General features: G+C 48.7%; 100 protein-coding genes, 3 tRNA genes and 1 riboswitch (2 of these 104 cut by a window edge). Of the genes, 51 read left to right on the plus strand and 52 right to left on the minus strand.

The window, feature by feature from the left end:
• A protein-coding gene (locus T495_RS0112730; protein WP_028904442.1) for a YkvA family protein crosses the window boundary here: on the plus strand, window positions 1–374 show its 3' portion. Its footprint begins 19 nt before the window's first position; 374 of the gene's 393 nt are visible here — the last part of the coding sequence; its start codon lies off the left edge, out of view; the stop codon is at window positions 372–374.
• A gap of 47 nt (window positions 375–421) precedes the next feature.
• Here T495_RS0112730 and T495_RS0112735 read toward each other — a convergent pair.
• From T495_RS0112735 to T495_RS0112745, 3 genes are all read right to left on the minus strand, one after another.
• Window positions 422–493, minus strand: a tRNA-Cys gene (locus tag T495_RS0112735).
• Window positions 494–519: 26 nt separating this feature from the next.
• A complete protein-coding gene (locus T495_RS0112740; protein WP_155993664.1) occupies window positions 520–720 on the minus strand; it encodes a hypothetical protein in 201 nt (66 codons plus the stop codon).
• Between the two features lie 56 nt (window positions 721–776).
• Window positions 777–1814, minus strand: a complete 1038-nt coding sequence (locus T495_RS0112745; RefSeq protein WP_033148963.1) for a diacylglycerol kinase family protein — start codon at window positions 1812–1814, stop codon at window positions 777–779.
• Window positions 1815–1976: 162 nt separating this feature from the next.
• Between T495_RS0112745 and T495_RS0112750 the strand changes: the two genes are divergently transcribed.
• The 7 genes from T495_RS0112750 to T495_RS0112780 all read left to right on the plus strand — a co-directional run bounded on the left by T495_RS0112750 (window position 1977) and on the right by T495_RS0112780 (window position 12475).
• Window positions 1977–3164 (plus strand): aminotransferase class I/II-fold pyridoxal phosphate-dependent enzyme, encoded by a 1188-nt coding sequence (locus T495_RS0112750; protein ID WP_033148964.1) that lies wholly within the window; start codon window positions 1977–1979, stop codon window positions 3162–3164.
• A gap of 200 nt (window positions 3165–3364) precedes the next feature.
• A tRNA-Pro gene (locus T495_RS0112755) sits at window positions 3365–3440 on the plus strand.
• A gap of 387 nt (window positions 3441–3827) precedes the next feature.
• The gene (locus tag T495_RS0112760; RefSeq protein ID WP_231495109.1) at window positions 3828–6539 is read left to right on the plus strand and encodes a TonB-dependent receptor plug domain-containing protein; all 2712 of its coding nucleotides are present in this window, start codon (window positions 3828–3830) and stop codon (window positions 6537–6539) included.
• The gene (locus tag T495_RS0112765) at window positions 6536–6916 is read left to right on the plus strand and encodes a hypothetical protein (protein WP_051652053.1); all 381 of its coding nucleotides are present in this window, start codon (window positions 6536–6538) and stop codon (window positions 6914–6916) included. The genes T495_RS0112760 and T495_RS0112765 overlap by 4 nt, the downstream gene beginning before the upstream one ends.
• Before the next feature lie 2 nt (window positions 6917–6918).
• Complete coding sequence (locus tag T495_RS0112770) at window positions 6919–8418, plus strand: DUF6850 family outer membrane beta-barrel protein (protein WP_033148965.1); 1500 nt, start codon at window positions 6919–6921, stop codon at window positions 8416–8418.
• A 22-nt stretch (window positions 8419–8440) separates the two neighbouring features.
• On the plus strand, window positions 8441–9661 hold the full coding sequence (locus T495_RS0112775; protein ID WP_033148966.1) for a DUF4876 domain-containing protein: 1221 nt from the start codon (window positions 8441–8443) through the stop codon (window positions 9659–9661).
• A 6-nt stretch (window positions 9662–9667) separates the two neighbouring features.
• Entirely contained in the window at window positions 9668–12475 is a 2808-nt protein-coding gene (locus tag T495_RS0112780) for a pitrilysin family protein (RefSeq protein WP_033148967.1), read from the plus strand.
• Window positions 12476–12577: 102 nt separating this feature from the next.
• Here the strand turns inward: T495_RS0112780 and T495_RS15955 are convergent, their stop codons facing one another.
• From T495_RS15955 to T495_RS0112825, 10 genes are all read right to left on the minus strand, one after another.
• Window positions 12578–12694, minus strand: coding sequence for a smalltalk protein (locus tag T495_RS15955; RefSeq protein ID WP_155950154.1), 117 nt, complete (start codon window positions 12692–12694; stop codon window positions 12578–12580).
• A gap of 79 nt (window positions 12695–12773) precedes the next feature.
• Window positions 12774–13382, minus strand: coding sequence for an HU family DNA-binding protein (locus tag T495_RS0112785; RefSeq protein ID WP_231495110.1), 609 nt, complete (start codon window positions 13380–13382; stop codon window positions 12774–12776).
• Window positions 13383–13591: 209 nt separating this feature from the next.
• Window positions 13592–13783 (minus strand): hypothetical protein, encoded by a 192-nt coding sequence (locus T495_RS15960; RefSeq protein WP_155993667.1) that lies wholly within the window; start codon window positions 13781–13783, stop codon window positions 13592–13594.
• A 5-nt stretch (window positions 13784–13788) separates the two neighbouring features.
• Window positions 13789–14706, minus strand: a complete 918-nt coding sequence (locus T495_RS0112790) for a CHC2 zinc finger domain-containing protein (protein WP_081832125.1) — start codon at window positions 14704–14706, stop codon at window positions 13789–13791.
• Window positions 14703–16013: a hypothetical protein gene (locus tag T495_RS0112795; RefSeq protein WP_155993670.1), complete on the minus strand. Its 1311-nt coding sequence runs from the start codon at window positions 16011–16013 to the stop codon at window positions 14703–14705. The genes T495_RS0112790 and T495_RS0112795 overlap by 4 nt, the downstream gene beginning before the upstream one ends.
• Before the next feature lie 224 nt (window positions 16014–16237).
• On the minus strand, window positions 16238–16609 hold the full coding sequence (locus T495_RS0112800) for a hypothetical protein (RefSeq protein ID WP_155993673.1): 372 nt from the start codon (window positions 16607–16609) through the stop codon (window positions 16238–16240).
• A gap of 437 nt (window positions 16610–17046) precedes the next feature.
• A complete protein-coding gene (locus tag T495_RS0112805) occupies window positions 17047–18246 on the minus strand; it encodes a hypothetical protein (protein WP_033148971.1) in 1200 nt (399 codons plus the stop codon).
• Between the two features lie 27 nt (window positions 18247–18273).
• A complete protein-coding gene (locus T495_RS0112810; protein WP_081832126.1) occupies window positions 18274–19101 on the minus strand; it encodes an RloB family protein in 828 nt (275 codons plus the stop codon).
• A 6-nt stretch (window positions 19102–19107) separates the two neighbouring features.
• Window positions 19108–20403: an ATP/GTP-binding protein gene (locus T495_RS0112815; protein ID WP_033148972.1), complete on the minus strand. Its 1296-nt coding sequence runs from the start codon at window positions 20401–20403 to the stop codon at window positions 19108–19110.
• 236 nt (window positions 20404–20639) lie between these two features.
• Window positions 20640–20825, plus strand: a riboswitch (cobalamin riboswitch).
• 341 nt (window positions 20826–21166) lie between these two features.
• Complete coding sequence (locus T495_RS0112825; RefSeq protein WP_081832127.1) at window positions 21167–21883, minus strand: porin family protein; 717 nt, start codon at window positions 21881–21883, stop codon at window positions 21167–21169.
• Window positions 21884–22178: 295 nt separating this feature from the next.
• Here T495_RS0112825 and dinB point away from each other — a divergent pair, with 295 nt between their 5' ends.
• The 4 genes from dinB (at window position 22179) to T495_RS0112845 (ending at window position 27671) form a co-directional block, all read left to right on the plus strand.
• Window positions 22179–23285 (plus strand): DNA polymerase IV, encoded by a 1107-nt coding sequence (gene dinB / locus T495_RS0112830; protein ID WP_033148975.1) that lies wholly within the window; start codon window positions 22179–22181, stop codon window positions 23283–23285.
• 313 nt (window positions 23286–23598) lie between these two features.
• Window positions 23599–24981, plus strand: coding sequence for a TolC family protein (locus T495_RS0112835; protein WP_033148976.1), 1383 nt, complete (start codon window positions 23599–23601; stop codon window positions 24979–24981).
• A gap of 3 nt (window positions 24982–24984) precedes the next feature.
• On the plus strand, window positions 24985–26013 hold the full coding sequence (locus T495_RS0112840) for an HlyD family secretion protein (protein ID WP_033148977.1): 1029 nt from the start codon (window positions 24985–24987) through the stop codon (window positions 26011–26013).
• A complete protein-coding gene (locus T495_RS0112845) occupies window positions 26013–27671 on the plus strand; it encodes a hypothetical protein (protein ID WP_051652054.1) in 1659 nt (552 codons plus the stop codon). Before T495_RS0112840 ends, T495_RS0112845 begins: the two co-directional genes overlap by 1 nt.
• 233 nt (window positions 27672–27904) lie before the next feature.
• On the opposite strand, the gene T495_RS0112850 is transcribed toward T495_RS0112845, so the two are convergent.
• The gene (locus tag T495_RS0112850) at window positions 27905–30409 is read right to left on the minus strand and encodes an alpha-L-arabinofuranosidase C-terminal domain-containing protein (RefSeq protein ID WP_369699760.1); all 2505 of its coding nucleotides are present in this window, start codon (window positions 30407–30409) and stop codon (window positions 27905–27907) included.
• A gap of 172 nt (window positions 30410–30581) precedes the next feature.
• On the opposite strand from T495_RS0112850, the gene T495_RS16240 reads away from it, so the two are divergent.
• Both T495_RS16240 and T495_RS14955 read left to right on the plus strand, forming a co-directional pair.
• Window positions 30582–30791 carry a hypothetical protein gene (locus T495_RS16240; protein ID WP_231495111.1) on the plus strand — a complete coding sequence of 70 codons (210 nt, stop codon included), beginning with the start codon at window positions 30582–30584 and terminating at the stop codon, window positions 30789–30791.
• Window positions 30776–31672, plus strand: a complete 897-nt coding sequence (locus T495_RS14955) for an alpha-L-arabinofuranosidase C-terminal domain-containing protein (protein ID WP_051652056.1) — start codon at window positions 30776–30778, stop codon at window positions 31670–31672. The genes T495_RS16240 and T495_RS14955 overlap by 16 nt, the downstream gene beginning before the upstream one ends.
• On the opposite strand, the gene T495_RS0112860 is transcribed toward T495_RS14955, so the two are convergent.
• Window positions 31609–32538 (minus strand): phage integrase SAM-like domain-containing protein, encoded by a 930-nt coding sequence (locus tag T495_RS0112860; protein WP_051652057.1) that lies wholly within the window; start codon window positions 32536–32538, stop codon window positions 31609–31611. The genes T495_RS14955 and T495_RS0112860 overlap by 64 nt on opposite strands.
• Window positions 32539–32681: 143 nt before the next feature.
• Window positions 32682–32755: transfer RNA gene (locus T495_RS0112865), tRNA-His, on the minus strand.
• 154 nt (window positions 32756–32909) lie between these two features.
• On the opposite strand from T495_RS0112865, the gene T495_RS0112870 reads away from it, so the two are divergent.
• Complete coding sequence (locus tag T495_RS0112870) at window positions 32910–33695, plus strand: Nif3-like dinuclear metal center hexameric protein (protein WP_033148978.1); 786 nt, start codon at window positions 32910–32912, stop codon at window positions 33693–33695.
• Window positions 33696–33716: 21 nt separating this feature from the next.
• Window positions 33717–34574 carry a zinc ribbon domain-containing protein gene (locus T495_RS0112875; RefSeq protein ID WP_028904337.1) on the plus strand — a complete coding sequence of 286 codons (858 nt, stop codon included), beginning with the start codon at window positions 33717–33719 and terminating at the stop codon, window positions 34572–34574.
• A gap of 9 nt (window positions 34575–34583) precedes the next feature.
• Here T495_RS0112875 and T495_RS0112880 read toward each other — a convergent pair whose 3' ends face one another.
• A complete protein-coding gene (locus T495_RS0112880) occupies window positions 34584–35033 on the minus strand; it encodes a type I restriction enzyme HsdR N-terminal domain-containing protein (RefSeq protein WP_028904338.1) in 450 nt (149 codons plus the stop codon).
• Window positions 35034–35081: 48 nt separating this feature from the next.
• On the opposite strand from T495_RS0112880, the gene holA reads away from it, so the two are divergent.
• The 4 genes from holA (at window position 35082) to T495_RS0112900 (ending at window position 39098) form a co-directional block, all read left to right on the plus strand.
• Window positions 35082–36110: a DNA polymerase III subunit delta gene (holA, locus tag T495_RS0112885; protein WP_033148979.1), complete on the plus strand. Its 1029-nt coding sequence runs from the start codon at window positions 35082–35084 to the stop codon at window positions 36108–36110.
• A gap of 775 nt (window positions 36111–36885) precedes the next feature.
• Entirely contained in the window at window positions 36886–37374 is a 489-nt protein-coding gene (locus T495_RS0112890; protein ID WP_028904340.1) for a helix-turn-helix domain-containing protein, read from the plus strand.
• Window positions 37375–37431: 57 nt separating this feature from the next.
• On the plus strand, window positions 37432–38205 hold the full coding sequence (locus tag T495_RS0112895) for a dihydroorotate dehydrogenase electron transfer subunit (protein ID WP_033148980.1): 774 nt from the start codon (window positions 37432–37434) through the stop codon (window positions 38203–38205).
• Window positions 38193–39098 carry a dihydroorotate dehydrogenase gene (locus T495_RS0112900; RefSeq protein ID WP_033148981.1) on the plus strand — a complete coding sequence of 302 codons (906 nt, stop codon included), beginning with the start codon at window positions 38193–38195 and terminating at the stop codon, window positions 39096–39098. Before T495_RS0112895 ends, T495_RS0112900 begins: the two co-directional genes overlap by 13 nt.
• A gap of 210 nt (window positions 39099–39308) precedes the next feature.
• Here T495_RS0112900 and aroC read toward each other — a convergent pair whose 3' ends face one another.
• Entirely contained in the window at window positions 39309–40385 is a 1077-nt protein-coding gene (gene aroC, locus T495_RS0112905; RefSeq protein WP_028904343.1) for a chorismate synthase, read from the minus strand.
• A 24-nt stretch (window positions 40386–40409) separates the two neighbouring features.
• Window positions 40410–41033, minus strand: coding sequence for a peptidylprolyl isomerase (locus T495_RS0112910; protein ID WP_033148982.1), 624 nt, complete (start codon window positions 41031–41033; stop codon window positions 40410–40412).
• A gap of 285 nt (window positions 41034–41318) precedes the next feature.
• Here T495_RS0112910 and T495_RS0112915 point away from each other — a divergent pair, with 285 nt between their 5' ends.
• From T495_RS0112915 to T495_RS0112945, 7 genes are all read left to right on the plus strand, one after another.
• Window positions 41319–41681, plus strand: a complete 363-nt coding sequence (locus T495_RS0112915; protein WP_028904345.1) for a hypothetical protein — start codon at window positions 41319–41321, stop codon at window positions 41679–41681.
• 152 nt (window positions 41682–41833) lie between these two features.
• A complete protein-coding gene (locus tag T495_RS0112920; RefSeq protein WP_028904346.1) occupies window positions 41834–42715 on the plus strand; it encodes a M48 family metallopeptidase in 882 nt (293 codons plus the stop codon).
• Window positions 42716–44119, plus strand: a complete 1404-nt coding sequence (locus tag T495_RS0112925; RefSeq protein ID WP_033148983.1) for an aminopeptidase C — start codon at window positions 42716–42718, stop codon at window positions 44117–44119.
• The gene (locus T495_RS0112930; protein ID WP_033148984.1) at window positions 44112–44819 is read left to right on the plus strand and encodes an SDR family oxidoreductase; all 708 of its coding nucleotides are present in this window, start codon (window positions 44112–44114) and stop codon (window positions 44817–44819) included. Before T495_RS0112925 ends, T495_RS0112930 begins: the two co-directional genes overlap by 8 nt.
• 146 nt (window positions 44820–44965) lie before the next feature.
• The gene (locus T495_RS0112935) at window positions 44966–45547 is read left to right on the plus strand and encodes a helix-turn-helix domain-containing protein (RefSeq protein WP_028904349.1); all 582 of its coding nucleotides are present in this window, start codon (window positions 44966–44968) and stop codon (window positions 45545–45547) included.
• A gap of 25 nt (window positions 45548–45572) precedes the next feature.
• Complete coding sequence (locus T495_RS0112940) at window positions 45573–47279, plus strand: AMP-binding protein (RefSeq protein WP_051523170.1); 1707 nt, start codon at window positions 45573–45575, stop codon at window positions 47277–47279.
• A gap of 28 nt (window positions 47280–47307) precedes the next feature.
• Entirely contained in the window at window positions 47308–49764 is a 2457-nt protein-coding gene (locus tag T495_RS0112945) for a helix-turn-helix domain-containing protein (protein ID WP_033148985.1), read from the plus strand.
• Here the strand turns inward: T495_RS0112945 and T495_RS0112950 are convergent.
• Genes T495_RS0112950 through purU form a run of 12 tightly spaced genes read right to left on the minus strand, consistent with a single transcriptional unit; the run spans window position 49733 to window position 61578 of the window.
• Window positions 49733–50950, minus strand: a complete 1218-nt coding sequence (locus T495_RS0112950) for a DUF5103 domain-containing protein (RefSeq protein WP_033148986.1) — start codon at window positions 50948–50950, stop codon at window positions 49733–49735. The two genes, T495_RS0112945 and T495_RS0112950, sit on opposite strands and share 32 nt — an antisense overlap.
• 4 nt (window positions 50951–50954) lie before the next feature.
• Window positions 50955–52928: a fructose-bisphosphatase class III gene (locus tag T495_RS0112955; RefSeq protein ID WP_033148987.1), complete on the minus strand. Its 1974-nt coding sequence runs from the start codon at window positions 52926–52928 to the stop codon at window positions 50955–50957.
• The gene (locus T495_RS0112960) at window positions 52925–53998 is read right to left on the minus strand and encodes a glycosyltransferase (protein WP_028904354.1); all 1074 of its coding nucleotides are present in this window, start codon (window positions 53996–53998) and stop codon (window positions 52925–52927) included. Before T495_RS0112960 ends, T495_RS0112955 begins: the two co-directional genes overlap by 4 nt.
• The gene (locus tag T495_RS0112965; RefSeq protein WP_081832128.1) at window positions 53967–54635 is read right to left on the minus strand and encodes a glycosyltransferase family 2 protein; all 669 of its coding nucleotides are present in this window, start codon (window positions 54633–54635) and stop codon (window positions 53967–53969) included. Before T495_RS0112965 ends, T495_RS0112960 begins: the two co-directional genes overlap by 32 nt.
• 21 nt (window positions 54636–54656) lie before the next feature.
• Entirely contained in the window at window positions 54657–55817 is a 1161-nt protein-coding gene (gene lysA / locus T495_RS0112970; RefSeq protein WP_028904356.1) for a diaminopimelate decarboxylase, read from the minus strand.
• Window positions 55818–55866: 49 nt separating this feature from the next.
• Window positions 55867–57186 (minus strand): aspartate kinase, encoded by a 1320-nt coding sequence (locus tag T495_RS0112975; protein WP_028904357.1) that lies wholly within the window; start codon window positions 57184–57186, stop codon window positions 55867–55869.
• Window positions 57187–57198: 12 nt separating this feature from the next.
• Window positions 57199–57888, minus strand: a complete 690-nt coding sequence (locus T495_RS0112980) for a cell division ATP-binding protein FtsE (protein WP_028904358.1) — start codon at window positions 57886–57888, stop codon at window positions 57199–57201.
• 36 nt (window positions 57889–57924) lie between these two features.
• Complete coding sequence (gene hisIE / locus T495_RS0112985) at window positions 57925–58569, minus strand: bifunctional phosphoribosyl-AMP cyclohydrolase/phosphoribosyl-ATP diphosphatase HisIE (protein WP_028904359.1); 645 nt, start codon at window positions 58567–58569, stop codon at window positions 57925–57927.
• 53 nt (window positions 58570–58622) lie between these two features.
• Window positions 58623–59381 (minus strand): imidazole glycerol phosphate synthase subunit HisF, encoded by a 759-nt coding sequence (hisF, locus tag T495_RS0112990; protein WP_028904360.1) that lies wholly within the window; start codon window positions 59379–59381, stop codon window positions 58623–58625.
• 2 nt (window positions 59382–59383) lie between these two features.
• Window positions 59384–60103, minus strand: a complete 720-nt coding sequence (gene hisA, locus T495_RS0112995; protein ID WP_028904361.1) for a 1-(5-phosphoribosyl)-5-[(5-phosphoribosylamino)methylideneamino]imidazole-4-carboxamide isomerase — start codon at window positions 60101–60103, stop codon at window positions 59384–59386.
• Window positions 60100–60690 carry an imidazole glycerol phosphate synthase subunit HisH gene (gene hisH, locus T495_RS0113000; protein WP_028904362.1) on the minus strand — a complete coding sequence of 197 codons (591 nt, stop codon included), beginning with the start codon at window positions 60688–60690 and terminating at the stop codon, window positions 60100–60102. Before hisH ends, hisA begins: the two co-directional genes overlap by 4 nt.
• A gap of 24 nt (window positions 60691–60714) precedes the next feature.
• Entirely contained in the window at window positions 60715–61578 is an 864-nt protein-coding gene (gene purU / locus T495_RS0113005; RefSeq protein ID WP_028904363.1) for a formyltetrahydrofolate deformylase, read from the minus strand.
• A gap of 182 nt (window positions 61579–61760) precedes the next feature.
• Here purU and greA point away from each other — a divergent pair, with 182 nt between their 5' ends.
• Window positions 61761–62228: a transcription elongation factor GreA gene (gene greA, locus T495_RS0113010; protein ID WP_028904364.1), complete on the plus strand. Its 468-nt coding sequence runs from the start codon at window positions 61761–61763 to the stop codon at window positions 62226–62228.
• A 13-nt stretch (window positions 62229–62241) separates the two neighbouring features.
• Window positions 62242–62997, plus strand: coding sequence for an SDR family oxidoreductase (locus tag T495_RS0113015; RefSeq protein ID WP_197020401.1), 756 nt, complete (start codon window positions 62242–62244; stop codon window positions 62995–62997).
• A gap of 15 nt (window positions 62998–63012) precedes the next feature.
• On the opposite strand, the gene T495_RS0113020 is transcribed toward T495_RS0113015, so the two are convergent.
• The 4 genes from T495_RS0113020 to T495_RS0113035 all read right to left on the minus strand — a co-directional run bounded on the left by T495_RS0113020 (window position 63013) and on the right by T495_RS0113035 (window position 66943).
• Window positions 63013–63495, minus strand: coding sequence for a hypothetical protein (locus T495_RS0113020; RefSeq protein ID WP_155993676.1), 483 nt, complete (start codon window positions 63493–63495; stop codon window positions 63013–63015).
• Window positions 63476–65557, minus strand: a complete 2082-nt coding sequence (locus T495_RS0113025) for a TonB-dependent receptor (RefSeq protein WP_081832129.1) — start codon at window positions 65555–65557, stop codon at window positions 63476–63478. Before T495_RS0113025 ends, T495_RS0113020 begins: the two co-directional genes overlap by 20 nt.
• Window positions 65558–65642: 85 nt before the next feature.
• A complete protein-coding gene (locus T495_RS0113030; protein WP_033148992.1) occupies window positions 65643–66470 on the minus strand; it encodes a LytTR family transcriptional regulator DNA-binding domain-containing protein in 828 nt (275 codons plus the stop codon).
• A gap of 5 nt (window positions 66471–66475) precedes the next feature.
• Complete coding sequence (locus tag T495_RS0113035) at window positions 66476–66943, minus strand: GNAT family N-acetyltransferase (RefSeq protein WP_028904369.1); 468 nt, start codon at window positions 66941–66943, stop codon at window positions 66476–66478.
• Between the two features lie 119 nt (window positions 66944–67062).
• Here T495_RS0113035 and T495_RS0113040 point away from each other — a divergent pair, with 119 nt between their 5' ends.
• Together T495_RS0113040 and T495_RS0113045 are read left to right on the plus strand one after the other, a co-directional pair.
• Window positions 67063–67410, plus strand: a complete 348-nt coding sequence (locus T495_RS0113040; protein ID WP_033148993.1) for a hypothetical protein — start codon at window positions 67063–67065, stop codon at window positions 67408–67410.
• A 3-nt stretch (window positions 67411–67413) separates the two neighbouring features.
• Window positions 67414–68400, plus strand: coding sequence for a glycoside hydrolase family 43 protein (locus T495_RS0113045; RefSeq protein WP_033148994.1), 987 nt, complete (start codon window positions 67414–67416; stop codon window positions 68398–68400).
• Between the two features lie 7 nt (window positions 68401–68407).
• Here the strand turns inward: T495_RS0113045 and T495_RS0113050 are convergent, their stop codons facing one another.
• Window positions 68408–69616, minus strand: coding sequence for a glycoside hydrolase family 88 protein (locus T495_RS0113050; protein ID WP_033148995.1), 1209 nt, complete (start codon window positions 69614–69616; stop codon window positions 68408–68410).
• A 96-nt stretch (window positions 69617–69712) separates the two neighbouring features.
• Between T495_RS0113050 and T495_RS15380 the strand changes: the two genes are divergently transcribed.
• From T495_RS15380 to T495_RS0113085, 7 genes are all read left to right on the plus strand, one after another.
• Window positions 69713–72064 carry an alginate lyase family protein gene (locus tag T495_RS15380; RefSeq protein ID WP_231495112.1) on the plus strand — a complete coding sequence of 784 codons (2352 nt, stop codon included), beginning with the start codon at window positions 69713–69715 and terminating at the stop codon, window positions 72062–72064.
• Between the two features lies 1 nt (window position 72065).
• Entirely contained in the window at window positions 72066–73937 is a 1872-nt protein-coding gene (locus T495_RS0113060) for a glycoside hydrolase family 97 protein (protein ID WP_033148996.1), read from the plus strand.
• Entirely contained in the window at window positions 73934–75163 is a 1230-nt protein-coding gene (locus tag T495_RS0113065) for a DUF4861 family protein (RefSeq protein ID WP_033148997.1), read from the plus strand. Before T495_RS0113060 ends, T495_RS0113065 begins: the two co-directional genes overlap by 4 nt.
• 177 nt (window positions 75164–75340) lie before the next feature.
• Window positions 75341–78115 (plus strand): helix-turn-helix domain-containing protein, encoded by a 2775-nt coding sequence (locus T495_RS0113070; RefSeq protein ID WP_081832130.1) that lies wholly within the window; start codon window positions 75341–75343, stop codon window positions 78113–78115.
• A 180-nt stretch (window positions 78116–78295) separates the two neighbouring features.
• On the plus strand, window positions 78296–78811 hold the full coding sequence (locus T495_RS0113075; RefSeq protein ID WP_033148999.1) for an RNA polymerase sigma factor: 516 nt from the start codon (window positions 78296–78298) through the stop codon (window positions 78809–78811).
• A gap of 57 nt (window positions 78812–78868) precedes the next feature.
• Complete coding sequence (locus T495_RS0113080) at window positions 78869–82180, plus strand: TonB-dependent receptor (protein WP_033149000.1); 3312 nt, start codon at window positions 78869–78871, stop codon at window positions 82178–82180.
• Between the two features lie 30 nt (window positions 82181–82210).
• Entirely contained in the window at window positions 82211–84217 is a 2007-nt protein-coding gene (locus T495_RS0113085; protein ID WP_033149001.1) for a RagB/SusD family nutrient uptake outer membrane protein, read from the plus strand.
• Between the two features lie 54 nt (window positions 84218–84271).
• On the opposite strand, the gene T495_RS16395 is transcribed toward T495_RS0113085, so the two are convergent.
• On the minus strand, window positions 84272–84373 hold the full coding sequence (locus T495_RS16395; protein WP_155950172.1) for a smalltalk protein: 102 nt from the start codon (window positions 84371–84373) through the stop codon (window positions 84272–84274).
• Window positions 84374–84739: 366 nt separating this feature from the next.
• On the opposite strand from T495_RS16395, the gene T495_RS0113090 reads away from it, so the two are divergent.
• From T495_RS0113090 to T495_RS0113105, 4 genes are all read left to right on the plus strand, one after another.
• The gene (locus T495_RS0113090; protein WP_028904415.1) at window positions 84740–85186 is read left to right on the plus strand and encodes a GAF domain-containing protein; all 447 of its coding nucleotides are present in this window, start codon (window positions 84740–84742) and stop codon (window positions 85184–85186) included.
• Window positions 85187–85404: 218 nt separating this feature from the next.
• Entirely contained in the window at window positions 85405–86454 is a 1050-nt protein-coding gene (gene ilvC / locus T495_RS0113095; protein WP_028904416.1) for a ketol-acid reductoisomerase, read from the plus strand.
• Between the two features lie 54 nt (window positions 86455–86508).
• Window positions 86509–86973: a MaoC family dehydratase gene (locus T495_RS0113100; protein WP_028904417.1), complete on the plus strand. Its 465-nt coding sequence runs from the start codon at window positions 86509–86511 to the stop codon at window positions 86971–86973.
• A gap of 5 nt (window positions 86974–86978) precedes the next feature.
• Window positions 86979–88430 (plus strand): amidophosphoribosyltransferase, encoded by a 1452-nt coding sequence (locus T495_RS0113105; protein WP_033149002.1) that lies wholly within the window; start codon window positions 86979–86981, stop codon window positions 88428–88430.
• A 9-nt stretch (window positions 88431–88439) separates the two neighbouring features.
• Here the strand turns inward: T495_RS0113105 and T495_RS0113110 are convergent, their stop codons facing one another.
• From T495_RS0113110 to T495_RS0113125, 4 genes are all read right to left on the minus strand, one after another.
• Window positions 88440–90368, minus strand: a complete 1929-nt coding sequence (locus T495_RS0113110; RefSeq protein WP_033149036.1) for an ATP-dependent DNA helicase RecQ — start codon at window positions 90366–90368, stop codon at window positions 88440–88442.
• Between the two features lie 12 nt (window positions 90369–90380).
• A complete protein-coding gene (recJ, locus tag T495_RS0113115; protein ID WP_033149003.1) occupies window positions 90381–92105 on the minus strand; it encodes a single-stranded-DNA-specific exonuclease RecJ in 1725 nt (574 codons plus the stop codon).
• Window positions 92105–93310: an aminopeptidase C gene (locus tag T495_RS0113120; RefSeq protein WP_028904420.1), complete on the minus strand. Its 1206-nt coding sequence runs from the start codon at window positions 93308–93310 to the stop codon at window positions 92105–92107. The genes recJ and T495_RS0113120 overlap by 1 nt, the downstream gene beginning before the upstream one ends.
• A 61-nt stretch (window positions 93311–93371) precedes the next feature.
• The gene (locus T495_RS0113125) at window positions 93372–94757 is read right to left on the minus strand and encodes an aminopeptidase P family protein (protein WP_028904421.1); all 1386 of its coding nucleotides are present in this window, start codon (window positions 94755–94757) and stop codon (window positions 93372–93374) included.
• Between the two features lie 161 nt (window positions 94758–94918).
• Here T495_RS0113125 and trpS point away from each other — a divergent pair, with 161 nt between their 5' ends.
• Complete coding sequence (trpS, locus tag T495_RS0113130; RefSeq protein WP_028904422.1) at window positions 94919–96007, plus strand: tryptophan--tRNA ligase; 1089 nt, start codon at window positions 94919–94921, stop codon at window positions 96005–96007.
• A 37-nt stretch (window positions 96008–96044) separates the two neighbouring features.
• Here trpS and trmD read toward each other — a convergent pair whose 3' ends face one another.
• The gene (trmD, locus tag T495_RS0113135; RefSeq protein ID WP_028903976.1) at window positions 96045–96725 is read right to left on the minus strand and encodes a tRNA (guanosine(37)-N1)-methyltransferase TrmD; all 681 of its coding nucleotides are present in this window, start codon (window positions 96723–96725) and stop codon (window positions 96045–96047) included.
• Window positions 96722–97567, minus strand: a complete 846-nt coding sequence (locus T495_RS0113140; RefSeq protein WP_028903975.1) for a patatin family protein — start codon at window positions 97565–97567, stop codon at window positions 96722–96724. Before T495_RS0113140 ends, trmD begins: the two co-directional genes overlap by 4 nt.
• 91 nt (window positions 97568–97658) lie before the next feature.
• Between T495_RS0113140 and T495_RS0113145 the strand changes: the two genes are divergently transcribed.
• On the plus strand, window positions 97659–98654 hold the full coding sequence (locus T495_RS0113145; RefSeq protein ID WP_033149004.1) for a hypothetical protein: 996 nt from the start codon (window positions 97659–97661) through the stop codon (window positions 98652–98654).
• A gap of 7 nt (window positions 98655–98661) precedes the next feature.
• Here T495_RS0113145 and ligA read toward each other — a convergent pair whose 3' ends face one another.
• Window positions 98662–100686 carry an NAD-dependent DNA ligase LigA gene (gene ligA / locus T495_RS0113150; RefSeq protein WP_033149037.1) on the minus strand — a complete coding sequence of 675 codons (2025 nt, stop codon included), beginning with the start codon at window positions 100684–100686 and terminating at the stop codon, window positions 98662–98664.
• A gap of 107 nt (window positions 100687–100793) precedes the next feature.
• Here ligA and T495_RS15385 point away from each other — a divergent pair, with 107 nt between their 5' ends.
• Entirely contained in the window at window positions 100794–101267 is a 474-nt protein-coding gene (locus T495_RS15385) for a hypothetical protein (protein WP_051652060.1), read from the plus strand.
• Window positions 101268–101593: 326 nt separating this feature from the next.
• Here the strand turns inward: T495_RS15385 and T495_RS0113160 are convergent, their stop codons facing one another.
• Genes T495_RS0113160 through T495_RS0113170 form a run of 3 tightly spaced genes read right to left on the minus strand, consistent with a single transcriptional unit; the run spans window position 101594 to window position 102777 of the window.
• Entirely contained in the window at window positions 101594–101803 is a 210-nt protein-coding gene (locus T495_RS0113160; RefSeq protein ID WP_013065331.1) for a helix-turn-helix transcriptional regulator, read from the minus strand.
• A gap of 4 nt (window positions 101804–101807) precedes the next feature.
• Window positions 101808–102272, minus strand: coding sequence for a DUF2975 domain-containing protein (locus tag T495_RS15390; RefSeq protein WP_081832132.1), 465 nt, complete (start codon window positions 102270–102272; stop codon window positions 101808–101810).
• Window positions 102273–102294: 22 nt separating this feature from the next.
• Window positions 102295–102777, minus strand: a complete 483-nt coding sequence (locus tag T495_RS0113170; protein WP_028903971.1) for a hypothetical protein — start codon at window positions 102775–102777, stop codon at window positions 102295–102297.
• 257 nt (window positions 102778–103034) lie between these two features.
• Between T495_RS0113170 and T495_RS0113175 the strand changes: the two genes are divergently transcribed.
• Window positions 103035–103760, plus strand: a complete 726-nt coding sequence (locus T495_RS0113175; RefSeq protein ID WP_051652062.1) for a phosphatase PAP2 family protein — start codon at window positions 103035–103037, stop codon at window positions 103758–103760.
• Between the two features lie 64 nt (window positions 103761–103824).
• On the opposite strand, the gene T495_RS0113180 is transcribed toward T495_RS0113175, so the two are convergent.
• From T495_RS0113180 to T495_RS0113200, 5 genes are all read right to left on the minus strand, one after another.
• A complete protein-coding gene (locus tag T495_RS0113180) occupies window positions 103825–104403 on the minus strand; it encodes a xanthine phosphoribosyltransferase (RefSeq protein ID WP_033149005.1) in 579 nt (192 codons plus the stop codon).
• A 24-nt stretch (window positions 104404–104427) separates the two neighbouring features.
• Window positions 104428–105291 (minus strand): AmmeMemoRadiSam system radical SAM enzyme, encoded by an 864-nt coding sequence (gene amrS, locus T495_RS0113185; RefSeq protein WP_051652063.1) that lies wholly within the window; start codon window positions 105289–105291, stop codon window positions 104428–104430.
• Window positions 105291–106691, minus strand: coding sequence for an AmmeMemoRadiSam system protein B (amrB, locus tag T495_RS0113190; RefSeq protein WP_033149006.1), 1401 nt, complete (start codon window positions 106689–106691; stop codon window positions 105291–105293). Before amrB ends, amrS begins: the two co-directional genes overlap by 1 nt.
• A gap of 195 nt (window positions 106692–106886) precedes the next feature.
• The gene (locus T495_RS0113195) at window positions 106887–107318 is read right to left on the minus strand and encodes a DUF6078 family protein (RefSeq protein WP_033149007.1); all 432 of its coding nucleotides are present in this window, start codon (window positions 107316–107318) and stop codon (window positions 106887–106889) included.
• Window positions 107319–107452: 134 nt separating this feature from the next.
• Window positions 107453–108655, minus strand: a complete 1203-nt coding sequence (locus T495_RS0113200; RefSeq protein WP_231495113.1) for a VapE domain-containing protein — start codon at window positions 108653–108655, stop codon at window positions 107453–107455.
• Window positions 108656–109065: 410 nt separating this feature from the next.
• On the opposite strand from T495_RS0113200, the gene T495_RS0113205 reads away from it, so the two are divergent.
• From T495_RS0113205 to T495_RS0113225, 5 genes are all read left to right on the plus strand, one after another.
• Window positions 109066–109371: a hypothetical protein gene (locus tag T495_RS0113205; protein WP_033149009.1), complete on the plus strand. Its 306-nt coding sequence runs from the start codon at window positions 109066–109068 to the stop codon at window positions 109369–109371.
• 32 nt (window positions 109372–109403) lie between these two features.
• Complete coding sequence (locus T495_RS0113210; protein ID WP_369793257.1) at window positions 109404–109952, plus strand: nucleotidyl transferase AbiEii/AbiGii toxin family protein; 549 nt, start codon at window positions 109404–109406, stop codon at window positions 109950–109952.
• A 779-nt stretch (window positions 109953–110731) separates the two neighbouring features.
• The gene (locus T495_RS0113215) at window positions 110732–111472 is read left to right on the plus strand and encodes a hypothetical protein (protein WP_155993679.1); all 741 of its coding nucleotides are present in this window, start codon (window positions 110732–110734) and stop codon (window positions 111470–111472) included.
• Window positions 111473–111562: 90 nt separating this feature from the next.
• Window positions 111563–113848 carry a DNA/RNA helicase domain-containing protein gene (locus T495_RS0113220; protein WP_033149012.1) on the plus strand — a complete coding sequence of 762 codons (2286 nt, stop codon included), beginning with the start codon at window positions 111563–111565 and terminating at the stop codon, window positions 113846–113848.
• 11 nt (window positions 113849–113859) lie between these two features.
• Window positions 113860–115343: the 5' portion of an ATP-binding protein gene (locus T495_RS0113225; RefSeq protein ID WP_155993681.1), read on the plus strand. 1033 nt of this gene lie beyond the right edge of the window; only the first 1484 of its 2517 coding nucleotides appear in the window; it begins with the start codon at window positions 113860–113862; the stop codon falls past the right edge of the window.

Consider the following 115343-nt stretch of genomic DNA (forward strand, 5'->3'; position numbering starts at 1 on the left):
TGAGTTATGCGAACAAGTTTTCGCAGTCGGAATTTGCAGAGAAGATTGCACGTATCGCAAAGCGTGCAGGTGCTAAACTGGTTTATGCTGCTCTGATCCTCTATTACACGTTGCAGAGCGACAAGGTGAGCAAGGCCGATAAGGCTATCATCATTGGTGCATTGGGCTATATGATCAGTCCGCTTGATGTGATTCCCGATGCCATTCCCATCGCAGGCTTGACCGACGATCTGGCAGTACTGCTTTATGTGCTGAAGAAAGTGTGGACTGGTATCGATCCCGAGATTGTGGAGCAGGCCAAGAGCAAGCTGTCGCGTTGGTTCGACGAGGAAGAGATTGCTGAGATAGGCGATATTTTCGGTCCCGAAGAATAAGATCTGTAGAAAATGAAAAAACCTCCCGAATTGGGAGGTTTTTCGTGAGGTGCCTGGCGGATTCGAACCGCCGTAGACGGTTTTGCAGACCGTTGACTAAGCCACTCATCCAAGGCACCATGATTGGTATGGCCAGCGCGCTTTCTTAAACGCGGGTGCAAAGGTAGTGAGTTTTTTTGAGACCACCAAATTTTTTAGCTACTTTTTCGCGCAGCACGTGCTTTTTTTCTGTTTTTTGCACTCCTTGGCGTGTTCTTTCAGCTCTTTCAGTTGGCATCCGTCGCATCCTTCGCATGGATTCTTGGTTTTCTGAAAGTGTTGGTACCCCCACCAGCCAGCGTAGCATATTGCTCCAATCAGAATTATAGTTACTGCAATAGTCTGCATAGGTAGCCTTCGGGATTAAAGTTTTGTGAGCTTGCGTAACAGTACCTTATTGATGACCTGGAAGCGGTGACCTTGACGCTCGATGTCCTCGCGTACATTGTTTATATTATTAAAAAAGTCGCTGAAAGCATTCAGTAGTGGGTTGGGTTGGCCGGCGTCCTCGGTGGCGTCGGGGTTGATGAGAATCTTAATGCCTTGATGCTCAATGTGTACATCGATGTCCTTGCCGGTCATAATGGGGTCGCCATCGTAGTGTATTGCACCTGGCGCTTTACGGGTGATATGCAGCGTTTTGGTGCGGAACGTCTTGATTTTTGAATTGTTGTGCATGGTCTTCATAAACAGGTCGGCAGCTATCTGTGGTGCATCGAGTGCTGTAAACGGTTCCATCACAATCACGTCCATCTCGCCATCCTTCATGGTGGCGCCTGGCGCAATATAGGCGTTATTGCCGTATTGCGAGGCGTTGGCGCAGGCAATCAGGAATGCCTTATATTTCTTGGCGCCGGTATCGTCGCTCACTTCATAGGTTTCAGGCTTGTATTTCAGTCCTTCCTTCAGTACATTCTCCACGTAGGTGATAGGTCCGCGTTTGCCTGCTTCGGCAAACTTCAGCGAGATAAAGGCATCGAATCCCATGCCGCAGGTGCAGAAGAAAGGCATACCGTTGATGACGCCATAGTCGAATTTATCAACCTTACAGCTATTGATGACGCCAATAGCCTTTTTTAAGTCCATGGGCAGGCACAGGTGCCTTGCCAGTCCGTTTCCGCTGCCGCAGGGGATGATGGCGAGTGCTGTATCTGTGTGTACCAGCGAGCGTGCCACCTCGTTGACGGTGCCGTCGCCACCCACAGCCACAACGATATCAACACCCTCTTCGGCTTTATGTTTAGCTATTTCTGCAGCATGGCCGCGATATTCAGTAAAGCAAATTTCTATGTCGAACAGCTCCTTGTCAAGTATCTGTTCTATCATGGCGGGAATCTCTTCTTTGGAGTGGGTTCCCGATTTTGGGTTCAGGATAAATGTAATTTTCTTCTTTTTCGTCATAAGCGTGTGCAAATTTACGAATTTTGAGTGAAAAAAGAGGGCAAAATGGAGCAAAAAGTAGTAAAATCAATTATTTATTGATAAAAATTTGCACGAATTGCCGAAAAATGTGTATCTTTGCACCCTGAAATTTAAAATTAGTAGAACATTACCTATATCGGAATGGGACAGTTACAAGAAAGATTCAAGCATTATCGTGAGCCACAGAAGTTTATGGAGGCTGACGTATATCCTTATTTCCGCGAGATTGAAGGAAAGCAGGGAACGGAAGTTGAGATGGGTGGCCACAAGGTGCTGATGTTTGGCTCTAATGCCTATACAGGTCTTACTGGCGACCAGCGTATTATTGATGCAGCTAAGGCTGCTCTTGACAAGTACGGTTCAGGTTGTGCCGGTAGCCGATTCCTGAATGGAACGCTCGACCTGCACGTTAAACTCGAAAAGGAAATCTCAAAGTTTATTGGTAAGGACGATTGTCTTTGCCTCTCTACTGGTTTCTCTGTAAACCAGGGTGTTATACCTGCATTGCTGAGCAAGGACGACTACGTGATCTGCGATGATCGCGACCACGCCTCTATCGTTGATGGCCGTCGTCTGGCTTTCGCCCGTCAGTTGCACTACAAACACAACGATATGGCCGATCTGGAGCGTGTGCTGCAGAAGCTGCCACAGGAGGCTGTTAAGCTCATCGTTGTTGATGGTGTATTCTCTATGGAGGGCGATCTGGCTAATCTGCCAGCCATCGTCGAGCTCAAGCACAAGTATAACTGCTCTATCATGGTAGACGAGGCTCACGGCATCGGCGTGTTTGGTAAGCAGGGACGTGGCGTTTGCGACCACTTCGGACTCACCGATGAGGTCGACCTCATCATGGGTACCTTCTCTAAGTCGCTGGCCTCTATTGGTGGTTTCATCGCTTCCGACTGGGATACCATCAACTATCTGCGCCACACTTGTCGCACTTACATCTTCTCAGCATCTAACACTCCAGCTGCTACAGCTGCAGCTCTCGAGGCTCTGCACATCATTCAGCAGGAGCCAGAGCGCATCCAGGCTCTGTGGGATGTTACCAACTACGCTCTGAAGCGTTTCCGCGAGGAGGGCTTCGAGATTGGTGAGACTGAGAGTCCTATTATACCTCTTTACGTGCGCGATGTAGATAAGACATTCCTGGTAACCGCATTGGCATTCAAGGCTGGTGTGTTTATCAATCCTGTTATTCCTCCAGCTTGTGCCCCTCAGGACACACTGGTTCGCTACGCGCTCATGGCTACTCACACCAAGGAGCAGGTTGACCGCTCAGTAGTAGCTCTGAAGAAGATTTTCGTAGAGCAGGGTATAATCAAGTAATTGATACTCGGGAAATCTTGGCGATGCCAAGCGGCAAAGCCGAGCTGACAAATAATAATTAGCCTCCCAAATCGGGAGGCTTTTTTTGTGCGGTGGAGGTCTTGAGATGTTTATTTGTTAAAATATGCAAACAAATACCACTTTTAGGCATTAATCTTCTTTTGTTTCGAAAAATCTTCGTACCTTTGCACCCGCAAAAACGAGGTGTAGCGCAGTTGGTAGCGTTCCTGGTTTGGGACCAGGCTGTCGCAGGTTCGAGTCCTGTCACCTCGACCAAGCAAGAAAGGCCCGCTGATTCAAGATGATTCAGCGGGATTCTTTATCAAATTTAAGACTGAAAATGTTTGATTATAGATATTTTTTGTGTAAAATACGCTAATTCACGCATTTTGAACAGTTTTTAACAGAAAATAGACATAAGTTTCAGCTACTTTTTATATATTTGCAGCAGAAACAGATTTTTATGGTTAAGGTTTATGGTTGATTAATTTAGTTTTTTAAGTAATTTTTGAGAAAGAGGTTCGTTGTGAAACGCGCCTCTTTTGATTTTATATATATCTATGCTTTGAAAAATACCCGTTTTTTGGTATTGCACACTTTTTTTTATTGGCGTAACTTTGCATACGGAATAAAAAATGTATTTGGATGCAAAGATTTTTGTTGATGATAATAGCAGTAGTGATACTGCAAGTTGCTAAGGCTCAGGGATTTCTGAAAGGAATAGTAATAGATAAGGATACCCATGAGGCGATAGTTGGAGCTACGATTTCGGATGAGACCAAACATAAACCCTTGACAGTTACTGATGCTGAGGGGCGTTTTGTGATACCTAAAAGGGGGGATGCGCAACACTCTACGCAACATCTCAAGATTACCTATATTGGATATAAACCGCTGGTGGTAACAGCTGTTGCCAACGGCCGATACCTGTTGGAAGCCGAGGTGAGCAAACTGGGCGAGGTGGTAGTAACGGCACAGGAGAGTCGCGGTCTGACCAGTTCCTCGCGTATAGAAAAGCATGCTATGGAACACTTGCAGCCATCGAGTTTTGCCGATTTGCTGGAGCTGTTGCCTGGAGGTAGCAGCAAGGACCCCGTGCTGAGCGCTAACAATCATATCCGCCTGCGTGAGGCCAGTCCGCAGGGGTCTAACTATGCCACCTCGTCGCTGGGTACCAGTTTTCTGGTGGATGGCGCACGTATATCAACCAATGCCAACATGCAGCAGGTGAGTGGTGCCTGGGAGAGTGCTGCCACCAATCGGGAGAACACCAATGCGGGCGTGGATATGCGTACCCTGTCGACCGACGACATCGAGAGTGTAGAGATAGTACGAGGCATACCCTCGGTAGAATATGGCGATCTGACCAGCGGTCTGGTGAAGATTGAGCGCCGGCGTGGTGGGCACGACCTTCAGGCACGATTGAAATCGGATATGGGGTCGAAACTGTTCTATCTGGCTAAAGCCTTTGAGTGGACCAATCGTACCACGTTGAACCTGAGTGCCGATTATCTGGACTCGAAAGCCGACCCTCGTAATGCGTTGAATAACTACAGTCGCGTGACTCTCTCGGCACGTATGGGCCATACCTGGCAACGCCCCCGTCACGACCTGTTGCTGACCACCAATCTGGACTACACAGGTTCGTTCGACGGCGAGAAACAAGACCCCGACCTGAACAAAGGGGCTGTTGATATCTATAAGTCGGACTACAATCGTGTAGCCACTTCGGCCAAACTCGAACTCAAGATGCATCGCCCCGTGTGGCTGAAAAGTGCCGAGCTGATGGCAGCCGCCTCGTACGAGCACAACACGATAGAACGTACCAAAACGGTAAGTCTGCAGAGTATGACTGGAGCCGTTCTGAATTCCGACGAGGGCGAGTACGATGCTCTGATACTGCCATATACCTATGTGGCCTCACAGGAGGTAGATGGACAGCCACTCAACTTGTTTGTGAAGTTGAATGCCCGTCTGCAGATTCCCAGTCGTAAGTTGGCAAACACCCTTCTGATAGGTGCCGATTGGAATATGGATAAGAACTACGGACGCGGGCAGGTGTTCGACCCTGAGCGCCCCGTTTATCCTACAGCACAGATACGTATGCGCAGTCTGAGCGAGAAACCAGCCAACCACACCTTGTCGGTATATGCCGAGGAGAAGGCTACGCTGCCCTTGGGCAGTTGTCAGCTGGAGCTGATGGCAGGTGTGCGTGCGCTACAGATGCTGAACCTGCCTGCCGACTATGCGATGCATGGACATTGGTATCTGGACCCACGTGCCAATATCGGGTTCACGTTTCCGCGTTTCGTCCTGTTTGGTCAGCCCTCGTTTGTGCGCCTCTCTGGCGGTATCGGACAGCATACCAAGATGCCAACCATCGACCAGCTGTTTCCCGATCCTGCCTATATCGACCTGCTGCAGCTGAAGTACTACAACGTTGACCCTTTGAAAAGTCGCATCAACCAGGTGACGTATATCATTCCTGGTACCAACGCTGAGCTGGCGGCTGCACGTAACCTGAAGTGGGAGCTGACTGGCAATCTGAATATAGGTGGCAATCGCCTGACGATGACCTATTTCAAAGAGAATATGACATCAGGCTTCCGTAGCGAGACCAACTTTGATGCCTATGCCTATAAGAAATACGATGCGAGTGGGGTAGATGCCTCGACGCTGACGGCGCCGCCAGCACTCGACGAGATGCCCTATGAACAGCTGACAGAACTTGGTGCCTACACGCACTATGCCAACGGCAGTCAGACCAAGAAGGAGGGTGTAGAACTCACGTTTGCCTCGAAGCGTATGCCACGACTCTACACCCGTCTCACCATCACAGGCGCCTGGTTCCGTACCACCTATCGCAACTCGCAGCTCATCATGGAGCGCCCGAGTGTAGTGGTGGGCAACAGCCGTCTGCAGTATGTAGGCCTGTATAAAGATCAGGAAGGCGTGGTCAACGAGATGGCCAACACTAACTTTATGCTCGATACCGATGTGCCCAAACTGCGATTGGGCTTCTCTGTTTCGGCCCAATGCCAATGGTACACCTCGACGCAGCGCGATGCCATCAGCAGCGAGCCCGATGCCTATATGGATCCGCAAGGCCAGATTCACGAGTGGACGGCGGCATGTGCACAGGATGCCTATCTGAAGTGGCTGGTACGTACATCGACCAACTATACCAAGAGTACCGTGCCGTTTGCGATGAATCTGAACCTGAAGATTACCAAGAAACTGCTGAACGACCGTCTGAGGCTGGCTCTGTTCTGCAACAGAATCTGGGACTATTCGCCCAGCTACGAGAGCTACGGCAAGACCATCCGCCGACATACCAAACCCTATTTCGGACTTGAAATGAACGTGAAGATATGAAGAAACTGTTTACTATCCTTACCTGCTGTATGGCTCTGGCCTTGGCAGCCTGTCATCAGGACAACGACGACTATATGACGCTGGCTACTATCCAACTGGATGGTGGCGAGGGCGTGACCATAGAGCGTGTGCAGGCGATGACCCACATCACCAATCTGAATACGAAACACGTGGTGAGTACTGCCGACTTTACTGGCGCTCAGGTGCAGATAGAACTGCTGCGTGGTGCCTATCAGGTGAGCATCGAGGGCGTATTGAGCTATACCGACCTGACGGGCAAGAACCGTATCCGTTCGTTTCGTGCCGTGAGCGACTACGTAGAGCTGGTGGGAACGGCAACCAGCAAGACTACTATCAACATTATATTCCTGGATTAAACATGAAGAGAACGTTCTATACCATACTGGCGCTGTTGTGGCCGTTGCTGTGGGCAGAGGCTGCTACTGCCGATTCTGCCTATGTTGAGCGCCACTCGTTGTGGCGACAGACCTATAGCGAGGCGTTGCAGAACCCCGCGCTGATGACGCATGCCTATCAGCAGCCCTTTACAGAGCTGACCTTGCGATGCGACTATCGTCACCAGAGCGAGGCGTTTCAGGTGGAGCAGGGTTCGGGATACGTGAAACCAGAACTGGCTGCCCAGTCGTATATCCGTCTCACGCCGTCATCGGTAGTGTGGGGCGAGGCATCGTATGGCAACGGCATGCAGTATGAGCTATTATATAATAATGTGGCCGATTTCGATCTGCTCTATCCCAACGTGATTGCCGACAGCCTGGGTGGCGATACCCATTGCGAACGCTATTTCTTTGCCGGTGGCTATGCTGTCGAGAAGGGCAACTGGCTGTTGGGTGGCGAACTGAATTTCCGTGCCGAGCAGGACTACCGCACCTCCGACCCACGTATGCGTAGCATCGTATCCGACCTGACGCTGAAGGCTGGTGCAGCCCGCCGGTCAGGCCGTTATCATCTGGGTGTGGTGCTCGAGGGCAACATCTACCGCCAGACTGCCGATGTTGACTTCTATGGCGAACAGAACGGCATGGGCGAACTGCAGATGACGGGTCTGGGCACCAGCTATACCCGTTTCTCAGGTTCTAACCGCGACATCTTCTACGAGGGGAAGGGTGGGGCTGTAGCCTTCGATCTGCAGCCCCATACAGCAGGTGGCTGGGTGGTTCATCTCTCGCATGCATTACACCAGTACGAGCGCTTGTTGGACGAGTATAACTCGTTGCCGCTGACCACGCTTTATCGCCAGCAGAACCGCCTGACGTTGGGCTGGCGGCAGCAGTCAGGCACCAGCGAGAAAGCCTTGTTGCTGCATGCCGATTACGACAAGCGTGCCAGCGATGAGCATGTGGCAGGCACATCGTCAGGTCAGGAGTATCCCATACTCACCCGGCTCACCATGTATCGTCAGCATCGCTGGGATGTGGGTGCTACCGCCCTCTATGGCTATCGCGCCTGGCACGTGCAGCTGCGTGCCGGCTATCTGAACCATCGTGAGCAGTATGCCTATGTGGAACGCGAGATGGCATACAGCCGTGTGTATGGCGAGCTGACGGCCCAATGGCTGAAAAGCGTCAACGAGTCGTTGCGCCTGAATATCTATGCTAAAGGTGGTTATGCCGCCAATGTAGATAGCAGGATCGTGATGCCTTACGCCAATATGTCGGCCAGCATCAAGTCGTATATCAACCATAACTACCAGTATCAGAAGGCCAGCTACACTCAAGCCGAGGGTGGCGTTCGTGCCGACTATCAGCCTGCCTCATGGTCTGTGGGCTTGTATGGTCAGCTGGCTACCGCCTGGCAGTTCTGTAGCGCAGGCGAGCAGGAGGCCAATCTGCATGTATCGATAGGAATCAGTTTTTAATAATTAATTAAATAGGTAAGAAATGAAAAAGAATGTGTTTTTGAGCATGATGCTCATGGCTGCAAGTACGGTATTCGTGGCTTGTAGCAGCGACGACGCGCCTTACGTGGTAGAGAATGGTACGGTAACCATCGAGATGCCCATCAACGTCGGTAATGTGGTACTGAACAGCTTTGAGGGTACAGCCACCAATGTGCAGAGTGGCGAGGTTACCAAGCTGTCTGCGCCTGTGAAGAGCGGCGAAAACTACGTTATCACCCTCCCCAGTCTGACAGAGGGTAAGTACAACCTCGCTGCTAAAGGTAACATCTCGTTTGTGAAGGACGGAGTGACTGGTACTACCGATTTCGAGGTGTCGTCAAGTGATGTTGCTTTGAATGAGTTATCTACATCAGCCAAATTGGTCGTAAACTCGTTTAAGGCCGAGGGTGGTTTCGTGCTCTCTGAAATCTGCACCACAGGTACATTGTATCCCACCGGCAAGAATTACAACTACGATGCCTACTTTGTGATTACCAACAACAGCGACGTGGTGCTCTATGCCGATAGCGTAGCCCTCATCGAGTCGGAGTACCAGAGTGGTAGCACAGGCAATCATCCTTGGGATCCCGACGTACGTCCATACGCCATCCCAGCAGGTGCTGTATTCATGATTCCTGGTAGCGGTAAGGATCATCCTGTAAAGCCAGGTGAGAGCATCGTGATTGCCAATAATGCGATGGACCATCGTACTGTTAACGAGAACTCGTACGACCTGACAGGTGCTGATTTCGAGGTATATCTCGACAATGGTGGCAACAGCATGGATACCGACTACGATGTGCCTAACCTGGAGTATATCTGGTGTTACACCAATACCATCTGGTTGCCTTCTGTACAGCAGAACCGCAGCTATGCCATCGCCCGCATGAAGGAGAACAAGGAGTCCTTCCTGGCTAACCACAGCGTAACACCTACCTATACATCTGAGCTCTCTGGCAAGCTGATGTCGAGCGAGCAGGTACAGATTCCTAACGAGTGGGTGCTCGATGCTGTAAACCTGGGTACCGAGGATGATTTCGGCTGGTTCGTGATTTCTGAGACCTTGGATGCCGGTTGGGTAGCAGGTCGTGCCAACTCAAAGGATACCACTCAGCGTGGAACCTCTATCAAGCGTAAGAAGGACTCTACAGGCAAGTATATCGACACCAACAATTCTACAAACGATATGGAGGCTCGTCAGGTGCCTTCTATGAAAAAGTAATGACCGATGAATAAAGTATATTCTCTTTTCGCTCTGGCGCTGCTGTCGGTATCGGCAGTAGCCCAGAGTCTGCCACAGGACCCTACTATCCGTAAGGGTAAGCTGAAGAACGGCATGACCTACTATATCCGCCACAACGCCAAGGAGGCAGGTCTGGCCGACTTCTATATAGCCCAGCGTGTAGGTTCTATTCAGGAGGAGCCCCGCCAGCGCGGTCTGGCTCACTTCCTCGAGCACATGGCCTTCAACGGTACCAAGAACTTCCCCGGCAAGGGTAAGAAGTTAGGTATCGTGCCCTGGTGCGAGACCATCGGCGTAAAGTTCGGTGCCAATCTGAATGCCTACACCTCTATTGATCAGACGGTATATCACATCGGTTCTGCCCCCCTGAAGCGCGAGGGTATCATCGACTCTTGTCTGCTGGTGCTCCACGACTGGAGCCACTACCTGTTGTTAGAGGATGCCGAGATCGACAAGGAGCGTGGCGTTATCCACGAGGAGTGGCGCACACGTCGTGCCGGTATGGCTGTACAGCGCCTGATGGAGCAGGCTATGCCGAAGATCTATAAAGGCACCAAGTACGAGGACTGCATGCCTATCGGTTCGATGGATATCGTTGACAACTTCCCTTATCAGGACCTGCGCGACTACTATCAGAAGTGGTATCGCCCCGACCTGCAGGCCATCATCGTGGTGGGCGATATCGATGTGAACAAGATGGAGAAGAAAATCAAGAAGATTTTCTCGCCTATCCCCATGCCCAAGAAGGCTGCCGAGCGTATCTACTATCCTGTGAACGACAACGAGAAGATGATTGTTGACATCGAGAAGGATAAGGAGCAGCCCATCGCCCTCTGTCATATCTACCAGAAGCGCGAGGCTACACCCGATAGCGAGAAGAACAGCGAGAAATACCTGCGCGATGACTATATCGACGGACTGATCAGCAGCATGCTGAACGACCGTCTGGTAGAGTTGCGCCAACTGCCAGTCCCCCCATTCCAGAGTGCCACGGGACGTGCTTCTACTTTCTTCCTGAGTCGCACCAAGGATGCCTTCTCGCTCAGCATCAGCTGTAAGCAGGACAACATCTTAGGTGGTATCATCAGTGCCGTAGGTGTGGCAGAGCGTGCCCGTCAGCATGGCTTCACCCAGAGCGAGCTGGAGCGTGCCAAGAAGCTGCGCCTGAATGCTGCCGAGCGCCGTGCCAAGATGCAGGGCGACTACCGCAACTCGCACTACGTGAACGTATGTGTGGATAACTTCCTGGAGGGCGAGCCCATGCTCAGCGCCGACTTTAAGCTGGCAAACACCCAGAAGCTGGACCGCGAGGTGACGCTGGCCGAGGTGAATGCAGCCGTGAAGGAGCTCATTACCGATAAGAACCAGGTAGTAGTGATGTACGCCCCCGATAAGGAAGGGTTTGAGATCCCGTCGGAGCAGCAGATTGAGCAGGTGATCCTGGCAGCCCAGCAGCAGGCTTATGCGCCTTATGCAGAGCAGCAGCTGGCCAGCTCGCTGATGAGCAGTATGCCAAAGGCTGGCACCATCGTGAGCGAGAAGCCCTATCGCCACGGCTTTACCGAGCTCACCCTGAGCAACGGCATGAAGGTTTATACCAAGAAGACCGACTACGAGGCCGATGCCGTTTCGATGCGTATGTATGGCGAAGGTGGCACCTCGCTCTATGGCGATGCGGATATCCCCAACTTCTCGATGATTACCAGTGGTGCTACCGAGGGTGGTGTAGGCCAGTTTGATGCCGTTACCCTGCGCAAGATGCTTGCAGGCAAGAGTGTACGCGTGAGCCCATCGGTAGGCAGCAAGGGCCAGAGCATCAACGGTAGTGCCTCGCTGAAGGATATGGAGACCATGTTCCAGCTCTCGTATCTCTACTTCACCCAGCCACGCCGCGATGAGGCTGCTTTCGCCAGTCTGATCAATCGTCAACGGGCGTTCCTGGCAAACCGTAATGCCTCGCCAAAGGTGGACTACAACGACTCTATCCGTGCCGTGCTCTATGGCCATCATCCCCGTGTGGCTCCCGTGGTACAGCAGACGCTCGACAAGATCAGCTACGACCGCATCCTCGATATCTACAAGGAGCGATTCAGCGATGCCGCCAACTTCAAGACGGTGATTATCGGCAACTTCGACGAGCAGCAGCTGCGCCAGTATCTCTGTCAGTACCTGGCCTCGCTGCCTGCTACTGGCAAGCACGAGCATACCAACCAGGCCAACGTGCCACAGATAGTGGATGGGCAGCAGGTGGTGAAGTTCACCAAGAAGATGGCAACGCCATTGGCTAATGTGAGCATCTACCTGACGGCCGATGTGGATTTCAGTCCCAAGAGCGACCTTGAGCTCGACTTCCTGAAGCGTTGCCTCTCTATAGCCTATACCGACTCGGTTCGTGAGGAGAAGGGCGGTACCTATGGCGTGAGTATTGATTTCGAGTTGGATAAGGACGACCATCCTAATGCTACCTTGAAGATTGCCTATAATGCTGATCCCAGTCGCTATGGCGAGCTGAATCCTATCATCTACCAGCAGCTGCAGCATATTGCCGACCGCGGTCCTGCCGCCACCTCGCTGAAGAAGGTGAAGGAGTATCTCACCAAGCAGTATGCCCAGATGGCTATCACCAACGACTACTGGAGCTACATCATCTGGCACGAGCTGGACGATGATGCCGACTTCGACCGCGACTACTGCAAGCTGGTGAACGCGGTAACCGCAGCCGACGTACAGCGTATGGCGCAGAAGATTCTGGCTGCTAAGCGCTGCATAGAGGTGACCATGCTGTCGGAGTGATAATCCTCATAATAAACAAAAAAAATCCCCTGCCGGCTTTAAACACCTGCAGGGGATTCTTGTTTCCTGATTATTTGCTACCCATAGTGAACGTCAGGTTGTTTACATAGGGATAGGTCCGTGGCCCATGCAACTGGTGGCTCCCAGTGCCGTCAGGATGGCTGTTGCGATTGATGCAATCAGCTGCACGATAAACTTGATACTTTCTTTCTTACTCATAACATTTAACATTTACTTTGAACTTTGAACTTTAAGCTTTGAACTTTCTTTAAAGCGCTGGGGCTTTCGCCCCTAAGCGCTAATCTTCCGTGCTTCCGTCGGGGTTGGGCTCGCCGCCGCCAGCGCCGGTGTTGCCGCCTTGGTTGCCGTTCTGGTTGCCGCCAGCGCCGGTGTTGCCGCCGTTCTGGTTCTCCTGCTCGGGGTCTTCCACATCGTTGGTGTCGGCGCTGGTTACGCGCTTCACGATGTTGCCGTCCTTGTCGTAGCAGGTGATGGCAATCTTGGTGGCCTGCAGCTCGTCCTTAACCTCCTTGGATGGGGTGAAGATGACGCGACGTGCGGAGATGAGCGAGGTCTTAACCTCGTCAACGCTCTGCACACTCTTGGAGCGCACGCCGAATCGCATAGAGCCCAGACCGGGCAGGGGCACGTTGTGGCCTTCGGTGGCCCAGGTGCGGATCACCTCGCCTGCTGCGTCCCAAGCGGCCTTGATCACACCCTCGCTGATGCCCGAGCGCTTGGCGGCCTCTTCGATGACTTTGCTGGCGTCGAGGGTGTTGTACAGGTGGGCAGAGAGCACGAATGCCAGCTTCTCCACGTTCTTTTCGAACGATACGTTCTGTTGCTTTGCTTTGATCTGAATCATAATGTCAACCCCCTCCTGAACCTCCCGAGGGAGGGACTGCAAAACGGGGCTTGGGCAGTCTGGGTTAGATACTCTTTTTTTCTCGTTTTTGCTGCCTCGGGAGTCTGCACGTGTTGTTCCCGGGAGTGTGCACGTGCTGGCTCGGGGAGTCTGCAAATGTAGGCGCTCGCGCCTGATTTTCAAATCCAATGCAAAGTTACGACATCGGCGGAGCGCGTTGGTGGACATTGGTGGACATCGGCAAAACTTTTTTAAAATGATTGCATTTCATCTGGCACATCTATACAATAGTCGTCTACCACATACCTGACGGCTCGTGGCGGAAGCGTTTGGGCTCGTGGCGAAACGCCCATCTTTTCAAGCACATCTCTGCGCGAGTTCAGGTATCGGCGAAACGTGTTGGCGCTTACGCCAGCCAGCCGTGCCAGTTCCGATTTATACATGGCTTTCATACGGTAGTCTTCATGAGGTAATAGTCGCTGAAGTCCTTGCACCCCTTGGGCAGCTGGTGGTGTACCAGCGAGGGCAGCGCCTGCTTGAGCTGCAGGTAGAGGCGCTCGCCGGGCTCGTCGCTGTCGGGATACATAGCCCATTGGACATTGAGCATTGAACATTGGGCATCGATGGCCGCCAGTTGTTCGATGTCCTTCTGTGTGAGCAGCGTGGCCGATGGGATGGCGATGGCCTTGTGGCCCGCGGAGAGCATGGCCCAGCAGTCGGAGGCGCCCTCGGTGATGAATAGGCGCTCGCCGGGTTTGAGCAGCTGGATCACGGGCAGGTTGTAGATGCCGCACTCGGCGCCCTGGGGAAACCGGAACCGGGGTAGGGCGCCACGCACCAGGTTGCGGTTCTGCACGCCCACCAGCTGGCCCTCTATATTATAATAAGGTATCTGCAGCCAGGGCGTGCCCTGCCGGTCGGTCCACGAGGTGAGGCGGCACCAGCGCACCACGCGGGGGTCGAGCCTGCGCTCATGGAACAGGAACCGGCGTGCCGGCTCGTTGAGCCAGGGGTGCTCAAAGAATCGCTCGTAGCGGGTGGCATCGAAGGGCTGAGGCTCCTTGTTGGCTGTGGCAGGCTGCCACTCCTCAAGAATGATGTTGTGCTCATCGGCCAACCATCGGCATGCAGCCTTGAAGTCGAGATTCAGATGGCGCATCACCAGATCGATGGGACCTATCGATTGCGTCATACACACAAAGCAGCGGCAGGTGTTGGTTTTAACGCGATACGACATACTGGGGTGGCTGTCGGCATGAAACGGGCACAGGCTCTTGTGGTGCTTCACGCTGAGTCCGAGTCGCTCAGCGACCGCCTCAATGGGCAGGTCGCGGAGCTTCTGTAGTTCGGTCTTATTCATTTTCATATTTTTACTTTTTTCAGATACTCTTCGGTCTTGGTGTAAAGGCCCGTTTGGGCGCAGTATTCGATGAACTTGCGATGCAGCCACTTGCGCAGCTGATTGCTGGTACCCTCGATGGGCTTGTTCATGCTTGTGCGTAGGGCTTCCAGCTGGGCCTTGTTAAACTGGCTGGGCAGGTCGTCGAGCATGTTTTTAGGTCCGCGACGCTCACCGGCGCTTGTGCCTTCTTCTCCATTGTTAAGCATGTCGGCAAATATCTGCATCTTGCTCCAAAGGTCGTGATACACCAGCCACTCTACCAGGTCGCCCATCGCTTTAGTCCACGTCTGGTTGTTCAGTATCCATAGCACGCACCCCGCCTTCCAGGCCGATATCAGCGAGCGGTGCGACAGTTCGAACAGCAGATCGTCGTCGGTCAGGTCGGCCAGCGTGGCCATATCCTGCGCCAATCGGTCGATGAGCTTGTTGAGCGGGCGGATCATGTATCGCCCTTTGCTGGCATCGAGGCGCTCCAGATACTCATCCAACTCCAGGTAGAACTCATCGGGATATGTACCTTGACGGGGGATGCGACCGCTACGCTCACCACGGGGTTTGAACGAGAACACCATTCGACCGAAGGTGCCGTTAAACAGCTCGTACTTGTAGAAACGTCGAGTGGCGCCTAAGGTGCTTGAGAAGGTGAGGTTGGCGCGCAGGATTGGATTACCTGTTACGCCATCGGCTGTGGCACGCAAGGCACCGGCACGGCCGCGATCGTAAACGTTGCGCAGCAGCTGCGACAGTTTTTTATGACTGCCACACAGCTGGTCGGCCATCTCAACCTCGGGCATATTAAAGTACTGCGTGCGCCCGCCCTGAGCCTCGAGTGCTATCGCGTTTTTAAGAAAGGCAGGCTTGGTCGTGTCGGATGGTGGAAACCAGTAGGCCAGCTGGGGTTCCTCAGGTTTATCCTTGTTAGCCCCCTTGGCGTTTTTTTGCTTCTGCCATGCCAGAAATTTCTTTTCCTCTTCCTTATCGTGATTGCTGAAATCACGACAGATGGCTTCGGCAAGTGTTGAAAACTGCCCCTTGTTACCGCTACTTTTGCCCACCAGATTGGCCATCATGCCGCAGGGTTCCTTCCAACTGTTGTCGGGGTACATAAACTCGGTGCCGCTGATGTGTGCGCCAAGTACGGGGAAGAACATCGGAACCAGGGGTTCGTACATGTCTTGTGATGCCTGCGAGAGCAGGAGTTTGATGCATTCTGTGCCGCGGCCAAGGTTTGGCATCGCCGGCGCTGAGTTTGATGAAATGTCGTATCTCATTGATAATCTGCTTTTTAGAGAATTAATAATATTGATGATGTAGCCCTTGTGTTCCAGTTCCAGTTGTTCCAATTAGATTTTTGGTAGTACCAATTATCCTTATTTACTTATATAACTATTTATATATCAATTAGTTACAAGTGATTAAAAGGGATATTTGCTCCGCGAAATAAAACTGGAACATTTGGAACTGTCACACCATTCAGAGCCATTTGCTGTTAGGTTCAGCCTTCGTCTATCAGGCCAGCCAGCCCCATGCAGAGTTCGTTGTAAACGTCGAGTGCATATCGCTCAACGGTGAAACCATCGTCCACGTGCATCGGTTTGAAGTTAGGCCGCAGCGTGCCATCGTTGCACCGGGTAATCGAGATGTGTTTGCCATCGAACAGCCTCGGATTGCGCTTATGGGCGGTTGATGGCACCGTTTCGATAAACGTGAAGTGTTCGTCGTAACGGTAATCCTCGCACTCTACGTCGCGGCGCAGCACGCCCAGATAGTTTTTACCAGTCTTCGCCTGTCGATCCTTGCGAAGCATCGTTTTCAAATCCACGCTAATGTGCGTGTTGGGCTTCAACCCATGTTTGTTATTATACATAACTTAATTTACTTTCCGGGAATGCCCTCGGTCTCACACAAGGGGCCCCTCCGCACAACCGGGAAAGTGAGACAGGCCTTCGGACCATCGCTTGACCATTTTTCCTGTTGTTTGGTGTTGCAAAGTTAAGGAGTATTTATGTACTTAGCAAAGTTTTAATTAGATTCGTTAGCTGCTGTATTTTGTTGATTTTTAACGATATAAGTGATGTCGATTGACTCCAAATTAGATTTCTTTGAGTGATATTAGTTTTTTTGCTATTCGGTTTTAGATTGTATTCAACTTGAGCAATCTAAAATCATATGTTTTTGTATTGATTTTGAACTTGATTAGATAACTACTTTTAGTTTTAAAAACAAAAAATGTATCGACCCCAAAAAGGTCGATACATGATCGTTAGTTTGTAAGCACTTACTATGCTGAAGAAATCTAATTTTCTATGCGCTTCGTACTTCCTTTTCAGGCATATTAGCCTCTTTTAGTAATGTTTGGATGGCTGCATGGAAGTTTTTTACTTCATCAGAATGTTGGTCATAATCTCTGCTGTGGCTATTAACAGCCCCGTATTTGGAAACTTTCCACTTTCCATTATAATGCTTAATAAAGTACTTTGTGGCATTGCTGATGTTTTGAGGGAGTGCCCACTTGCAGAAATAATATTCATATTGCCCCATCTTTTTATGTGAAAAATCGACGGGAAGAAGTTCGTCAAAGTGTTTGATGACATACCTTATCTTCTTTACCCATGATGGATTGTCGCCCCAATTTGCAAGTTCATCATTTTCTAATTTGTTATTCTGCTTGGAAACAGCCAGTTCAATCAGGCAAAATTGATCCATGTCTGTCACATTGTGTTTGTGAAACTCTTCTTGAGCAAAAGACTCGTCTGTGGCAAAATTCTTAAAACATTGATAGGCTGGATTTATTTCTTTGAGTGTGCTTATCATATCGTCTGATATAAGCATAATCTGCCCTCTTAGTTTTTCAAATGCTTTACGCCTATATTTGTCAAGCACATACTTACTCTTCATAGGGTCTTTGCGTATTTCTGCCTCTTCGTTCAGAACGTCCACACAGATTTCCATACACTCTTTTTCATTGGCGAAGAACTTTTTAAGTTCACGAAACAGCCCCGACACTTGGACGGGAGTCGTTGGATCGTCTATGGTGAATACGGGTTTCTGGTATGAACCAGAAGCCAAGACAGATTCTTTTCTGACTGATTTGGGTTTAATATTATATCGTTTACATTCCTTTTTGTCTGGATGTCTACGGCTACAGGTTTTCTTCAGGAGATTCTTTAAAGGCGAAGTATGACTTCTGATATGTCTCAACAGTTCTGCCACAGAATTGTAGTAAGAGTTATGGTCTGTTGCAAACATGTCGTTAAAGTCATCTTTGTATTTCCTGAGTCTGTTTAATTCCGTTTCCATCTTCTGACGGGATTGTACGATATAATCAGCCAAACGCTCTATTTCGTCAAGATCCCATTTGCGCATCCCCATAGCACACATCAATCTGTCGCCTCCTTCTTTCATAAAGGTTTCGCAAATCCTTATTATCTCATGCAGGTTATCAAGCGTTGGCTCAATATCTGTGTAGTAATACGATTGTCTAATTTCGTCTTTGATATTCATAAAAATATAGTTTAAGTATTATAGTCTTTACTTCTTTATCTTATATTTTCTATTCTTATACTCACCCTCTATCTCAAGGATGCCTTCGTCTACAAGTTGTTTTAGATAGTCGCGGGTTCGTGAAACTTTGAGTCCGATGACTTTTGAAATGGTTTTTGAATCCGAAATCTTGTTTTCGGCGATAAAATCAATGATTTGTCGCCGATATTCTTTGCTTCGATTTTGATTTCCCGTTTTTGATTCACTTATATTACCCTTTTCAGATTCGTCTACATTCATCGACGCAATCAGTTCGAACACCTTATGCATCTGACTATATGCGATTCTGTCCTCAGGTGTTTCCTCGCTCAGGCGGCTGAGCTCCTTGGCATTTTCGATGGCACGTTGTAAGTCGCCGTGCTCAGTCAGATAGTTGTACAGGTTGTTATTTCTGAAGTAGCGGGCGGTCTTTTCGTAGCCAGGCATATAGCGCTGCAGATCGGGCAACACATCTTCGCAGGTCTCGTAACGTTTGGTTGAGATCTGTGGCAGGAAGTGGAGCAGAAACCAGAACTCGGTACACGGGTTGGTCTCAATCCAAATCACGTTCCGGCTGCTTTTCTTCTTCAACTTCTGATAGGTTGCCATTTCAGCAGGCACCCTGAGCAGACGGTCCATATCCACCAGACAAACCACGTGGTCGGTCTCACGCTTCACATAATCCTCCGCCAGTTTAGCCATGTGTGGAATATCTGAATGTTGGGGAAAATCGGGTGCTACCTTGAACTTGTAGCGACAAGCTACGCGGAGTGTTTCAAAGTACCACCACTCGGTTTCTCCTTCGCCTATGATTGCTATACTCTTTTTTACTGCCATGTTTAGTTATTCTGTTTCAAGATAAATACTTCCAAGGAAAGGTAAATCAACCAGTTTGCCCTGCTTGTAGGCATTGTATGGATTCATGGTCTTGTGCAGACCGAGTGAACTGAGACGCTTAATCTGGGTGGCTCCAACCTCGCTCTTATCCGTAAACCAAATGATATCTCTGCGGATAAAGTCCTCATTCAGCAGGTTAATGTCGTGAGTGGTCATCAAGATCTGCGATGAACCCTCGCTGTTGGCCAGGAACAGCTTGATGAAATAGGAGAGCAGCTCGTAATGGATGCTGGTCTCAATCTCGTCGACAGGGATAAAGTTATTCTCGTGTAACACATAGTATAGCACAATTGACATGCCCATGAATCTGTTTGTACCAGCAGATTCCAAACCCTCATGTAACTCATATTCCCCCTCCTCGCCATTATGCTTAAAAATGATTTCATCATGCTTAATGGTGCCTCGTTTAAGCATCTCAATTTTGGCCTCTTCAGGTATTGGGGCACTATTAATGGCTTTCTCCATTTCTGGAGTAATTGATTCCTCGTTCTCATTAAGAACCATATCAACAATATTAAAGTCGCTTGCTTTTAATAGTTGGAGTAGGAACCGTTTCTTCTTTCCATCTTTATCATTACGCAATTCATTCTTAACGTCGAATGAAAGTGAATCTTTTGGACTTAAGATACTCTGTAAACCAGAATAAAAGAATTCATAGACATCGTTAAGTTTCGAAGTTGGAGCATTTGACTGTCCGAAAGCTGCCATTACTGAACAGTTGTTGGTTGTGTTTCCTTCAATGGCACGCTGGGCGGCCTTATCAAGACCAGCTTTGGCGCCAAAAGTCACCTCCGTATGGTCGGACTCCGACTGATATACACGTTTGTAAAGCGAGGTGGGACGAACGCTGGTGTATACAATCAGCGACTCTTCATATATGCGCTTGTTATCAAACTCCAAACTCATGATGTACTTTTCCCGATTTATCCAGAAAGTCATCTGCATCTGCGAATGTTCATTCCTGCTATGATTGTCGAGCAAGAATGGAAAATAACCCATGCCTTCGTTCTTCGACTCTGGTTTGTCGAGCATTATGCTGCGGAAGAATGACAGGGCATTGAGTAAAGTGGTTTTACCGCTGGCATTGCTACCATACACAATACCAATCTTTAAGAGCTCAACGCCATCACCCACTTCGTGGACGTATTGATCACGCATGCGGTCATCATTCGTCGGCACAAAACTGATAGTTTGCCGCTCTCTGATGCTGTAGAAATTCTGAACTTGAAACTCCTGTATCATAATCGTAGTATTTTAATGATATGATTTTGGTTGCAAATATACATTAAAATTGCGAAAATACAAAATATAAACATATATTTCGTGAATAATTCACGATATTTTTAAATAAAAATAACTTCTGAGGACATTAAGAAGTAACTGTAGTAGAAAAAATGAAAAAAAAATGCAAGGATGCGATTGGTTAAAAAAAAAAGTTGTATCTTTGCACCGTGATTCTGAAGAATCTATGTGAAGATTGAGGCTTCACCCAGGAAGGTTCGCTTAGCCGCGATTAATTGGGAATGTGAGTGAGAATCTCCGACTGTCCCGCAGCAGTGAACTCCATTATGGCTTCCAGACAATAAAGCCATTGTCCAATTGGATGAGAAGGCGTCTGGGAGTGGAGGAAAGTCTGAAGACCAGCCTTCTATTGGTAACCCAGCCGAGTGCTCTCGATGTAAGGGCATGAAGCATAAACTTATTTTATTATGCAGTACATTATTGTAGTCGCAATCGAATTCCTTTTCGCCTTCGTTGGCGTGGGTATGCTTATCAGGTATTATAACCACAAGGCATAGGCGCTCTTTTGGGGGGCGCCTGGCCTTCATGGCTGGCATACGTGTATTATTATATAAGTTCAAAACGGGGAGAAAACCTGTCGTGAGACAATGCTTTCTCCCTTTATTCTGCAGTGTGTCGACTATATTCTGCATCACCCCCACTGGCATCTCTCGCTGCAAACTCACAAACTTAGTGTGAGGTTGGGGGCTCCGTTGCGTGTCTGTTACAGATGGAAGCGATAGCCCAAGGTGAGGCTCAGATAGCGGTTGTGGGCTGTATCGGGATTCTCTGTCTTGTCAATCTTCGTCAGACCGAAATGATAACGCGCGTCCAGAGAGATGTTCTTGTACTCGTAAGAGATACCTACAGGGATAGCCACGTCGACCGACTTGCACACATCAGAAGCCGAGAAGGATTCCTCCTGATACGTTGGCTGGTTTGTTTGGTCAATAAATTGTATTTCTCCAGTCGGGATGCTGGATGCCGAGGCAATGGCGATATCGGTGTTCATCTTGCTGCTGGTGAGAATGCCTAACTGAACACCTGTTTTCAGGGCCAGACCCTTGATCTTTGGGATGTAGATATTGGCCAGCAGAGGCAGGTTCAGATAAGTTGCCTTCAGCTTGCCCTTGATGGTGGTGGCAACAATCGTTTGCTGGTTGTTTTCGGTAACGATGGCATAGGCACCGCCTTTCAACTTGGCACCCTGCTCAGAATAGAGCATGCCCAGCGAAAGGCCAAACCAGTTGGTCACACCGTATTCTGCCTCTATACCACCCGTCATTCCCACTTTGGTGTGGTAGAGCCCGGTAGAGGTGTTGCCCAGTGTTGAGATGTTGACGCCAGCCACAGGTTTGATGGAAAATCCACCTTTCTCGTTTTGTGCTTGCACATCACCCATACAGCAGGCCAGTGCAGCTAATAAAACAAATCTTTTCATTTTCGTTAATTTAAGTAATGTTATTTTAAGTGTATTTTAAATCAGGTGCAAAGGTACGATAATAGTTTGTAAAACCGCCAATCCGGATGATTTGTCAGTATTATCGTTAACATTATTTAAGGAACGTTCGCTTAAATAATTTGGTGATAGATGATATTCGTTGTACCTTTGCAACGTCAATGAAGATAGAAGAAATGATGATAGAAATAGGACAGAAAAATACAAGCGAACTCACTGTTACAGAAGAGGTTACAGCTGTTACTATAGGCTCGGGCGAAAAGCGTATTTTTGCAGCATGAAGATCATCCATGTGGATATGGACCAGTTTTTCGCGGCTGTGGAGCAGCGGGATAATCCGGAACTGAAGGGCAAACCGATAGCGGTAGGCCACGATGCCGAGCGTGGCGTGGTGTCGACTGCCAGCTATGAGGCCCGACGGTTCGGCGTGCATTCTGCACAGTCTATTCAGTTGGCCAAGCGTCTGTGTCCGCAGCTCATCATCGTAGAGCCGCACTTTCAGCGTTATAAGGAGGTGTCGGCGCAATTGCACGAGATATTCCACGACTATACCGACCTGATAGAGCCGATATCCCTCGACGAGGCCTTTCTCGATGTGACGGAGAATAAACGGGGCATAGAGCTGGGCGTGGATATCGCACGCGAAATCAAACAGCGCATCCGCAGCACCACCGGACTCACGGCATCGGCAGGCGTGAGCTACTGTAAATTCCTGGCGAAAATAGCCTCTGACTGGCGCAAACCCGACGGACTGACGGTGATACACCCCGACAGGGCGCTCGACTTCATCGCCCAACTGAAGGTGGAGAAAATATGGGGCGTGGGGCATAAGACGGCTGAAAAGATGCATCGCATGGGTGTTTTCACGGGCTCTGACCTTAGAAACACCTCGCTGACACGACTGACGCAGGAGTTCGGTAAGATGGGGCAGGTGTTCTACAACTTTGCGCGAGGCATCGATGATAGGCCTGTTGTCAGCGAGTGGGAGCGGAAGAGCGTGAGCTGTGAGCAGACCTTTGAGACGGATATCAACGAGAACGCGGCTGTTACCATCCAACTCTATCACACGGTGCTGGAGCTGGTGCGTCGTATCGAAAAGAACGACTTCGAGGGGCGCACGCTGACGCTGAAGGTAAAATTCCTGGATTTTAAGCAGATCACCCGCAGCATAACCGTCGATCATCTGCTACGCACCAAGGATGATATCCTGCCGCTGGCCAAGCAGCTGATGCAGCAGGTGGAATTCCACTCGCATCCCATCCGTTTGCTGGGCTTGGGAGTATCCAATCCAGGCAGCCACCCGTTGGGCGGTGAGAAAGCCTCGCGCCAGCAGCCGCAATGGGTAGAACTGGAACTGGACTTCGCCCCCTGGCCCGATGAGTAAAATTATTATAATGACCATTATCATTTCGGGTGGCGTTGCTTGAACGCTACAGAGCATCACTTTTTCGATTTTTTAAGATGAAAAGTGTATTGTGTTTAACGTTTTTTTTGTATCTTTGCACCCGTTTTTGGGATTTCGTAATTAATAGTGCTCGAAATTCTTCTCTGGATTTGTTCCCTAATCCGGGAGGTTTGTAGCGCATTGTGGCAAACGGGAGGTTTGTCCGAACCATGAAGGTTCATTATTCGTATTTCCGAGGGAAGGAATGTTTTTAGTACGAGTAATGAATAGTAAGAGAAAAAGTTACATTTTAATGAGTAAACACAAGATTTTTTGTGCTCTGGCTGTCTCGACGATAGTTGGAGCAGGTAGCTGTGTCCCTACGTATGCACAGCACAAGATGAGTCTTCAGTCGCTTTTCGACCTGGCTGACCAGCAGAGTCAGCGTATCAAGGTGAGCGAGGCGGCATTGAAGGCAGCAGAAGAAGGGGTGGCATCGGCCCAATCAGCCATGCTGCCAAGTGTTGAATTCAGCCTGCAGGGCTCTTACACGGGCAATGCTTTCCTCATGTCGCGCGGCTTTTCCACCAGTGGCACTACAGAGTATATCGTTCCGGGATTGGGTCCTCAGCAGGTGCAGAATGGCAAGCAGCCCACCCCACATTGGGGTAACAGCTTCACCGCTCAGGCCAGTCAGGTGATCTATGCCGGCGGTGCCATCCGCTCGGGTATTGAGATGGCCAAGCTGGGGCGCCGGCTGGCTGAACTCGACGTAGAGAAGAACCGTCAGGAGGTGCGTTTCCTGCTGACCGGTTATTACCTCGACCTCTGCAAGCTGCAGAACCAGCTGCAGGTGATAGTGAGGAACATGGAACTCACGGAAAAGGTGATTGAACAGATGAAGGCGCGCCGCGAACAGGGAACGGTACTGAAGAACGACCTGACGCGATACGACCTGCAGCTCCAGAGTCTCAAACTGGCGCAGACGCAGGTGGTTGATGCCCAGAAGGTGATCCGTCATCAGCTGAGCACGACCATCCATCTGCCTGAGGGCGAGGATTTTGATGTGGATACGCAGGCAGTAGAAGAGCAGAGCGTGGCGCTCCAGTCGCTCACCTCCGAAGGCGAGTGGCAGCAGACGGCCGCTGAAAACAACATCGACCTCCGTCAGGCTTCGCTTGCCACGCAGATGTCGGAGCAGCAGGTGAGAAACGCCCGTGCGGCATCGCGCCCATCGGTGGCTGTGGTGGCCGAGAACCACCTGACGGGGCCTTACACCTCCGACCTCATTCCCAAGGATGCCAACGTGAACGTGTGGTTTGTGGGCATTGGTGTGAAGTACAGCTTGTCGAGCCTATGGAAAAACAAGCATGCCATCCGGAAGGCCCGGCACGAGAGCCGCCAGGCACGCGAGCGTGTGCAGCTGGCGCAGGAGGGCATCGAGAATGGCGTTCAGGCCTGCTATACCCAGCTGCTCACCAGCTCGGTCGAGGTTCGCACACAGGAGAAACAGGTGGAGCTGGCCGACCAGAACTACACCGTGGTGAGGAACCGTTACGACAACGACCTGGCGCTGCTCACCGATATGCTCGATGCCTCGAACATGAAGCTCTCTGCCGATATGGCTTTGGTGAATGCCCGCATCAGCATGCTTTACAATTATTTCAAACTTAAATATATCACAAATACACTGTAAAATATGGAAAAGAATAAGCTTACAACCTATATTTATAATACAATCGTGATACTCTGTATCGCGGGTGGTGCCGTTTATGCCGCCAGTCAGTTCATGTATTTCGGAGGTGGCCAGGTAACGGACAATGCCCGTGTGTGCCAGAATATCGTGCCCCAGAACAGCCGCGTGCAGGGTTTTATCCGCGAGGTGCGCTTCAGCGAGTTCCAGGAGGTGAGGAAAGGCGACACGCTGGTTGTGATTGAAGATGCCGAGTTCCGCCTTCGCCTGGCGCAGGCTGAGGCTGACCTGAACCGTGCCCAGCACGGCTCGCAGGGCACAGCCAGCAGTATCCATACCACCAAGACCAGCATCAGCGTGACCGAGGCAGGCATTGAGGCGGCTCGTGTGCAGATGGAGAATGCCAAGCGTGAGGATGCGCGCTTTCAGAAACTGCTGCAGCAGGATGCCGTCACACAGCAGCAGTACGACCGTGTCCACACGGGTTATCTGAGTGCCAAGGCCGGCTATGAGCAGGCCCTTCGCTCGCGCACCACGCAAACGGCCGTTGTGGCTGAGCAGGGACATCATCTCTCGGCCTCCGAGGCAGCCATCGAGCTGGCACGTGCCCAGGTGGAGATTGCCCGTCTGAACCTCTCGTATTGCTACATCATTGCCACCTGCGATGGCGTGGTGGGTAGCAAGGATATCCATGTGGGACAGCTGGTTAATCCCGGTCAGACCCTGGTGAGCATCGTCGATAAGCATGAGAAATGGGTGGAGGCCAACTATCAGGAATCGCAGATGCCGCATATCAAGGTGGGCGACAAGGTGCGTTTTACGGCCGATGCCGTGCCCGATGTGGAGTATACCGGTGTGGTAGAGCGTATCAGCGATGCCACAGGCAGTGCGTTCTCGCTGGTGCCTATCGACAATGCCACCGGCAATTTCGTCAAGGTGGAGCAGCGTGTCACGGTGCGTGTACGTATTGATGCCTGCGATGAGGTGAACAAGCTGCATGGCGGCTATAACGTGGTTTGTAAGGTTGAGGAGTAATGGGAAAGCTGACAGAATTTCTGATGAAGGCGCCACCGCCACCAGCCGGCATGGGTTTCGCTATGCCGATGATGAAAGGGTGGGTGCCGCGCAGGTTGCAGCCCTGGATCTACGTGCTCACGGCGCTGTGCTTCCAGTTCTCGGGTGGCGTCTATCTGGGTGCGCTCGACGAGATTCGTGGCACCACCAACTTCATGATCGAGGATGTGATGTTCCTGCTCTATGCCACGCTGGCAGGTATGGCTGTGTGGTTCCCCATGCTGTTCAGGATGAAGTTCCGCTTCACCAATCAGCAGCTGCTGTGCACCTCGGCCATCGTGATGGGCATCTGCAATGTTATCACCATGCATAGCCAGTCGATGCCAGTCCTCATGGTGGCCTGCTTCATTGCGGGCATAGCCAAGATCCAGGGCACGTTCGAGTGTATGAGCAACATCCAGCTGTGGATCACGCCCAGGCGCGATTTCGCCGTGTTCTTCCCCGTGCTCCACATCCTGCTGCTCAGTGCCATCGAGGGCAGCGGCTGGCTGGCAGCCTGGATGGGTCATCATTTCACCTGGCAGATGATGCACGCTTTCACCGTGGGCACCATGTCGTTCGTGCTGCTGTCGCAGCTGGTGCTGTGCCGGCCGTTCTGTCCCATGCCTAACCGGTTCTCGCTCAAGGGCACCGACTGGCAGGGTGCGCTGCTCATCTGTGTCACCATGCTCCTGTGCTCGTACATCTTTGTCTATGGCGATCACTACAGGTGGCTGGCCAGCCGGCACATCAGCGTGCTGGGGGGCTTAACGCTCCTCTTTGCCGGACTCACCCTTTACCGCCTGATGCACAACCGCTATCCCTACGTGGAGCTCCGACTGCTGAAGTGCCGCAATGTGGTGCCCATTCTCATCGTTACCATACTGGCCGAGCTGGCTTTCGGAGCCGAGCACACCCTGGAGGAGATACTCTACACCGAGGTGGTAGGCTTGGAGGAACTCACCAAGGAGAGCCAGTACATGTGGGCATTGCCAGGCATGTTTCTGGGCATCGCGCTCGATCTCTACTGGCTGAAGGTGCAGCAGTGGAAGGTATGGAAACTGATAGGCATCAGCTTTCTGTCCATCTGCGCCTACGCCTGGCTCATGTACACCACGGTTGGTATGACGGTTAACATCGAGCAGTACCGGCTGGCCATCCTGCTCCGCGGCTTTGCCTATGGGGTGCTTGCGCCAACCCTCATGTGGGCCTTGGACGAATCGGTACCCAGTCTGGAGATGTTCTTCATGGGCCTGTTCGTGTTCAACATTCCGCACATGTATCTGGGCGGTGCCATGGGCTATGGGTTCTATACCACCATCTTCTCGCATTTCCTGAACGAGGACCTGATGAACTACGGCCGCCAGCTGACACTCACCAACCTCGATCTGGCCCATTTCCGCTTTGGCGAGTTCATGGGGGGCAGCTATCTGCACAGCATGATGCTTGTGGCTATCAAGCAGGTTTATGGCTACGTCATCTGGTTTGCCCTGCTATTGGCATCCATCTTCTTGTTGTGTGATATCCCCGCCGTCAGAACCAACATCCGCAAAGTGCCTCTATGGCCTGTATGGGCAATAGAATATCTGGCAAGGGTGCATAAACTGCCAATGCAGATAAAGAGAAACCCGTGTACGTGATTCCTTCGGTTGGCAAATGAAGTCGATCATGCAAAAACAAAAATCCCTGCAAGTACTTGACTTGCAGGGATTTGTTTTAGAGGGTACCCGGTCTTTGAGAAGTATATCAAGGTGGAAGCAAGCGAACAGGCTGACCGTATCTACCAGAAGATGCAAGAATAACCTTTCTTTCTAAATCTCGTTACAAAGATATCATGGAAATCGGCAAACTTCAGATTTATATAAACTTGTTTTTATAACTCTATCACACGGAAAGTGTAAGGGGGTAGCGTGAGGGCGTTGGGGCCTGCTACTCCTTGCTTCATCTCAAGCGTCTGGTCGGTGGGCTGACCGCTGAACTCCTCGGTCTTGCTGTCGGCTGGGATAGTGAGGCCGTTGGCTTTGATGGTGAGCTCTACGGGCAGGGCGTTTACCAACTTGAGATAGCGACGGCCGGTGGCACTGTGGCGAACCAGACTGACGCCTACGCGATGTTTAAGTTCGGGGGCAATCTGGATGTCGGTGCTCACGTACTTGTCACCACCATATACCGAGAACATGCGCTGAACATGGTAGGCAGGGGTGGGGCGGACTTCGGTGTTAGAGAAGTAAATCATGTCGGGATCCCAGTTGTGGTGCTTATCCTTGGCCAGCATCGGGGCGTAGCTGGTCATCTCTACCACGTCGCCATTGCGCTCAACATCGGTGAGATAGAGGGCTTCGGCCAGTGCGGTCTCGATATTGGGACGCTTGACATTGGTTGAGGCTGCATATTCGCCAAGATAAACCTTAGGCATGGTGCGATCGTAACCGTCGTAATAGTTGCGATGGTGCATGAACCAACCGGTTGACTCGTAGTAGTGCTCATCAACCATATACTGCAGCTCGGGATGGCGCTTGGTGAAGTCCCATCCTTCGACGTAATCGGCACTTGGGGCGTGGAAAGGTCCTACGGTGCCACAAATCTTAATCTCGGGATATTTCTGACGGATGGCCTTGCAGATCATCTCGTAGCGCTCTTCGAACACGGTGCCGATGATGTCCTCGTTGCCTATACCTATATATTTAAGGTTGAATGGGGCGGGGTGACCGGCATCAGCGCGAAGCTTGGCCCACTTGGAGGTGGCGGGATCGCCATTGGCCCACTCAATCAGGTCGAGCAGCTCCTGGATGTAAGCTGGCATCTGATCCATAGGGATGCCGCACTGCTGACCGCCTATACCCTGGGCGTTGGCGGCTGAGTTCTGGCATGGAACGCCTGCTGCAAGCACTGGGAGTGGCTCGGCACCGATGTCTTCGCAGAACTGGAAATACTCGAAGAATCCCAGTCCGCGTGTCTGATGATAGCCCCAGATATTGAAGTCGGGTTTGCGGTCCTGAAGTGGACCTACGGTGTGGTTCCAATGGTAGATATTGTCGAGGCCCTGACCATGGCTCATGCAACCGCCTGGGAAACGGACGAACTTGGGCTTCAGGTCGGCAATGACCTGAGCTAAGTCGCGACGCAGACCGTTAGGACGGTTCATAAATGTTTCTTGTGGAAAGAGCGAAATCATATCGAGTCCCACACGGACGGACTTCTGCGGAATGATGGCCAGACGGGCCTTGGTGCAGCTCTTCTTGGTGCTGAGCACGCAGGTGTACTGTTGCCAATCGGTGCCCTGGGTTTTGAGTTTGCTGCTGGCAAGTATGGTGCCATCGGTGCCTATTAGCTGAATCGTGAAGTTCTGCTTCTGACCGTCGGCCAGAACATACATCGAGAAGTTGTACTTATGGCCGGCCTCTACGGCGATGCCATCCCAACCCTCGTTCCACAGTGTGTCGGCAGCAATCACAGCATAGTGGGGATTGTTGCTGCTGAGTGGGTGCTGGGTGGAAATATCGATAGGACTGGCTGAGTGCCAGGCGGTGGTGGCGTTCCACTCGCGACGATCTTTTGCGTTGTATTCGAAGTCGCGGTTCTGAATCAGTTCGGCATACAGACCGCCATCGGCAGCATAGCTGATGTCTTCGAAGAAGATACCTATCAGTTTGTCGCTGATGGTCTTCTCGCTGTTGCTCACGTGAAGTGTGGCTGTCACAGGCTGATGGGGCAGCAGAGAATTCTTGGCATCGTCGTGCATGCGCTCACTGCTGAGACGTGCGTCGGCCTGCAACTGTTGGAAGTGACTAGTGATGGTGCTGAGTTCCTGCGCTGTGATGTCGAAGGTGTTGCCCTCGTGCAACTTGCCTGCTATGGTGGCGGTGTCGCGCGTCCAGGCAGCCTGATCGATCAGGCTCTTCTGGTCTTTGCTGAATTGACGGAAGTTGCCCGATGCAGATACCCAGCGCTTGTCGCCGGTCTTCGTCTGATAATAGATGTCGAAGGTGCCATTGTCATTGGCAAAGACTACCGGCTTGAGGCACTGTGGCGTTGACATCACAGGATAGTCTTGTGGGCGCCAGGTTACCAAGTTGCGGCTATAGGCTGCGGCAAAGAGTGGTGAACTGTCGTTAACCTGAAACACCAGGCGCCAGGTGCCATCGGCAGCGCGGGCCACTGAGGGGTGGTACATGCGCTTCTCGGCTCCCCATGTGCCATAGTCGGACGAGCATAGCTGACCCATCTCCTGCCAACCGTTGGGGGTGAATTGTGCTACATGCAAGCCGGCGTGCTCACCTGGGCTATAGACAAACACGCGCTTGGTGGTCTGAGCGCAAACGCTGATAGACGCTGTGGCGAAAATGCCTAAGAGGTAAAATCTTGATTTCTTCATCATTATTGTGTCATTAATTCTTTGAGGATGCAAAGGTAATGAATTATAGCGTAAAAATGCAAGTGAAATTCAGAAAACGTTGCTTGGGAAGGAAATATCTTCAAAAAACTTTTGTATATTTGCACCCGATATGATTATTACTATCTTTTTAAAACGTTACTATTTTGGAACTATTATGAACTGTAAAAAATCGCTCTTTATGGCCTGCTGGGCTGCTATGGCTGCCACTGCACAGGCTCAGATAACCATTGATATCGATGCACAGCAGCGAGGCCCTAAGGTGAGCCCCATGCTTTATGGCATCTTTTATGAGGATATCAACCATGCCGCTGATGGAGGCATCTATGCCGAACTGATCAGAAACCGCTTGTGTTCGATGGTGTAGGACTGGTGCAGCTGGATATGGTGAGCCTCTTCCCACCCACATTCCGCAATCGTGAGAACGGTATGTGTCCTGATTTGGCCAACATGCTGTGGCAGTTGCATCCTAAGTTTATGCGATTCCCTGGTGGTTGTTTCGTGGAGGGGCAGGAAAGTCCCGACAATGCCTTCCGCTGGCAGCGCACCATCGGTCCTGTCGAAGAGCGTGAAGGCCACTGGAATGTGAACTGGGGCTATCGTACCACCGACGGACTGGGGTATCATGAGTATCTGCAGTTGGCTGAGGATCTGGGGGCCAAACCGCTCTACGTGGTGAACGTGGGGATATGGCACGGCGGACAAACACCTTACGATAGTATCCAACCATGGATAGACGAGTGCTTGAATGCGCTGGAGTATGCCAACGGTCCCGTCAGTTCCAAGTATGGAGCCATGCGTGCCAAAAACGGTCATCCAGAACCCTTCGGAATAGAATATCTTGAGGTGGGTAATGAGAACAACCAGCCCGATCCGCGGCAGCAGAGCGATCACTATTACGAGCGTTACGAACAGTTCTACAATGCCATCAAGGCCAAATATCCTGATATGAAAATCATAGGCAATGTGGTGGCTTGGGGCGATGATAATCCGAAATGGGGCAGCAGTCTGCCCGTGGATTTGTTGGACGAGCATTATTACCGCTCGCCCGACTGGTTTGCTGATGCTTTCCACAAATACGACAGCTACGACCGCCAAGGACCTAAGGTGTATGTGGGTGAATATGCCGTGACCAATGGCTACGGCACGCTGGGCAATATGAATGCTGCACTGGGCGAGGCCATCTATATGATGGGTATGGAGAACAATGCCGACGTGGTGGAACTGGCATCTGTTTTTGTACGATAGTAGGTAATGGTATCATCGTTGAACTCCGTACAGTTGAATAGATCTGCTGAGTTCATCCCGATTAAACAGAATGAGAGGATAAAACAGTCTTTTGCCAGATTAGCTATGCTTTCTCGTTTCAGCGTTCCGTCTTTCTTACATTCATAAGGGTACTGCCAAATGCTTCTTATTTGATCGGGAGTTATTGCCCTTTTACGTGTAGCCTGTTGTTTCGGAATGACCACATATTCAAATGGGGAGTTGGTGATGCGGATTATGTTTCGGTCATAATCATTGTATTTCTTCTTAGCTTCATTGAACAAATGGCGCATACTTCCAAGGTAAAGTGAAACACTGCGATCGGACGGTACTCGCTTACCAGATTTCATTAGTGACTTTGCTCGTTGGTTACTTTGCTTTTTCAGATAGTCCATGAAACCATTTAATATCTGGGCTGTAAGTTTAGAGGCTTCAAGATGGTCTGTGCCTATATAGGCGATAAAAGCATTCAGGGCAGATTGGTAGTTCCTCCTACCTTTAATGGTTGTTGTAGTTATCCACCACTGGCAGAACTGAATATAGTCCACAGGTTTATGCCTTTCCTCGTCAGCTTTAACCATTTCTACAATATCGTCCAATGTGAAATGATGAGCATCCACCTGTAGTTTGTCGCACATCTCTTTATAGGTTTCTACAAGTTTGTCAACCTTCTGTTTGAGTATTGTTCCCTCCTTAAAAGATAGGGATTTCGTGAGGTCTTCAGGGCTTGCAAATAGGCTCGTAGATAGCCTTTTTACCTTCCGATTGTACGTAAAACATAACTTTACGTTGTACTTGCGGTCAACACGTAAACCGTCTTTTTTCACCATTGCCTTGATTGTCAGCATGTTACGTTAAAATTTTAGCGGTAAACAAAATGGGCTAAATCAACGGATTTTGACCCCAAAAGAGGGTGTTTTGATGCTGTTTAGGTCATTTTCTCACAAAACAAAAACTCCCGTAAGTCTTTGACTCACAGGAGTTTGAGGAGGGTGCCCGGTGGGACTCGAACCCACGACATTCAGAACCACAATCTGACGCTCTAACCAACTGAACTACGGGCACCATTTCTGAATTGCGGGTGCAAAGGTACGGAGATTTTTTGAATCTACCAAATAATTGAGGTGGTTTTTTATAAAAATTTAGGTTTTAGTTAAAAAAGCATAACAAAATACCCCCTCGCGTGCGCGTTTCGACTTTTCTTTGTAATTTTGCACCCGTGAAAATAAAAGAAGTGCTGAGCGCCCTTGAACGTTTCGCGCCTCTGCCCTTGCAGGAAAGTTGGGATAATGCTGGCTTGCAACTGGGACTGACAGAGACGGAGGTTTCAGGGGCATTATTGTGTCTGGACGTGAACGAACGCATCGTTGACGAGGCCATTGCGAAGGGTTGCAATCTGATTGTGAGCCACCATCCGCTGTTGTTTCGTGGACTGAAAACCATTAGCGATCTGACCGATGTGCAGCGCACCGTGATGCGCGCTATACAGCAGGGCATCGCCGTGATTTCGATGCATACCAATATGGATAATGCACAGGGGGGTGTGAACTTCCGCATCGCTCAGAAATTAGGGCTTCAGGACGTGAAGTTCTTTGCATCGAAGACGGTTGGCGATACCGAGGCCGGAAGTGGGGTAGTGGGCGAGTTGCCCGAACCTATGGCGGCTGATGATTTCATCATCGCTGTGAAGAAGGCTTTTGGGGTGGAGTGCGCGATGTGTAATGAGCTGTTGCGACGTCCTATCAGCCGTGTGGCCATCTGCGGTGGCGCTGGCGATTTCCTGCTGGATCAAGCCGTTGACTGTCAAGCAGATGCGTTTATTACCGGTGAGATGCACTACCACCAGTACTTTGGTTACGAACAGCAGATACAGATATGCGTGATCGGTCACTATCAGAGTGAGCAGTACACCGCAGAGATTTTTGAGGAGATTATCCGCGAGGCGTGTCCTGGCGTGAAGACCTGTATCGCTGAAACTTGTACGAATCCAATATTGTATATTTAAATAATTTTCAAAAAAGGAGTTATGGCAAAGAAAGATCCATCAGAGTTATCAGTAGAAGAGCGTTTGAAGACGCTGTATCAGCTGCAGACTGCCCTTTCTTCAATCGATGAAAAGCGCATGCTGCGTGGTGAGCTTCCTCTGGAAGTGCAGGACCTGGAAGATGAAATCGAGGGACTGACCACACGTGTTGAGAAAATAACAGGCGAGATTGCCGACTATCAGCGTGCCATTGCCCAGAAGAAAGGCGAGATTGCTGATGCCCAGGCTAGTGTAGAGCGCTACAAGGCTCAGCTGGACGAGGTGAAAAACAACCGTGAGTACGACACACTCTCAAAGGAGATTGAGTTCCAGACACTGGAGATCGAGCTCTGTAACAAGAAGATTCGCGAGGCTAACAACAAGATCGCGGACAAGGAGCAGGAGAAGGCCAACAGCGAGGCGCTGATCGCTGAGCGTCAGGGCGACCTGGAGGTTAAGAAGAACGAGCTCGAGGAGATCATGGAGGAGACTCGTGTTGAGGAGGAGAAGCTGAAGGAGCAGGTGAAGACCCTCGAGGCTAAGATCGAAGGCCGTCTGCTGACATCATTCAAGCGCATCCGTAAGAACGCCCGTAACGGTCTGGGTATCGTTTACGTACAGCGTGATGCTTGTGGTGGCTGCTTCAACAAGATTCCACCCCAGCGCCAGTTGGATATCAAGATGCACAAGAAGATTATCGTTTGTGAGTACTGCGGTCGAATCATGATCGATCCAGAGCTGGCTGGTGTTAAAATCGACAAGGCTACAGGTGCAACCGAGGAGAAGAAGGGACGCGCTAAGCGCACTATCCGCAAGAGCTCGAACTCTAAGAAGACCACCGACGCAAGCGATATGGAATAATCGGAATTGTTATAAATTCTGATAGTCTGGAATGTCCTCCAGGAAGTAATATTTTTGGTGTTCGTAATCCATTCGGCAGCAGATGTGCTGCATGCCGTTACTGACTATCAGGTAATCCACCTTCAGCAGGAGATTGTAGACTGAGATCTGGTCGAACGTCTTCTGCTGAAGTTTTATTTGTGGGGCTTTGTATTCGATGATCATCTGGGGCGCGGCCACCTTATTATATAATATACTGTCGCAACGCAAACGCTTTTCGCCTACATTCAGCTCCACCTCGTTGCCAAGCAGCCCGCTGGGATAGCCCTTGTGTTCTATCAGATAGTGGACAAAGTGCTGGCGAACCCATTCCTCAGGTGTTAGAGCTACGTATTTTCGGCGTAAAAAGTCGAAAATAAGCTGCTTATTGCCCTTCTGGGCGATTTTTATTTCGTATGTAGGGAGGTTTAATCGAAACATTTTTGTAAATTTGCAGGCAAAATTACAAATAATAATTGAAATAGCAATATGGCTGAGCCAAAAAATGTAAGTTTTGAGAGCATCATGCGCGATTTGGAGGCTGGAAAATTCGCGCCAGTCTATTATCTGATGGGCGACGAACCCTATTATATCGATAGGATTTCCGACTATGTAGCCGAACATGCTCTCAGGCCCGAAGAACGTGATTTCAACCAGACCATCGTGTTCGGTTCGGATGTTAACGCCTCGCAGATTGCCGACTTGGCGCGCCGTTATCCTATGATGTCGGAACGCCAGGTTGTCATCGTGAAAGAGGCGCAGAATATTAAGAATACAGAGGCGCTTGAGCGCTATTTCTCGCAGCCCATGGCCAGTACCGTATTAGTGATGTGCCATAAAAACGGCAAGATTGACGGGCGAAAAGCAGGCTATGTGAAGGCCATCAAATCGCATGGCGTACTGTTTGAGAGCTCAAAACTCAAGGACAGAGAGCTGCCAGGCTTTATTGAGAACTATCTGAAAACACGACGGGTGAAGATTGATCAGAAGTCGGTTCAGATGATAGCCGAGAATATCGGCGCCGACCTGAGCCGACTGGTAGGCGAGCTGGATAAGGTGATCATCTCCCTGCCAGAGGAGAATAGAGTAGTGACCCCACAGGTGGTTGAGGAGCAGATAGGAGTGAGCAAGGAGTTTAATGGATTTGAACTTCGTGATGCCATTGTGAACCGCAATGTGTTCAAGGCTAATCAGATAATAAAATATTTTGACGAAAATCCAAAGGCTGGTTCCATCTACTCATTTCTCCCGTTGCTCTTTAATTACTTCCAAAACTTGATGATTGCGTTTTATGCGCCAAATAAAAAGAGCCAGGAGAGCGTTGCCGAATGGTTGGAATTGAGAAATCCATGGGCTGCGAAGGACTACATGACGGGTATGAGAAACTACTCTGGAATGAAGGTGATGCAGATCATTTCGAAAATGCGAGAGATTGACGCCAAAAGTAAGGGTCTGGATAACCCAAATACGCCTGCTGGAGAGCTTATGAAAGAACTGATTTTTTACATTTTGCACTAAAAACCCCATTCTTTCAACTCTAGAATTTGCAAAAACAGCGCTTTTGACGAGCGCTTTTTTTGTGTCTAAATGCCTGTGAAATAGGGTAGTTACATGGATTAGTACCCCCTTAAAACTCGCGTATTTCTGCATTTCTGGACTATGGTTCAGAATACGCGAGAAATGGTGAAAAACGATTTTTTGAGCCTCGACGAATTTGGTGTTCACACTTATTAAGGTATTGTTTCGTTGATTTTGATTCTTAAATTCGAATGCCCGGAAGAGTGGATATAGGTTTGTAGTTGCTGAATTTAAAAAATAAAAGTGTAAATTAGTAATTTAAATTTAGGTATGAATATCTGAATATTGTAATTTTGTTTTGCATATTGATATTTATGCACTACGTTATACACTAATATAAGTGATTGTAAAACAAGATGTTATACATATTATTTATAAATACGTTGCTGATTTGTGCTACTTTTTAAGTGGAACGCTGTATAATGCCATTCGAAAACGTGAATTTGGCATAAGTAGTTAATTTATACCCAGTTATTTACAAAAATATGGTAAGAAAATGCTTTGTATGGTTTTTTATTCGTAAATTTAGATTTAGAAATATGAAACATCATTTTTACTGTTTTGAACTTTTGATTTACAAATATGAAAACGTAAACATAAATTATAAAATCTTAAATTGTATCTACAACTGTTGTGTAATTCAAATTTTTGTTTTACCTTTGTAAACCGAATGAAATACGGGCAAAAAGGCCCTTTAACCACTTAGTTACAAACAATGAAAGATAGAATTAGGCAAATAATGGAGTCGCAGCACATGACTCAACAGCTCTTCGCCGACTACATCGGTCAGAGTCCGGCTACCCTTAGTAGCATCTTCAATGGTCGTACCCGTCCTACCCTGAACATTGTTGAAGCTATCAAAAAGAAAATTCCTAACATCAATACCGATTGGCTGATGTTTGGTTCTGGCGACATGTATCTGCCCCAGAATACCCCCGATCAGGATCTGTTTTCGGAGGGTGAAAACACCCCTGATACCCACCCTATCGATCAAAATCCGATGTTGGTTTTTGATGAGACTGCCGTTCCTGGTGCCAAAAATGTGGCTTCGCAGCCCCAGAATTATAATGGTGTAAGAAATACACACCCGGAAATCGTTCGCGAAGAAGTAAAATTTGTGGACAAACCACAGCGTAAAGTCATCGAGATTCGTGTTTTTTACGATGATCAGACCTGGGATACTTTTGTGCCTGCCAAGAAATAATGTTTTGTGGTTTCAAAAAATAGTAGTATCTTTGTACCCGAATTTAAAATTTGACGTATGAAGAAGTATATACTCGACCTACAGGTCAAGGCGGTAGAGCAGATTCATCAGCGCTATGTGCTTATCAAGTTGACTGATGAAAAGCCTCTTCCTCCCATGCTGCCTGGTCAGTTTGTTGAGGTGCGGGTAGATGGTTCATCATCTACTTTCCTGCGCCGTCCTATTTCCATTAACTTTGTTGATTACGATGCTAACGAGCTCTGGTTGCTCGTGGCTACCGTTGGTGAGGGAACCAAGCAACTGGCTAAGCTGCTGCCTGGTGACACATTGAACTGTGTGTTGCCGCTTGGTAATGGCTTTACGCCAGCTGGCCAGAACGAGAAAGTGCTGCTCGTTGGTGGAGGTGTTGGAGTGGCTCCCCTGCTGTATATGGGTGCCGAGATGAAGCGCCAGGGCATTGAGCCTACTTTCCTCCTGGGTGCACGAACAGCCAACGATCTGCTGATGCTCCCTATATTTAATAAGTACGGGCGCGTGTACGTAACAACCGAGGATGGCTCGATGGGTGAAAAGGGATTCGTAACTAATCATTCGCTATTGCAACAGGAGCGGTTCGACCGTATCAGCACCTGTGGTCCTACACCTATGATGAAGGCTGTGGCCCGTTATGCGCGTCAGAACACCATCGACTGCGAGGTATCTCTCGAGAATCTGATGGCTTGCGGACTGGGTGCTTGTTTGTGCTGCGTAGAGAAGACTACCGAGGGCAATCTGTGTGTTTGTAAGGATGGTCCCGTGTTTAATATTAAGAAACTGTTATGGCAAGACTAAATGTAAAGATTGCTGACCTGGAGCTGAAGAACCCTGTGATGACTGCATCGGGTACTTTCGGTTACGGTTTGGAATTCGCCGACCTGATGCCTCTGGATGGCATTGGCGGCATTATAGTGAAGGGAACCACCCTGAATCCGCGTGAGGGAAATGACTATCCACGTATGGCCGAGACTGCCAGCGGTATGCTGAACTGCGTAGGACTCCAGAATAAGGGCGTTGACTACTTCTGTGAGCATATCTATCCGCAGATTAAGGATATCGATACGAATATGATTGTGAACGTGAGCGGATCGAGCCCAAAGGATTATGCGGAGTGTGCTGCCCGTATCGATGCGCTTGATAACATTCCTGCCATCGAGCTGAATATCTCTTGCCCTAACGTGAAGGATGGGGGAATGGCCTTTGGCGTGACTTGTGCTGGTGCTGCCAGCGTGGTAAAGGCTGTGCGCCAGCGCTACCATAAGACGCTGATCGTGAAGCTGAGCCCCAATGTAACCGATATTGCCGAGATTGCCCGTGCCGTAGAGGCCGAGGGCGCCGACAGCGTATCGCTGATTAACACGCTGATGGGTATGGCTATTGATATCGAGAAGCGCAAAACGCTGCTGAGCATTAATACCGGCGGTCTGAGCGGTCCTTGTGTAAAGCCCGTGGCGCTGCGTATGGTGTGGCAGGTGGCCAAGGCTGTCAAGATACCTGTGATAGGCTTAGGAGGCATCAGTTGTGCCAAGGATGCCATCGAGTTCCTCATGGCAGGCGCTACAGCTATCGAGATAGGTACAGCCAACTTCCTGGATCCGGCTGTTAGTATAAAGGTACGCGACGGCATTAACGATTGGCTTGATTCGCATGGGTGTCAGTCGGTCGATGAAATCATAGGGGTTATTTAACCCCTTTTTTTTATGCCTATATGGGGTGTAAAAGGTATAAAAAACGGGGGCTACCAATCGGTAACCCCCAACCAACACAAAAACTAAACTAGACTTAACTAAAGCAATTCCGGGGTTTTCACAAATCCCATGAATGCGAATGCAAATATACGGCGATTTTCCGAATCCTCAAAATATTTTTGCATTTTTTTGCAGTTGAAATGCCTTTTTCTATGAAATAGTCGATTTTTGCAGCAAAATATAGTCCAAAATGGTCATTGCTGCCATCGATTCTACCACAGGTACCGCTCTTGGTAAAACGCATGGATCATGGCGTCCGCGAGCAGTAAAGGTGGTGGCATTTCCCTCCAGATCTACTGTGCTCTGTTCGGTGAGGATAGTGGCCACAGGCTTGAAGGCCACACGGAAATAGATATCTTGTCCATTACTGATTCCCCCTTGAATACCACCGCTATGATTCGTGGTGGTGGTAATGCGTCCGTTCTCGTTGCAGAATACGTCGTTCATCTCCTTGCCTCGCATGGTGGCGCAGTCGAAACCGTCGCCATACTCAAAGCCTTTGACGGCATTGATGCTTAGCATGGCCTGACCGAGTGTTGCATGGAGCTTGTCGAATTCGGGCTCGCCCAAACCTGTGGGGCAGCCTTTAATCACGCAGGTGATAATGCCGCCGATGGTGTCGCCCTCTGCCTTCACCTGGGCTATCAGCGCCTCCATCTCTGCCGCTTTCTGGGCATCTGGGCAGCGTACGGCATTGGTTTCTGTCAAACTCAGATCGTACTGCTGATAGTTCTTGTTGAGTGCGATGTGGCCTACCTGTGAGGTATAAGCCTGAATACTGATACCCTTCTGTTGCAACACGAGTTTTGCCAGAGCACCACCTACACAACGACTGATGGTGATACGGGCCGACGAACGTCCACCTCCACGGTGGTCGCGTATGCCGTACTTCTCATGATAGGTGTAGTCGGCATGCGATGGGCGGAACAGGTTGCGCATGTTGTCGTAATCATTGGAGTGCTGGTTGGTGTTACGGACTATGAATCCGATGGGGCAGCCTGTGGATTTGCCCTCGAACACACCGCTCAGGAACTCTACACGATCAGCTTCTTGACGCGAAGTGGTAATTGCACTCTGACCTGGTCGGCGACGGTTCAGTTCGTTCTGAATAAACGTCATATCGATGTCGATGCCGGCAGGCATGCCGTCAATAACGCCACCAACGGCCTCGCCGTGACTCTCGCCGAAGGTGGTCAGTCTGAATAGATGTCCAAATGTGTTGCGCATAGGGGTAGGGGGAATTAAGTGTGATTAGTGACAATGTCCGCAGCCGCAGCCACCATCGTGATGGTGATGATGTTCGTGGTCGCAGCCTTCGTGATTGCAGCCTTCGTGATCGCCACAACCGTGATCGCCACAACCACCACAGCCACCGCAACCGCCTGTCATGTGCTTGATCAGGTGCTGAATCTCCTCTTCGGTTGCCTCGCGGTTCTCAATAACCTTTCCCTTGAAGTTCAGGGTCTTGCCTGCCAATGGGTGGTTGGTATCTACGGTTACTCCATCTTCCTCGATCTTTACAACTTTGGCCATGAACTGATGGTCCTCGTTGTCCATCAGGGTGATGACAGCACCCTCGAAGATGTTGTCGTGGTCGAAATGGCCATTCACGGTGAATACTTCGCGGCTAACCTTGTGTACGCCCTCTGCTATATATTCGCCGAAAGCCTCTGCAGGAGCCAGCTCAAAATCAAAGTCGCTGCCCTTCTCAAGGCCTTTTACCTTCTCCTCGAAAGCATCAAGTGCTACGCTGAAGCCGGTGATGAACTCGAATGGACGGTCATCGCCTGTCTGCTCTTCCAGCTCGCTCTTGCCATCCTTCAGGCTGTATAACTGATATACAACCGACATGAATCTGTTTTTTGTTTCTTCCATATACCTATTTATATATACTATTTAGTTTCAGCCTGCAAAGTTACGCATTTTCCACCAATTACACGAAAGTTTAATTGGAAAAAGTAAAAAAATACTTATTTCGGGCTTTCGTTGATATGTATCAATAAAAAGGCTGTGTTCGCACACAATTGCACAAAAATGTTTGTTCATACCAAAAATTCGCCGTACCTTTGCATCGTCAAAAAGACAAAAAGGATAACAAATAAGGTAAAAAGTAGGTTGGTTGCGAAGTCCGACCGAGTAAAGAAAAGAAAGGGTAAAAAGATGAAAAAGATGATTTTGACAATGGTAGCAATGCTGAGCATGACAACTGCATTTGCTGAGGGTGAGAACACAAACGCTGTAAACAACATCGAGGCTTACAAGATGGATGTAAACATGGACAAGCTCGCCAGCGCACTCAACCTGGCTTTCGACCAGCGTGAGGCTGTAGAGAATATTCATCGCGTGTTCAACACCGAAATGACTTATGCTGCTCAGTATGGTAACAACGATCGCGACGCTATGGTAAAGCGTGCCATCGAGACCGACGTAAAGCGCATGCGCTACGTTCTGAACGACAAGCAGATGCGTACTTACCTGATGCTGCTGAACACCACTCTTAACAACCGTGGTCTGAACAAGTAAATTCGTAGTTTTTTAGTTATTATTGGTCATTCGTTATAGGGGCATTCCTTCGGGGGTGCCTCTATTTTTATGCTTAAAATTTGCAAATGTCGATTTTTTTTGCTTACTTTGCAGGCTGAAAATATAATAAAACCATATAATAACAAAAAGGTATGAAGAAAATTAGGTTTTTACTCATGTCGATGGTTGCAGCTCTTCTTGTTAGCTGCGGTACCACAAACACAGTACCTCTCACAGGTCGTAAACAGAAGCTGATGGTTAGCGATGGCGAAATGTTGAGCCTCTCTACCCAGCAGTATCAGGAATTCATGAAGACTGCCAAACTCTCAACCGATGCTACTAAGACGGCTATGGTGAAGCGTGTGGGCCAGAATCTGGCCAATGCGGTGGTAAGTTATCTGAAGGCCAACGGACTTGAGAATGATGTGCAGAACTATAATTGGACCTTTAATCTGGTGGCTGATAAGCAGGCCAATGCCTGGTGTATGCCTGGTGGTCTGATTGTGGTTTATGAAGGCTTGCTGCCAATTACACAGGACGAAGCTTCGTTGGCTATCGTTTTGGGACATGAGATTGCGCATGCTGTTGCACGCCACTCTGCCGAGCAGATGAGCAACCAGATCAAGCAGCAGTATGGTGTGCAGGGTGCAGGGGCGCTGGCCAGCATCCTGGGTGTAGGCAGCAATACAGTTGCCGTCGGTCAGGCTGTGGTCAACTCTGGTATCAAGTTGTTTAACCTTAAATACTCGCGTAACCACGAGAACGAGGCTGATCACATGGGGCTGATTTTCGCTGCTATGGCAGGCTATGATCCCAATGTTGCTGTCACCTTCTGGCAGCGCATGTCGGCAGCCAGCACCAATACTACCGCCGAGTTCCTGAGCGATCACCCATCTGACGCTACCCGTATCAAGAATATCCAGGGATGGTTGCCCGAGGCTCAGCAGTATTACAAGCCCAAGACTACTGCTAAGAAGACTACCACCACAAAGAAAACAACCACCAAGAAGACTACAACAACAAAAAAGAAATAAATGAATAAACTTACAATGACTTTCGCGTTTGCTGCCTGTGCTATGGTGGCACAAGCGCAGACACAGGGTGGAGGCATTTCTGCCCAGATGTTACAGGAAATCCAGAAGGAGCAGAAACAATGTGGTAAGGAGCGTGTCATCGCCAATGCTATCTATGGCATGAGCATCGATGCGCTGGCTAAGAACTATAAGGTAGCCGCCAAACCTATCGACACCCATTTCTCGGTCGAAACCCGTAAGCAGTCTATCACCGACCAGAAGTCGTCAGGACGTTGCTGGATGTTCAGCGGACTGAATGTGCTGCGTTCAAACTATATGTCGCATGCCGATTCTGTTAGCATCGAGTTCTCACAGGCTTACCTGTTCTTCTGGGATCAGTTGGAAAAGGCTAACCTGATGTTGCAGGGCGTCATCGATACTGCCAAGAAACCTATCGACGACCAGCGTGTGCAGTTCTTCTTCCACTCGCCCATCGGCGATGGTGGTACCTTCTGCGGTGTGGCCGATCTGGCACCCAAGTACGGGCTGGTGCCCTCGGAGATTATGCCGGAGACTTACACCAGCGAGAATACCTCGAAGGCTCGTAGTCTGGTTTCTTCAAAGCTGCGCGAGTTCGGACTGCAGTTGCGTGATATGGTAGCCAAGAAAAAGAGTACTGCCGATATCCAGAAGGCTAAGACCGAAATGCTGGCTCAGATTTATCGCATGCTGAAGCTGACCCTCGGCGCGCCTGTCGAGAAATTCACCTATGCCTTCCACGATAAAGCTGGTCGCCAGCTGGGAGAGGCCAAGGAGTACACGCCGCTGAGCTTCTATAAGGAGGTTGTTGGCGGCGATATTAAGAACACGTTTATCATGGTGATGAACGACCCACGTCGTGAGTACTATAAGACCTACGAGGTAGAGTACGACCGCCATACCTATGATGGCAGCAACTGGCGCTATCTCAACTTGCCTATGGAGGAAATCGAGCAGCTGGCCATCGCTTCACTCAAGGATGGACGCAAGATGTACAGCTCGTACGATGTGGCTAAGTTCCTGGATCGCAAACGTGGCTATGCTTCGTTAGATAATTTCGACTATGGATCGGTATTCGGTACAACCTTTAAGATGGACAAGGCTCAGCGTATCAGTACTTTCGATAGTGGTTCTACTCACGCTATGACACTTACGGCTGTTGACCTTGATAAGCAGGGAAAGCCAGTAAAGTGGAAGGTTGAGAATTCTTGGGGCGCCAACAATGGAAGCCAGGGATGCATCATCATGACAGCTGAGTGGTTCCGTGAGTACATGTTCCGTCTCGTTGTCAATAAAAAGTATGTATCTGAGAAGCTTCTGAAGGCATATGAAACTAAGCCTGTTATGGTTATGCCCGAGGATCCCTTATTCTTACCTGATGAATAAAGCAATTGTCATAGGTGCCTCTTCAGGCATCGGATTCGAAGTGGCACGCCTATTGCTCCAGCGCGGCTGGGCAGTAGGCGTGGCTGCGCGTCGTAAGGACCTGTTGCAGCATGTCGGAGCTACCGATATCGAGCAGATCGATGTAACCAGTGCCGATGCGCCGGATAGGCTGATGACGCTGATAGAGCGTATGGGCGGCATGAACTTGTTTTTCTATGCCTCGGGTATCGGTAAACAGAATCGCGAGCTTACTCCCGATATCGAGTTGGCTACTGTCGAGACCAATGGGATGGGGTTCGTCCGCATGATTGGAGCTGCCTATCGCTATTTTGCCCAACAGGGTGGGGGCCATATCGCTGCTATCACTTCGATAGCCGGAACCAAGGGCTTAGGGCCAGCTCCCGCTTACTCGGCTACCAAAGCCATGCAGAACGTTTATCTGCAGGCGTTGGAGCAACAGGCTCATGCTCGTAAACTCGATATCCGGTTTACTGATATCCGTCCGGGCTTTGTTGATACAGCCCTGCTTAGCGGTACATTCCATTATCCCATGATGCTCAAACCTCAGGCTGTAGCCCGTGAGATTGTCTCTGCCATCGAGCATCATCGCCATATCCGCGTCATCGATTGGAAGTATCGTATTCTTACTGCTGTCTGGCGTCGCATTCCACGCTGTTTCTGGCGTAAAATCAAGTTGTAATAGTGCATATTCTTGCAGAGATATACCCATTGTATTTAGGGGAGGGCATATTTCTTGTTAAAATCTATTAAAACGCGCAAGTTTTCCGATTAAAAATTGTACTTTTGCCCATGGAAACAGTAGTGAGAAAATAAATTGAAAAGAAGATGAATAATCATTCAATCGTAGGTGCCAAAATCAAGGGCCTCAGAGAAACCAAGAATCTCAGCATTGAAGAAATTGCCGAGCGTAGCGGTCTGACCGTGGAGCAGATTAACAGTATCGAAACAAACCAGAACCTGCCATCGTTGGGGCCGCTGATCAAGATAGCCCGTGCCTTGGGTGTTCGTTTGGGTACATTTATGGACGATAATGACGATCTGGGTCCCATCGTGACACGTGCAAAGGATCGTGAGGCCGATAACAGTATCAGCTTCAGTAATGATGCTACCGATTCCCGCAAGCATATGGAGTATCACCCTCTCGCTCAGCAGAAGGCTGGTCGACACATGGAGCCGTTCGTTATTGATATCAATCCTGAGGAGAGTCCTGAGTTCCAACTTTCGGCCCACGAGGGTGAGGAGTTTATCTACGTGATGCAAGGTGAGGTTGAGATTGTGTATGGCAAGGAGACCTATAGCTTGAAGGAGGGTGACAGCATCTTCTACGATAGTATCGTGAAGCATCATGTACATGGTGCTCCTGGCAAGAGTGCAAAAATCTTAGCAGTAGTATATATTCCATTCTAAGAAGATGAGTAACGTAAGATTAGATATGGCGGGCAGACCATTGCCCGATAGAACCTATCCTGCTGAGACCGGTTCGGCTGGCTACAAGCTTCATGAGCGTACATTGGGCCAGTGGCTGGAGTATTGGGCTGAAACTACACCCGATAAGGAGTATATTGTATATAGCGACCGCGATTTGCGTTTTACTTGGTCGAAGTTCAACGAACGTGTTGACAATCTGGCCAAGGGCTTGATTTCGATAGGCGTGAAGAAGGGATCGAATGTTGGTATCTGGGCTACCAATGTGCCCGACTGGCTTACCTTCCTCTACGCTACTGCCAAGATTGGTGCTGTGCTGGTAACAGTTAACACCAACTACAAGCAGAACGAGCTGGAGTATCTGTGCAAGGACTCTGATATGGAGGTGCTTTGCATTACCGATGGTACTTGGGATTGTAACTATGTTGACATGACCTATACCATGCTGCCAGAGCTGAAAACCTGCGAGCGTGGTCATCTGAACAGCGAACGATTCCCCTACCTGAAAAACGTGGTTTATATAGGTATGGAGAAATATCGCGGTATGTATAATACTGCCGAACTTCTGTTGCTTGGCCAGAATGTGGACGACGAGCAGCTGAACGAGATGAAGAAGCAGGTGAGCTGTTACGATGTATGCAACATGCAGTACACCAGCGGTACTACCGGATTCCCCAAGGGCGTGATGCTCACTCACTATGGTATTTCCAATGATGGCTACTTTACTGGCGAGAACATGGGATTCACCCAGGACGACAAACTCTGCGTCTGTGTTCCTCTGTTCCATTGCTTTGGTGTGGTGCTTGCCACGATGAACTGTCTGACCCATGGTTGTACCGAGGTGATGGTTGAAAAATTCGATCCTCTGGTGGTACTTGCCTCTATCCATAAGGAACGTTGTACTGCTGTTTATGGTGTTCCAACGATGTTTATCGCTGAGTTGAACCACCCCATGTTTGATATGTTCGACCTAAGTTGTCTGCGTACGGGTATCATGGCTGGTAGCCTATGCCCGATTGAGCTGATGAAGCAGGTAAGCGAGAAAATGTATATGACCATCACAAGTGTTTACGGTCTGACAGAGTCGTCGCCTGGTATGACGCAGACCTGCCTGAACGATACCTTCGAGCAGCGTTGCACTACCGTAGGTCGCGACTTCCCGTTTGTCGACGTGAAGGTACTTGACCCCGAGACGGGTGAGGAGTGTCCTGTTGGCGTGCAGGGTGAGATGTGCTGTAAGGGCTTCAATGTGATGAAGGGCTATTATAAGAACCCGACGGCTACGGCCGAGGTAATCGATAAGAACGGCTATCTGCATTCTGGCGACCTGGGTGTGAAGGATGAGCAGGGATTCTACAAGATTACCGGGCGTATTAAGGATATGATTATTCGTGGTGGTGAGAATATATATCCACGCGAAATTGAGGAGTTCCTCTATCATATGCCTGGCATACGTGATGTACAGGTGGCTGCTGTACCTTCTAAGAAATATGGTGAGGCTGTAGGTGCCTTCATTATTCTGGAGGAAGGAGTGCAGATGACTCCTGAAGACGTACAGTTATTCTGTCGCGGCAAGATTGCCCGCTACAAGATACCTAAGTACGTATTCTTTATCAAGGAGTTCCCGCTAACGGGATCGGGCAAGATCCAGAAGTTTAAACTCAAGGAGATGAGCCTGAAACTATGCGAGGAACAAGGAATAGAAGTGATTTAGTATCAATAACCTAAAAAGAATATCCGAGATGACCAGAAAAACCTATATACTGCTAACAATTATTCTACTGTCGGTACTGACAGCAGGTGCGGTGAATGTGTCACCTCGGATATTCCGTAACTACACTTCGGCCAATGGACTGGCTGATAATAGTGCACAGACCATCCATTGTACCAAGACTGGACGATTGGTGATTACCACTATCGGCCAGATAAACTTCTTCGATGGTGCCGCGTTTACCTATATCGACCCGCTCGAAGAAAATATCTATGCTTTGTCTGAGTATCAGGGAAACTACCACCTCTACTTCGACAGGTTCCACCACATCTGGCTGAAGAATACACATAGCGTGACCTGTGTTGACCTGTTGACAGAGCGATTCACAAAATCCATTGAAGATGAGTTCCGTCAGTTTGGTGTAACAGAGCGCGTGAAAGACCTGTTTGTAGATAGTACAGGCATCGTGTGGTTGTTAATTGATAAGGGGCTCTTCAATGTGAAGACCAAGAAGATTATCAAGCTGCGCGAACAGTTTAACTTGCAGGATCTGGAAGTATATAAGAATCAGTACGTAATGCTATTCTATGACAACGGACTGATGGAGATGTACGACCAGGAGTCAGGTAAGAAGTTGATTGAGAATAGAGCCTATACCGATAAGGATAATGTGCGCTATAATCAGTCATCGCTGGTGAAGGTCGATGGTAGCAACGTGTATCAGATTCGCAATGGCAACAAGGAGGCTATCCTGATGAAATATGATGTGAATCTGAACGAATGGTCGGAGCTGATGCGTACGCCCTACCATATGAATAATATGGCGATTCGTGACTCTTTGCTCTATGTGCCTTGCGAATATGGTTACTGGATCTATAATGTGAAAACCCATGAGGCTGATCACGTTGAAGCTGTAGTGCTTGAGAGTGGCCAGACATTGGTAACCGATGTAAACGTGATAACGTTCGACCGTCAGGGAGGCATGTGGGTAGGTACTGAGAAGCGTGGTCTGCTCTATTCGAAACCTTATAAGTCGCCGTTCATGGTTTATAAGTGGGGTGATAGTAAGGCAAATCACTATGGTGCCATGATGAACCATCGGGTTGACGAGTGGCCCATGTTCAGAAGCCGTATGGTGAACTGTGTCTACAAGGATTCACGTGGCTGGACATGGGTGGGAACTGCTCAAGGTCTGCAGCTATACCGTCGCGAGAATGATCTATTGCCTCAGGTTTATACCATGAAGGACGGTCTCTACAACAATATCGTACACTCTATTGTTGAAGATCTCAATCATAACATCTGGGTGGCTACCAGCTATGGTATTTCTGTAGTGCTGTTCAGAGAGGATGGACGAGTGCATTTTATCAACAGCTATAACCAGTATGATCATGTCCCTAACGAGGTATTTGTGAATGGTAAGGCCATGCGTTTGCCTGATGGTCACATCGTGATGCAGTCGCTCGATCATGTTATTGAGTTCGATCCAGGTCAGATGACTACCTTAGGTGGCGATTATCCGTTTGAGATCTATCCCAAGTTGATTAAGCTGATGGTGAATGGTGTCGATGTTGATCCTACGACTGAGATTGATGGTAAACGCATTCTCGACAGAGCATTGAGCCGTGTATGGGGCCTCGACCTGAACTACAATCAGAACTCGCTGACATTGGTTTTCTCTGCGCTCAACTATTTCCGCCCACAGCAGACGTTCTACCGTGTGAGAGTTCGTGGATTAGATGATGAATGGCGAGTGCTGACTCCATATAGTTCCGACGGAATGGTTGATAAGCAGGGCTTGCTGCATCTGCCGCTGATGGCCTTGCGTCCTGGTTCGTATGTATTAGAGGTGCAGGCATCGTTGGTTCCTGATAAGTGGACAACGCGCGCCTACGAATGGGAGATTAATGTGCACGAGCCGTGGTGGCGCACCACAGGTGTGTTTATGCTGTTAGCAGGGGTAATACTGATCCTGTTCTTCATCAATCTGTTCTACTATATGAAGAACACCAATTTGCGTGCTATGCGTAATAGTGAGGAGACTGGACTGATAAAGCGTATCTACAACTTTATTGACCGATGCAGTACCAGTGGCGATGTGCTGGAACCTTCGCCCGAAGAATACAGTCAGGCTGATCCTGATCTACAGAATGAGTTGGCACCAGAGTTTGTGACAGTCATTGAAAAGATTATGCCTGTGGTACGTGCGGAAAAGAAAAAGAAAAAGATTACGATGCGAAAGTTGAGCGGTGCTGCCGGTATCGACGTCAAGGAGTTCTATGCGCTCATTACAGCAAACATCTTTAAGAGTCCGCGTCAGCTGATCAAGAAGTCACGTTTGGCTGAGGCAGAGCATATGCTGCGTACTACCAAGGAGCCTATTGACAGTATTGCTGAGAAGTGTGGTTTCGTATCAGCCAACTATTTCATCGCCTCTTTCTTCCAGGCGCATCACATTACTCCAGAGGCGTATCGGCAAAGGCGGTAAGTCGCCAGGTGCGATCAGCGCTACCTTTGTAGTAGATCAGAGCTTGATAATGATTCTCGGTTTGGTAGTAGCTACCCTCGCTGGGTAGCAGCTGGTTCTTATTGTCACCACAAAGATACTGATAATTGTAATACCCTTGTTTCTGCAGGACGCTGGCTGTGTAGATGCCTTCGACGGGGTCGTAGCGCATCAGGTAGGTGTCAGGTTGTTCCATAGTCCAGCGGCCGCTGATATAGATGCGTTGTCCAACAGTTGATTTGAGGCGGTAGTTCACCCATACATACTCGCTTGATGTATCGTTCTCACTATTGTCGCTATTACGGATGCAGTAGGCACCATTGGCATCCTCATCGTAGAGGTAGTTTGGACGTGGCTCGTCGGCAAATGGATATACCTGATAGTTGTCACCATCCCACAGAATATGGTCGATGCCCATTGTGGGGTGACTCACATCGAGTATCTCGTACTTACGATACTCGTTGCCTGCATCGAATATCAAATGTTGGTTGTGGGTCCATGCTAAGCCGTTTTGGGTGGTGATGTTGGCTTTGGCGTTCCACTTCATGTCGCGTTCCTGAGCATTCTGCATCACTACGGCGCAGATTTGTTCTTCAGGGTTAGTCACAGGAAGTGATCCGTAGTCCAGTCGCATAGATACCTGCTGGTGGCTCTGACGTGTGTCAATATCTGTATTGCTGGTGGCACTCATACTCAGCTTCATCTGCTGCTCTGTTACCATAAACTCGGCCACCAGCACTTCGCGGTTGTCATCATCTTCGTCCAGAATGTGTACTCGGTAGTTGCCGCTTAGCTTCAGCTGGCATCGGTCGTTGGGTAGCTGTAACTGGTAGTGGGTGTAGGAGATGATGGTGTTATGGGAGTGTTCATACTCATCGATGGTGTTACCATTGAATCCTGACAGCCAGTCGCTCTCAAAGAGCCCCTCGGATGGCGTCCAGTCAGCTTCGCAATGTTCTATATGGTAGATATAGCGATGATAGTTATGCGATAGTTCATCGAACGAGATGGTGAGCACATCGTCGCTGCCCAAGAGCATGATTGGGGCTGACTGCCAATTGCCGTTGACCACCGTCTGTAGCGATTTAACGTTGGGGGCTGTGATACGGCTTTTGGCAATGCCCAAAAGTGGCAACGCAAGGAGCAACGAGAGAAAAAACTTTTTCACCTTTTTACCTTCTTCTTTCGGTGATGATGCCGTGACGATAGGCGTAGAGCAGTTCCTTTAGGTCGGTAATCTGACTTTTCAGCTCCTCGCCCTTGTCGGTATCGGCTACCAGCATACGGTGAGCCGACATTTCGATAATCTGGGTGGTCGACTTAATGTCAATCTCACGCATGATGGCATCGCGGGCCGATGTGAAAGGTTCATGCTGAACCAGTTGGAAACCTCGTGAGTGATAAACTAATGTATAGCCGGCAATACCTGTCTCTTTATGATAGGCCTCTGAAAAACCACCATCAATCACCATCAATTTGCCACCGGCTTTGATGGGATTCTCGCCACTACCTGCATGTACCGGTACGTGGCCGTTGATAATATGGCGGTTGGTGCCCTTTACACCAAAGGCGTCGAGAATGCGGTCGCATACCTCTTCACTATCACGTAGTTTAAAGTAATTGCCTTTCTCCTCCTTATAGGTTTCCTTATCGCTCAGGAAGTAGCGCTCAAATGTGGCCATCTTCGACTTGCAGAATAGAGGAGAGTCCTGTCCGCACCACAGATAGAGGAAGTAATCACGAGCGTATTCCCTGTCGGTCGAATCGTTTTGGAAAGCCTCGCGAATCATCATACCGATGTTGTGCATCAGTTCCTTACCTGCGTATTTCCTGCCAGGATAGATTTCTATCTCTTTCAGGGAACCATCGCCATTGAGTGGAATAGCGGCATGGAACAGCAGATTCGAGTTGCTGATAGCATACATGCAACCGTGCGAGAGTAGGGTGCGGATGTGCTTGTGCAGCTTTTCGCTGATGCGGAAAGAGTGGTGCAGTTTTTGCATCAGGTCAGTCTCCTCGTTAGTGAGTTTGTTGGGAGCTTGCGGATCGACTGTAGGGAAACTGCAGCTCTTCATCTTATAGACCTTTCCGTCTATGGTACATTCCCCTTTGGTGTAATCTACCATATTGAGCATGCAGCGGTCAAGCATCTGCCACTCAGGACGGCGCTGATAGATTTCAGCCTCGGTCTTGAACTGCAGTACGGCAATCGCCTTATGCATCTTGGCTGTGAGCAGTTGTGTCTTCTCATCCATCTTATTGCCTGGCATGAGCTTGGGCATAAACTCCTCGCAAGGATCCTCACCATACACATCGAGCGCAAAGGTGGCCAGTGGTACCAGGTTGATACCATACTCCTCGATTGTGTTAAGGTTGGCGTAGCGCAGACAGAGGCGCAGCACGTTGCAGATACAGGCATCGTTACCTGCTGAAGCGCCCATCCATAGCACATCGTGGTTGCCCCACTGGATGTCCCACGAGTGATACTGACGCAGGGTGTCCATAATGATATGTGCGCCGGGACCGCGATCGTAGATGTCGCCTAAGATATGCAGTTGGTCGATGGCCAATCGCTGGATGACATTACAGATAGCACAGATAAAATCGTCAGCACGACCTGTAGAAATGATGGTGTCGACAATCACGCTTACGTAAGCAGCCTTATCGTTATCGCTCAGACTCTCGTGCAGCAGTTCTTCGATGATATAGGCAAAGTCACTGGGTAGTGATTTGCGTACTTTTGAACGTGTATATTTGCTGCTGACATCGCGGCACACTTTTACCAGTTGGTGGATGGTAATGCGGTACCAGTCCTCTATATCTTTTTCCTGGGCCTTAATCAGTTCCAGTTTCTCTTCAGGATAGTATATCAGGGTACACAACTCTTTCTTCTCGCTTTCTCGGATGTTGTTGCCGAAGAGTTCGTTGACTTTTCGTTTGATATTGCCTGAGGCATTCTTCAGAATATGTCGGAAAGCCTCACTCTCGCCATGAATATCGGCCAGAAAGTGTTCTGTGCCTTTTGGCAGGGCCATGATGGCCTCTAAGTTTATAATCTCGGTAGATGCAGCGGCAACCGTTGGGAATGATTGCGACAAAAGCTGCAGATAGTGCAGATCGGTATCGTTGTTAGTGAGGTGTTTCATATCTTCAGATGATTTCTTAGATTATTGCGCAATTTCTCAGTAGCCTTGTCGTCGAGTGGAGGAATGGGCATATAGCCCTCATCTAATAACACTTGCTCGCTGAGAACTTGTATCAGGCGGGCGGCATTTTTGGTTAGTGTGGCTTCTTCCATCTTCTCGGCCAACTGTTCATCGTTCACGTTCTCGCGATACAGTTCGCGTGTCAGTTCTATGATACCAAGCATGGTGGGCGTCTTGAGCATCTGTCGGATGATGCGCATCAGGAAGTCAGTCTGATTGCCTTGATAGTCGCCAACCAGTTCCTTGATGGGTTGTGGCCTTTTATAGTTGTGGGGAAAATAAGCAGCAATCCGTGCGGTATCGATGAGTGGAGCCGAGAGGCCCAGTATACGGATACCATAATCGGTATAGTTGCTGATGTTTTCGTGTTCGGCATAGAGTAGCAACTGGCGCCAGTTGATAAGTCGTGGGTCCATCTCGTTGGTGTCAACCCAACGTTTGTCGCCCATGATACCAGCTTTCAGGATGACCGTCATGGCCTTGATGGTGTGCTCATCCATCAATTCGAGTGTGTTCGAGTCGAGTATTTTCTGATAGATGGCAAACGTCTGCGAAACCATCTCGGCAGGGGTGATGGTATTGGTGGTAACAGCATTGCGTATCTCTTCTATGCGGGGATTCCAACACAAATTCTGGAAGCTCTCACGCTCCATCTTACCCATGGTAATTACTGCATAGGCTTTCTCTATGTAATCCTTCTTCGAGAAGAGAACCTCCAAACGATCGTTGGCACGCTGGAAACCTATCGCCCATGGTTCTAACTGTCCATGTAGGGTGATGACATAGCGGATGTTTAGTTTGCGGGCACAGCGCATGGCTTTAGTCTGCAATGACTGATTAATACCATGAATGTGTATCAAGTCAGCCTGTATGTCACGTGCCTGTTGGTAGAAGGATTTGTTGTTGTCGGCCACCATGATGTTGGCACTCTGTTTCAGTCCTTCTGCCAGCAGCTGAACATGACGCTGTATCAGTTCGCTATTTTTGGGGTAGATATGTAATATATTCATATCTGCTAAACTGGTTTTTCCAGAAAATACGCCAGCGCAATGCCTGTCGCTCAACGAACGATGGTTTTAGTTCGAAAAACTTCAGGATATCGATGGCAGCTGATTTCTTGATAATGATAAAATCGTATCGCCCCCAACGGTAGTGGTAGCGCTTGCGGGTTCTCACCTTTTTCAGTCGGCGCTCTATGCGCGTAATGTGGTCTTTGGCCTCATCTACGTCGTAGAAAGCTTGCAGTTTAATGCCTTTCTTGGTAAGATAGCCTAACGTCAGGTCGGCCGTATCATCCATACTATCGTTGATAGCCTGCAGAATATCTGCGTTTACCGGCGCATGACTGGCGTTGGCAAAGATTAGCCAATCGTTTTTTGCAGCCTTGATGCCAATGTTATAGGCCTGCTTTTTGCTCATGGCGTAGCCTTCGATCTTTGGCAAGAAGGTGGTATAGAGGTGGGGGTGATCTTTTTTGAGAAGCTTCAGTATATCGGGCGTCTCATCAGTAGAAGACTCATCAACCACCACAACCTCGTAGCCAGGCTGGTACTGCTGCATAAGGTATGCCGTTAGGTTTTCCTGCAGCTCGTACGCCTGGTCGTACACGGTCATGATAACAGAGAATCTCCGTTCGTTTTTATTCATTTCACTTTTCACTTTTCACTATTACAGCTCATCGCTCATATACCCCTTGGGTAAACGGCGACAGTTATACTGCGATGCCATGATCTCACCATAGGCACCAGCCGATCGGATGGCCAACAGGTCGCCACGTTTCGCCTTGTTAAGGTCAATCTGCTTGGCAAACACGTCGGTCGACTCGCAGATAGGACCTACCACATCGTAGGCTTCCATGGGCTCTTCGCTGGTGAGATTCTCTATCTTGTGGTATGCCTGATAGAGCGCAGGGCGAATCAAGTCAGTAAAACCGGCATCAACAATGGCGAACTTCTTTACGGCACCTTCCTTAATATATAAGGTACGTGTGATAAGGCTTCCACACTGAGCTACAACGGCGCGCCCCAGTTCAAAATGTAGTGTCTGTCCTGGTTCCAGCTTCAGCTTCTTTGCGTATGTATCGAAGTACGCCTTGAAGTCGGGGATGGGTACACGGTTAGGATGGGCATAGTCAATACCCAGTCCGCCTCCCACGTTGATATGCTCAACACGGATGCGGTGGCTGATGAGTTCCTGCTGCAACTCGTTGACACGGTTGCATAGGGCTTCAAAATCGCCCATGTCCAATATTTGTGATCCGATATGGAAGTGCAATCCCACAAACTTCACGTTCTCCAGTTTCTCAGCTTCTCGAATCACCTTCACCATATCGCGCATGGCGATACCGAACTTATTCTCGGCCAGACCGGTGGTGATGTTAGCATGGGTATGTGCGCCCACGTTTGGATTCAGACGGAAAGCCACACGAGCCACTTTTCCTTTGGCGGCTGCCAACTCGTTGATTACTTCAAGTTCAGGGATGCTCTCAACGTTAAAACAGAAAATGTCGTTGTCTAGTCCAAGTTTGATCTCCCAGTCACTCTTGCCTACACCAGCATATACAATCTTATCCTGCGGGAAGCCGGCTTTGATTGATGCCTCGACCTCGCCACCGCTCACGCAGTCGGCTCCCAGTCCAGCCTCTCGTATGATGCGCAGGATGCGTGGGTTAGCGTTAGCCTTTACTGCATAGTGCACCACAAAGCCTTCGTGTTTGCTGGCTTCGTTGTTAATTGTCTGTAATGTCTGGCGCAGCAGAGCTGTGTCGTAGTAGTAGAAAGGCGTTTCGATATCCTGAAGCCTCTCTACTGGGAAAATTCCTTTAGCCATTGTCTCGTTTGTCTCTTTCTAATTTTTACATTTTTAATTTTTTACATCTTTACTTTTTAAAGATGGTGTCGCTCAGTTTCTGAAGTGCGCGTTTCTTGTCTTCCTCGCGAATCAGGAACGAGATGTTGTAGTTCGAACCTCCGTAGCTTACCATGCGTACAGGGATGTCCTTCAGGGCATCGAGTGCGATGGTCTCGAAACCTACATTGCTCCAATCCAGGTCGCCAACCACGCAGATGATACACATATTGGTATCAACGGTAACGGTACCATACTTCTTCAATTCGTCAACAATCTCACCCAGATGTGCAGAGTTGTCGATGCTCATCGATACGCCAACCTCTGAGGTGCAAACCATGTCGATAGGAGTCTGGTAGCTCTCGAAAATCTCGAATACCTTGCGCAGGAAGCCGGTAGCCAGCAGCATACGACTCGATTTGATCTTGATGGCTGTGATATTGTCCTTGGCAGCGATGGCCTTAATCTTACCATACTCGGTCTTGTTGCTGATGGTAGTACCCTCTGCATCAGGATCCATGGTGTTCAGCAAACGAACGGGGATTCCTGCATACTTAGCAGGCTGAACGCAGGTGGGGTGCAGAATCTTAGCACCGAAATAAGCCAGCTCGGCAGCCTCCTCGAAGTGCAACTGGTGAACAGGCTCAGTACCATCAACCACGCGTGGGTCGTTGTTGTGCATACCATCGATATCGGTCCAGATTTGGATCTCATCGGCACCGATAGCGGCACCAATCAGCGAAGCGGTATAGTCAGAGCCACCACGCTGCAGGTTGTCAATCTCGCCATAGGCATTGCGGCAGATGAAACCCTGAGTGAGGTAAACCTGTGCGCCCTCGTTCTCCTTCATCAAGGCAGCCAACTTCTCTTTGATATATACGGGATCGGGTTCAGCGTTCTTGTCGGTACGCATAAAGTCGAGTGCGTTGAGCAATACGGCCTTGATACCAATCTCGTTCATGTAGTTAACCACCATATTGGTCGACATGATTTCGCCCTGAGCCACGATACTCTTTTCCTCGAATGATGTAAAGAGCTCCTTGGTGAATGAACGCAGGTAGTCGAACTCTGATTTCAAGAACTCGCGTGTTTCAGCCTTAGTAGCATCCTTGGCGTAAAGCTCATCTACGTGCTTGTCGTACTTCTGCTCCAGACGGTTGATAACCTCGTTGGCACCATCGGGATTCTTCTTGTAGAGATAGTCTGAAATCTCTACCAGACTGTTAGTGGTGCCCGACATGGCTGAGAGCACTACGAAAACGGGTTCGTTAAACTTGGTGACAAGTGCAGTCACCTCTTTCATTCTCTCTGGACTGCCGACGGATGTTCCGCCGAATTTCATTACTTTCATAAGCCTTATATATTATTTGTTTTCTGCTTTCTTAATGATTACTTGCTCCATTTTTCCATCTTGGCATTGGAACGCCTTGCCAGGATACTTGTGTACCAGCGCAATGTTGTGAGTCGACATTACCACAGCTGTACCCGTCTCCGAGATTGTCTTCAACAGCTGCATGATACTGTCGGCGGTCTCCTTATCCAGATTGCCTGTAGGCTCATCAGCGATGATGAGCTTGGGCGTGTTCAGGATGGCGCGGGCAATAGCCACACGCTGCTGTTCACCTCCCGACAACTCGTTGGGCATCATCATCTTCTTGTCTAGAAGTCCAATCTGAGTCAACACTTCGTCGATGCGCTGATTGATGGCGTCGTTATCTTTCCAGCCAATAGCCTTCAGCACAAATCGTAAGTTCTTATAGACAGTACGATCGTTCAGCAACTGGAAGTTCTGGAATACTACTCCCAACTCTCTACGCAAACCAGGAATATCCTTACGGCGGGTGGTCTTCAGGTCGCGCTCCAATACGGTGGCCTCGTCAGCCTCGTCGATATCCAGTTCACAGTAGAGGGTTTTCAGTAGTGAACTCTTTCCAGAGCCTACACGACCGATGATATACACCAGTTCGCCTTCGGCCACCTCGAAGTTCACTCCTTCAAGTACCTTCGTACCAGAATCCTGGTATACGTTTACATTCTTATAATTAATCAGCATATCTAAAGTTCAATGCTCAATGTTCAATGTATAATGTTATTTCATTTTGCCTGCGGCTTTGGCTTCGCGGCGCTGCTTGTCCCAGTTGGGATCGTGGCGCTTGTGCAGTTCATCGGCCACCTGTTCGATACGCAGCCCCTTGCTAGTGAGCAGTACGGTGAGGTGATACAGCAGGTCGCTGGCCTCATAAACCAGATGCTCGTCGGTGCCGTTGGTGGCCTCGATAACAGTCTCTAAGGCCTCCTCGCCAACCTTCTGGGCTATTTTGTTGATACCATCTTTGAAGAGCTTAGTGGTATAGCTGCCCTCGGGCATCTCCTGGTGTCGCTTGTCGATAAAGTCCTGCAACTCGCTCAGGAAAGCTACGCCGCTGTCGTTGCTCTCGCCCCAACAGGTGTCGGTACCTGTGTGACAGGTTGGTCCGTCGGGCGTAGCCTTAACCAACAGAGTATCGTTATCGCAGTCCACTTTGATATCTACCAGATGCAGAAAGTTGCCACTGGTCTCGCCTTTGGTCCAAAGGCAGTTGCGACTGCGGCTCCAGAATGTAACCTTCTTGGTGTCGATGGTCTTCTGGTAAGCCTCTTCGTTCATATATCCCAGCATCAGCACGTTCTTGGTCTGTGCATCCTGGATGATAGCGGGCACCAGGCCTCCGCTCTTTTCAAAATCTATCTTCATTTTCTATTATTGTTTCTTTATTTAAACTAGTCCTTTAGTCCTGTCGTCCGTTGCTAAACTCTCACATTGATGCCTTCGGATTTGAGGTACTGTTTTAATTCGGGGATGGGAATCTCGCCGAAGTGGAACACACTGGCAGCGAGGGCGGCATCGGCATGTCCTTCAATGAAGGTATCGCGGAAATGCTCCTTTTTGCCTGCACCACCGCTGGCGATGATGGGGATCGAGAGGTTGTCGGCCAACTCACGTAGAGCCTCGTTGGCATAGCCTTCTTTCACACCATCGTGATCCATCGAGGTAAACAGTATCTCGCCTGCACCACGCTCCTGAGCCTCGTGCGCCCACTCAAACAGTCCGCGCTCTGTGCGCTCGCGTCCGCCCTTCAAGTAGCAATGCCACCCGTCGGCATCGAATCGTGCGTCGATGGCGCAAACGCATACCTGCGAGCCGAAACGATTGGTAATCTCGTCGATGAGCTCTGGTCTGCGGATGGCAGCGCTGTTCACACTCACCTTGTCGGCTCCGGCATACAGCAGTCGCTCTACATCGGCCAGCTCGTTAATGCCGCCACCTACGGTAAAGGGGATATTTATTTCCTTAGCCACACGTGTTACCATGTCGGTAAACGTTTTGCGTCCCTCGAAGCTGGCGGTAATATCTAAGAAGCAGAGCTCGTCGGCACCTTGCTCGCTGTAGGCTTTGCCCAGTTCAACGGGGTCGCCAGCCGAGCGCAGGTTTACAAAGTTGGTGCCTTTAACGGTCTCGCCGTCCTTTACATCCAAACAGGGTATTATTCTTTTTGCTAATCCCATAATCATTCATCTAGCTTGATCAGTTCGCGAAGGTCGATCTTGCCTTCGTAAATGGCCTTTCCGAATACTACGGCAGGTACGCCAATAGCTTCGAGGGCCTTGATATCTTCGATATTTGATACACCGCCACTGGCTATCAGGTGCAAGTCGGGGTATTTCTCCATGATGCGTGCATACAGCTCGAAGGCAGGTCCGCTCAGGGTGCCGTCTTTCGAAATTTCGGTGCACAGCACATTCTTTACACCCGCATCCACGTATTTCTGTAGGAAAGGCAACAGATCCTCTTCCGAATCATCCTTCCAGCCATTAATGCTGATTTTGCCGTTACGTACGTCAGCTCCCAGAATAATGCGGTCGGCACCGTATTTCTGGAGCCACCATGTAAACAGGGTGGGCTGTGTGACGGCTATCGATCCGATGGTCACCATCTTGGCACCAGCGTCGAAGGCTGCCTCGATATCGGTGTGGGTTTTAATGCCACCGCCAAAATCAACTACCAGATTGGTCTCAGTAGTAACATTGCTCAGCACCTTGCTGTTAACAATGTGTTTTGACTTGGCGCCATCAAGGTCTACCATATGCAGACGCTTAAAGCCGATTTTTTCAAACTCGCGTGCCATTTCTAAAGGCTCGCCGTACTCGGTTTTCTGGTCGTAGTCGCCCTTGGTCAGTCGTACGCACTTACCAGCAATAATGTCGATAGCGGGAATCAGTTCAATCATAAGTCTATAAAGTTTTTAATAATCTGTTCGCCCACCTTACCACTTTTTTCGGGGTGGAACTGGCAGGTATAGAAATTATCCTTGTGCATTGAGGCCGAGTAGGGCAGAATGTAGTCTGCCGTAGCGATGGTCTCGTTACATACAGGCACATAGTAGGAGTGTACAAAGTAAACGTAAGGATGCTCGCCCAGATTCTTAAGAATAGGGTTTTCAGTTACTTGTAACTCGTTCCATCCCATGCAGGGCACCTTGTCCTCATGGCGCTCAGGCTGAAATCGCTTCACTTCGGCATCGAAAATGCCTATACACTCGGTATCGCCCTCCTCGGAGTGGCGGCACAGCAGTTGCTGCCCCACGCAGATACCGAATACGGGCTGCTTCAGGTCGCGAATCAGCAGGTCGAGCTTGCGAGCACGCAGATAGTCCATGGCTTCGCCAGCGTGACCTTGTCCAGGAAACAGCACCTTGTCGGCCTTCATCAGCAGTTCAGCATCGTCAGTCAGCATGGGTTCGATACCCAGGCGCTTCAGTGCGTTCACCACCGAATAGATATTTCCTGCGTTGTATTTTACTATTGCAACTTGCATTCTTTTTTTTCTTTTGCTGAATTTTTAACTGAAGATGATCGTTTTGTTCTTGTACGTAAGAATTTTGCGCTGGATGTGCTTGCTCACGGCGTGTGAGAGCACAATTTTCTCCAGGTCCTTACCTTTGAGCACTAAGCTCTCAGGTGTGTCTTTGTGAGTGATGCGTGTCACATCCTGCTCAATGATTGGACCTGCATCCAGTTCTGCTGTCACATAGTGGCTGGTGGCACCGATGATCTTCACACCACGCTCGTAGGCCTGATGATAGGGTTTGGCACCGATGAATGCTGGCAGGAATGAATGGTGGATGTTGATGATATGGTGTGGATACTCAGCAATCATTTCGTCGCTGATAATCTGCATGTAGCGTGCCAGTACAATGAACGAGATGTCCTCCTTCTTCAGCAGTTCCATCTCGGCCTTTTCTACTTCTTCCTTGTTCGAGTGGTCTTTCTTGATGCTCCATACGTAGTAGGGGATGCCGAACTGATCGGCTACATAGCGAAGATCCTCGTGGTTGGAAATAATACAGGGAATGTCGCAGTTGAACTCTCCTGCCTTCCAACGTGCCAGCAGGTCGTACAGGCAATGGCTCATCTTCGAAACGAAAATAGCCATGCGTGGACGCTTATCGCTGTAATACAGACTGAACTTCATTTGGTAACGCTGCGCATAGAGGGTTGTGATATAGTCGTAGATCTTGTCGCGTGGAATCAAGAATCCTTCCAATTCCCACTCAATGCGCATAAAAAACATACCGTCGACCTTGTCCACATACTGGTCCAGATAAACGATATTTCCCTTATTATCGGTAATAAACTTGGTTACTTCCGAAATAATGCCCTGCTGATCGGGGCAGTGGAGTAGCAGAATTGCTGTTGTATCCATCTTTACTTACTTATTTTTACCTATAAAATTCAAGGCGCAAAGATACAAAAAAAGATTTTAAATCCTGCCAGAAAATGGATAAATATCTAAACTTTGCCAAAAATAGTGCTGCAAATCACTATATATGCAGTTTTTTTGCTATATTTGCAGCCGAAATTTTGAATACTAACACGATTTTACGTATGGAATATATGTCACAAGAGGGCTGGGACAAGCTCGTTAATGAACTGAAACAACTGGAGACGGTCGATCTTCCAGCCTGTAAGGATGCTATCAGCGAAGCGCGTGATAAGGGCGACCTGAGCGAGAACTTCGAGTATCATGCTGCCAAGCGCGAGCAAGGTCGTCTGTTGGGACGTATCAGTTTCCTGCAGAAGGTGCTGGAGAATGCACGTGTCATCGATACCAACTTGTTGGGTAGCGATTGCGTAGGGCTGCTGAGTAAGGTTGAGATGACCAATTTAACCAACAATGCTAAGATGACTTATACCATTGCCAGTCCTCACGAGGCAAATCTGCGTGAGGGAAAGATCAGTATCAAGTCGCCTATTGCTCAGGCGCTTCTGAATAAGAAGGTGGGCGATGTGGTTGAGGTGCGTGTTCCTGCTGGTTTGGTGAAGTTGCGTATAGAAAATATCACATTAGGATAATAACACAAAAATGATGAAAAAGATTGTACTTATTACTGGTGCTACAAGTGGCATCGGAGAGGCATGCGCCCGTAAGTTCGCCCAGAATGGCGACAAAGTGATTCTCACAGGTCGTAATACCACACGTTTGGAGGCGATTGCTGACGAACTGAAGGCACAGGGTGCCGAGGTTCTCACGTTGCAGTTTGATGTGCGCAATCGTGAGGCTGCAAAGGCGGCTGTCGAAGGTCTGCCTGCTGATTGGCGTGCGATTGATGTTCTGGTGAACAATGCTGGACTGGCTTTGGGCCTGGAGCCCGAATACGAGGGCGACTACGATGATTGGGATGGTATGATTGATACCAACATCAAAGGTCTGCTCACGATGACTCGTCTGGTTGTGCCAGGTATGGTTGAGCGCAATAGCGGCCATATCATCAATGTGGGCTCTGTAGCTGGCGATGCTGCCTATGCCGGAGGCAATGTGTATTGCGCCACCAAGGCTGCTGTCAAGGCATTGAGCGATGGCTTGCGTATCGATGTGGCCAACACCGCCATCCGTGTCACCAACCTGAAGCCTGGATTGGTAGAGACTAATTTCAGCAACGTCCGTTTCCATGGTGATACCGATCGTGCGGCTAAGTTGTATCAAGGCATCAAGCCTCTCATTGGCGACGATATTGCCGATGTAGCTGTCTATGCAGCAAACGCTCCCGCTCACGTGCAGATAGCCGAGGTACTCATCCTCGCTACCCACCAGGCCAGCGGAAGCGTCATCGTTCGTAAATAAATCCTGCCGTTGCAGCTATTGCGCGGTGGCTTGTTTCATCCCCTCAACAAACTTGGCTTGCAGTTCTTGCGCCAGTTGGTTGTGGGGATTTAGTTTGAGCGCCTTTTCGTAGTTCTGCATCACGTCGAGATAGTACTTCCTGCCGTTCTGGGCGGGATCCTGTACAATGCGCACCATCAACAGGAATCCGCGCAGGGTGCAGAGGTCCGACTGGTCGGCACCTTTCATCTGTGCCAACTGTCCGATGGTCTGCTCGGCTTGTGCCAGCACCTGCTCTGTCTGTGGAGCCTGCGGGTTGGTGATGGCGTAGTTCAGACTGGCCAGAGCCAACTGGTACTTAGGTCCCACGCTGTCGGGCTGCATGGCCTCTAAGCGTTTCAGCATGCCAATCTGGTTCAGCATGTCGCCGCTGCCGGGCTGCTGGGCAAATAAGTTTGTTACGCTTGCGAAAACGAACACTACTGTAGCAACTACGTGCTTAAAAATTTGATACATCATAAGCTTTATTATTTTTAAGTGAAACTAATATGGTTACATAGAAAAATCTGTCGCGATTGGAGGTGATGCCCCTTCCTGCAGCATCGTAACGGTGGATGTTGGTGCGCCCTAATACATTGTTGAACGAGGTGTAGATGATGATCTTCGGACTGAGCAGATAGGTCAGGTTCACATCCACGCTGTTATAGTGCGGGGTGGTGCCCTGGACAAAGTGGCGCCCTGTGGCATAGCTTTCGGCCATACCTAAGATGCACTTGCCGATGGTGTATTTGGCCGATAGGCGCAGGTTGTGGCGCGAGGCAAAGCTGGGTGTGCAAAGCTCGGTGGCGTCCTGATACAGGCGCTCCGCATCGCAGAACGAGTAGGCGAGGGTGGTGGTGAGCCGTGGGGTGATAGAGTGGTCCTCGGCATACACATCCACACCCCTGCTGGTGCCATAACCATCAGCTAACCACTGGCCTTGCGGTATTCGGGGCAGATGACGATAGCTCTTTAGATAAGGCTCGATACGCAGCAGCGATGAGGCCGAACGGTACTGCATGCTCAGTATCAGGTGGTTGGCTGTGCTCTGGCGCAGTTTGTCGCCGCTCTGTGCCTGCTGGTCGTCTTGTGGTGTCTGGCTGTACCGGCCTGTCACCAACGATAATTGCAGGCGCTTGTTGGGGATATAGCTCAGCGTGGTTCTCGGCATCAGCAGCCAACTGTGGCGTAACATCTCGGCACGGCCCGAAACATTTAGAAAAACCTTGGGTAGCAGTCGTAGCTGTGCATCGGCGTGGGCACCCAGGATGTTGTAATCGAGCGTGTAGTGATAGGGTGCGAAATCCAGCGTGCTGTGACGGATATAATCCTCGATGCCCACCTGCAGTTTCAGGCGCTCGTTCACCACCTTGCGTAGCTGGGTCTTCAGGTGCACCTCGTTGCGATAGTTGCGGTAGTGGTCACCAGCGATTACAGCATCGTCGATATGGTTCCACACACTCGAGTTGGCCATGCCTGCAAACAGTGTGTAGCCGTGCCCCAAGGTAGTCTTGTAGGTCAGGTTGGCGTAGATGTTGTGCTCCTTCAGGCTGATGTGGCGATCGTCTTCGTTGAGGCCTACCGAAGTGAGGTCGTAGCCTACGTACGATTTCAGCACGCTGTTGCTGCCGAACTCCTGCTTGTACTGTGCCTCGCCCGATAATTTGCGATAGGGCCTTGAAAAGTCCTGTCGCTGGGCGAACAGCCGGTCGTAGAGCCCCATGCTGGTATAGGTGGTGTTGAACGACAGGGCGCTGGTGTTGAACACCTTGGTGCCGCCTATGTTCCAATCTACCAGCGAGGCGCTCACACCCAACTTGTCGCTGGTTGCCATATCCGTTGTCTCCATCGGTAGCACAGCCGATAGCGCCTGTCCGTATTCGCCGTTGTAGCCGCCTAATGTGAAGTTGATACCTTTGAAGAGGAAGGGCGAGAATCGTCCGCGTACGGTGGTATTCTCTGTGTTGGTAGTGTAGGGCACCAGCACGTGCATGCCGTTTATAAATGTCTGGCACTCCTCGCTCTCACCGCCGCGTACGTACAGCTTGCCGTCCTCGCCCACCTTCTGGGTGCCAGGTAACGACTGCAGGGCAGCCACCACGTCGCCGCACGAGTTGCCGCTCATCACCACGTCGAGTGCATCCATCGTCTTAAAGCCGTCGCTCTTGCCGAAGCTGAAGGTACTGGCTGTTACCACTACCTCGCTGATGCTTGTGGCGCGCTCGTGCAGCCTTACGTCGATATCCTTCAACTCGCTCACGTGGGCGGTGCGTGTGTAGTCGTCGTAGCCCATGTAGGTCACCTTCAGTGTCACCTCGCCCTTCTGGGTGGTGGTAAAACAGAATCGGCCCAACGTGTCGGTCATGCAACCGTCAATCGTACCTGAAATAAATACATTGGCAGCAGCCAGCGGTTCTTTGCCGTCGGATACTGTGCCCGTTACTTTGGTGGTCTGTGCAGCCAAGTTGCAGGCTGCCAGCAGACAAATGATGATATGTGCAAACTTCTGTTTCATGCCGCAAATGTACGGCACGTTTTTCATAGTTCCAAATTTTGCTGACCATCAGCTAAAACTACTGACGGAAAGCTAAGTGTGTTGACGAATGACGCGTTTTCCGGACGAATGACTAAGCGATAAAATCCTTGAGTTTTGGTACGTACGAGCGCGATACGGGGATGGTTTCCCTGCTGTTGCCCAGTCGCAGCTGGTAGCCGTTGCTGTTACCCTTGGCCTGGGTGATATTGTTCACGTTGACCACAAACGAGCGGTGGCATTGGAATATGTTCTCGTAGTCCTTCAGGTCGTCGACAACAGCCGAAAGGGTGGTGTGCAGTTCAACGGTGGTGGGCTTGTTGTCGCGCAGATAGCACACCTGTACGTTGTTCTTCTGTGCCTCGATATACAGCAGCTGGTTGATGGGCAGCTCCAGGTCGTTGCTGCGCACGTTCGTATCGTGCAGGGTGATGGTGATATCCTTCTGCTCCTCGGTGGTGTTACTCAGCAGTGCCTCCATCTGGTGTTTCAGATAGCGGTTGTACTCGATACCTACACTCATGGCTGTGATGGCTGCGCCGATAATCAACGTCCACCACAGGAACTGCAGGAACACACCCAGACTGAAAGGAATGCTGAACAATAGTACTAATAGCAGAAAGTTGCCGATGGCTATAAACAGTATCAGTCCTAACACCGCCGCTCCATCGTGCCATACGCGCAGGGTTTTCACCAGTTTGGGTAGATGGCTCATCACGGTGTAGCCATACACCACGTAACACACCATCGTTACCACGCCGAACAGGGCAGCCACCAGGCATTTGTTGCCCTGATACTGACTGAATCCGAACGGTTGCAGCAAGTAGAGGATGGCCCAGATAATCAGGCCGTAAATCACGCTGTCTCTCAACCAGTGGTTGCTCTGCCCGAAGGGGTATTTTCGTGTCAACAGATTCTTCATGGCTTTCAGTCAAGTATCACTTCCATCGTCGTTTTCTGTGGCTGCATGCCCATTTTCTCGTAGAAGTGCTGGGCAGGGTCGTTGCCCGTCCACACGTTCAGCGTGATGTTATGGCAGCCTATCTCTTTGGCGTAGGCGTGTACGTGCTGGTAGAGCGCCTGCCCCACGTGCTGGCCGCGTGCCGTCTCGTCTACGCAGATGTCGTCGATATACAGCGTCTTGGCATCCTGTAGCAGCAGGTGGTTCTTTACCTCGGTCACCATGCAGAAGGCATAGCCAGAGATGGTGGTGCCATTATCAAACACGAAGATGGGTTTGCTGCTGTCGCCCAACATTGCCTCCAGCTGTAGCTCGTCATATTTGGTGGTGTAGGGTTTAAACAGGTCGGGGCGCAGCACCGCATGAACCATATTCACTTGGTGCAGCAGGTCGATGATACGGGCTATATCCCGTTTTTCTGCCAGTCTGATCATTCAGTTAAAGCTTAATTGTTTATAAATTTGGGTACAAAAATACAAATTATCGCTGTAATATGATTATATTTGTACCAACAATTTCGATTTTTTACCAATTTAAATACCTGGATTCAAGTATGATGCACAAACATGAAGAGGCGGCACGTTGCCTGTTGTGCGAGGATGCACCTTGTACCAAAGCATGTGGAAAGGGCGATATAGCACGAGCCATTCGCGCTTTCAGGTTCTATAACGAGCAGAATGTGTGGCGCTGGACTGCTGGCTGCAGCGATGCTGATTTTGAGCGCGCCCAGCAGGCCTGTATCCATTACGACAAGCCGATACGTATCAGCGAGCTCCTTTCCGACTGTCCTCAAGGAGCCAACCATTCCTTACCCGACTTGGATATCCGTTTCTGTGGTATTCCCTGCGAGAATCCGTTCTTCCTTGCATCATCAGAAGAAATAAGAATAAAAACATTCTGAAAAATGAAAAAGATAATATGCTGTATTTTAACAACTATGTGTGTATGCGCGGCGCTATCCCAGCCCCGGGCATTCAAGGTGCGTCAGAATATCCCTACTGACTCTATTCGCTTGAGTGATCCTGCCATTTTGGCCGACCAGAAAACCAAGATGTACTATCTGACAGGGACTGGTGGTATGATGTGGCGCAGCGCCGACCTGAAGTTGTGGGAAGGGCCTTATCGGGTTACAGAGTTTACTGCCGACTCGTGGATGGGATCGCATCCGATGATATGGGCAGCCGAACTGCATCAGACAGGCGACGGGTATTATTATTACTTTGCAACTTTCACCAATCAGGCTGTTAAGATTGATACCGTTCGAGGCAATGTCATCGAGCGGCGTGCCTGTCAGGTGCTACGTGCCGATAACCCCATGGGGCCCTATCGTACCTTTGGCGATGCTACCTATCTGCCAGCCCATCGCCCCACACTCGATGGCACCTTCTGGCGTGATACCGATGGCAAACCCTATATGGTGTTCTGCGGCGAGTGGTTGCAGAATTGGAATGGTACGATAGAGAAGATAGAGCTGAAGCCCGACCTCAGCGGTACCATTGGCGAGCCAAAACTGTTGTTCCGTGCCAGTGATTCACCCTGGAGTCGCGAAAAGGACGACCAGGGCAACATCACATGGAACAAGGTAACCGATGGTCCGTGGCTTTTCCGTACAGGTACGGGGCGCCTGGGCATGTTATGGACATCGTGGGTGTATGATGTCTATACTCAGGGTGTGGCCTATTCGGCAAGCGGAACCCTCGATGGTCCATGGATTCAGGAGCCAGAGCCTATTACCCCTCCGAGCTATGGCCATAGTATGCTGTTCCAGCGTTTCGATGGTCAGTGGATGATGTCCGTTCATAGTCATGCCAAGGATGCCAAAGGCAGAACGGTACGCATTCCCCATTTCTTTGAGATTGACTTATCAAGCGACAAGCTTGTTGTGAAATAAAATATCCTTATGGATGTAGGGAGCCGCTGTATCTTAACAGCGCTTCCAGATAGTAATAGTCGGCATAGATGATGCTGGCATCAATTTCGGTGCCGGCAGGGTAGTGACCAGTTGAGTGCATGAGGAAAGCAACATTACTCTGTCTACTCTGATAGCGCATACTGCTCAGGTTGCGTAGCATGTTTTCGGCAGCCGAATAATAGACTTTCTTTTTGGGGGCATCGACGTATTGGCAAAGTTCCAACAGCGCACTGGCCACAACACTGGCTGCTGAGGCATCTTTTGGTGCTTGCATTTTGTTCGGATCGTCCATATCCCAGATAGGCACCCAGTCATTGCTGGTTTCGTGGAGTCGTTTCAGATAGAGATCGGTTACCTTTTGTGCGAAATCGAGGAAACGTTGTTCGTGGGTATAGCGATATACCATGGTATAGCCATAAATGGCCCACGACTGTCCGCGACTCCATAATGATGAGTCGGCCAATCCTTGATGTGTGACGCCTTTCAGAAAAGCGCCAGAGATTGAATCATAAACTGCTACATGGTAACAACCGCCATCTTTGCGGAACTGGTACTGCATGGTGGTCTCTGCATGACGTGTGGCTATCTCCTTCAGTTGTTGACTGCCACCGTTTTGAGCAGCCCAGAACAGTAGTTCCAAATTCATCATGTTATCCATGATGGTGTTATGACCGCCATAATCTTTTACATGTCGTGGCCAGCTCAGAATGGTGCCTGCTTTGCTGTTATATAAAGTGGCTAACGAATCGGCTGCGCGAAGCGCCTGTTCTTTATACATAGGATTATCAGTAGCTTCATAACCCTTAACGTAGCTACTGAGTGTGAGAAACCCCAGGTCATGATCGAACACGGGTTGAGTGGTCAACACCCCTAAGGCCTCGGTATAGCTTTTGGCTTTCTGGCGTATGTCTTCATTTTGGGTATAGCTGTAGGTCATCCATAAAATACCTGGCCAGAATCCTGAACACCACTCCTGTGGACAGGCATTACGACAATTCCATGCAGTATCATTCTCTAATATATTGCGTGGTGCAATGGTATAATCGATGGTACCCGTACTGTCTTTTAATGCTTCGAGAGCCCGTTCTACCTGATGGGCGCAATAATCCAGCGCCAAGTTGGCATTGAATGTTTCGTTTGATGTGTGGCAGCTCATTGTGCTGAAGAGCGCCAGTGTCCATATCATTTTCTTCATATTCTTTTTTATGATATACGAATATGTGGACTATTATACGCAAAAAAGATTTTGAGTAAACTTGGGATGATAAACGTATATAAGGAAAAAGTTGTGATGAAAAGGATTCTATTAGTAAGTGTATTAGCTGCTTTCTGGGGCGGAAATATAAGGGCACAGCAGAGCGGCTATATCATGTCAGGCCCCTATGAGGTCGTGGCGCGCGATGGACAATTCGCAAAGACCAAAGGAGGTAGCGAACGAGACATGTGGCAGGCATGGCAATGTGCACAAAACGAACAGCACGATGTGTCATTGCGTATTATCAATGCTTATGCCACTACTTTGCAACGTTTTGATGGTCATGATGCACCGCTCTGTACGATTCAGGCTTATTGGCTGTTGCGAGCCATGACTATCATGAAAGCCTATCAGACACCTGTTTGGCAGGCGATGGTGCGTAGGGCCATATTGCCTGTGATGGAAAAGTTTGAGGCCGATAGTCCGTATGCTAATGGTAACTGGGGGCACCTGGTGAACCGTTGTCGCATGGCTGCTGCTATTTTTCTGGACGATCGTGCGCTCTATCAACATGCCATCGACATTTACCTTCATGCCAACGATAATGGCTCATTACCACATTATATCAGTGCTACAGGGCAATGTCAGGAAACAGGGCGCGACCAGGCGCATGCCCAGCTGGGATTGGGTGCCATGTGCGACATCTGCGATATGGCCTGGCAGCAGGGTGATGACTTGTGGGGTGCCCTCGACAACCGACTGATGGCAGGAATGGAGTACTCGGCCAGATATAATCTGGGCTATGACGTGCCTTTTGAGACATGGACAGACTGTACAGGGCTCTATAACAATTGGACTGAGCCTGGCGCTATGGCGCGTGGACGTATCCGTTGTATATACGATTTGCCTTATCAGCACTATGTGGTGCGAAGGGGATTGAAAATGCCATATACTCAGAAACTGCTGAAGCTGCAGGCCAAAGCAGAGAAAAAAGGCAATATTAAGCGCAATCCCGAGGCCGATGAATTTACGGTAAGGGGGGTGAAAGAAGGTAGCAGACTGCACCAGATTTTTACCTACGCAGCCCCCGCAGGAGCTCCCTTGAAGCACGACTATGATGTGTATGTCCAGCCCCGTGGAGAAAAAACATGGACGCGTATTGATACTTATATGGCTAAGGTGAATGCCCCAATCGGCAACAATCAACATCAGGTGTCGGAAATATCATACGCCTTCTTCGACTTTACAGGCGACGTGTTTGTGCGGGTTGTATGCAAGACGAAGAAGTTTAAGACTGCTCGTATTCGTCCTGACTATCGTGGTACCATTGCAAACGTGCAGAACGATTCTGTGGTGCAGTTCCTGCTTTTCCAACCCGAGAATGTGAGTGTGGAATTTGATGGTAGTATCACTGATAATCTGCTGCTTTTCACCTCGAAGCCTGCTGGCAGTAAAGAGGCTGCAGAGAAAACAGCCAAAGCACAGGGCCGTTCTTTCCGTTATTACCCGCCAGGACTGTACACTGATGAGTTGATAAAAGTGCCATCTAATACAACTGTCTATCTGGCTGGTGGCAGCTATTTTACAGGTACCTTTGCTATCGAGGATGTTGAAAATGTTAGTATTGTAGGTCGTGGCGTAGCACGCCCGGGAAATGGCTATCAAGGTTGTCGCATATTGCGTTCTAATAACGTTTTAGTTGATGGTTTGATACTGAATACCTGTCCTATTGGTGAGTCGCACCATATAACCATGCATGATATCCGTAGCATCTCGCATCCGCAGTGGGGCGATGGGCTGAATGTGTTTGGTGGTAGTAGCAATATTCTTTATGATAGAGTATTCTGCCGTAATAGCGACGATTGTACTACTGCTTATGCTACCCGTAAGGATTTTAAGGGTTCTGTACGACATGTGCGCATGACCAACTCTACGCTGTGGGCCGATGTGGCTCATCCCATCTTTATTGGCTTGCATGGCAATCCAGAGGTTGGCGATAGTCTGGTCGATTTGAAATACGACAATATTGATATTCTATGTCAGAGCGAACCACAGGTAGATTATCAGGGATGTCTGGCTATTAACTGTGGCGATGGCAATTATGTGAAGGACGTGATGTTTGATAACATCCGCATTGAGCAGATTCATCAGGGTTGTCTGTTGCAGGTAAAAGTGGGGTGGAACAAGAAGTATTGTACGGCTGCTGGTGGTGGTGTGGAGAATGTGACGTTCCGTAACATTCGTTACAATGGGGCTCAGCCCTATATGTCTGTTATTACTGGCTATGATGCTCAGCATTCAATCAAAGGCATCACCTTCGAAGGACTGAAGATCAATGGTCGCACTATTGCCGATGATATGCCAGGTAAACCAGGCTGGTATGCTACTGCCGACATGGTGCCTATGTTTGTTGGTTCGCATGTAGAGCAACTTAGATTCATAAAATAATATGAGAAGGCTTCTGTTTATGGCTTTTCTGCCCATGGAACTTTGGGCACAGACTCTGACATCGCCTGATGGTCAGTATGCGATATCATTCGATGGCTTGACGTATAGTGTGTCTTATCATCAGCAGTCCATCATTCAGCGTGGTCAGTTGGGTGTCGACATTGATAACCGTTTGTTCGAGTCGGCCTTGGCTGTTCCTCGTGGTGAATATCAGAATTGGTGTGGCGATCTGGTGTGTAAAGGTGAGGAACGTTGTTCGGTAGATACCATCTGGACACCTCTTTATGGTGAGAATGCCCAGATACACAACCGTTTCAACCAGCTGATACTACATTACGAGAAAGGAACAAACGGACTCGGTACCATGTTTGAGGGCTATGACAAGCGTAAATACTATGCCATGGATATTGTGGTGCGTGCATATAATGAGGGCATCGCTTTCCGTTATCATTTCCCTGAAACAGCCAATAGTCTCTTTTTGCATATAACGGGTGAGCAGACCTCTTTTGCATTCCCTGAGGGAACGATGGCCTGGTATGAGGAATGGGCACAGGGACCATACGATAAGCGCCTACTGAAAGCACCTTGGTTTGAAAGTGAACGCCCCCTGTTGTTGCAATTGCCAACAGGTCAGTATGTGGCCCTGCTCGAAGCTGCCATGAAGGATTATGTACGTGGTAAGTTCAAACTTAAAAAAGACAATGAACTGCAGGTTGCTATGTACGATTGTGCTGATGTGATATCGCCTTACGACACTCCCTGGCGTGTCATGATGGTGGGGGAGAAAGCGGTCGATCTGATAAACCACAAAGACCTGCTGCTCAATTTGAACGAAGAGCGCGTCACTGGTGATTGGTCGTGGGTGCGACCTGGTAAGGTGTTCCGTAGCGGCAAACTCACCAAGGAGTGCATCATGAAGAGCATAGACTATGCAGCCAAACTGGGATTTGACTATGTGGAATTGGATGCTGGATGGTATGGGCCAGAGGGTAGGGTAGCAAGCGATGCCCGCCAGGTGAGTGCCACGCGCGACTTTACCATGCCTGAGGTTTGTACCTATGCCAGGAGCAAGGGTATCGGTGTGTGGGTGTATGTGAACCAACGTGCACTATACCGTCAGTTGGACCATCTGCTTCCTCTTTATCAGCAGTGGGGCATCAGTGGCATCAAGTTCGGCTTCGTACAGATTGGCAATCAGCAGTGGAGCACCTGGCTGCATGATGCTGTGGCTAAATGTGCTAAGTATAGAATCATGGTCGACATCCATGATGAGTACCGTCCTACAGGACTCTCGCGCACCTATCCTCATCTGCTTACCCAAGAGGGTGTGCGTGGGAATGAGGAAATGCCTGATGCCGTGAATAACACGTTGTTGCCTTTTTCGCGTTTCCTGTGTGGACCAGCCGACTATACCCTGTGCTATTTCAATAGTAGGGTCAAGAATACCAAGGGGCATCAGTTGGCTATGGCTGCAGTGTATTATTCGCCATTGCAGTTCTACTTCTGGTACGATATGCCTTTTGTCGATCAAGGCGAAGCCGAACTGAAGTTCTGGAAGGACTGTCCCACAGTGTTCGATGAGAGTATAGCGCTCGATGGTGTGCCAGGCGCTTATATCATCCAGGCTCGTCGTGCTGGTAGCGAATGGTTTGTAGGGGCTATGACTAACACCGAGGCTCGTGATGTCCTGATACCCACAGACTTTCTGTCTCAAGGAAAATACATGGTTGAGATTTATAACGATGATCCCAGCCTGCACACTCGTACCAACGTGTCCGTTCAGCGCGTTGTCGTCAAAAGCGGAAAGACCATCAGTCTGCATTTACAGGCCAGCGGTGGTGCAGCCTTACACTTCAAACCCCTTGCAAAATGAGAAAACTGGTTGTGATATTATGCCTTTTGACTTTTTGGGGTAGTGGCTTGGCGCAGCCATGTGTCGTGTCAATCACTAATCCTACTGACCTGCAACGACAGGAGGTGGTTGGTGTTGATACGGCTCAGCTGAATTTTGATGCCAGTCATGGTGTCGTAGTGCGCGATGCATTTGGTATTGAGCGGCCCAGTCAACTAACCCAAAACGGAGAGCTGTTAATTGACGTACATGTACGTCCTCATTCACAAACTACTTTCACAATACAACCAGGACAGGCTGCTCCGTTTAAACCCTATGTGTGGGGTAGATATTATCCAGAGCGTGCAGACGATATCTCGTTCGAAAACGATCGTACAGGATTCCGTATCTATGGACCAGAAACACAGCGTCGAGGGGAAAAGTCATTTGGTATTGATTTATGGGTAAAACACTCTTCCGAGCTGTTGGTTGACAGTCTGTACAGACTGGAATTCTCAAGGCATCAGGAGATTGAAGCGTTAAGAAAACTGTCAAAACTGCAAGAGGCCGATAGTCTGGTTACCCTGACCAGTTATCATCTGGATCATGGTGCTGGTATGGATGGCTATGGTGTTGGTGCCACATTAGGTTGTGGCACCCCTGCTTTGATAGTTGGCGATTCTATCTATCATCCTTGGTGTTATGAGACATACGAGATCGTAGAGAATGGTCCTCTTCGTTTTGCGCTCAGACTTGATTTCGCACCAGTCAGGATAGGAAAAGATAAGGTCACAGAACATAGGCTGATGGTACTCGACAAAGGAAGCAATTTCTGTAGAATGACAGTTTGGTATGAGGGACTATCTCATCCGGTATCTCTGGCAGCAGGTCTTACCATCAGGACGGCTGATACTGAGAGTCTGCTTATTGCTGACAATTATGTTTGCTATGCCGACCCCACCATTGATCCTGCTCGCCATAATTGTCAGATATTTACTGCACTTGCTTTCCCTGATTGTTCAGGAATAGAAGATCGTTACAAGCGGAAAACAGTAGATGTTACCTGTTATCGCCCCTTTCCCAAGCCCTTGGGCGGTAATGCCGGCTATGCGCTTGGCATCAAAGGTGGTTATATTGGCGAGCCATACTCCTATTACATTGGTATGGCATGGAGTGAACTGGATGTCCGTTCGCTGGGAGAATGGCATTTGCGTACGCAGCACTTCGTCCAAATGCAAAAAGTTCCGTTAGAGGTTTTATTCAAATAATTAGTTATAATTGGTTAGTTAAAGTTAGTTAGTTTCTTGTTAATTTTGAATGTATATTATGAGTAGGAGAGTTGGACGCTGTGAAGCGTCCGCTTTTTATTGGTGTGAAAAAATGACAATATATTTGCAAATAACACAAAAAAGTTGTACTTTTGCAACGATATAACTAAATTGGCCATGCGGAAGTTATTATTGCTATGTATTGCGCTCTTGGTAGGAATGCCATTGCGGGCTACTATTGACGGACAGGGATTGTTGGTAAATCTGACCCTTGCTGATGGATTGACTGGTGAGACTGTGAATCGCGTGATGACCGATCATTCAGGTTTGACATGGATTGCCACCAGCAGTGGCATCAATGTGTTTAACGGCAAATATCTTCAGTCATATTATGTAATGGGAGGCAAGGAGCATCCCCTGGAAGTGTATGATCTTTGTGAAACGCGTAACCATACCATATATGCTGCAACCGAGGATGGTCTTTACAGGTTGGACGCCAGTTCCAGCCGCTTTGAGAAAATACTGCCTCAGGTGCTTCGCCCCATTTCGTTGTTTGCCGATGGCAATACCGTATATATAGGCGGCGAACAGGGTATGCAGATTTACGATGGAAAACTGTTTAAACAGCAGGATGTGGGAATCAGTCGTCAGGGATTGGATAATATTGTGCGCCAGTATATAAAGGATGATCAGGGGTTGATCTGGTTTCTTGGCCGACATGAACTGAATAGCTATAATCCTAAAACCGGTAAGATAATACCTTGTGGCCTGACTTCCTCCGAACTTGGCAAATTGGCAGTGTCGAGATTTGACAAGGCTGATGGGAAATTCTTTATCGGAACACGTGCCAGTGGCTTGTTTGTGTACGACCCTGTCAAACAGGAGGTGCGCCAGCTGCCAGAGGTAGGACATATCATTACGTCGGTATGCAAGGATTCTGAGGGGCGGATCTGTGTGGCTACCGATGGCACAGGTGCCTATGTGATCGATGCGAAAAGCGAGCGTGTCCTTTCGCATTACGCCATGCATGCCGATGGCGACAAGCAACTACCTACAAATGCGGTTTATTGTTTTAATCGTGATGCTAATGGTGTCAGTTGGTTTGGATTTGTGCGCTACGGCTTGGCTTATACGCCTCATCATGCAGGTTTGTTCCAACTCTATGAGCCTGATGGCTTCTCTACTTTAGGGCTGAATGTGCGTTGCTTCTGTATGCGTGGCAGCGAAACCCTGATAGGCATGCAGGACGGGCTATGGTTTATTGATTCGAAGCGTCATATCCGTCGGTTTTTCTCTGCTGAAGATATGGATGGCCATATCGTGAATAATATCAAGTGGTGGAACGGACTTTATTACATAGGTATGTACGATGGTGGTATCCGTGTGTTCAATCCACGCACGGTTAATTTGGGCATGCCACCGCAAAAGGAACTGCACGTCAGATATACGATTGGCGATATCAAGGTTGCTCCTGATAGCGCATTATGGATAGGCTGTTCGGATGGCTTGTTTATCATATCCCAGGATGGTAGTGTAAAGAACTATAAGGAGCAGAACTCGCATATTGTGGGCGGCTTGATAATCAATATCACCTTCGATCGTTCAGGAAATGCTTGGTTGGCTGCTGCCAAGGGATTGTCGCTGTATAGTGGTGCCAGCAAGGAGATAGTAGATACCAATTTCCCTGCAGATTTCTTCGATAAGGAAGGCTATATGCGTGGCGTGCTTGGGCACGATGGCATTGTGTATATGCGCAGTGGTCCGCAGCTGTTCTATACCACCGAGAGAATGGAAAAGTACGGTGAACTGAAGTTGCCTATCCGCCTCACGGATAAATGGTGCCGAGGTATGGTCGACGATGGAAAGGGAAGATTGCTGTTAGCCTCGGAACGTGGATTACTGTCCATAAACTATGAAGCGCGCGACTTGCTGCAGATAGGTGCTGGCGAAGGTCTGTTGGGCGATCAGATTAGCGATCTTCAGTTGGACGGCCAGCGCATGTTGTGGGTGGCCACCTCGGCAGGTATCTTCTCAGCGCCTCTACAGGCAGTAGAGCAGCGTGAGACTGACAGGCGCTATCCCATCGTGTTAAGCCAGATTCGCAAGGGCAGCGATCTGATTGATATGCATGAGATGTATCAGGCGCACGATCAGCATGAGATTGACTTGGATTGGAACCTGACATCGGTGGTGCTACAGGCGGAGCCTATTCTGCTGGATTATGCACTCCACCGAAACCGCTTTTATGAATATAGGATTGACGATGGTGAATGGATGCTTATCAGTCATGGTGAGCCATTTGCTGTACGCAACCTGATGATAGGACGCCACAAGCTGGAGGTTCGTTTGGCGGGGGCCAAAGGTACCACTACGGAATGGACTATCAGCGTAGTGCCATCAGTATGGGCTATGCTCGAGTTTGTATTGTTGTTGGTATTTGTGGTGTTGTTATGGCTCTGGTACAGATATCATAGAGATACAACTGCATTACTGTCTGAACGCAACGAGATAGAGGATGCCCTGATAGAGATGGAACACGAAGTGGAGGAACTGAAGGATGAAGAAGCCGTCAGGAAGTACCAGAAGGTGAAAATCGATGAGGCTGAATGTGCCGACATTGTAAAACGTATGAAGGCTTATATTGAGCGTGAGCACATCTATACCAATGCTGACTTGAAAATGAAGGATCTGGCTGATGAACTGAATCTTTCGGCTCCCAAACTCAGTCAGGTGTTTAATATCTACTTGAAGGAGAACTATTACGAGTTCATTAACCGGTATCGTCTGAATGAATTCAAACGGTTGATTGAGGTTGGCGAATATAAGCGCTATACCATTACGGCACTCTCAGAACGCTGTGGATTCAAAAAGTCGAATTTCTTCTCTTCATTCCGTAAGATGGAGGGAATGACACCTGCAGAATATCTGAAAAAGCAGGGCATAAAGATATGATTTCCATATAAAACGGTTTCGCTAAATTAGATAGACTCAATGGCAAATCGCTGGAAATGAGATAGTTGAATAATTTGGAACAACAACTAAACCATGTGGCTGCAAGTAAAGGGAAAAACCTTGCTTGCAGCCTTTTTATGTTCTACCTTTGCAGCGTCAAACTTAAAACCAAATAGCATTATGGAATTAACAATCCAGGTCCAGAACCGAAAACTCATCGGTGAACTATACCTCCAGATCAAACCGGAGATATTTGCTATTTTCCGTCAGGCATGTATTGCGGAAGATAAGTGCGAGGATATGGTACACGATGTGTTTATGAAACTGCTGGGTATCGATTTGATTCTTGAACGTCAGTTGAAGGCACTGGCTGTTACTATAGCCTATCAGCTGCGGACAGATTACTTCCGTCATCGTGCCTATGTCAATAAAGTGCGCAACGATTCACTCTGGCGTATAGAGCAGAGCTACACGAATACAGAAGCCGAAATGAACGACATACTGAACACGGAGATGAAAGTCATCCATTGCATGTCGGACAAGGATGCTATGGTATACAGAATGTTACGCTTTGACGACAAGACCACCGATGAGATAGCCATAGAGACAGGATTGTCAAAACGCGCTGTGGAATCGCGGATATATCGTACACGCAGTATGGTTAGGGAACGTGTCAGAGAAGTGATCAATTTTTGAATGTTTCAATAAACATTAGTATAAACTAAAAAACTATTAATTTATTAAGTAATCATTATGAAGCAAAAAGTAAACAATCTTTCTTTTCACAGTCATCTCGCTGGGATGCTGTTGGCTTCAGCCTTTACGATGACGTGTCAGACGTTGCAGGCCACTGGTGTGAAGAACATCCAGGCTGTGCAACAGCAGCATGTTGTCAAAGGCCAGGTCGTCGACCAGAATGGTGATCCAATTATCGGAGCAACTATCAAGGTCAAAGGTACAAACAATGCAACCGTTACCGATTTCAATGGTCGTTTCACGCTTAGTAACGCTACTGGTACACTGGTGGTGTCGTACATCGGTTATAAGGATGTAGTGGTGAAAGCGGCTGATAACCTTAAAATCTCGATGAAAGAGGATAATAGTCTCCTCGACGAGGTGGTGGTAACTGGATATGGTGTCACCAAGAAGGCATCGCTGACCAGTGCCATCAGCCAGATCAAAGGTGATGATGTATATAAGGACCGTGGTGTGAGCAGTACAACGGTGGCTTTGCAGGGTGAGATTCCAGGACTCACCATTACGCGTACTTCTACCCGTCCAGGTAATGAGGCTGCAACCATGCAGATTCGAGGCGACATCTCGATCAATGGTAGTAGTACACCATTGATTATCATCGATGGTGTGACTGGTTCGCTCGATGAGTTGAACTCGATGAATGGAAATGATATTGAGAGCATATCGGTACTGAAGGATGCTTCGGCTGCTATTTATGGAGCCCGTGCTGCTTCGGGTGTCATACTGGTCACAACCAAACGCGGTAAGACGGGGAAGGCACAGATTACCTATAACGGTTCGTTCAGTCGTACCATCAATGGTATTCAGGCACCGCTTACCACCAACCGTGAGTGGCTCGAGATGTTCTACGAGGCTCAGTACAACGATGCGATGGTACAGACAGGTCTGACCGATCCTACAGAGATTCATAACAGTATCAACTGGTGGGTATTCAATTCGTTTGGTGGTGCCACACTGGATCAGACGGATATCGACCCAGCCACAGGAGCACCACGTATCTACAAAGGCGAGGCGCTGTTTAATGCACTGCTTGAGGGCAAGACGCTGACCTTGCAGAATGGCGACAAGGTGGAGCGATGGGAGCCCAACAACTATATTATGGATTATATCTATGGTCAGGCTACCTCCCAGAAGCATAACATTGGTATTTCAGGTGCCGACGACAAGTTTGGCTATCGTTTGTCGTTAGGTTATGAGAATGCCCAATCGCAGTTGAAAGTGGCCGAAGACGGACAGAAGAAATGGAGTGCCCGACTGAATGCCGACTATCAGGCTAATAAATACCTGAAATTCGATACCAATATCTCGTTTGAGCGTCGTAAGGTTACTACACCGAATACTGATGTAGGTGCAGGCTGGACTGATCCCTGGTTCTGGGCTGTGTACAACGAGAATGGCGATCCCTACGATACGTTCAGTGGTAATCGTAACCCTGTAGGCGGCTTGATCTATGGCGGACAGAACACGGTCGACTACACCATCTTCCGTGGAAGTCTTGGCGCTACCTATGACTTCAGTCAGTTTGTGAAAGGCTTGACGCTGACCACTACGGGAGCTTATAAGCGTACAGAGGCTGCGTCGCAGACTGTCCAGTACAAGGTTCAGTACTATGACTGGGTAGGAACAATGACAGGTAATAAGCGTGGTCCTGGCTCTATCAGTGAGTCTTCGCCCAAATATGCTAACCTGAATTTAGGTGCTCAGTTGAACTATAACCGTACATTTGCTGATGTACACCGTGTTTCGGCTATGGTTGGTATGACTGGTGAACAGGAAAGCTATAAGACTATTACAGCAGGTCGCAGCCAGGGTCCGCTTTACGAGGGCTCAGGACTGACTGATCTGAACGTCTTTGCAACAGGAACCAACAATACAGCATCGGGTGGACAGCATGCGTGGAGTCTGCTTTCGTATATCACCCGTTTGAACTATTCGTATAATGATACTTATGCCATAGAGTTCCTCGGACGTCGTGATGGTTCATCTAAACTGTCGGAGTCGCAGCGCTGGAAGAATTTCTACTCAGTATCAGGCTACTGGCGTTTGTCGAACGAGAAGTTCCTGAAATCGCTGACGTGGCTCAACGACCTGAAACTGCGTTATAACTATGGTAAGACTGGTAGCGTGGAGGGCATCGGTAACTATGAACGTTATGCCAGTGTGAGCACAGGAACAGCACTCTTCGGACTGAATCCTGCTACACAGTCCACACTCTGGTTAGGCTCGATGACCAGCGACCAACGTACTTGGGAAACGATCAACAGCCACGATGTGGGTCTCGACTTCACGCTGTTCAATAACCGTCTGAATGGTTCGTTCGATTATTTCGTTAAGTCGAATAACGGCATGTTCATCAGTGTTGAATATCCCTCAGTATTGGGTGCCTCGGCACCAAAGGTGAACGATGGCGAGTTCCGTGCCCGTGGTTGGGAGTTTGCTATCAATTGGAGAGATAAGATAGGCGAACTGAGCTACAACCTCGGCTTCCAGCTCTCTGATGCCTGGTCGAAGATACAGAAGCTGACCAACAACGAGAATGTGCCTAATCCCGGTATCAATGAGAATCGCTTAGTAGGTGGTCCACGTCGTGCTATCTATGTGTATCAGACTGATGGTCTGTTTAAGACTCAGGATGAGGTGGATGCCTATTATGAGAAATATTATTGGAATGCCGACCATACAGGCCCGAAAGCCAACAACGTGCTACCCGCACCAGGCGAAAAGAGTGTGACCAGTTTGCGCCCAGGTGCCCGTAAGGTAGTCGACCTGAATGGCGATGGTGCCATCACCCGTGATGATATCTATTATGCAGGCGATGCTGCTCCACGTCTGAATTTCGGATTCAAGTTAGGACTGGAATGGAAGGGTATCGATTTCTCAGCTTTCTTCCAGGGAGTTTGGAAACAGAAGGTGCTGCGTAATGGTAACTTCTATGCACCATGGATTACCAACTACGTGATGCAGAACGCCACTTTCAAGGATAAGATGTGGTCGTACGATAATCCCGATGCTGAATATGCCATCGCTTCGCGTAATAACGCTTTCAGTCGCTGGAACTACGAAAACAAGGATGTCAGTGTACAGGATAACCGTTATGTACGTCTGAAGTCGCTGGTCATCGGCTATACTTTGCCTCAGAACCTGACTCAGAAAGTTGGCTTGTCAAAGGCACGTGTTTATTTCGCAGGCGACGATTTGTGGGAGTGGACCAAAGTCAAGGACGGCTATGATCCGGAATATGGTGAATCCTCAAATAACACCTTCCCCTTCAGTCGTTTGTTGACCGTTGGTCTCGACGTGACATTCTAAATCAAAGTACAAACAGTAAAATCAAAAATCATGAAATCAATCAATAAGATGATATATGCAGTGTCAGTGGCAGCATTTGCCATGACATCATGCAGTGACTTCCTTGAGAAAGAGCCTTTGTCACAAGGAACTGAGGCCATCGTCTTCAAGACGGCCGACCATTTCGCACAGGCTGCCAACCAGTTCTATAACCATCTGCCAGGATGGAGCTACGACACCATGGACCGCAATACGGATATTGGTGGTCTGAGTCAGAATGGTGGAGGCTCGGCTCCCGAGAGTAGCAGTGTGTGGAATAATAACTACAGTAATATCCGCCAGTATAATATCCTGCTTGAGAAGGCTGAGGCTTTCGATGGCGACAAGAGTACTATCGCAGGTGCTGTTGGAACAGCCTGTTTCTTCCGTGCATTCGCCTATTTTAATCTCTTGAAAGAGTTTGGTGGTGTGCCTGTCATCGACCATAAACTGGATGTGAATGATGAGGCGCTTTATGGAGCCCGCAATTCTCGTTACGAGGTGTTCAGCTTCCTGCTTGAGGATTTGAGAAAGGCTGTTGAGCTGCTGCCGCGTGAGAGCACTATCTCGAATACAGATAAGGGGCATATCAGTCGTGAGGCAGCCCAGGCATTCCTGGGACGTGTGCTGCTCTATGAGGCCACATGGGAGAAGTATGTGCCCAATATCGGTTACGATCTGAATGGCGATGGCAATCAGAGTGGGGCAGGTGCTGCAAAACCTGCTGGCTATCCATCCATAGAGGCCATGCTGACAGAGTCGAAACAGGCTTCGAAGGCAGTCATCGACGAGAGTGCCAATGGTACTTATCAGCTCTGGAATGAGTGCGACACGCTGAGCTACTACTATCTGTTTAATATTGATGATAAGGGAGGCAATATCCCCAACTTCATGGGAGCAGGCAAGACCACCAATAAGGAGTTTATTATCAGCAAGAAGTATGATTACGACTTGAAGCGTGGCGGCCTCAATCTCTCCCACACAGCCATCACCTGGCAGGCCGTTGGTATCAGCGCCCAGTTCGGCGAGTCGTTCCTTTGCCGTAATGGTCTGCCCATCCGTATCAGCTATACAGGTCAGATGGACGATGCCCAGAACAATCCTGAGTTTGAAGGCTGGGATACCTTCTGTGGCGAGTATTACCATCGCGACTACCGCTTTGTGAGTGCCACTTTCGTGCCTGACCGTACAACGTGGAGTAGCCGTCCGGAGGATAACCGTCAGTGCACTGTTCTGGGCCAGCCTTATCCTACACCCGTTTTCCCGAAGAACAACGATGTGTTCGATGCCAACGATCCCGTGTACACCAGTGCCACTGGTATTTTCAGACCTACCTTGCGTAATAACACCACTTTTTATGGCTATGGCAGCCGTAAGTATCTGATCGAGGGTGCTAACCGCGATATGAACACCGAGTCGGCCGACTGGCCTATCCTGCGTTTGGCAGAGGTCTTTCTGAATTATGCCGAGGCCACATGCGAACTGGGCAACGGCAAGATCTCAGATGCCGATTTGGATATCTCAATCAATCAGTTGCGTGATCGTGCCCGCGTGGCTCACCTCACCAATGCGCTCATTGCCGATGTGTGGGATGCCGGTTGGTGGGATTGGAACGAGAACAAGACGGTGTGCCACAAGATGACCATGCTCGATGAGATCCGTCGTGAACGTGCCTGCGAGCTCTTCGGCGAAGGCTTCCGTATGGACGACCTGAAGCGGTGGGGTATCGCTCATATCAACCTGCGTGGTCAGAAACTCGGCCGCCATGTGTTGAACACGGCTTACACCACAGAGAAGGCTAACGACCGTACTTATTTTGGCGAACCTTGTTATTATCCCGAAAAGTATCCATTGCTCTATGGCATCTACGAAGGTTCTGGTGTAAACGACCCCGACTATGGCCGTTCGATTGCTGTGCTCGCAGCTAATCTGAACTTCTCGCAGCGTGACTATCTGGCACCTATTCCTTTGCAGCAGATCCGCTTGAATCCTGCATTGAAACAGAATCCCGGCTGGTAAGAATCATAAAAAACACAAATCAGGGAGCGTTGTTGTGCGCTCCCTGATTCTTTTCTAATACCCCATACACGAGGTAGCTCCCAGTGCCGTTACGATCGCTGTTGCGATAGATGCTATTTTTTGGGGGGAAGATGGGGAAGATATATATATAGGAATATGCGAAAGAAATACCTAAATCTCTCAATCGTCAATGTAAGTGATTTAGGTATTTAATTTTAATATTATATAGAAAACATCTTCCCCATCTTCCCCCTATGGTATGACACTAACGGTGCTGTAGTATAACACCAACAGCCCTTTAGTATCATACTAACGCCCCTATAGTATAACACTATCAGCTCTTATACTATAGGATGGTCGAATCATCATCAGCGGCACCATCTGGCTGCACTTCGCCGTGCGACCTAAGGATAATCGTAGAAAGGTGAGGCTGATACAAGCGTAGGTATTGTGAATAATGCTTTAATAATTTTGTCTGCAAAGAAAAAAATACTACCTTTGCAGGCAAAATTAGATTCAGATATGAATAAGGTTGAGACATACAGAATGCTGACAGAGCAGATTAAGGCGCTGACAGCGGGAGAGACAGATGAGGTGGCAGTGATGGCTAATGTGGCTGCTGCGATACACTTAGAGATGGGATTCTGGTGGACAGGATTCTATCGGGTAAAGAACGGTGAGCTGGTACTGGGCCCTTTCCAGGGGCCTGTGGCCTGCATGCATATAGGCTACGGGAAGGGCGTGTGCGGAACGGCTTGGAAGCAGGGCGAGACCATTGTGGTGCCCGATGTGGAGCTGTTTCCTGGGCACATCGCCTGCAGCAGTGAGTCGCGTTCGGAAATCGTGGTGCCTGTAAGGGCTGCCAATGGTGAGATTACGGCGGTGCTCGACATTGACAGCAAGGATCTGGCTACCTTCGACGATACCGACAAACAGTGGTTGGAGGAGATTGTGAAGGTGTTCGCATAAAAAATAAAAAAAACGCAGGGATTTTTTTGGCAGTATGGGCAGAAATGCTTAATTTTGCAGCCGATTTAAATAGTTAACGCCCAAGTCGCATCCTCGTGTAGGGTGGGAGCGAACTGACAAGACGACGGCTCTCGGGTAGGGCTGGCACAGGACGCAGGGATAAAGTACAACATCTTGGCGAGCCAAAGAGGCAAGCCGAGTTAAAAATTTAAAGCTATATGGCACAAATGAATTTCGGTGGCGTTACAGAGACTGTAGTCACCAGCAAAGAGTTCTCACTCGAGAAAGCACGTGAAGTATTGAAGAATGAAACCATCGCTGTGATCGGTTATGGCGTTCAGGGTCCAGGTCAGGCCTGCAACCTGCGTGATAACGGATTCAATGTGATTGTGGGACAGCGCCCTGGCAAGACCTACGACAAGGCTGTTGCCGACGGATGGGTTCCTGGCGAGACTCTGTTCTCGATCGAGGAGGCCGCTGAGAAGGGTACTATCCTCTGCATGCTGCTTTCAGACGCTGGTCAGATTCAGCAGTGGCCCACCATCAAGCAGTATCTGAAACCTGGTAAGACGCTTTACTACAGTCATGGCTTTGCCATCAACTGGAGCGATCGCACAGGCGTTGTTCCTCCAAAGGATGTCGATGTGATTATGGTGGCTCCTAAGGGCTCAGGTACCAGTCTTCGCACCATGTTCTGCGAGGGGCGCGGACTGAACTGTTCGTATGCTGTTTACCAGGATGCTACTGGTAACGCTAAGGAGAAGACACTGGCCTTCGGTATCGGTATCGGTGCTGGATATATGTTTGAGACAACCTTCGAGCGTGAGGCTACATCTGACTTGACTGGTGAGCGTGGATCGCTGATGGGTGCCATTCAGGGACTGCTGCTGGCTCAGTACGAGGTGCTGCGCGAGCATGGACACTCTCCCTCGGAAGCTTTCAATGAGACTGTTGAGGAATTGACCCAGAGCCTTGGCCCTCTGTTCGGTGCTAAGGGTATGGACTGGATGTATGCTAACTGCTCGACCACCGCTCAGCGTGGTGCGCTCGACTGGGCTCCACGATTCCACGATGCTATCAAACCCGTGATGGAGTGGTTGTACTACTCGGTACAGACGGGTAATGAGGCTCAGATTACCATCGACGCTAACTCGAAGCCCGACTACCGCGCCGGACTGGAGAAGGAGTTGGAGGCTATGCGTAATCAGGAAATGTGGCGCGCTGGTGAGACCGTGCGTAAGCTGCGTCCTGAGAACCAAGACGTATAACACTACAATCACGGGGGTGCACACGCATCCCCGTGATTCATTTTAAAATATGATATGGGAAAATTAGTAATTAATTCGTACGATGAATTCGCAGCCCACTTAGGTGAGGAGCTCGGCGCTTCTGATTGGCTGCAAGTAGATCAGGACCGTATTAACATGTTTGCCGATGCCACTCTCGACCATCAGTGGATACATGTCGATGTGGAGCGTGCTAAGAAGGAGAGCCAGTATCAGAGTACCATCGCTCATGGTTATCTGACACTGTCGTTGCTGCCTTATATGTGGGACCAGATCATCGAGGTGAACAACATCAAGATGCTGGTTAACTACGGCATGGACAAGATGCGTTTCGGACAGCCTGTCATCACAGGTTCGAAAGTGCGCCTGGTGACCAAACTGCACAACATTCAGAACCTGCGTGGTATCTGTAAGGCCGAGATTGAGTTCAGAATTGAAATCGAGGGACAGCGCAAACCCGCACTCGAGGGTATCGCTTCGTTCCTGTATTATTTTAATTAATAGGTATGGGTGGATTTTTTGGAACCATTTCCACTAAGTGCTGTGTGAACGATCTGTTCTACGGCACCGATTATAATTCGCACCTGGGTACTAAGCGTGCGGGATTGGTAACGTTTGATAAGGAGAAAGGATTTAGTCGTAAGATTCACAACCTGGAGCGTGATTACTTCCGCTCGAAGTTTGAGGATGAACTCGACTCGTTTTCAGGACAACAGGGTATCGGCGTCATCAGCGATACCGACCCACAACCCATACTCGTTAACTCGCACTTAGGTCGCTATGCTGTGGTGACAGTAGCGAAAATCAATAACCTGGAGGAGATTGCACAGGAACTACTGGACCGTCGTATGCACTTCAGCGAGTATTCGGCCAACACCATCAACCAGACCGAACTGGTGGCCCTGCTCATCAATATGGGGCGCACCTTCGTTGAGGGTATCAACCTGGTATATAAAAAGATTGAGGGCTCGTGCTCCATGCTCATCCTCACTGAGAAGGGAATCATTGCCGCACGCGACTTCCTGGGCCGCACACCTATCGTGATTGGCCAGAAGGAGGGTGCCTACGCTGTGAGCAGCGAGACGACCAGTTTCCCCAATCTCGATTATAAGCGTGTGAGAGACCTGGGACCAGGCGAGATTGTGCTGCTGACAGCTGACAAGATGGAGGTGCTTCAGGCCCCATTCAAGCGCGAGCAGATCTGTTCGTTCCTCTGGGTGTACTACGGATTCCCTGCTTCGGACTATAATGGTATCAACGTAGAGAATGTGCGTGAGACCAATGGTAAGATGATGGGTGAGAAGGACGATACCGAGGTGGACTGCGTTTGCGGTGTGCCCGACTCGGGTGTTGGTATGGCGCTGGGTTATGCCGAGGGTAAGGGTGTGCCTTACAAGCGTGCCGTACTGAAATATACACCTACCTGGCCACGCTCGTTTACACCTGGCAACCAGGAGCGTCGCTCGCTGGTGGCTAAGATGAAGCTGATTCCTAACCCAGCCCTGCTGAAGGATCAGCGCGTGGTGTTCTGCGACGACTCTATCGTACGTGGCACTCAGCTGAAGGACAACGTGAAGACCTTCTTTGAGTATGGCGCCAAGGAGGTGCACTGTCGTATCTCTTGTCCACCACTGGTGTATGGCTGTCCGTTTATCGGCTTCACCTCATCGAAGAGCGATATGGAGCTGATTACCCGTCGTATCATCAAGGATTTCGAGGGCGACGACAAGAAGAACTTAGAGAAATATGCCCAGACCGACTCACCAGAGTACAAGCGTATGGTGGATGAGATTGCCAAGCGCCTGGGCCTGACCTCACTGAAGTTTGCCAAACTGGAGGACCTGGTGAAGAGCATCGGCATGGATAAGTGCCGCGTGTGCACACACTGCTTTGATGGCAGCAGCTACTGCCACGAGCACGACCAGGAGGATGATCGCCAGTTGAAGCTGGACTTCTAAAAGAAAGAATCAGATTTTTGAGACGAGGCCGTCGGCCTGGCGGATATACTCCTCGTCGGAAAGATAATCCAATGCAGCATCGAGTTCGCTTTCGGGCAGCTCGATGCTTTTTATGTCTGTTATGGGGTGGGGCTGTCCGTCGCTGAGCAGTTGCAGGATGCGGGTGGCAGCCTGGTTCATGCGTGGCTCTGACACCAACCCCTCCTTGCGGTGCGTCAGACAGACATCGCACTGGGCACAGTCGTGATCGTTGTGCTCGCCGAAATAGCGCAACAGCTGGCGACTGCGGCATACATCGTTGCAGGTGGCATATTCAATCATGGCGTGGATGCGCTGTGCGAACTGCGACTTGCGTTCCTCGTACACCTCGGGCATCAGCTGGATATGCTCCATATCCTCGCGGCGCTGGGTATAGCGGATGTAGGGGGTCTTCTTCTGCGGAATGAAATGCAGGATGTGGCGCTGCGACAGACTCTTCAGCGTGAGATATACCTGCTGGGGCTGCAGCTGGGTGACGGTGGCGAGAAAGGCCTCGTCGATATAGTTGTAATCGGTGAAGAGACCGCCGTAGTTGCGCAGGAGGGCAGTGATGACCAGCTCTTCGTTGGCGCTGTTGTTCTCTAATCGGTACAGGTCGTTACGGCTCACGGTGAACATGACGCGTGCCTGATTTTCCTGCTCTTCGGTGTACTCGATATAGCCGGCACGCTGCAGTATCTTGAGCGCAGAATCGACCTGGATGGGGAAGTGGTGGAAGTTATGACAGAACTTATCGATATTAAACTCGAAGGTAAAGCCGTAGCCCGAGCCTACGCCTATCTGATAATAGTAGGCCAGATGCTCATATACCTGACGGATATAGTCCTTGTCGGGGAAGGTGTCGGCAATGCGCTTCTGCAGCTTGCGCTCGTCGGCATGGTTGTAAAGCAGTACGGCATAGGCCTTCAGACCATCGCGACCAGCACGACCTGCCTCCTGGAAGTAGGCCTCGATGCTGTCAGGACAGTCTACATGGATCACCAACCGTACATCGGGTTTGTCGATACCCATACCAAAGGCGTTGGTGGCCACCATCACGCGTTGCTGGTTGGCCTGCCACTCACGCTGACGCTGGTCCTTGGCACAGGCGTCCAAGCCTGCGTGGTAGAAGGTGGCGCTGATGCCTGCCTCGTTGAGTAGCTCGGCATACTCTTTGGTGCGACGGCGACTGCGCGCATAGACAATGGCCGAGCCTTTCATGCTCTTGAGGATATGGATGAACTGCCCGATCTTATCATCGGCCTGACGCACCACATAAGCCAGGTTCTTGCGCTCGAAGCTCATGCGGAAGACGTTGAAACTTTGAACATTTGTCTTTGAACTATGAACTTTCAGGCGCTCCTGGATGTCGTCAACCACCTGTGGGGTGGCGGTGGCAGTGAGTGCCAATACGGGCACGTCGGGTACCAGCTTGCGTATCTGTGCAATCTGCAGGTAGGAGGGACGGAAATCGTAGCCCCACTGCGAAATACAATGGGCCTCATCGACCGTGATAAAGCTCACCTGCATGTGGCGGAGCTTGGCTTGAAAAAGATCGGACGAGAGTCGCTCTGGTGAGACGTAGAGCAACTTGATGCCGCCAAAGATGGCGTTCTCGAGGGTGATGATAATCTCCTCGCGGGTCAGACCGCTGTAGATGGCTGCTGCCTTAATGCTGCGTCGACGCAGATTGTCGACCTGGTCCTTCATCAAGGCAATGAGTGGGGTGATGACGATACACGTACCTGCTTGTGCTAAGGCTGGTACCTGGAAGGTGATCGACTTGCCGCCACCTGTAGGCATCAAGCCTAAGGTGTCGTGGCCACTACCGATAGACTCGATGATTTCGCGCTGAATTCCGCGGAAATCATCGTAGCCCCAGTATTGTTTAAGTATCTGTTGATATTGATCACTCTTCACACTCACTATTCACTATTCACTCTCAGAGGGTTGAATATCTTCAATCTGCAACTGGACCTCAGTGCGCTTGTAGATGTTGTCCTCGATGGTATAGACGATATCGAACGAACGTTTCGACTTGATATAGCGTGCCGAACCGCTCTGGCCGAAGGCAATACCATTGAGTACGTTGCTCGACTTGGAGTCGACCAGTTCGAGCTTGATATGCTCCTGTTGGCGACCCACTACCTTCGAGGTGCCGTAGTCGTACACATTACGTGTGCAGAACAGTGGCTTGGGGTTGTCGGGACCATGAGGGGCAAACTTCTTCAGGTCGTTGTGCAGTTTCTTGGTGACCTCCTTGAAGTCGATCATGGCATCGATATCGAGGGTAGCCTCTGTCTGTTCGGGCTGGATATGTTCCATCACGTACTTCTGGAAACGGCTGCGGAACTCGGGGATATTCTCGATTTTCAGCGACAGACCGACTGCATAGGTATGACCACCGAAATTCTCGAGCAGATCGCGACAGCTCTTGATGGCATCGTAGATGTCGTAGCCAGCCACACTGCGTGCAGAGCCTGTGGCGATACCATTAAACTTGGTGAGCACCACCGTGGGCTTGTAATAGAGCTCGGTGAGGCGGGATGCCACAATACCGATGACGCCTTTCTTCCAGTTCTCATCGTAGAGCACGATGCTGGCATTCTGTTTCTGGCTCTCCAGCTTTTCTACTATCTGGTTGGCCTCTTCGGTCATCTGCTTGTCTACATCCTTACGCTGCTCGTTGTATTCGTTGATATGATTAGCCTCCGATAGCGCTTTCTGCAGGTCTTTTTCAACCAGCAGGTCGACAGCCTCGGTACCATTCTGCATGCGTCCTGATGCATTGATACGTGGGCCGATCTTGAACACGATATCGCTCATGGTGATTTCGCGCCCTGTCAGTCCGCAGATGTCGATGATGGCTTTCAAGCCCACCGATGGACTCTGATTGAGCTGCTTCAGTCCGTGATAGGCCAGGATGCGGTTCTCGCCCATGATGGGTACGATATCGGCCGCAATGCTGACAGCACAGAAGTCGAGCAGAGGTATCAGTCGTGAGAAGGGGATGCCGTTGTTCTTGGCAAAGGCCTGCATCAGTTTAAAGCCTACACCACAGCCGCACAGGTCTTTGAAGGGGTAGGTAGAATCTACGCGTTTGGGGTTCAGAATAGCAACGGCATTAGGCAATTCATCATCTGGGACGTGGTGGTCACAGATGATGAAATCAATACCCAGACTCTTGGCATAAGCAATCTCTTCAATTGCCTTGATACCGCAGTCAAGTACTATAATGAGCTTGATGCCTTTTTCCGCAGCATAGTGCAGTCCTTTCTTGCTGATACCATATCCTTCTTCGTAACGGTCGGGGATATAATATTCGATATTGGAATAGAACTGCTGCAGGAATTTGTACACCAAGGCAACCGCCGTACATCCATCGACATCGTAGTCGCCGTAGACCATGATGCGCTCTTTACGCCCCATGGCGTCGTTGAGCCTGTCTACCGCCACATCCATGTCGTTCATCAGGAACGGATCGATCAGCTCGTTCAGCATCGGACGGAAGAAGCGCTTGGCAGCGCTCTCCGTCTTGATGCCTCGCTGGATAAGGAGTTTGGCGAGTATCGGACTCATGCCGATTTTCTCACCGAGCTCCTTAGCCGCCGTTTGTTGTTCTGATGTAGGTGGTTCGTAATTCCATTTAAAATGCATTAGATACCGAGCTTTTTACGTATATCTGCAGGAATAGCGTTCTTATTAATCAGGAAGTCCATCGTGTTCAGAGCGATGTAGTCCTTGGTCATATACCAGATTCCCTTGTAGGCACCAGTCTCGCCCCAAGAGTTCTTTACCATGTAATACAGTTTGCCGTTCTGGTCCTTTGCCACACCGTAGATCAGCATGCCGTGGTCGTCGGTCAGCTCCCAGTTGTCGAAACGCTCCTGGCGCATCTGCTGGGTAGGCTTTACCTCAGGCACCTTGCAACCCAGTGAGTCGATCACGTTGCGCTTCTTGTCGGGTGACAGGTTCAGCCAACGGGCCATATCGCTACCAGCCAGGCTCTTGGTGGCGTTGCCGTCAACAGCGTAAGCCAGACCATTGCGGGTGAAACCCTCTTCTGATACGTCGCCGCCCCAAGCGATGGTGTAGCCGTTCTCAACAGCATTGTCGATCACGCGCATCATCTCGTCCATAGGCAGGTTGTAGCTCTGTGGGAAGCGCCAGTTGTCCTGTACCTCTACAGCGAAAGTAGAGTAGAAGGGATGGTGAGTATAGCTGGTGATGCTGACATAGTCGTCGAGGTTCAGACCGAGTGTAGCCATGAAGCTCTTTGGGGTGTACTCCTTGCCCTCGAAGGTGAACTTCTCAGGGCACTTGCCCAGGTAGGCATCGAGGATACCCTGCAAGCCAACCTTCCACTGGTTTGAGATCTTACGGGCGCTGCTCTTGGCAATAGCTGCAACGTAAGGCTCCAGCTGACCGAAGAACTCGTTGAAGTTGTTGAGTGAGTCGCCATACAGTGAGCCAGGGAAAGGCATGATGCCCTGAGGCACGATACCGTGAGTCTTCAGTGTGTGGAGTACGTCCTCGGCCGATCCGCCCTGAGCAAACTGGCAGTCGCCATGATAGCGAACCACCTGGATAGCGCGCTCCATGTAGGTCTTGTTGGCTACGAACGACTCGTCGAGATCGTAAGTCTTACCAGTAGCCTTCAGAATCTCTGCCTCGAAATAAGAGAGGGTAGAGTAGTCCCAGCACGTACCCGAACGGTTCTGGTCCTTGATGCTGGTGATGGGGTTCTCCTTCACCACAGTGAATACTGGCTTGTTGGCATCTTTTGCTGGCGCCTTCTTCTTGGCTGCCGATGCGCTCAGAGCTACCAATGTAGCGAGCGCAAGTGTTGTCATTTTCTTCATTTTGTGTTATTTTTATAATTATTTCCTATTTCCCCTAATTGTTTTATCCCAAAAACTATTTCTATTTTGCGGCCATAAAATCCTCTACATCCTTTGGATGATAAGGAATGCGCTGCTTGCCTAAGAATCGGCATCCGTCCTTGGTGATCAGGATGTCGTCCTCAATGCGGATACCGCCGAAGTCCTTGTAGGTCTCGAGCTTGTCGAAGTTCAGGAACTCCTTGCAATGTCCGCTGGCTTTCCACTCGTCGATAAGTTGTGGAATGAAGTAGATACCAGGTTCGTCGGTAATCACAAAGCCCTCTTCGAGCTTGCGACCCATGCGCAGACAGTTGGTACCAAACTGCTCCAGGTTAGGACGTGTCTCCTCGTCGAAGCCAACGTAGATCTGACCCAGACCCTCCATATCGTGAACGTCCATACCCATCATGTGGCCCAGTCCGTGAGGCAGGAACATGGCATGAGCGCCAGCGCGAACAGCCTCGTCGGTGTCACCCTTCATCAGGCCGAGCTCCTTCAGGCGCTCAGTCATCAGTCGGCACACGGCAAAGTGTACATCCATATATCTTACACCTGGCTTTGCCACCTCGATGGCATAATCATGACAGGCCTCTACAATCGAGTAGATTTCCAATTGACGCTGACTGAATTTACCGTTAACAGGCATGGTGCGGGTGTGGTCAGAACAATAGTCGTCGAGCTCGCAACCTGCATCGCAGAGTGCCAGTCGGCCAGCCTCCAGTTGGGCATCCGATGGGTTACCATGCATAATCTCGCCATGCTGGCTGAAGATGGTGGCAAAGCTGGTGCCCTGAGCCAGACTGCGGGCGATACCGTCCACCTGTCCGCCGATGTAACGCTCTGTCACACCTGGACGGATCAGCTTCTGCGCTGTGGTGTGCATCATATAGCCCACCTCGCAGGCACGCTCAATGGCCTCAATCTCCTGAGGCTCCTTGGTGGCGCGCATCTTGACTACAGCCTTGATAAGCTTCAGCGAAGCCTGCTCCTTCTGCTGGTTGGGATGGATGCCCAACAGATCCATGATCTGAATCTTGGTATCGAAGCGGTAGGGGGGCAGGAAGTGTACCTTTTTATCAGGTGTGCATATCTTGGCAAGCTCCTTCATGGGAGCGGTCTTTTTCACACCTACCTCAGCAGCCAGATCGGCTACCGATGGGGTGAAGCCCATCCATACAATATCCTCTACGTCGATATCATCACCGAAGAGCCACTCTTCGTCGTTATCGATATCAATCACACCAACCAGCCCGTCGCGGTGCTGTCCGAAGTAGTACAGAAACGAAGAATCCTGGCGCATGGGCGCATAGGCATTGGCCGGATAATTAACCGGTGAATCGTTGTTTCCAAACAAGATGATAACTCCTTCGCCTACGAGTTTCTTCAGTTCCTGACGTCTATTTACATAAGTATCTATGTTAAACATTTGTCGAAAATACGTTATTTATATTCATTTTGTCGGCAAAGATACATATTATTTATCAAAAAGCAACCCTTTTAACTCTATTTTTTACAATATTTATGCAGATTAGTAGAATTTATTTCGTACCTTTGCACGCAAATTTGAAAAATAAGACTAAAAGACATATGGGAAAAGTAATTTTGACGGGCGACCGTCCCACTGGTAAACTTCACTTAGGGCACTATGTAGGCTCACTGCGTCGACGTGTGCAATTGCAGAATCAGGGCGATTTTGATCGCATGTTTGTGTTCATGGCCGATGTGCAGGCTCTGACCGATAATGCGGACAATCCTGAGAAGATTCGTCAGAACATCATTGAGGTGGCGCTCGACTACCTTGCTGCAGGACTTGATCCAGAAAAGTGCACGCTCTTTATCCAGAGTCAGATTCCTGAGCTGGCTGAGCTGACAACCTATCTGATGAACCTGGTTTCGGTGAGCCGTGTACAGCGCAACCCAACTGTTAAGACTGAAGTGAAGATGCGTGGTTTCGAAGGCGAGAGTATTCCTCTTGGATTCTTCTGCTACCCTGTGTCGCAGGCTGCTGACATCACCCTGTTCAAGGCAACTACTGTTCCTGCAGGTGAGGACCAAGAGCCTATGCTCGAGGTGACCCGTGAGCTGGTGCGCCGTTTCAATCAGATCTATGCACCTGTATTGGTTGAACCCAATATCATGCTGCCTGAGAATCTGACTGCTCGTCGTCTGCCTGGTACCGATGGTAAGGAGAAAATGTCGAAGTCGCTGGGCAACTGCATCTACCTCTCTGATACTGCCGATGATGTATGGCAGAAGGTTCGCTCAATGTACACTGACCCTGAGCACGTGAACCTGAACGATCCTGGTCACGTGGAGGGTAACGCTGTGTTCACCTATCTCGATGCTTTCTCAACTGATGAGGACTTCAAGAATTTCTGGCCAGAGTATCAGAATCTGGACGAGCTGAAGGATCACTACCGTCGTGGTGGACTGGGCGATATGAAGTGCAAGAAGTTCCTGAATCAGGTGCTCAACCAGTTCCTGGAGCCCATGCGCCAGCGTCGTGCTGAGTTTGAGAAGGATATCCCTGAAATCTACAACATCCTGAAGAAGGGTACAGAGCAGGCCCGCGAGGTTGGTGCCCAGACCATGGATGAGGTTCGCAAGGCTATGCGTATCGACTACTTCAACGATACAGAGCTGATTCGCTCACAAGCCGAACGCTTCGCAAAATAAACAAATATCCCCCGCCAGCTGGCGGGGGATATTTGTTTTATTTCTCTTTCAGCAAGTCGGGGCGAAGCCTGCGGGTGCGTTCCATCGCTTGCTCAAACTCCCACTCACGTATTTTGGCTTCGTTGCCGCTCAGTAATATCTCTGGCACTTTCCAGCCTTTGTAGTCGGCAGGGCGCGTATAGATAGGTGCTGCCAAGATATCATCCTGGAAACAGTCGCTCAAGGCACTCTGTTCGTCGCCAATTACACCTGGCACTACGCGTACAATGGCATCGGCAATCATGGCTGCCACCAGTTCGCCACCTGTCAGCACGAAGTCGCCAATAGAGATCTCTTTGGTGATCAAGTGTTCACGGATACGCTGGTCGATACCTTTATAATGGCCTGCTAAGATAATCAGATTCCCCTTCAGCGAGAGTTCGTTGGCCATATGCTGGTCGAAACGCTCGCCATCTGGCGATGTAAAGATAACTTCGTCGTAATCGCGCTCAGCTTTCAGGGCGGTGATACAACGATCAATAGGCTCGCACTGCATCACCATGCCTGCGCTGCCTCCGTATGGATAATCGTCCACTCGACGCCATTTGTCAAGGGTGTAGTCTCTCAGGTTGTGTAAACGGATTTCGGCTAATCCTTTCTTTTCTGCTCTTGCCAGGATCGACTCGTGAACAAAGCCTTCCAACATCTCTGGCAGTACGGTTATAATATCAATTCTCATCTAAAAAATGCTTTAATTCTTTCTATATATTTCATGCCGGTCTCTCGACCGATATCGTAGATGCGCTGCATCTCTTCTGGGTCGTGAGAGATGTGTCCGATCTTCAAAGGTGCTTCAGGACGGATGACCAATGCACGGCCTGTCGACTCTGCCTGATACACATATGACAACTGCTGGTTGTACATAATGTGTCGCTTGTCCATCGCCTCAATCATGTTGGGATATTTCCTGAGGGCTATGCGCATCAGCGGCATCAGCTTGTTGTGCTCCTTGACGTAGCCGTCGGGTTGGGTGAGTATCACCAGGTTTTTCTCGTAGCCGATGTTCTCGAAATACTCCAAAGGAATGGAATCTGCCACGCCGCCGTCAAGAACTTTCATACCTTCAAGCTCTACTATTTTCGAGGCCAAAGGCATGGATGCTGAAGCGCGGATCCAATCGTAGGTCAGCTGTTCGCCTTTGGTCAGCTGCTTGTAAACAGGCTTACCAGTCAGCACATCGGTACATACGGCATAGAACGCCATCGGGTTCTCTTCGAACGCCTGATCATCGAAAATGTCGTATTGGGTAGGGATGATATGATAGCCGAATTCTGCGTTATACAAGTTTCCCGTTTTCAGCCACGACTGCCAGCTGCAGTAGCGGTTGTCGTGCGCAAAGCGCTTGTTGTAACGCAGGGCGCGACCAGGTTGGCGGCTCTTATAGTTGCATCCAAAGGCTGCTCCTGCCGATACACCAATCAGTCCATCAGGCTCTACATGCGCTTCCATCATGACATCGAGGACGCCAGCTGTAAACAGCCCACGCATGGCGCCACCTTCTAATACCAGTCCCTTCTTCATGGCTGCAAAGGTAATAAAAAAGATTGATATCTTGTTAAATTTTACTGATTATTTGGCGTTTTCGCTTTTTCTACTTACTTTTGCACACGTAATGAAAAAGATAGGATTACTTGTTTTTCTGCTATGGGCGGTGCAGATGGCTTGGAGTCAGGCCATCTACGATCCTAAGTGTATCACGCTGATGGATGCGCCTCTCGAAGGCCCTGATTCGGCATTTATCCAGGCATTGAAGAGTGTGGGATTCGAGGCTGTTGCTGGTGCAGACGACGATGATACCTATCATTTCAAAGGTGATTTCTATGGTATCAAGGATGCACGGCTCGAGGTGACAGTCAACGAGCATACCAAGCTGTTCAGCGAGGCTACCGTTACCTGCGGTCCTTATCGCACACGTGAGCTCTATGAGCGCAACCAGAAGTATCTGTTGGGTAAGCTGCAGCGCGAGTGGGGCAACTTCAAGGCAAAGGGCGATGGTTCGCTCTATATCCTGACTGACTATGGTTATATCCGTCAGAGCGTCATGCTCCATGAAAACGGTGCACACTCCATCAGCTACTATTATCTCAACATGTCGCCTTATTATAAGGATGTGTCGAACATGGGGTTGAAGGGATTTGTACAGGAGGTTATCACAGAGAATCCTGTGGCTGAGAATCCTATCGAGCATTTCGACGAGATGGGCAAACTTGAATCGGTAGGACTCACAGAACGCAAATATAATCAGGTGGGCTATCTCATGGCTGCCACGCTTACTGAAGGTGGCGAGAAAAAGCAGATTACCTACGATTATAACGACGCTGGCAATCTGAAACGCACCATCCAGACCAATATGGTATCAGGTCTGAAACTGGTTACTGATTACAAATGGAATGACGATGGTGAGATGGTTCAGCAGAGTCAGAAAGCCTTTGATAAGGACAACGAGTGTATCATGAGTGTAACGATGAAATACAACATCGAAGAGCGCGACGATAACGACAACTGGACTAAAAACACGCTCCACATTACCAACTGGCTGAAAGGACAGCGTGCCCAGACGATGGAAGTCGTCCAGACACGCACTATCTCTTATTGGGATGAAGACTAATTGATAGTTACTGAATCATTTCTATGAATTCTTCTTCTGAAACAATTCTTATTCCCAATTTCTCAGCTTTCTGCAGTTTCGATGGACCCATATTCTCGCCAGCCAGTATAAACGAGGTTTTACTGCTGATGCTGCCCACATTCTTTCCGCCATTCTGCTCGATGATGGCTTTGTATTCATCGCGACTGTGATGCGCAAAAACGCCACTGATTACAACGCTCTGTCCAGCCAACTTGTCGGATACGTTAGCCGTCTGAGCCTCAGAGAGCTCCATCTGTAAACCATAGGCCCTCAATCGCTCGATGATCTTCAGGTTCTCCTCGTTATGGAAGTAGGTGATAATGCTCTTGGCCATCACCTCGCCGATACCCTCAATCTCCTGCAGTTCTTCAATACCGGCATGCATCAGAGCGTCAATATTCTTGAAGTGGCGCGCCAACAGCTTGGCCGATGTCTCGCCCACAAAGCGGATGCCTAAAGCAAACACCACACGCTCGAAAGGTACTTCCTTCGAGGCTGCGATACCATTCACCACACGCTGGGCTGATTTGGTGCGACTACCATCGCCATTAATCTGCTGCACATCAATATCGTACAGGTCGGCAATGTTGTTGATAAGGTGGTGGCGATAATAATCATCCACAGTCTCTGGACCAAGCGAGTCGATGTTCATCGCCTTGCGGGCTATGAAGTGCTCGATGCGGCCCTTGATTTGTGGCGGACAACCACTGTCGTTAGGGCAATACCAGGCAGCCTCGCCCTCGTAGCGAACCAATGGCGTGCCGCATTCTGGACAGCGCTTGATAAACTCTACGGGCTGGGCGATGATGGGGCGCTGGTCGATATCCACACCAACAATCTTTGGGATAATCTCGCCACCTTTCTCTACATATACATAGTCGCCGATATGCAGGTCGAAACTCTTGATGAAATCCTCGTTGTTCAGTGTGGCGCGTTTAACTGTTGTACCTGCCAGCTGCACGGGATCCATATTGGCCACAGGCGTGATGGCGCCTGTACGGCCCACCTGATAGGTGACCTCGTTCAGTCGGGTGCAAACACGCTCGGCCTTGAACTTATAGGCGATGGCCCAACGTGGACTCTTGGCTGTAAAGCCTAAGGCGCGCTGCTGGCGTAGAGAGTTCACCTTCAGCACGATACCATCCGTAGCCACAGGCAGTTTTTTGCGCTCGGTGTCCCAATAGTTGATGAAGTCGTAGATCTGCTGCAGCGTCTTCACCTTCTTCATGCCCTCTGATATCTTGAAGCCCCATTGACGAGCCACTTCCAGGTTCTCGAAATGTCCCTCGGCAGGCAGTTCTTCGCCCAATAGATAATACAGGTAGGCATCCAACTGGCGCGAGGCTACCAAGCTCGACTTCTGACTCTTCAGTGTGCCGCTCGCAGCGTTTCGTGGGTTGGCGAAGAGTGGCTCTTCGGCCTCTTCGCGCTCCTTGTTCAGGCGCTCAAACACGCTCCAAGGCATCAGAATCTCGCCTCTGATCTCGAACTCGCTAGGGTAGGCGGGGGCAGCAAACAGGTCGTCGCTTGCAGGTGGTGTCAATACCAAAGGTATGCTTCGTATCGTTTTCACGTTTGCAGTCACGTCGTCGCCATGTACGCCATCGCCACGTGTCACAGCCTGCGTCAGCTTGCCATCCACGTAGGTGAGCGAAATCGACAGTCCGTCGTATTTCATCTCGCAACACACCTCAAAATCCTCGCCAGCCAAGCCTTTCTTCACGCTCTCGTACCAGTCGGCCACATCCTGCTCGTTGTAGGTGTTGGCCAGCGAGAGCATGGGGTATTTATGCTCCACCTGACGGAACTCCGCATTCAGGTCGCTACCCACGCGCTGGGTGGGCGAATTGGGGTCCGCCATCTCTGGGTGCTTCGCCTCCAGGTCCTGCAGTTCGTGCATCATAAAGTCGAACTCCTGGTCGCCAATGGTAGGCTGGTTCAGCACATAATAACGGTAGTTGTGCTCGTGAAGCTCCTTGCGCAGCTGTTCAATTCTTTGTATTTCGTTCATATTCATTGTTGATTTGTGTGCAAAAATACAAAAAAAAGTCGAAATCAAAACAATTTCCAATTATCAATTGTCAATTTTCAATTATTTTGCTACCTTTGTCGTTACTTATGTGGATGATGTTTCGTGTGGTGCCTATCATGTGGCGGGCTGTTCGTCCAAGCAAGGTGGTTGATATGCCTGCTGTGGTCAACTCTTTCTGGATGCGGAAAGGGTTTGCTGGTTTGACGTTCTTTGGCCATATCCTCACACCTAATCAGTACGAAGCCGATCAGTTTAATCAACACGATAGAGCCATGAAGAACCACGAGATGATTCATCTGCGCCAAGCCCAGTCGTGTGGCGATTCGTGGTGGCGCTTCTACCTATTGTATATATGGTACTGGCTCAAGGCTCTTCCTGCCAATCGGCAGCTAAAGCATGGCGCTTACCTGGTGAATCCTTTCGAGCTGGAGGCCTATCGCCACATGAATAATCTCGATTACCTGGTCAGTGGTGAGGCCACCGAATGGCGAAAGTTTGCCAAAATGTCGATAAAAGAAAGAATCAAGCTATATGAACAAAAAACTCCAGGCTTGGTATAAACCTGTAGCTGGAGTATTAGTGCTTTTGAATGCCTACATCGTCACCGTTGTTACCGCAAAGAAAAATAGTTGACAATTCCTACTTCGCTTATAAACTCCTTTTATGCGTTGAATTAATTCAAAAAGGGTATTGAATTAATTCACGAGGGGTTTTGAATTAACTCAGGTGACATACTGTATTCTAAGTTCATGCAAAAACGTTTTTACGTTTTTTACCTTACAGGCATTTGATAATGCTTGTTACTATGCCGATTATTGTGGTGAGGGCTAAATGAATGGCCCAGAGGATAATTGGGTGTAGCATACTGATTAAATTAAAATTGTGATTATTCGTCTCTATATTCAAGAATGTCGCCTGGCTGGCAACCTAACTCGCGGCAGATGGCTTCGAGGGTGCTGAAGCGGATGGCTTTGGCCTTACCCGTTTTCAGGATGGAGAGGTTGGCAAGGGTCAAACCTACGCGCTCGGCCAGTTCGCTGAGCGACATCTTGCGCTTGGCCATCTCCACGTCTAAGTTTACTACTATCTGTCCCATAGGCTTAAATCGTTAAATCCTGCTCTTCTTTCAACTTTAACCCAATGGCAAAAGCCTCGGCCATGATAAGGATAAACACACCTTCCGTGATGAAACCGATAGCATCGGCCCCTGTTTCCCACAGGCTTTCAGAATTGGGTGCCATAATGGCAAATATGATCACCGTAGGTACAATGATACACCATCCCACAGTGCGAAGCAGGTCAACATTGGCCCACGAGAATACCTCGCCATGATTGATGTTGAGGATAAAACGCACAAAGCAGGCAAAAGTGTAAAGATAGACTATGAAAAAGAGGAATACTATCAGTATACCGAATGTACCTAAAAGGGTTGACGGTTCGCTGCCGTTTTTGCCTTCAGTCCAGCCCTTATGGAACTCGTCGGAAGCGCCTATAAGCGTCATTACTATGCCGGCAATCATCAGCACCAGCAACAAAATACATAGGATGTTAAGTTTCTGTTTCATAACATTTATCCTTTTCTATTGATTATACAGTAAGTTCTTGTTCTTTCTTCAGTTTCATGGTGTCCTTGATAAGCTTGGGCATAAAGAAGAAACTAAACACAATGAAATAGAATGGGGCACCATATAGACTGCGGGCCATGGATGGTAAACGGTCGAGGTGTTCAGCACCAATATGGTTGAAAACATAGTCGAGCGTATTGCCTGCACATATATAATAAATGATGAACACTACTACTGCAAGATAATACAGCCAAAGAATCCAGCGGCTGTACTGCTTATGCACATAAGTAAGGTAGCATACAACGAAGTAGATGCACCAGGTGATAGTCTTGCCAATGAACTCTACCAGGTCGCAAAGGCCTTTGCAATAGTCGAAATCAGTGGTGGCTTGACGCACGGTCTGGATGTCGTCAATAATAGAATAGCCTACATAAGCAAAGAAAAGCAGCAAGATAATCGTGCTGACAGGGTTCTTTTTCGCATTCTGAAATAAACTTGTACTCATAGCTCTATTTATCGTTTTAATTTGTTTATTTATCGTTTATCGATATGCAAAAGTAGAAATAAAAACAATACTAACCAAATAAAATCGATAAAAACTTATCGAAAAACGATAAATTTAACTTTCGGTAACAAATAACGCCCATACTAACTATAAATTGTTTTTCGCTCGAAAGTTAGGAACTTTCGGCTTTTTTACGTACTTTTGCCATCGAATTGATAATTTACGTCTACTAATTTATAGCAAAGAATATAAGGATTATGAAAAAGAACGTTATGTGGATGATGGCGGCATTAATGCTGTGGAGTAATGTGGTTAGTGCTCAAAAGGCTGACGACCTGGTGTATCTTACTGCCGACGAGGTGCCAAATGCCGTGTATTGGTTGCCTGCGCCCCCAGCTCCTGGTTCGCCGCAGTTTATGAACGATATATCACAATATTACTGGGGTAAACAGCAGCGTCAGGATTCTTTACGTGCTCGTAAGGCTATCAGGGAGGCAGCTTATGAGGTGAAGGATATGGTGCCGCAGTTTTGCAAAGCTTTTGGCATGGAGATCTCAGAACAGAAAACACCAGCCATCTATCATGTTATTAACAGAGCTGTTCTTACTATCCGCTTGAGTGCCACAAAGCCAAAGGCTACCTATATGCGCACCCGTCCGTATGTATATTTCAGCGAACCTACGCTTGTGCCAGAGGAAGAGGAGGAGTTGCGTACAAATGGTTCTTACCCCTCTGGTCATACTGTTCGTGGTTGGGGTATGGCGCTCTTGTTGTGCGAGATTAACCCTGCGGCCCAAGATGAACTATTTAAGCTCGGGTACGAATGGGGACAGAGTCGTGTGATTGCGGGTTTCCACTGGCAGAGTGATGTTGATGCATCTCGTATGTTAGCTGCTGCCTGCTATGCCCGACTGCATACCTGTAAGGCATTCCTCGATGATATGTCAGCTGCCAAAAAGGAATTCCAGAAACTGAGAAAATAGTCTCTGGCAAGGCTTTAAGTTATAATTCGTCTGAGTCTTCCTTATTGATGACTCGACTGCGCTTTTATTCGCGGAATTTGATGGTTTGGGTTTCGTAGTTCATCTCTTCGATGATGACGATGGACTCTAGGTGGTAGCCTTCTTCACGAAGTATGCGACCGCCATTCTGGTTGCCCTTTTCTACGGCGATACCAATGCCTGCAATTGTGGCGCCTGCCTGGCGGGCGATGTCGATAAGGGCGTGAACAGCTTCGCCTTCGGCAAGGAAATCATCTACTATCAGCAGATGATCCGTTGCTGAGATATAGGGAACAGAAACAAATACTTTGTTCTGCTTCTTATGGGTGAAGGAATAAGCGTGCGATATGTATTTGTCGTCGCTGCTGTTGAGCGTCTCGCCCTTCTTGGCAAACACCACTGGCACATCAAGGCTGTTGCCAAGCATGGTGGCAATGGCTATGCCGCTGGCCTCGATGGTGAGAATCTTGGTAATCTCAGTGCCTGCAAACCTGCTCTTGAACTCCTGCGCAATATAGCGCATCACGTCCATCTGAATCTGATGATTGAGAAAACTGTCAATCTTCAGAATATTACCAGGCCTGATCTCGCACTCTTGAAGGATTTTCTGTTCTAAATAGTTCATATATAATTATATTATTGTCCTTATCTATATATTTCCCAGATACACATGCTTGATACCTTCTTCTTCGGCTATTTGCTTGGCTGCATATAGTATTTGGCGAGGGGTAGGTGGGGTATCCTGCATTTTATAGCGAGGAAAGAATCGGCTAAAGTGCAATGGTGCTTCGGATAAGCCATTATCTTTCATCCATTTGCACATTTCTTTAATCATCTGCATATCGTCGTTGATGCCTGGAATAACCAGATTGGTTATCTCTACCCATACGCCAGCATCGCGCATGGCCAGAATGGTGTCGAGCACAGGTTGCAGATGGCCGCCACTCACACGCTGGTATATCTCATCGCTAAATGATTTTAAATCTACGTTGGCCGCATCAAGATAGGGAAGTAGATGGCTCAGTGGGTCTTGGCAAACATAACCTGCAGTAACCAATATGTTCCAAAGTCCGGCTTCGTGGGCTTTTCGGGCTGTATCCGTGATATATTCGATATAGGTGAGCGGCTCTGTGTAAGTATAGGCGATGACTGGGCAATGGTGCTTCTGGCATAGTGCAACCACCTCATCAGGTTGCAGCTCGTAGTAGTTTAAGTCTTGTGGCGAAACCTGCGATATTTCGTGGTTCTGACAGTTCAAGCAATGGAAATTGCAGCCTGTACATGCGATGGAGAGACATGTGGTGCCTGGATGAAAATGGTAAAGCGGCTTCTTCTCAATCGGATCGATAGCCAGCGAGCAAGGCATGGCGTACACCTCGCTCACCAGCGTGCCGCCATGATTCCGTCTACTGCGACAGATGCCCGTTTGGCCATCACCTATCTTGCAGTGATGCGGACAAAGTTCGCATTCAAGTCGTCCATCCTCCAATCGATGATAATATCTGCACTCCATCAGAATACTATTGCTTCGTAAACATATAATTCGGCATCGCGCCAGCCATCCCAACCAATGCCAGCCTTATCTTGTGCACAATGTCCAATGAACTCCTCTTTGGTCCAGTTAACCTCATCGGCTACCTGCGGAAGGAACGTACCGCTGCGATAACCTTTCTTGATATAGATGCCATGACGGTGCAACTCAAACTCGTCGATACTCTGTATGCGACGCATAGGCGTGAGCACAGAAATCTCAATGTCGATATCGCCCAGTTCGTCGCTGGTTACGGGTAGAAATCGTGGGTCTTCGAATGCTGCTGCCCGAGCCATCCTGGCCACAATCTCATGAAGAGGGTAATCCTCGCCAAAGTGGCCTATACATCCACGCAATCGGCCATATTTGTGCAGCGAAACAAAGGCGCCACATTTCGAATTGAGAATGGATGAGCGGAGAGTTGGCTGTGCGATGGGTTTGCCGTTAAGGGAATCTTTGATGCTTTGAAAAGCGATGCCCTTTAGCGCTTTCTTGTCATTATCAGAAAGGGTGAAGCTTTTGTTGTTTTGACGCAGAATGGCAAACGAATGATAGCCCACCACGCGACTAAGTTCTCGATTGTCGATATCGCCAGAGTTCTGATACTTCAGATGTTTAACGTCGTATTGATTATCCATCATCATCAGCAGCGTAACGATGGCAAACTCACCGCATGCACTCGTTGCCAGATTGCGTTTGCCGCTATTGGCATTGGCCTCGATGGTAGCAATAAATTCCTCTACATCGCCTGTTTCGATGGCTTTGCCTGTTTTTGCATCCACCTCGCAGGCATCTTGGTACGATGGATAATGCGAAAAATCGCTGCTGATTACAAACAGATTCTCGTCAGTAAAATAGGCTTTTAGCACATCGGCCATCCGTTTAAGTTTGTAGTAGTCATTGGTCGAAATGATGATAGGCACTATTGGTGGAACTTCGCCCAGTCTGCGTTGCAGAAATGGCAGTTGCACCTCCAGACAATGCTCTTGCGCATGAGCCGAACAGTGATAGGTAAAAATGCTATCAGCCTTAGTCAATTCGATAGCTGTTTCGTGGTCCACTTTTACATTGCCAAGTGGTGTGGCGTAATAGTCGGCCTCGGTGTTTACCGATGCACCATCAAGCCATTCGTGGTGGCTGGGACCTAACAAGAAAATGCGTTTGTATTTTTTCTTGGCATCGATCGACATATATGCCGAAGCTGCCACATTTCCAGAGAAATAGTAGCCCGCATGGGGCACAATAAGTGCTGCCAGATTATCGTAAACCTGACTGCTGTTGTGGCGCATTAGCAGACTATCTACTTCATTCTCAAGCGCTTTCGCGTCGCCTGTATAAAAGCGGTTGGCCTGTGTGGCTGGTCTTACTTGTCCTAATTTCATGTCGCAAAGATAGCAATAATCTCCATATCATCCTAATATTTTCGCCATAAAGTTTGGAACTTCCCGCTTTTTACTTACTTTTGTCGGCGAACTTGTCTCAGTCCTCCTTAGGGATGACTGCAGTCCTGATACTAAATGACTCGAGTCCTCCATGGGAAGGACTCGAGTCATCAATAAGGAGGACTTGGACGAGGATTAATCGTTCCAGTTCAGTTTCTCTACATAAGCATCAAACTTTAGTTCTGGATGGTTGATCGCTTTAAGGGCGGCCTCTATTTCTTTGATATCGCTGGGTGAACAGAGTTGGGCACCCTTGCGACGTTCGAAGTATGGATTACGACCAAACTTGCCCTGCAGTCGATACATAAACGTACTGTACTCATCAGGAAACATCTTTTTCTGCATGTTCTTAAAACCTTTGCCATAAACCTGAGGCTTATCATCGCGATAGTATTCGCACCCTTCGCCGGTTTTGGTTAGCTGTGGATTCAGAATTGTTACTGCTGTCAGGTTGCCAGGCAAATTCTGCATAGCCAACTGGCGCAGACAATGGCTGGCCATCTTGCAATCTGCCTTGATGCAATGCAGATAGCAGCCAGGAACTTCATCGTAATTAATCTTGCTCATAAATAGTTTTGTTATTTTGTTTAACCTCTCACTCAAATACACTGAAAGTCGCATCTGTAAAGGAGTTGAGGCTTATGAGAGGTTTGTATAACCTCTCACTATACCTCTCACTCAACCTCTCACTTTTTTCGTCGTCATGCAGCATCAACAGGCACCACATTGTAGTATTTTACATGTCCGCGCTCAGTATGCTCAAAGCCCAGATCCTTCATTGCCAATCCCAGATGCACCTTGGTGCTAACGGTCTTTTTAAGCGAAGGATACTCCTTGCTAATCAACTCCAGCATCTGCGTGCAGTTCATCGCCTTTACCTTCTCGCCTTCGTTAGGCTTGCGGAAACATGCCTCAATAATCTCTGCTATGTCCTTTTCGTCGGTATAGTTCTGGTTCAGCGCCTGAATACGTGCTACCTGTTCGTTGGTAAACCAGTAAGGTGCCTTCAACTCGTTCACCTCATACACCAACTGAGCATATAGCTGCTCGTAATCAATCTCACCCGCATTGTCGATATACTGCCCATCGGGAATCTCAATACAGATGAATCGACGACTACCTGTTACATCCGACAGGGGATGGGGATTATTGGTAGTAGCTACGAACGATGCATAGCGAGGGCGATCCTGCTGCGAACTGCCATAGATGGTACGTCCGTTAACCTTGATTTTCGAGAGCGTCTGCTTCAAGGCCGCCTGCTGACTGGGGCGGACGGCATCCAACTCGTCTAGGTTCACCAGCAGGTTGTTAGTCAAGGCCATCTCCTTATCGAACTTGTTTGATAGGTTCAGATGGTCGAGATAATACTCCTGCAGTTCAGGAGGCAGCAAACGCGCAATGAAAGTTGATTTGCCACAGCCTTGACTACCAATCAGTGTGGGCACACTCTCATTGGCATGTAGCTTATCCTTCTGCAGCCAATGCGCCACAGCCGAACGGAACCAGATAACCAAGAAGTCCAACTGCTCGCTGCTAATGCCAGGCAAGCGGCTGAACAACTTGGCCAGATGATTCTGTCCGTCCCATTTGGGCAGTTGCGATAGAAACTCGCTGATAGGATCGTACACGGGCGTTGCATCCGAGTAGATTACCTCTTGTATATCAGTCTTAGGACTGTTTTTGGTAATCTGCTCCTGCTTAGCCTTGCGAACGATGCTGTTCAGAGCTTCAGGTGTTAGCGTTCGCCAAACAGACTGATAACCAGTCTGTTCGGCCTTCAAGATTACATACTCTACCTTTCCATTGAGAATGTTTCGACGGAACAGGTAATTGTCAGTAAGGAACTGCTCAACCGCGAGCGAGTTCTGCAGAGAGGCTCCTAGAGACTCTCCGTTAATTGTCATTTTATTCATAAGATGTTATCAGTTTATAATTAATAATTTTGTTATGTGCACTTTTCATACTCACGTATGTCTTTGTGTACGGTTTTTGGCTATTGCCTTTCGGTTGGCAAAGGTACAAAAAATAAAAAGCGGTTGTCCGTCTTTCCTGTTAAATTTTTGTTAAATTCTCCAAGTGTTAAAATCGAGTGAGAGGTTGAGTGAGAGGTTAGGTGAGAGGTTCGCTCAACCTCTCATGTCTCAGAATGCCAGTGTTTATGCACCTTTTATCGCATTTGAGTGAGAGGTTGATATCTTGCCATTAAATGTGCGTGTGTTTCTGTAATTTTCCCCCATAAAATCAAGTTTTCTGTCTAAAGTTTGGAACTTTCGGCTTTTTTATTTACTTTTGCAAGCGATAAACAATAGATATTATGAGCGAAAGAGACTGTTTGCTGAGTTTTTCCAAAAATCTGTTTTGGGATGTCGATCCATCAGAATTGTCGATGGAGGTTTCTGCTCGTTATATCATTCAACGTGTTTTGGAATACGGACAGATGAATGATTGGCGTCTCATCAATCGTTATTATGGGCTCGATAAAATAGTAGAGGAGTGCAAGCAGATGCGTACTCTCGACCCTGTATGTCTCTCGTTTATCTGCACTATTTCGCACACTAACCAAGAAGATTACAGATGTTATCATTTCAGACAGTCTTTCCAGACACCTTGGAACTCTTAAAGAAACTAATGCAACAGCCATTACTAAAAGATATGCGTTTAGTAGGTGGTACGTCATTAGCTTTGCAGTATGGCCATCGTCGTTCAGTAGATTTGGACTTCTTTGGTTCTACAACCGAAGATATCGACGAACTTACCGCTATGATGACTGAGTGTGCAACGGATGTAGAGAAAGGTGGATGCACAAAGGCTATTAAATCATATTTTCTTGATGGTGTTAAGGTGGATGTTGTAAACTATCGCTATGATTGGATAGATGATCCTGTAATCGAAGATGGCATTAGGTTAGCTTCTTCAAAGGATATTGCTGCCATGAAGGTGAATGCTGTAATGGGCAGAGGAACCAAGAAAGACTTTGTTGATGTGTATTTCTTGCTTCAGCATTATTCTTTCGAAGAGCTCATCAAACTCTATTTGCAAAAATATACTGATGGTTCAGAATACAGAGCGTTGTTAAGTATGACATATTTTGCTGATGCCGATCCTCAGCCTATGCCATATATGTTCCAAAAGGTAGATTGGGATACCATCAAAACGGAAATCAAACGTCAGGTTGAAGCATACAACCGCCAGAAAATATAAAGCCTCGAAACATCTCGAGGCTTTTTCTATTATATAAGGTGTAAACAGAAAAAGTGTTTTTTTTCGACAAAAAAGTCTTATTCTCGAAAAATATCCCTATTTTTGCAAAAATTTCAGCTCACATTGAACGTCGTTTCAAAAAAATGCTTATCTTTGCCTGCGTAATAAACAAGTAAGATTCATTATGTCGTACAGTGAAATTGCTCATATGGAACTCATTAATGCTATTAATAGCATCAAGTCAGAGTCTGATTTGAATGAGTTTAAGGATATGTTGGCGCGCTATTTTGCCAGCAAAGCAGAAAGCCATTGATGCTTTGTGGGACAATGGCGTCATAAATAATGATACCATAGAGGAATGGGGCGAGGAACATATGCGAACTCATTATCGTTATGAGGCGAATTGTTCTTGATACAAACTGTCTTCTGCAGTCTCTTCCATCAAACCTGTAATGAATCTAAAGGACTTCATTATATAAATCGCAAAATTAGATTTTTTTTTGAGAAAATATTTAGCGAATTGAAAAATAGCCCTGAAACCAAGTAGAGCCATGATTCTATGAGCTCTACCTTCTTTCGTCCTGGTGGTAGCAAACTAGCAGAACTGGAGCGGCAGCTTGGCTTCATTTTATATCCTGTTATCCTTGCTTAAGCAACGAATTCATCGATAGACTCGATTCATTCTGCTCTTATATGTATACATTTCCTGCTTTATCTAGATAAAAACAGTATCTTAGCATGGAAATAATCAGTATATGTTTAATTATAATATGTATAATATGGAAAAAGAGCAGAATCTTCCAAGACCAACTGTCGAACAGTTGAATGAGTACGATAACCTCTCAGCAGCACTGAGCAGTTCTGATCTTCAGGGTGCCGCTTACGACGACACTATCAATCGTATCAACCAGCTCATATCGTCTTTCGACTGGAACAACTACGAGTTCACCGACCCTGTCACAGGCCTAAAAGGTGTTAAGAATGCTGCAGGTCAGATTCTAGTACCTGCCCAATTCGAGGGCTTCACCATCCTGGGCGACCATCACGTGTTCAATCTCAAGCACTTGGCTGCCCAGAAGAATGGCAAGTTCGGCGTTGTCAAGGCCGATGGTAAAGGCGAAACACTTTGCGACTTCCGCTTCGATACCCTCATTTGGGATGCCTATACTGGTTTATATCATGGCCGTTGGGATGGTATCAAAGAAAAGTTCGGCTATGTCACCATCGATGGCAAGGTGTTCATTCCAAATGTCATCACCAAGTTCTACGAACCCTGGAACGATTTCATCCTTCTCGAGTCCGATGGTAAGGTTGGTGCCCTAGATGTCAGCACCATGTGCTTCGTCCTCCCTCAGTACGACAAGGCCGACTGGGAGCCAGATACTAATGTTATCTTCTATAAGGATGGGGTAGCTGGCTATGTTATCGAGGAGACAGTCGAATTCGTCCCTGTGGACCAGTTCGAAGAAGACGAAAAGTATGACGACGTTTACGTATTCAACACCAATATAAATATCTGATATTTTTTTTCTCCTCAAACCCTTGGTGGTTTGAGGGATTTTATATAAATTTGCAGATATTGTTACTAATAACATAAAAATATTAGAGAGATGGAACAAACGAACAAAGCTTTGTTAGTATTAACTCTAGGAGAGTTTAAAAGTATTGGAGCAAAGAATGTCTTTGCAAATGAAATGAGTGATAGGGCTTTAGAAATAGGACTTAACCATGGGGATTCTGAAAAAGCATCATGGGCCGAGAATTATGATGCACTAAACATCCTTTTTTCAAAAAGCAATCTGCCTGATGATGCCGTGATAGCCTTTGAGTATCAGGTCCCTATCGGTGGAGGTCGAATTGATTGTATGCTGTTTGGGCATGGTATTGACGGACATATAAACATTATTCATATTGAATTAAAACAATGGAGTAATAATAATGTCACTCCATACTATGATCAAAACACCTATAAAGCAGATGTGATAGTTAATGGATACAAAAGTGGCAACGAATATGTATCTCACCCTTGTGAGCAGGTTTCAGGTTATGATAATGTAATACGCAATCATGTTAAAGCTTTAGAGGAAAACGATATAAACATCTACGGCTTTGCATACTGTTACAACTACAAATCTGACGACCAAAATTGTGCTTTATTAGACAATTCTTACAAGGATGTAATAGAAAAATATCCTCTCTTTTGTAAAGACCAGAAGGAAGTGTTCTCAAAGAAACTTAATACTTTGTTGTGTCAAGGTAAAGGTGAAAAAATATATAAAGCATTCGCCAATAGCGAAATCGGTACCACAAAAAGACTATGTGATGTCGCAGCTAAAATGCTTGAGGGAACAGACGACGTCTTCAACTTAATTGGTGATCAGATAGATACTTATAACGACATTCTCGGTGCTGTTAAGAATACAAAAACAAACGAAAAAACAGCGATTATTGTTAAAGGCGGACCTGGCACAGGAAAGAGCGTCATTGCAATGAAATTGCTTTCAGAATTGTATAAGAAAGAATACAATTGTCAAAACGTATTTTATGCCACCCGTTCCTCTAGTCTTAGAAATCAATGGAAAGATATCCTAAAAGGAGTAGCAAGACGTTTTGGTAAAAATGGAGAGGCTTCATCGCTCATTAAATCAACGTTTGACTTTAAACCATTTGAGTTTGGTAACAAAGAAAATGGCGGAGATGTATTGATTGTTGATGAAGCACATAGAATACAAGATAAATCGAATGATCAAACAGATAGTTCTCGCCCTAGTGAACACAGATCATATCTTCCTCAGATTTTATCTATGCTTTACACCTCACGTGTATGTGTATTCTTTATTGATGACAAACAATCTATCAAGAGTAAAGAAATAGGATTGTCGTCAAATATTGAAATGGCAGCAGAGCACTATAAAGAATTTATAGAAGAAACAAATCGAATCTATTTGGGAGAAAAAAAGTGTCCTAAGAATCATCCTATCATTAAACTAAAAAATAGTGACACACTACCTTCTTTAAAGAAAAAGATTGAAGGGCTACAAAAAGGTGATGAAGGATATGAAACAATAAGTAATAAAATTAACTGTCCCATAATTGTGCCTATGGTTGAAAAGGTAAATGTTCATGTATTTGAGCTAAAAGACCAATTCCGCTGTAATGGTTCTAATAATTATTTGAACTGGATAGATCAGGTTCTATATGAAAGCAAAACACCCCAAAAGGTTAAGCTCAATAGAGAATCATATGAATTTGGCATTTATGACAATCCTCATGACTTGTATGCAAAAATAAGGTCATTAGACAGCTATGCCGTTGTTGCAGACAGTTTCAAAGAACATATGGGAGATTTGTTCACATACGAGGCATTGTACACTTATACGCATACTCCTAACATGGAATTCGAGCAAAGTGCTCGTCTTGTTGCAGGATGGTGCTGGGATTGGAATACAAAAGAAAAACCACAGGTTGACAAGAAAACAGGCGATTTGAGATATGAAGTAGATTTAAATGAGGAATATGGCTTTGCTCTTCCATGGGAGACTCAGCAATCACCTAGAGGGGATTTCCAATATAAATACGCAAAAGACGCTGATAGTTGGTGTAACCAGCATGAAGGCGTAAACCAAGTGGGATGTATTCATTCCATTCAGGGTTGGGAAACAGATTATGTAGGAGTTATTATTGGGCCAGACCTGATGTGGGATGATAACAGAGGATGTCTTTGCTATAATCCTAATGGCAGGAATCATGACCTTACTCATAGAGCATGTAAAGAGAATGACCAATTGATATTGAATACCTACAGAGTTCTCCTTACTCGTGGCAAGAAAGGGTGCTTTGTTTTTGCTTGTGACCCCAAAGTTCGATATTATTTTAAGCGTTGTCTAAATCAATAAATGATTACACCATGACATTCGACGAATACAAAGAACAGCTTCTTTCTTACCTTAAGGAAGAAAAAGAACTGACAGAAAAGGACGTCCAAGACCATTTGGACCTATCTGATGCAGAGAAAGTGGAACAAGGCTACCTCATTAAGGGGTGTCTTGTCACTGACTCCAAAGATGGATGTTCTGAGCTGAGAACAAAAGATAACAACACGAAACTTCGTGGTGGTGATCGTGTGGAACTCATTGATGTGAATAGTGGGAATAGCATTAAGGCTGCTGTCATTGAAAACACATTTGACTTCATTAGCGTCAATGTGCCTCTTCCGTTATCATTAAAGTATGATATTGTAGTTAAAGAAGGGTTCTATCTAGACCCACTTATCAGTGTACTCGATTATTTAGAAGAAGGTGCTTCTGGGACTTTTTATATCAAGCAACTATGCAACATCGAACAGCCTGACAAAGAAGGATACAGACCTATAGATGCTAGTAAGGTTGACATACCCAAGGAACTGGACCCAATTCAACGAAAAGCTGTTGAGAAGGTATTAAAGTGTCCATCACTGTATTGTATTCAAGGCCCTCCAGGTACAGGTAAGACTAATGTACTGGCAACCATTGCCTCTATTTTCAGCAAGTGTGGACGAGAGGTGTTGATCATCAGCAACACTCATCAAGCTGTTAACAATGCGCTGAATAAGATAGCAGACACAATGCCTGTTATAAAAATAGGTGAGACTCTGAAGGCGCAGAGTGTCTCTGCCAACATCCAGAAATTCAAATCCTTCTCTGATTACAATAAAGTTCACAGGAAGAACATCAGAAATAATAAATATGGTGCTATCGTTGGCATGACACTACATGCTGCTATTATCAATCTGGGACTTAAGCGAAGTGGTTTTGCTCCTACCTTGGTGTTGGTTGATGAAGCCAGCCAAATACCTCTGACGATAGCAGCAGGTATTGCTTCATTTGGGGCAGGCAGCATTATCTTTATCGGTGATGACAGACAAATGCCTCCCATCTTTCATCCTGAGCTAACTAATAACGAATTATCTGTCAGTATTTTCTCACACTTGTCTAACTTATACCCAGACTTCAAGACGGTACTCGATACGACGTATCGCATGAACAGCACCATTTGCAAGTTTGTCTCAGAAGCATTCTATGAGCCTTTTGGAATCCATTTGAAGAGTCACGCTTCTATTGCCGACAGGCATGTTAATGGTGAAAATCTTCAGGATGCAGTAACTTACATCAATGTTGCTACTGATGGCTGTAAAGACTTCAATCAGGAAGAGGCCAAGAAGGCTGTAGAACAGGCTACCAAATATAAAGGCATGGGCTATGATGTGGCCATCGTTACGCCCTATCGCAAGCAGGTAAATATGGTGTATGATCAATGGAAAGCCCAAGGCGGCAAAACTGAGGATATACTCGTTGATACTGTAGAAAGGCTACAAGGTCAGGATGTTGACGTGATTATTCTGACTACATCGGT

Source organism: Prevotella sp. P6B1 (assembly GCF_000702825.1).
GTDB lineage: Bacteria > Bacteroidota > Bacteroidia > Bacteroidales > Bacteroidaceae > Prevotella.

Coding starts and splice junctions, on each gene's coding strand:
- T495_RS0113220 (WP_033149012.1), top strand. CDS start 111,563: ATGGAACAAACGAACAAAGCTTTGTTAGTATTAACTCTAGGAGAGTTT.
- T495_RS0112810 (WP_081832126.1), bottom strand. CDS start 19,101: ATGGCAGTAAAAAAGAGTATAGCAATCATAGGCGAAGGAGAAACCGAG.
- T495_RS0113170 (WP_028903971.1), bottom strand. CDS start 102,777: ATGAGTACAAGTTTATTTCAGAATGCGAAAAAGAACCCTGTCAGCACG.
- T495_RS0112850 (WP_369699760.1), bottom strand. CDS start 30,409: ATGATGAAGAAATCAAGATTTTACCTCTTAGGCATTTTCGCCACAGCG.
- amrB (WP_033149006.1), bottom strand. CDS start 106,691: ATGAAATTAGGACAAGTAAGACCAGCCACACAGGCCAACCGCTTTTAT.
- holA (WP_033148979.1), top strand. CDS start 35,082: ATGGCTGAGCCAAAAAATGTAAGTTTTGAGAGCATCATGCGCGATTTG.
- T495_RS0113125 (WP_028904421.1), bottom strand. CDS start 94,757: ATGTTTAACATAGATACTTATGTAAATAGACGTCAGGAACTGAAGAAA.
- T495_RS0112955 (WP_033148987.1), bottom strand. CDS start 52,928: ATGAAACACCTCACTAACAACGATACCGATCTGCACTATCTGCAGCTT.
- T495_RS0113215 (WP_155993679.1), top strand. CDS start 110,732: ATGGAAAAAGAGCAGAATCTTCCAAGACCAACTGTCGAACAGTTGAAT.
- T495_RS0113065 (WP_033148997.1), top strand. CDS start 73,934: ATGAGAAAACTGGTTGTGATATTATGCCTTTTGACTTTTTGGGGTAGT.
- T495_RS0113030 (WP_033148992.1), bottom strand. CDS start 66,470: ATGAAGAATCTGTTGACACGAAAATACCCCTTCGGGCAGAGCAACCAC.
- T495_RS0112940 (WP_051523170.1), top strand. CDS start 45,573: ATGGCGGGCAGACCATTGCCCGATAGAACCTATCCTGCTGAGACCGGT.
- recJ (WP_033149003.1), bottom strand. CDS start 92,105: ATGCATTTTAAATGGAATTACGAACCACCTACATCAGAACAACAAACG.
- T495_RS0113195 (WP_033149007.1), bottom strand. CDS start 107,318: ATGAGCAAGATTAATTACGATGAAGTTCCTGGCTGCTATCTGCATTGC.
- T495_RS0112765 (WP_051652053.1), top strand. CDS start 6,536: ATGAAGAAACTGTTTACTATCCTTACCTGCTGTATGGCTCTGGCCTTG.
- T495_RS0113175 (WP_051652062.1), top strand. CDS start 103,035: ATGAAAAAGAACGTTATGTGGATGATGGCGGCATTAATGCTGTGGAGT.
- T495_RS0112835 (WP_033148976.1), top strand. CDS start 23,599: ATGAGTAAACACAAGATTTTTTGTGCTCTGGCTGTCTCGACGATAGTT.
- T495_RS0112805 (WP_033148971.1), bottom strand. CDS start 18,246: ATGAATATCAAAGACGAAATTAGACAATCGTATTACTACACAGATATT.
- T495_RS0113210 (WP_369793257.1), top strand. CDS start 109,404: ATGCGTTTAGTAGGTGGTACGTCATTAGCTTTGCAGTATGGCCATCGT.
- aroC (WP_028904343.1), bottom strand. CDS start 40,385: ATGCGCAACACATTTGGACATCTATTCAGACTGACCACCTTCGGCGAG.
- trpS (WP_028904422.1), top strand. CDS start 94,919: ATGGGAAAAGTAATTTTGACGGGCGACCGTCCCACTGGTAAACTTCAC.
- T495_RS0112945 (WP_033148985.1), top strand. CDS start 47,308: ATGACCAGAAAAACCTATATACTGCTAACAATTATTCTACTGTCGGTA.
- T495_RS0112890 (WP_028904340.1), top strand. CDS start 36,886: ATGAAAGATAGAATTAGGCAAATAATGGAGTCGCAGCACATGACTCAA.
- T495_RS0112825 (WP_081832127.1), bottom strand. CDS start 21,883: ATGAAAAGATTTGTTTTATTAGCTGCACTGGCCTGCTGTATGGGTGAT.
- T495_RS15960 (WP_155993667.1), bottom strand. CDS start 13,783: ATGTATAAATCGGAACTGGCACGGCTGGCTGGCGTAAGCGCCAACACG.
- T495_RS0113105 (WP_033149002.1), top strand. CDS start 86,979: ATGGGTGGATTTTTTGGAACCATTTCCACTAAGTGCTGTGTGAACGAT.
- T495_RS0113040 (WP_033148993.1), top strand. CDS start 67,063: ATGATGCACAAACATGAAGAGGCGGCACGTTGCCTGTTGTGCGAGGAT.
- T495_RS0112930 (WP_033148984.1), top strand. CDS start 44,112: ATGAATAAAGCAATTGTCATAGGTGCCTCTTCAGGCATCGGATTCGAA.
- T495_RS0112750 (WP_033148964.1), top strand. CDS start 1,977: ATGGGACAGTTACAAGAAAGATTCAAGCATTATCGTGAGCCACAGAAG.
- T495_RS0112910 (WP_033148982.1), bottom strand. CDS start 41,033: ATGGAAGAAACAAAAAACAGATTCATGTCGGTTGTATATCAGTTATAC.
- hisIE (WP_028904359.1), bottom strand. CDS start 58,569: ATGAAGATAGATTTTGAAAAGAGCGGAGGCCTGGTGCCCGCTATCATC.
- T495_RS0112920 (WP_028904346.1), top strand. CDS start 41,834: ATGAAGAAAATTAGGTTTTTACTCATGTCGATGGTTGCAGCTCTTCTT.
- purU (WP_028904363.1), bottom strand. CDS start 61,578: ATGGATACAACAGCAATTCTGCTACTCCACTGCCCCGATCAGCAGGGC.
- T495_RS16240 (WP_231495111.1), top strand. CDS start 30,582: ATGAACTGTAAAAAATCGCTCTTTATGGCCTGCTGGGCTGCTATGGCT.
- T495_RS0112915 (WP_028904345.1), top strand. CDS start 41,319: ATGAAAAAGATGATTTTGACAATGGTAGCAATGCTGAGCATGACAACT.
- T495_RS0113070 (WP_081832130.1), top strand. CDS start 75,341: ATGCGGAAGTTATTATTGCTATGTATTGCGCTCTTGGTAGGAATGCCA.
- T495_RS0113045 (WP_033148994.1), top strand. CDS start 67,414: ATGAAAAAGATAATATGCTGTATTTTAACAACTATGTGTGTATGCGCG.
- hisH (WP_028904362.1), bottom strand. CDS start 60,690: ATGCAAGTTGCAATAGTAAAATACAACGCAGGAAATATCTATTCGGTG.
- T495_RS0112770 (WP_033148965.1), top strand. CDS start 6,919: ATGAAGAGAACGTTCTATACCATACTGGCGCTGTTGTGGCCGTTGCTG.
- T495_RS0113090 (WP_028904415.1), top strand. CDS start 84,740: ATGAATAAGGTTGAGACATACAGAATGCTGACAGAGCAGATTAAGGCG.
- T495_RS0113180 (WP_033149005.1), bottom strand. CDS start 104,403: ATGAACTATTTAGAACAGAAAATCCTTCAAGAGTGCGAGATCAGGCCT.
- trmD (WP_028903976.1), bottom strand. CDS start 96,725: ATGAGAATTGATATTATAACCGTACTGCCAGAGATGTTGGAAGGCTTT.
- T495_RS0112895 (WP_033148980.1), top strand. CDS start 37,432: ATGAAGAAGTATATACTCGACCTACAGGTCAAGGCGGTAGAGCAGATT.
- T495_RS0112745 (WP_033148963.1), bottom strand. CDS start 1,814: ATGACGAAAAAGAAGAAAATTACATTTATCCTGAACCCAAAATCGGGA.
- ligA (WP_033149037.1), bottom strand. CDS start 100,686: ATGAACGAAATACAAAGAATTGAACAGCTGCGCAAGGAGCTTCACGAG.
- T495_RS0112880 (WP_028904338.1), bottom strand. CDS start 35,033: ATGTTTCGATTAAACCTCCCTACATACGAAATAAAAATCGCCCAGAAG.
- T495_RS0113085 (WP_033149001.1), top strand. CDS start 82,211: ATGAAATCAATCAATAAGATGATATATGCAGTGTCAGTGGCAGCATTT.
- T495_RS0113205 (WP_033149009.1), top strand. CDS start 109,066: ATGAGCGAAAGAGACTGTTTGCTGAGTTTTTCCAAAAATCTGTTTTGG.
- T495_RS0113015 (WP_197020401.1), top strand. CDS start 62,242: ATGAAAAAGATTGTACTTATTACTGGTGCTACAAGTGGCATCGGAGAG.
- T495_RS0112875 (WP_028904337.1), top strand. CDS start 33,717: ATGGCAAAGAAAGATCCATCAGAGTTATCAGTAGAAGAGCGTTTGAAG.
- T495_RS0112795 (WP_155993670.1), bottom strand. CDS start 16,013: ATGAGATACGACATTTCATCAAACTCAGCGCCGGCGATGCCAAACCTT.
- T495_RS0112760 (WP_231495109.1), top strand. CDS start 3,828: ATGATAATAGCAGTAGTGATACTGCAAGTTGCTAAGGCTCAGGGATTT.
- T495_RS0113035 (WP_028904369.1), bottom strand. CDS start 66,943: ATGATCAGACTGGCAGAAAAACGGGATATAGCCCGTATCATCGACCTG.
- T495_RS0112845 (WP_051652054.1), top strand. CDS start 26,013: ATGGGAAAGCTGACAGAATTTCTGATGAAGGCGCCACCGCCACCAGCC.
- lysA (WP_028904356.1), bottom strand. CDS start 55,817: ATGGCTAAAGGAATTTTCCCAGTAGAGAGGCTTCAGGATATCGAAACG.
- T495_RS0113140 (WP_028903975.1), bottom strand. CDS start 97,567: ATGAAGAAGGGACTGGTATTAGAAGGTGGCGCCATGCGTGGGCTGTTT.
- T495_RS0113020 (WP_155993676.1), bottom strand. CDS start 63,495: ATGATGTATCAAATTTTTAAGCACGTAGTTGCTACAGTAGTGTTCGTT.
- T495_RS0112780 (WP_033148967.1), top strand. CDS start 9,668: ATGAATAAAGTATATTCTCTTTTCGCTCTGGCGCTGCTGTCGGTATCG.
- greA (WP_028904364.1), top strand. CDS start 61,761: ATGGAATATATGTCACAAGAGGGCTGGGACAAGCTCGTTAATGAACTG.
- T495_RS0112975 (WP_028904357.1), bottom strand. CDS start 57,186: ATGAAAGTAATGAAATTCGGCGGAACATCCGTCGGCAGTCCAGAGAGA.
- T495_RS0113080 (WP_033149000.1), top strand. CDS start 78,869: ATGAAGCAAAAAGTAAACAATCTTTCTTTTCACAGTCATCTCGCTGGG.
- T495_RS0113160 (WP_013065331.1), bottom strand. CDS start 101,803: ATGGGACAGATAGTAGTAAACTTAGACGTGGAGATGGCCAAGCGCAAG.
- T495_RS0112965 (WP_081832128.1), bottom strand. CDS start 54,635: ATGAATAAAAACGAACGGAGATTCTCTGTTATCATGACCGTGTACGAC.
- T495_RS0112860 (WP_051652057.1), bottom strand. CDS start 32,538: ATGCTGACAATCAAGGCAATGGTGAAAAAAGACGGTTTACGTGTTGAC.
- T495_RS0113075 (WP_033148999.1), top strand. CDS start 78,296: ATGGAATTAACAATCCAGGTCCAGAACCGAAAACTCATCGGTGAACTA.
- hisA (WP_028904361.1), bottom strand. CDS start 60,103: ATGATTGAACTGATTCCCGCTATCGACATTATTGCTGGTAAGTGCGTA.
- T495_RS0113025 (WP_081832129.1), bottom strand. CDS start 65,557: ATGAAAAACGTGCCGTACATTTGCGGCATGAAACAGAAGTTTGCACAT.
- T495_RS15385 (WP_051652060.1), top strand. CDS start 100,794: ATGTGGATGATGTTTCGTGTGGTGCCTATCATGTGGCGGGCTGTTCGT.
- T495_RS0112935 (WP_028904349.1), top strand. CDS start 44,966: ATGAATAATCATTCAATCGTAGGTGCCAAAATCAAGGGCCTCAGAGAA.
- T495_RS0113145 (WP_033149004.1), top strand. CDS start 97,659: ATGAAAAAGATAGGATTACTTGTTTTTCTGCTATGGGCGGTGCAGATG.
- T495_RS0112740 (WP_155993664.1), bottom strand. CDS start 720: ATGCTACGCTGGCTGGTGGGGGTACCAACACTTTCAGAAAACCAAGAA.
- T495_RS0113120 (WP_028904420.1), bottom strand. CDS start 93,310: ATGAAGAAAATGACAACACTTGCGCTCGCTACATTGGTAGCTCTGAGC.
- T495_RS0112775 (WP_033148966.1), top strand. CDS start 8,441: ATGAAAAAGAATGTGTTTTTGAGCATGATGCTCATGGCTGCAAGTACG.
- T495_RS0112980 (WP_028904358.1), bottom strand. CDS start 57,888: ATGCTGATTAATTATAAGAATGTAAACGTATACCAGGATTCTGGTACG.
- T495_RS0112800 (WP_155993673.1), bottom strand. CDS start 16,609: ATGTATAATAACAAACATGGGTTGAAGCCCAACACGCACATTAGCGTG.
- T495_RS0113060 (WP_033148996.1), top strand. CDS start 72,066: ATGAGAAGGCTTCTGTTTATGGCTTTTCTGCCCATGGAACTTTGGGCA.
- T495_RS0113200 (WP_231495113.1), bottom strand. CDS start 108,655: ATGACAATTAACGGAGAGTCTCTAGGAGCCTCTCTGCAGAACTCGCTC.
- T495_RS0112840 (WP_033148977.1), top strand. CDS start 24,985: ATGGAAAAGAATAAGCTTACAACCTATATTTATAATACAATCGTGATA.
- T495_RS15390 (WP_081832132.1), bottom strand. CDS start 102,272: ATGAAACAGAAACTTAACATCCTATGTATTTTGTTGCTGGTGCTGATG.
- T495_RS0112900 (WP_033148981.1), top strand. CDS start 38,193: ATGGCAAGACTAAATGTAAAGATTGCTGACCTGGAGCTGAAGAACCCT.
- T495_RS0113100 (WP_028904417.1), top strand. CDS start 86,509: ATGGGAAAATTAGTAATTAATTCGTACGATGAATTCGCAGCCCACTTA.
- T495_RS0112790 (WP_081832125.1), bottom strand. CDS start 14,706: ATGAAAATGAATAAGACCGAACTACAGAAGCTCCGCGACCTGCCCATT.
- T495_RS15380 (WP_231495112.1), top strand. CDS start 69,713: ATGAAAAGGATTCTATTAGTAAGTGTATTAGCTGCTTTCTGGGGCGGA.
- T495_RS0112960 (WP_028904354.1), bottom strand. CDS start 53,998: ATGAATATATTACATATCTACCCCAAAAATAGCGAACTGATACAGCGT.
- T495_RS0113050 (WP_033148995.1), bottom strand. CDS start 69,616: ATGAAGAAAATGATATGGACACTGGCGCTCTTCAGCACAATGAGCTGC.
- T495_RS15955 (WP_155950154.1), bottom strand. CDS start 12,694: ATGAGTAAGAAAGAAAGTATCAAGTTTATCGTGCAGCTGATTGCATCA.
- T495_RS0112815 (WP_033148972.1), bottom strand. CDS start 20,403: ATGATACAGGAGTTTCAAGTTCAGAATTTCTACAGCATCAGAGAGCGG.
- ilvC (WP_028904416.1), top strand. CDS start 85,405: ATGGCACAAATGAATTTCGGTGGCGTTACAGAGACTGTAGTCACCAGC.
- T495_RS0112925 (WP_033148983.1), top strand. CDS start 42,716: ATGAATAAACTTACAATGACTTTCGCGTTTGCTGCCTGTGCTATGGTG.
- amrS (WP_051652063.1), bottom strand. CDS start 105,291: ATGGAGTGCAGATATTATCATCGATTGGAGGATGGACGACTTGAATGC.
- hisF (WP_028904360.1), bottom strand. CDS start 59,381: ATGGGATTAGCAAAAAGAATAATACCCTGTTTGGATGTAAAGGACGGC.
- dinB (WP_033148975.1), top strand. CDS start 22,179: ATGAAGATCATCCATGTGGATATGGACCAGTTTTTCGCGGCTGTGGAG.